The organism is Pseudomonas sp. GW823-FHT01D03, from assembly GCF_058798255.1.
On the sequence record NZ_JBXAKK010000001.1, the window covers coordinates 1,768,409 to 1,882,019 of the forward strand.

Sequence of the window (113,611 nt, forward strand, 5' to 3'; positions counted from 1 at the left end):
CGCTGTTTGCCAGCAACCCTGCACTGAAGCGTGAATCGATCGACGCACTGATCGTCGTCACCCAGAACGGTGACGAAGAAGGTCTGCCGCACACCGCGGCGATCGTCCAGGACAAGCTCGGTCTGCCGACTCATGTCGCGGCGTTCGATATTTCCCTGGGCTGCTCCGGCTACGTCTACGGCATCTACGCGATCAAGGGCTTCATGGAAGCCGCCGGCCTGAAGAACGGCCTGCTGATCACCGCTGACCCGTATTCGAAAATCGTTGACCCGGAAGACCGCAATACCACCATGCTGTTCGGCGATGCCGCCACGGCGACCTGGATGGGCGAAGACCCTTCCTGGGCGCTGGGCAAGGCCAAGTTCGGCACCGACGGATCCGGCGCACCGCACCTGAAAGTCACCGATGGCGTGTTCTTCATGAACGGGCGTCAGGTGTTCAACTTCGCGCTGCTCAAAGTCCCGGCGCATTTGCACGAATTGCTTGACGACTCCGGCCTCAACGCTGATGACATCGACGCCTTCTGCATTCACCAGGGCAGTGCGGCGATCGTCGATGCGGTGGCGCGGCGTTTCGAAGGCGAGCCGGAGAAGTTCATCAAGGACATGGTCGAGACCGGCAACACCGTGTCGTCGAGCATCCCGCTGCTGCTGGAAAAACACGTACTCGATTCCGACTGGCAGCGCATTGCCCTGAGCGGTTTCGGTGTCGGTCTGTCGTGGGGCTCGGCGATCATCTATCGTCCTTGAGCCCGGGCAAAAACGGCGGATACAAAAATAGCGTTCAAGGTTACCCTTGAGCGCTATTTTTTTGCCCGAACGAAACGCGAGGCGTCATGAGCGAGTTTTTCCAACCCAACGCCCAGGTCATCCAGCAACGCTGGCCGGCGTTGTTTGAGCGCTTGCAGGCTGAAGACACTTCAGTCGTTCAAGCCGAGCTGGTGCAGGGCTTGGGCTCGACGCTCAGCGTCAATGGCATTCAACTGACCAGTCGCCACGACCGCGTCCACGAAGCCCGCATCCAGGCTGCCAGTCTGGCGGAAAAGCCGCAGTTGCATGTCTATGGCACAGGCCTCGGTGATCTGCCAACGGTGCTGCTGGAGCGTGCTGGCCTTGAGCAGTTGTACGTGCATGTCCTCAATGGCGCGTTGTTCGCGCTGGTGCTGCAACTGCTCGATCAACGGCAATGGCTGGAAGATCCGCGCGTGCAGCTGTTCTATGCCGGTGATCTGTCAGACATCTGCACACCGTTTTTCGCCCTGCCGGCGGAGATGCTGCTGGCTGATGATTTCAACGCGAAGATCCGCGATCGGCTGGTCAGCGAAGTGCACCTGAACTTTAACAATCGTGAGTTCGATCCGCACTTGCCGTTCATTCAGCAGCGTTTGCAGGACTGTCTGCCGGTGTTGCTGGGCGATGACGATGTGGCGCAATTGTTCGGGACTGCCCTGGGTCGGGACATTTATGTGATCGGCACGGGCCCGACACTGGAGCAGCATTACGAGCGACTGGCAGTAATTCGCGAGAAAGTCGGGCGTGCGCTGTTCATTTGTGTCGATACCGCTTACCGGCCGTTGCGCGAGCACGGCATCGTTCCGGACTTGGTGGTGAGTATCGATCAGCGTATTGGCTTTCAGCATTTGCCGGTCGAAGCTTCCGATGGAATCCCGCTGGTATACCTGCCGATGAGCGACCCTGTTTTGCTGCGTGCCTGGAAGGGCAAGCGTTACGGCGGTTACTCGGCCAGCCCTGTGTATGCCGCGTTGCGTGAGCAATATCCCCGGGCTTTGTTGCACGTGGGCGGCAGCGTTATTCATCCGGCGGTAGACCTGGCAGTGCACATGGGCGCTGCGCGCATCACCTTGTTCGGTGCCGACTTCGCGTTCCCGATGAACAAGACTCACGCCGGCTGGGAGGATGGTGATCTCGGGCCATCGGTGAGCGAGGCGCGACACTGGGTTCGCGACGGATTCGGCCAACGGGTCAGTACGCAGCTGAACTTCCGCGGTTATCTGTGTGTACTGGAGCGCTACATCGCCGCGCATCCGCACGTGCAATTTTTCAACAGCAGCCGGGCGGGCGCAATGATCGCCGGGACGCAGTTCAATCAGGAGTTCGTGCAATGACGGCGATTGAAAAATGCTTCGACGAATGCCGTCAGTGCGCCGGGCTGTTTCGTCTGGGGCGTGATGTCGAGGCGGCGCTGGATATGGTCGATGTGTTCGAGAGCGCACAGCAGTTGCTGATGGCCGCGCCTGCGCCGATTCAGCAGGACTGGGCTTTTGTACTCACGCAGATGCTCGATTGTCAGGAACGTCAGGACTGGTTGGGGCTGGCTGACTGGATGGAGTACGAGCTGATTGAAGTGTTGCAAAAAGCACGATCGGCAAAGTGAGCAACCGCACTGGCCCGCGGCTTTACGCGCGGGTCGGTTTTATGGCGTCATTTTTTCGCAGGTGGGAGGGCGCTAAGCCCTTGTTTTCTCGGGGGTGGCAGGGTGATGGCAAAATTTTTTCAAAAAGCCCTCAAGCAACCTGCCAACCCGACGATAACTATTACGAAGGTTCTCTAGGCCATTCCAGGCGGTTGCCAGGGCCGGAAGCCGCAGTACCCAACCAACGAGGAATTCGTCATGGCTTTAACAGTAAACACCAACACCACGTCGCTGAACGTTCAAAAGAACCTGAACCGTGCTTCCGACGCTCTGTCGACTTCGATGCAGCGCCTGTCTTCCGGCCTGAAAATCAACAGCGCAAAAGACGACGCTGCTGGCCTGCAGATCTCGAACCGTATGTCTTCGCAGATCCGTGGTAACACCCAAGCCATCCAGAACGCCAACGACGGTATCTCCGTTGCCCAGACCGCTGAAGGCGCTCTGCAAGCGACTACCGACATTCTGCAGCGTATGCGTGAACTGGCTGTTAAAGCACGTAACGGCACCAACGGCACTGCTGACCAGACCGCTACCAACGCTGAATTCGCTCAGATGTCTGACGAAATCACCCGTATCTCGGCTTCGACCAACCTGAACGGCAAAAACCTGCTGGACGGTTCGGCTGGTACTGTGACCCTGCAAGTTGGCGCAAACACCGGTTCGGCTAACCACATCGACCTGGTACTGAGCTCCAAGTTCGACGCCGTCAGCCTGTCGGTTGGTAGCGGTACTCTGTCCCTGACCGGTGCTACCGTAACTGGCGCTTCGCAGAACATCGACAACGCAATCACTGCAATCGACGCCGCTATCGCTGCAATCGGTGCAACTCGTGCCAGCCTGGGTGCTTCGCAAAACCGTCTGACCAGCACCATCCAGAACTTGCAGAACATCACCGAGAACACCACTGCTGCACAAGGTCGCGTACAAGATACCGACTTCGCCGCAGAGACTGCTAACCTGACCAAGCAGCAAACCCTGCAACAGGCTTCGACCTCTGTTCTGGCTCAAGCCAACCAACTGCCTTCCGCTGTACTGAAGCTGCTTCAGTAATTTCGGAATGAGTTTGGGCGGGAGGGTGCGCTGGTCGCGCTCTCTCGCTTTTTTACGTTAGGAGGTGATGAGCATGGACATGAGCGTAAAGCTTAACGTGTCTTATCCGGCTCCCAAGCCAGCGACGCCTGTTGCTGATAAGCCGTCGGAGACGCCAAAGGCTGCACCGGCCGACGCACCGGTCGCTGACAGGAAAAGTCAGCAAACGGATGACGCCAAGTTGAAACTGGCCGTGCAAGAGATCGAGAAGTTCGTTCAATCGATCAAGCGTAACCTGGAGTTCTCGATCGACGAGCACTCTGGCAAGGTCATCGTCAAGGTGATCGCAAGCGAGACGGGTGAGGTCGTACGCCAGATCCCCTCCGCAGAAGCACTCAAGCTCGCAGACAGCCTCGCCAACGCAAGCCATGTGTTGTTCGACGCCAAAGTCTGATAGCTGGCATGAATAGTGTTTGTCTTTCTTGAATGACGCCTGGACGGGTCAAAAGTCTGGCAACAATCTGAAGGGAGATGCACATGGCAAGTCCAATTCTACCGGGTTCCGGACTGGGTTCCGGCCTGGACATCGGCGCGATCGTGACCGCGCTGGTCAACGCCGACAAGTCGCCGAAGCAGACGCAGATCGATTCCGCGACCAAAACCAATACCCTGAAGATTTCCGGTGTCGGCACGTTGAAGAGTGCGCTGACCGCGTACCAGACGGCGATGACCAACCTGGGCAGCAAGACCAATCCGGCATTTGCCGGCTTCACGGCGACCTCGAGCAACACAGCGATTCTGGGCGCCACCTCCGATAACACCGCGGTTTCGGGGACTTACAACGTTGTTGTCAACCAGTTGGCCACTGGCTCGAAAGTTGCCAGCGCTTCTTTCGCCGGCGGTGCTGCCAGTGCCATTCCGAGTGGTACCCTGAAAATCAGTCAGAATGGCACTGATTACAATGTCACGATCCCGGCCAATGCAACCTTGCAAAGCACGCGTGACGCGATCAACACCGCTCAGGGCGCCAATGGTATTTCTGCCAACATCGTGACCGACAGCAGTGGTGCTTCGCGCCTGGTGATCAGCTCGAACAAGACGGGCGCAGGTACCGACCTCTCTGTCAGCGGGATTGCCGGTCTGGAGATCGACGGTACCCAGCCGATGGGTACTAATCCGGCGGCAGGCGCCTCTGGCAACGTCAATGGCCCTGCGCAAGATGCCAAGGTGACCATCGACGGCCTGCAGGTTTCCAGCAAGAGCAATACGGTCAGTGGTGCAATCAGCGGCCTGACCCTGAATCTGACCACTGTCAGCCCTGTCGTTGGTGGCGTTGCCACGCCGACCGTTGTCAGCGTCGATACCAACACCAAAGGGCTGCAGGCCTCGGTTCAGGCGTTTGTTGACGCATACAACACCCTGAAGACCACCATCGACACGCTTTCCAAGGCTACGCCTGATGAGGACGGCAAACTGACAGTGCAGGCGGCGTTTACCGGTGACTCGCTGCCGCGCTCGCTGATCGCCGACATCCGTGGCCAGTTGACTGCTCCTGGTGCTGGTGCAAATGGTGCGTTGTCCTACCTGTCGGAGATCGGTGTGATGACCGACCGTCTCACCGGTAACCTGACGTTTGATACTGCAGCGTTCACCAAAACCATGAGTCAGCCTGGCAAGGCTGGTCAGGTTCAGCAGATGTTCACCGGGACCAACGACACCAACGGTCTGCTGGCGCGCATGAGCAAAGCGGTGGACCCGTATCTGAAAGCTTCTCCTGATGGTAAAACCACCACGGGTCTGCTTGATCAGCGCATGACCATTCTGAACAACAACACGCGCAACCTTACTTCCCAGCAATTGGCGCTGGATCTGCGTGTGGCCAACCTGACCAAGACGTTGACTGCGAAATACAACGCCATGGACTTGCTGGTTGGGCAGATGAAAGCGACGGCCAGCAACATCACGTCGTTCTTCAGCTCGCTGAACGCTCAGCAGTCCGCGAAGTAACCTGCAAGAACGACAAAAACCCGGCTACGCTTTATCGGCGTGCGCCGGGTTTTTGTCTTTTGATCTAAAGTTCTGTGATTCGTTGGCGATACACTGGTTATACGAGTCATTGTGGCAATGAGGTAGAACATGAACCCAATGTTAGCCCTTCGGCAATATCAGAAAGTCGGCGCGCACGCCCAGACCTCCGAGGCGAGCCCGCACCGTCTGGTGCAAATGCTGATGGAAGGCGGGCTGGCCCGCATCGCTCAGGCCAAGGGTGCCATCGAGCGCAAGGATATTCCTGGCAAGTGCACCTCGATCAGCAAGGCCATTGGCATTGTCAGCGGGCTGCGCGAAGGTCTGGATTTGGAAAAGTGTGCCGATGAACTGGCCGATCTGGACGGGCTGTACATCTACATGATGAAGCGTCTCGCCGAGGCCAACATCAACAGCGATCCGCGCATTCTCGACGAGGTTGCCGGCTTGCTGAGCACGGTAAAAGAAGGCTGGGATGCCATCGCCCCCGAGCCTGCTCCGCAGTTTTGAAGGAGAGCACCATGAGTCTTGTATTGCAGAGAATCGCCGATACCCGTGAGGCGCTGGTCAGTGCGCTGGCCGAACGCAACTGGGAAGCCATTGGCGAGCTGGATCTGGCTTGCCGTTCCTGCATGGAAGACGTCATGGTCGAGGCCTCGCTGGATGAGGAGGCCTTGCGCAGTAACCTTGAGGAGTTGCTCCATGTCTACAAGGAGCTGCTTGAAGCGGCAATGGGTGAGCGCCAGGCGATAGCCAACGAGATGTCGCAGATCACCCAAGCGCAAAAGGCGGCAAAGGTTTACCATCTGTTTGGTTAATTAACCCCCAGTTAATCCAGACATGTGCGCCATAAATTTGACTGTGCACGGTTTTTTGACTTAACTAGTGGCTGATTTCAGATTTCAGGCGTCTACAGGCACAAGGTGTCCTGCAAGCGTCTCGCTTGCCCCATTTTTCGGGCATTGAGTTGACTAGGGAAGTTGCTATTGCATGTGGCGTGAAACCAAAATTCTGCTGATCGATGACGATAGCGTCCGCCGCCGCGACCTGGCGGTGATTTTAAATTTTCTCGGCGAAGAAAATTTACCCTGCGGCAGCCATGACTGGCAGCAGGCTGTCGGCTCTTTGTCATCGAGTCGTGAGGTCATCTGTGTACTGATCGGGACGGTAAATGCTCCGGGTGCACTTTTGGGCTTGTTAAAGACACTCTCGACATGGGATGAGTTCCTTCCGGTTTTGCTGATGGGCGATAATTCTTCCGTCGACCTGCCGGAAGACCAGCGCCGCCGCGTGCTTTCGACCCTGGAAATGCCGCCCAGCTACAGCAAACTGCTCGACTCCCTGCACCGCGCCCAGGTCTATCGCGAGATGTACGACCAGGCCCGCGAGCGCGGCCGTCATCGCGAACCCAATCTGTTCCGTAGCCTCGTCGGCACCAGCCGGGCGATTCAGCACGTCCGTCAGATGATGCAGCAAGTGGCTGATACCGACGCCAGCGTGCTGATCCTCGGCGAGTCCGGCACCGGCAAGGAAGTGGTTGCGCGCAACCTGCATTACCACTCCAAGCGTCGCGACGCGCCGTTCGTGCCAGTCAACTGCGGGGCGATCCCGGCAGAGCTGCTGGAAAGCGAACTGTTCGGTCACGAGAAGGGCGCCTTTACCGGTGCGATCACCAGCCGTGCCGGGCGTTTCGAACTGGCCAACGGCGGTACGCTGTTTCTCGACGAAATCGGCGACATGCCGCTGCCGATGCAGGTCAAGTTGCTGCGCGTCCTGCAGGAGCGCACTTTCGAGCGCGTGGGCAGCAACAAGACTCAGAGCGTCGATGTGCGCATCATTGCCGCGACCCACAAGAATCTCGAAAGCATGATCGAGATCGGCACCTTCCGCGAAGACCTCTACTATCGCCTGAACGTGTTCCCGATCGAGATGGCACCGCTGCGTGAGCGCGTCGAAGACATCCCGCTGTTGATGAACGAACTGATCTCGCGCATGGAGCACGAAAAGCGCGGTTCGATCCGTTTCAACTCGGCAGCGATCATGTCGCTATGCCGTCACGGCTGGCCGGGCAACGTCCGCGAGCTGGCCAACCTGGTGGAGCGCATGGCGATCATGCATCCGTACGGGGTGATCGGCGTGGTCGAATTGCCGAAGAAATTCCGCTACGTCGACGATGAAGACGAGCAGATGGTCGACAGCCTGCGCAGCGATCTCGAAGAGCGCGTGGCGATCAACGGTCATACGCCGGACTTCACCGCCAATGCGATGCTGCCGCCGGAAGGCCTGGACCTGAAGGACTACCTCGGTGGTCTGGAACAGGGTCTGATCCAGCAGGCGCTGGACGATGCCAATGGCATTGTGGCGCGTGCTGCCGAACGCCTGCGCATTCGTCGCACCACGCTGGTGGAGAAGATGCGCAAGTACGGCATGAGCCGGCGCGAAGGAGACGAACAGGCGGATGATTGACGCCTGTTTTTCAACGCCTTCATTTATAAGCAGTTTTTTTTAGGCACGGGTATTGCTACATCCCTCGCAACGTTCCGTTTAACTGACGGTCAGCCAAGCGAGAGAACACAATGCCCCACGCCCAGATGTCATCTGCCTCCCATGCCGAGGGGCAATCGTCGTCCGTAGAGCAGGCGAGCCGCCTGGGGCTTGAGCACGCGTTCGCGCTGTTCAATCAGATGTCCAGTCAATTGACCGACTCCTACAGCATGCTTGAAGCCCGAGTTACCGAGCTCAAGGGCGAGCTGGCCGTGGTCAGTGCCCAGCGCATGCAGGAGCTGGCCGAAAAAGAGCGTTTGGCCAACCGTCTGCAAAACCTTCTTGATCTGTTGCCCGGTGGCGTCATCGTGATCGACGGCCACGGTATGGTGCGCGAAGCCAATCCCGCAGCGATCGACCTGTTGGGGCTGCCGCTGGAAGGCGAGTTGTGGCGCCACGTCATCGCCCGTTGCTTCGCCCCGCGTGAAGACGACGGTCATGAAATCTCGCTGAAAAACGGTCGACGCCTGTCGATCGCCACCCGCTCGCTGGATGCCGAGCCGGGCCAGTTGGTGTTGCTTAACGACCTGACAGAAACCCGCCACCTTCAAGATCAACTGGCGCGCCATGAGCGTCTGTCGTCGCTCGGACGGATGGTCGCCTCGCTGGCCCATCAGATCCGCACGCCGTTGTCCGCTGCGTTGCTCTACGCCAGTCATTTGACTGAGCAGGAGTTGCCCGTCGCCACCCAGCAGCGCTTTGCCGGCCGCCTCAAGGAGCGCCTGCATGAGCTGGAGCATCAGGTGCGCGACATGCTGGTGTTCGCCCGTGGCGAGCTGCCACTGACCGACCGCATCACCCCAAATACTCTGATGCAGGCGCTGCAAGCGGCGGCGCTGACCCATGTGCAGGATCTGCCAATCCGCTGGCAGTGCGACAGCCATGCCGGCGAACTGCTGTGCAACCGCGACACCCTGGTCGGGGCGATTCTCAATTTGATCGAAAACGCGATTCAGGCCAGCGATGGCAACGTGCGCCTGAAGGTGCATTGCTACACCCGCGACAACAGCCTGCGCCTGTGCGTCAGCGACAGCGGCAGCGGCATCGAGCCGCTGGTGCTTGAGCGCCTCGGCGAACCGTTTTTCACCACCAAAGTCACCGGCACCGGGCTGGGCCTGACCGTGGTCAAGGCAGTGGCCCGGGCGCATCAGGGAGAATTGCAGTTGCGCTCTCGGGTCGGGCGCGGCACGTGCGCGCAGGTGATCCTGCCGCTGTTTTCCGCTGTACACGGAGCTGAGTAAACGTCATGGGCATCAAGGTTTTGCTGGTCGAGGATGACCGCTCGTTGCGCGAAGCGCTGGCCGACACGCTGTTGCTGGCGGGCCACGACTACCAGGCAGTCGGCAGCGCCGAAGAGGCGTTGCAGGCGGTCGAGCGCGAAGCGTTCAGTCTGGTGGTCAGCGACGTCAACATGCCCGGCATGGATGGCCACCAACTGCTCGGTTTGCTGCGTGCCCGGCAGCCGCAATTGCCGGTGCTGCTGATGACTGCACACGGCGCGGTCGAGCGTGCGGTGGATGCGATGCGTCAGGGCGCAGCGGATTATCTGGTCAAGCCGTTCGAGCCAAAGGCTCTACTGGACCTGGTGTCGCGACATGCCTTGGGCAGCATCAGCACCACAGATTGCGAAGGTCCGGTGGCGGTCGAGCCGGCCAGCGCGCAGTTGCTCGAACTGGCGGCGCGGGTGGCGCGCAGTGATTCCACAGTGCTGATCTCCGGCGAGTCCGGCACCGGCAAGGAAGTGTTGGCGCGTTACATCCACCAGCATTCCCATCGTGCCAATCAGCCGTTCATCGCGATCAACTGCGCGGCGATTCCCGACAACATGCTCGAGGCCACGCTGTTCGGCCACGAGAAAGGCTCGTTCACCGGCGCCATCGCGGCGCAGGCCGGCAAGTTCGAACAGGCCGATGGCGGCACCATTCTGCTCGACGAAATTTCCGAGATGCCCTTGGGCCTGCAAGCCAAGTTGCTGCGGGTGTTGCAGGAGCGCGAGGTCGAGCGCGTGGGGGCGCGCAAGCCGATCACCCTGGATATTCGCGTAGTCGCGACCACCAACCGTGATCTGGCCGGCGAAGTGGCGGCGGGGCGTTTCCGCGAAGACCTTTTTTACCGTCTGTCGGTTTTCCCCCTGGCCTGGCGTCCACTTCGCGAGCGCACTGCCGATATCTTGCCGCTGGCCGAGCGGTTGCTGAACAAACACGTCAATAAAATGAAGCATGCGGCGGCGAAACTTTCGCCAGAAGCCCAGGCTTGCCTGACCCACTACCCGTGGCCGGGCAATGTGCGTGAGCTGGATAACGCGATTCAACGGGCGCTGATTCTGCAGCAGGGTGGTTTGATCCAGCCGCAGGATTTCTGTCTGACCGGCGCAGTGACTTACACCGCTGCGCCTGTCGTTGCGCCGCTGCAGCCGTTGGTACGCGAGATCGAAGTCGAGGCCGAATCCGCCGGTGCGCTGGGCGATGACCTGCGGCGACGGGAGTTTCAGATGATCATCGACACCCTGCGCACCGAACGTGGTCGGCGCAAGGAAGCCGCGGAAAAGCTCGGTATCAGCCCGCGTACCCTGCGCTACAAGCTGGCGCAAATGCGTGATGCGGGGATGGACGTCGAAGGCTATCTGTTTGCCACCTGAAACTCGCCGCATGTCAATTGTGGGAGCGGGCTTGCTCGCGAAAGCGCAGGGTCAGTTGCGAGCATGTCGACTGACTCTCCCTCTTCGCGAGCAAGCCCGCTCCCACAGTGATTTCGCGGTGCCTGCACCTGACGCGGTGCCTTGATGGGCTTTTATAGAATAAGTCCGCCGAGCTGGCACCCTTGTTGCTAACACCTGTGTACCCGCCGAGTGAGTGTCAAAAAATTGCGGGCCGCCCAAGAGAGTAGACCATGAGCCAAGGTATTGAATTTAATCGGTTGATGATGGACATGAAGGCCATGAAAATGGACGCCATGGCCACGCCGAAATCGACTGCCGCCGTCCCTGAACTGGCAGGCAGCAGCTTTTCCGACATGCTCGGTCAGGCCATCAACAAAGTCAGCGATACCCAGCAGGCGTCGACTCAGTTGGCCAACGCATTTGAAATCGGCAAGAGCGGCGTCGATCTGACGGACGTGATGGTCGCCTCGCAAAAAGCCAGCGTGTCGTTCCAGGCTCTGACCCAGGTGCGCAACAAACTGGTTCAGGCTTATCAAGACATCATGCAGATGCCGGTTTAAGGACGAGATTGAGTCATGGCAGAAGCAGTCGCCGATAACGTTCCGGCCAAGGCCACCCCGATAGACGGCAAACCGCCGCTGTTCGGCCTGTCCTTCCTGGAAAACCTCTCCGAGATGACCATGCTGCGTCAGGTGGGCCTGTTGGTCGGCCTGGCTGCGAGCGTGGCGATTGGCTTTGCCGTGGTGCTGTGGTCGCAGCAGCCGGATTACCGTCCGTTGTACGGCAGCCTTGCCGGCATGGACGCCAAGCAGGTCATGGATACCCTGGCCTCCGCCGACATTCCCTACACCGTCGAGCCGAACTCCGGCGCCTTGCTGGTCAAGGCCGATGACCTGTCCCGTGCGCGCCTCAAGCTCGCGGCCGCTGGTGTCACTCCCAGCGACGGCAACATCGGTTTCGAAATCCTCGACAAGGAACAGGGTCTGGGCACCAGCCAGTTCATGGAAGCGACCCGCTACCGTCGTGGTCTGGAAGGCGAACTGGCGCGCACCATCTCCAGCCTGAACAACGTCAAGGGCGCTCGCGTGCACCTGGCGATTCCGAAGAGTTCGGTGTTCGTGCGTGATGAGCGCAAGCCAAGCGCTTCGGTACTGGTCGAGCTGTACTCCGGGCGTTCGCTGGAGCCGGGTCAGGTGGTCGCGATCATCAACCTGGTGGCGACCTCCGTGCCTGAACTGAGCAAATCGCAGATCACCGTCGTCGATCAGAAGGGCAACCTGCTCTCCGATCAGGCGGAGAACTCCGAAATGACCATGGCCGGCAAGCAGTTCGATTACAGCCGCCGCATGGAAAGCATGCTCACCCAGCGCGTACACAACATTCTGCAGCCGGTACTGGGCAACGATCGCTACAAGGCTGAAGTCTCGGCCGACGTCGATTTCAGTGCCGTCGAATCCACCGCCGAGCAGTTCAACCCGGACCAACCGGCGTTGCGCAGCGAGCAGTCGGTCAATGAACAACGCACCGCCAGCAATGGCCCACAAGGTGTACCGGGTGCCCTGAGCAACCAGCCGCCGGCGCCAGCCTCGGCACCGCAAACCACCGGTGGCGCTGCAGCGCCGGCCGGCATGATTCAACCCGGCCAGCCACTGGTGGATGCCAACGGTCAGCAGATCATGGACCCGGCCACCGGCCAGCCGATGCTCGCGCCGTACCCGGCAGACAAGCGTCAACAATCCACCAAGAACTTCGAGCTCGACCGTTCCATCAGCCACACCAAACAGCAGCAGGGTCGCCTGAATCGGCTGTCGGTGTCGGTGGTGGTCGACGATCAGGTCAAGGTCAACGCGGCCAACGGTGAAACCACCCGTGCGCCGTGGAGCGCCGACGAACTGGCGCGCTTCACCCGTCTGGTGCAGGACGCGGTCGGCTTCGATGCCAGCCGTGGCGACAGCGTCAGCGTGATCAACATGCCGTTCTCCGCCGAGCGCGGTGAAGTGATTGCCGATATTCCGTTCTACTCCCAGCCATGGTTCTGGGACATCGTCAAACAAGTGCTGGGTGTGTTGTTCATCCTGGTGCTGGTGTTTGGTGTGCTGCGTCCGGTGTTGAACAACATCACCGGCGGCGGCAAAGGCAAGGAGCTGGCCGGTCTGGGCAGCGACGTGGAACTCGGTGGCATGGGCGGCCTGGACGGCGACCTGGCCAACGACCGCGTGAGCCTCGGTGGTCCGCAGAGCATTCTGTTGCCGAGCCCGAGCGAGGGTTACGACGCACAACTGAATGCAATCAAGAGCTTGGTGGCCGAGGATCCGGGTCGCGTGGCTCAGGTCGTGAAAGAGTGGATTAACGCAGATGAGTGATAACCGAGCCGCAACCGTCAAACTGACCAAGGTCGACAAAGCCGCGATTCTGCTGCTGTCCCTGGGTTCGACCGATGCCGCGCAAGTGCTGCGCCACATGGGCCCCAAAGAGGTTCAGCGTGTCGGTGTGGCCATGGCCCAGATGGGCAACGTCCATCGCGAACAGGTCGAGCAGGTCATGAGCGAGTTCGTCGACATCGTCGGCGACCAGACCAGCCTCGGCGTCGGCTCCGACGACTACGTGCGCAAAATGCTCACCCAGGCGCTGGGTGAAGACAAGGCCAACGGCCTGATCGACCGCATCCTGCTCGGTGGCAACACCAGTGGCCTCGACAGCCTGAAATGGATGGAGCCGCGCGCTGTTGCCGATGTGATCCGTTACGAACACCCGCAGATCCAGGCGATCGTGGTGGCGTACCTCGACCCGGATCAGGCCGGTGAAGTACTGGGCAACTTCGACCATAAGGTGCGTCTGGACATCATCCTGCGCGTCTCGTCGTTGAACACCGTGCAACCGGCTGCGTTGAAAGAGCTGAACCAGATTCTCGAGAAGCAGTTCTCCGGCAACTCGAACGCCTCGCGCACCACCCTGGGTGGCATCAAGCGTGCGGCGGACATCATGAACTTCCTCGACAGCTCGATCGAAGGCCAGCTCATGGACTCGATCCGCGAAGTCGACGAAGACCTGTCCGGTCAGATCGAAGACCTCATGTTCGTGTTCAACAACCTGGCCGATGTCGACGATCGCGGCATTCAGGCGCTGTTGCGCGAAGTGTCTTCCGACGTGCTGGTGCTGGCCCTCAAGGGTTCGGACGAAGGCGTCAAAGAGAAGATCTTCAAGAACATGTCCAAGCGTGCGGCCGAACTGTTGCGCGACGACCTCGAAGCCAAAGGCCCGGTGCGCGTCAGCGACGTGGAAACCGCGCAGAAAGAAATCCTCACCATTGCCCGTCGCATGGCCGAAGCCGGCGAAATCGTGCTCGGCGGCAAGGGCGGCGAGGAAATGATCTAAGCCCATGGACAAGCATGACGAGTCAGTGACGGATCTGATCCGCGCCCGCGATGTTCGTGGTTTCGAATCCTGGGCGCTGCCCAGCTTCGATCCGCCGAAACCGGAACCCGAGCCGGAACCGGAACCCGAACCGCCGGAAATGGAAGAAGTGCCGCTGGAAGAAGTCCAGCCACTGACCCTGGAAGAACTCGAAAGCATCCGTCAGGAGGCTTACAACGAGGGCTTTGGCATCGGCGAGAAGGAAGGTTTTCACAGCGCCACACTCAAGGTGCGTCAGGAGGCCGAAGTAGCGCTGGCGGCGAAACTCGCCAGCCTCGAGCAACTGATGACTCACCTGTTCGAACCGATTGCCGAGCAAGACACCCAGATCGAAAAGTCGCTGGTCGACCTCGTGCAACACATCACCAGACAGGTGATCAAGCGCGAACTGGCCATCGATTCCAGCCAGATCGAACACGTCATGCGCGACGCGCTCAAGCTGCTGCCGTTGGGCGTGGACAACGTGCGTCTGTACGTCAATCCGCAGGACTTCGAGCAGGCCAAGGCCTTGCGCGAGCGTCATGAGGAATCCTGGCGCATCGTCGAAGACGACTCGCTGCTGCCGGGCGGTTGCCGGGTTGAAACCGAGCACAGCCGCATCGACGCCAGCATCGAGACCCGCGTGACCCAGGTCATGGCCAAACTGTTCGACCAGTTGCACGAACAGGCTCTGCACCCGGCCGCGCCGGACCTGAGCCTGGACATTCCTGAAGAAAGCCAACTGGCGGCTGCGCCGCAAGAGCCGCTCGCGGACACCCCCGATGCGCCTTGAACGCACCAGTTTCGCCAAGCGCCTCAGCACCTATGCCGACGCCACTGAAATCGCCGGCGCGCCGATTCTCGAAGGCCGCCTGCTGCGTATGGTCGGCCTCACCCTCGAAGCCGAAGGCCTGCGCGCCGCCATGGGCACGCGCTGCCTGGTCATCAATGACGACAGCTATCACCCGTCCCAGGTGGAAGCGGAAGTCATGGGCTTCTCTGGCAGCAAAGTCTTTCTGATGCCGGTCGGCAGCGTCGCCGGCATTGCCCCGGGCGCCCGCGTGGTGCCGCTGGCCGAAACCGGTCGCCTGCCGATGGGCATGAGCATGCTCGGTCGCGTACTCGATGGCGCCGGACGCGCGCTGGACGGCAAGGGCGGAATGAAGGCGGAGGACTGGGTGCCGATGGACGGCCCGACGATCAACCCGCTCAACCGCGACCCGATTCACGAACCGCTGGACGTCGGCATCCGTTGCATCAACGGTCTGCTGACGGTCGGGCGTGGTCAGCGTCTGGGCCTGTTCGCCGGTACCGGTGTCGGTAAATCGGTGCTGCTGGGCATGATGACCCGCTTCACTGAGGCCGACATTATCGTCGTCGGTCTGATCGGTGAGCGGGGTCGAGAAGTTAAAGAGTTCATCGAGCACATCCTCGGTGAAGAAGGCCTCAAGCGTTCGGTGGTCGTCGCCTCGCCGGCGGACGATGCGCCGCTGATGCGTCTGCGCGCGGCGATGTACTGCACGCGGATCGCCGAGTATTTCCGCGACAAGGGCAAAAACGTTCTGTTGCTGATGGATTCGCTGACCCGTTTCGCCCAGGCCCAGCGGGAAATCGCCTTGGCCATCGGTGAGCCGCCAGCGACCAAGGGCTATCCGCCCTCGGTGTTCGCCAAACTGCCGAAACTGGTGGAGCGCGCCGGTAATGCGGAGAAGGGCGGCGGTTCGATCACTGCGTTCTACACCGTATTGTCCGAGGGCGATGACCAGCAGGATCCGATTGCCGACTCGGCGCGGGGCGTGCTCGACGGCCACATCGTGTTGTCCCGGCGTCTGGCCGAGGAAGGGCACTACCCGGCCATCGACATCGAAGCGTCGATCAGCCGGGTGATGCCGGCCGTGGTCTCGGCGGAGCACATGCAGCGCGCGCAGTATTTCAAGCAGCTGTGGTCGCGCTATCAGCAGAGCCGCGACCTGATCAGCGTCGGCGCTTACGTTGCCGGTGGCGACCGCGAAACCGATCTGGCGATCTCGCTGCAACCGCAACTGACCCGCTACCAGCGGCAGGGCCTCAACGACAAGATCAACATGGGCGAGAGCCAGGCTTACCTCGAAACCCTGTTCGCGCCTGCGGCGGGCGGGTAACCGGCCATGGCCGTGAGCCGAGCTGCGCGCCTGGCACCGGTGGTGGAGATGGCCGAACAGGCCGAGAAAACCGCCGTGCAACGCCTGGGTTACTTTCAGGGTCAGGTCAAAGTCGCTGAAAGCAAACTCGCCGACCTCGACGCCTTTCGACTGGATTATCAGGAACAGTGGATCGTGCGCGGCAGCGACGGGGTTTCCGGGCAATGGCTGCTGGGCTATCACGGCTTTCTGGCACAACTGGACACCGCGATCGACCAGCAGCGCCAGAGTCTGGTCTGGCACCAGAACAACCTGATCAAGGCGCGCGATGCATGGCAGCAGGCGTTTGCCAAGGTCGAAGGCCTGCGCAAACTGGTGCAGCGCTACCGCGAAGAGGCGCAACGCCTCGAAGACAAGCGCGAGCAGAAGCTGCTGGACGAGTTGTCGCAGCGCTTGCCGCGGCACGATCCGTATTAATGTGCCGCAGCAGTAGTGCTAGAGGATGGTCTGAGTCATTTGTCCAATATTGTGAAACTGAACATTGCGGAGAAACCTAGAAGCTCTGAGTCACTTACTACGGTGTAGAAAGCGAGTATCTGTTTGCCCAAAATATCCCAATGATTGACAGAATCGATATAAGCACCGTATGTCCCATGATCAGCAATGGTTGTATCAGTATGCAATGTGGGATAGGCGGCGTCGCACACCAGGTAAAACGTGATTAGTTCGCCTCCTTTACCAGTGTATTTTGCCAGCAAGGCGGAATCACCCTTTAGGTATTCATCATGAGTGATGATGCTTGGTGACGCGGTGTTACCCAGGGACGGTGCTTCGAAAAGTGCATTAGGCGATTTCATGATGCAGTCCTTTTGACCTGAGCGCAGCGAAATTGCTGCCGCTTGATTAAGGGCTATTCATATTTTCTCGGTCTACTGTCAGATCTGACAGTGGCGACAAGCGGCAGTCGCGGAGTGGCTGCAGGGCATAGCTTCTCCTTCGCAAACGGGTGCAGCGCTACGGCGAAGAGGCGCAACGCCTCGAAGACAAGCGCGAGCAGAAGCTGCTAGACCAGTTGTCGCAGCGCTTGCCGCGACACAACCCTTTTCAAATTGCCCAAAAACTCCCTGTGGGAGCGGGCTTGCTCGCGAAGGCGGTGTGTCAGAGACAGCAATGTTGACTGACACACCGCTTTCGCGAGCAAGCCCGCTCCCACATTTGGTTCTGCGTTGCACCTTGCCCCTGGGTCTACCAGATGCTAAACCTTGTACACGTTCGTCAATGACAAGGAAGCCAGTCAATGTCAGTCGTTACAGAAGTCTCTCCGGATGGTCAAAAACTGACGATTTCGGTCAAGGGGCGGTTCGATTTTGGGCGCCATCAGGAGTTTCGCGAATCCTATGAGCGACTTAACCAGAAACCCGACTCCATCGTGGTTGATCTGAAAGATGCCACCTACCTCGACAGCTCCGCGCTGGGCATGCTGCTCCTGCTGCGCGATCACGCCGGCGGCGACGAGTCGGACGTGCGCGTGATCAACAGCAACTCCGACGTGCGCAAGATCCTCGCCATCTCCAACTTCGACAAACTGTTCGACATCAGTTGACGGCCATGCAGGCGCAAGAGCCGCTGACGATCCTGATCGCCGAAGACAGCGCCGCCGATCGGTTGCTGTTGGCGACCATCGTCCGCCGTCAGGGCCATGAAGTATTGACGGCGGCCAATGGTGCCGAAGCGTTAGAGATGTTTCGTCGACAGTCACCGCATCTGGTGCTGATGGACGCGATGATGCCGGTGATGGACGGCTTCGAAGCGGCGCGGCAGATCAAGACGCTGGCGGGGGAAACCCTGGTGCCGATCATTTTTCTGACCTCACTGACCGAGAGCGAAGCGCTGGCCCGTTGTCTGGAGGCGGGGGGCGACGACTTTCTGGCGAAGCCCTACAATCAGGTGATCCTCGCCGCCAAAATCAAGGCGATGGATCGCTTGCGTCGCTTGCAGGCCACGGTGCTGCAACAGCGTGACCTGATCGCCAGACATCACGATTACCTGCTCAATGAACAGCGCGTGGCCAAAGCCGTTTTCGACAAGGTCGCGCATTCCGGTTGCCTGAGCGCGCCGAACATCCGCTACCTGCAATCGCCCTATGCGTTGTTCAACGGCGACCTGCTGCTGGCGGCCTACACCCCGGCCGGCGACATGCATGTGCTGCTCGGTGATTTCACCGGTCACGGATTGCCGGCGGCGGTGGGGGCGATGCCGCTGGCCGAAGTGTTCTACGGCATGACTGCCAAGGGCTACGGTCTGGCCGAAACCCTGCGCGAGATGAACGCCAAGCTCAAGCGCATCCTGCCGGTGGACATGTTCTGCTGCGCGACCATGCTTTGTCTGAGTTTTCAGCGGCGTTCGGTAGAGGTGTGGAACGGCGGCATGCCTGACGGTTATCTGCACCGGATCGCCACCGGCGAACGTGTGCCGCTGGCGGCGCGCCATTTGCCGCTGGGGGTCCTCAGTCCGCAAGCGTTTGATGATCGCACCGAAGTACAGACCATGGCCGTGGGTGACCGGGTGTTCCTGCTGTCGGACGGGGTGATCGACACCACTGACGCCGACGACCGCTTGTTCGGTGTCGAGCGTTTGCAGCAACTGTTTGCCGCCAATCGTGAGCCGGACAACCTGTTCGCCGAGATCGAGCAGGCCTTGCACGCCTTTCGCGGCGAGCCCCGCGACGATGTGAGCATGGTTGAGATCAGCTTGCTGCAGGCGGCGCAGGTGATGCCGTCGGCACCGGTGTATTCCGACAGTGGTCAATCCTGTCCGCTGGACTGGTCGGTAAGTTTCGAGTTTCGCGGGGCGACGCTCAGGCGCTTCAATCCGTTGCCGTATCTGCTGCAATTGTTGCTGGAAGTACACGGTTTGCGCACACAAGGCGGGGCGATCTACAGCGTGCTCGCCGAGTTGTACTCCAATGCGCTGGAGCACGGCGTGCTGGGTCTCGATTCCAGCCTCAAGCGCGATGCGGCTGGATTCGCCCGCTACTATGAAATGCGCAACGAGCGGCTAGAAGCCTTGCAGGACGGTTATGTGCGCGTGCATCTGCAGGTGAAGCCGCAAGGTGGCGGTGGTTGTCTGGTGATCCGCGTCGAGGACAGCGGCAAGGGTTTTGACGTGGCGCGGGTCATGGAGCGGCCGCTGGACGGTGTCCGTCTGTCGGGGCGCGGTGTCAGCCTTATCCGGCAGTTGGGGCATAACGCCAGTTGGTCGGACGAAGGTCGCAGTGCTTGCGTGGAGTTTTTCTGGGAGGGTTGAGGCATAATTCGCGGATTCTTGATCAAGGAGTGAACAAGTGACTGACACACATATTGATCGCGAGGCGCTCAGCGTACTGCGCGAAGTCATGGAGGAGGGTTATCCGGAGCTTCTGGATACCTTTCTGACCGATTCCGAAAGTCGCTTGGCTGAGCTGCAGAAGACGGCGGATGCCAAGGCTTTGTCTGAAGTTGCCCACAGTTTCAAGGGCAGCGCCAGCAACATGGGGGCTGTCCGGTTGGCGGCGCTCTGCCAGGAGCTGGAATCGGAAGCCAAAAATAAAAGCCCCTCGGACATTGCCAGGCTGGTGGCTGATATCAGTGGCGAGTTCGCCGATGTCCGCCCGATCTACGAAGACGAACGCCAGCACGCCCTGACCCATTGAATCCTGCCGTCGGGCGCTTTTCGCAAGCGCCGGACGAAACTGGCCCGACACTTGCAATATTCCTCGTCAACTGTACCTACGATCCCAGTGCAGCGGAGACCGTGTCATGCCTGCGACCCCCAATGTTCTTCTTCAATCTGCCGCCCAGGCCAAGGCGCAAGCCGCCGCCGCGAAAACGCCGGTCATGGCCGCAGACACCGGGGACAAGGCCTCAAGCTTCGCTCAGGTGTTCGCCGATCAAGGCCCGAAAAAGCCCCTTGCGAGCGCTGACAGTTCGTTGAAACCGGCGCGCGACAAGGTTGCCGACAACAGCGACAAGAAAGATTTCGCCAAGGATAAGTCTGCCGCCACACAACAGACCGTTGCCGATAGCGGCAATGCCTTGCCTGCGGACAAGACCGCGTCGACCACCTCCGATGATCAGGCAGCCGCTGACAAGGCTGCCGCCGATGCGGCCGCTGACAGCGCGCAGACGCCAGTGGCGGACGCCACCCCGGTGGATCCGGCGCTGGATCCGGCACTGGCGCAAACCGTGCAACCGCTGGTGACCGCGCCGGTGGTGGCAGCGCCAGTCGCTGAAACACCGGAACAGGGCAAAACCGAAACGCCGGTCGTGGCCGCCACATTGGCACCAGCCGTGGTCAAAGATCCGGCGGCATCGACCGATAGCGCTTTCGACCCGGCGGCCGATCCGCTCGACTCGTTGCCGGCGCTGCGCATGGCGATGGAGCAGGGCGGGCACATTTCCGCCAGCAGCCAGGCACAAGCCAAAGCTACACCGGCCCAGGCTCAGGCCGACGGTGAATTGACTGCCGCGCAGAACTTCGCTGCCGGCATGGCCAGCATGCTCGACGTGCAGGCCGACAAGGACAGCACCAGTCAGAATGGCGAAAAGGCCTTCAGCGGCCTGATCGACGACGGCCTAAAAGATCTCAAGTCTGCGACCAGCGACACCCGGGTCGATGATTTCGCCAACCGTCTGGCGGCGCTGACTCAGGCAGCCACCCCGAAAACCGCGAACGCGGTGCCGGTGAACCAACCGATCGCCATGCATCAGAGCGGCTGGACCGAAGAAATCGTCAATCGCGTCATGTACCTGTCCAGCGCCAACCTGAAAGCGGCGGATATTCAATTGCAGCCGGCGGAACTCGGGCGTCTGGATATCCGGGTAAACATGGTGCCGGACCAGCAGACCCAGGTGACCTTCATGAGCGCGCACCCAAGCGTGCGCGAAGCGCTGGACGGCCAGATGCATCGCTTGCGTGACATGTTCACCCAGCAGGGCATGGGCCAGGTCGACGTCAATGTCTCCGACCAGAGCCGTGGCTGGCAGGGTCAGGGTCAGGAACAGGCGCAGCAAGGCCAGAGCGGACGCACCAGCGCTGCAGGTGGTCGACTGGATTCGGCGGAAGAGGAGCTGACGCCGGCGGCGGTGGCTGAAGCCGCTGCACAAACCACCAGCGTGATCGGCAGCAGCGCCGTCGACTACTACGCCTGATACAACGCTGTATCTCTGTGGGAGCGGGCTTGCTCGCGAATGCGGTTGTTCAATCGACATCAATGTCGGCTGACACACCGCATTCGCGAGCAAGCCCGCTCCCACATTGGTTTTACAGTGCCTTCCAATCTGTCCCGACACTTCTGGCATAACACTTGCTCTTGCCTTGCCGTGCGACTGTGAAAACCCGATTAGTGACGGATTATTGGCATGGCGAAGAGCGAAGCAGCAGCTGTAAAAGATCCCGCGACCAAAGGCAAACTCAAGATGATCATCCTGATCGTGGTGGCTCTGCTGCTGGCGATCGGTGTGTCCGTGGGCGCGACCTGGTACTTCATGCACAGTGCTCAGAGCAAGCCTGCCGCAGCGGCCGAGGCCGCGCCGGTCGGCAAGCAGCCGGCGATTTTCGAACCGATGGCGCCGGCGTTTGTCGCCAACTACAACCAGAACGGCCGTCAGCGCTACATGCAGGTGAGCATCACCATGCTGGCGCGTAACCAGGCCGATCTGGAAGCGCTCAAAGTGCACATGCCGGTGATCCGCAACAACCTGGTGATGCTCTTCTCCGGTCAGGATTTCGCCACTTTGGCGACCCCGGTTGGCCAGGAGATGTTGCGCCAGAAGGCCACAGCCAGCGTCCAGGAAGTGGCGCAGAAAGAGCTGGGCAAAGTGGTGATCGAACAGTTGCTTTTCACTAATTTCGTACTGCAGTAGGAACACGACATGGCCGTGCAGGATCTGCTGTCCCAGGATGAAATCGACGCGCTGTTGCATGGTGTCGACGATGGTCTGGTACAGACCGATAACGCTGCCGAACCCGGCAGTGTCAAAAGCTACGACCTGACCAGCCAGGATCGCATCGTCCGTGGACGCATGCCGACTCTGGAGATGATCAACGAGCGTTTTGCCCGTTACACCCGCATCAGCATGTTCAACATGCTGCGCCGCTCGGCAGACGTTGCCGTCGGTGGCGTCCAGGTGATGAAGTTCGGCGAATACGTGCACTCGCTGTACGTGCCGACCAGCCTCAACCTGGTCAAGATCAAACCGTTGCGCGGCACCGCGCTGTTCATCCTTGACGCCAAACTGGTGTTCAAACTGGTGGACAACTTCTTCGGCGGCGACGGCCGCCACGCCAAGATCGAAGGGCGTGAATTCACCCCGACCGAACTGCGTGTGGTGCGCATGGTGCTGGAGCAGGCCTTCGTCGATCTGAAGGAAGCCTGGCAGGCGATCATGGAAGTCAATTTCGAGTACATCAACTCGGAAGTGAACCCGGCCATGGCCAACATCGTCGGCCCGAGCGAAGCGATCGTGGTCTCCACTTTCCACATCGAACTCGATGGCGGTGGCGGTGACCTGCACGTGACCATGCCGTACTCGATGATCGAGCCGGTGCGTGAAATGCTCGATGCCGGTTTCCAGTCGGACCTCGACGATCAGGACGAGCGCTGGGTCAATGCCCTGCGTCAGGACGTGCTCGATGTCGACGTGCCGATCGGCGCCACCGTGGCCCGCCGCCAGTTGAAGCTGCGCGACATCCTGCACATGCAGCCGGGGGATGTGATCCCGGTCGAGATGCCGGAAGACATGATCATGCGCGCCAACGGCGTACCGGCCTTCAAGGTCAAGATGGGCTCGCACAAAGGCAACCTCGCGTTGCAGGTGATCGAGCCGATCGAGCGTCGCTGAAGCGGCGCTTTTCCCCCACGTATTTAACTGAATTGTTGCCCGCCGAGGACACATGATGAACGACGAAATGAACGCCCAGGACGATCAGGCACTGGCCGACGAATGGGCTGCGGCCCTGGAAGAGACCGGTGATGGCAGCCAGGCTGACATCGACGCGCTGCTGGCCGCCGACGCTGGCGCTGCAAGCTCCAACCGTCTGCCGATGGAAGAGTTCGGCAGCGTGCCGAAGAACAACGATCCGGTGACCCTGGACGGTCCGAACCTGGACGTGATCCTCGACATCCCGGTGTCGATCTCGATGGAAGTGGGCAGCACCGATATCAACATCCGCAACCTGCTGCAACTGAACCAGGGTTCGGTGATCGAGCTTGATCGTCTGGCCGGCGAGCCGCTGGACGTGCTGGTCAACGGCACCCTGATCGCGCACGGTGAAGTGGTGGTGGTCAACGAGAAGTTCGGCATCCGCCTGACCGACGTGATCAGCCCAAGCGAACGCATCAAGAAGCTGCGCTGAGTGAAACGGTTTCTCTGGGCTTTGCTGGCACTGCCATTGAGCGTGCTGGCCGCCGAGCCGTCGACGGCGACCACCGTGCCTGCTGCCACCGCGCCGATGGTCAACAGCGGCGTGGCCGGGCAACTGACGCAACTGGTGTTCGGTCTGTTGCTGGTGCTGGGGTTGATCTTCTTCCTCGCCTGGCTGTTGCGTCGAGTGCAACAGGCAGGGCCGGCGGGCAAGGGCCAGGTGATCGAGTTGATCGGCTCCCGCGCCCTCGGTCCGCGTGACCGCTTGATGCTGGTGCAGGTCGGCAACGAGCAGATTCTGCTCGGCTTGAGCCCCGGCACCATCACCGCGCTGCACGTGCTCAAGGAGCCGGTGCAAGTGCCGAGCAGCAGCGAAAAAGCGACCCCGGAATTCGCCCAGCATCTGCTGAAGATTCTCGGCAAGGATCAGAAGGATAAGAAGTAATGGGTGCGCTACGCATCGTCTTGACGCTGGCCCTGATGCTGGCCGCGCCACTGGCATTCGCCGCTGACCCGTTGTCGATTCCGGCGATCACGCTGGGCACCAACGCCGACGGCGCGCAGGAATACTCGGTCAGCCTGCAGATCCTGCTGATCATGACGGCGCTGAGCTTTATACCGGCGGCCGTGATTCTGATGACCAGTTTCACCCGGATCATCATCGTCTTCTCGATCCTGCGTCAGGCCCTCGGCCTGCAACAGACGCCGTCGAACCAGATTCTCACCGGCATGGCGCTGTTCCTCACCCTGTTCATCATGGCCCCGGTGTTCGACCGGGTGAACAACGATGCGCTGCAGCCGTATCTGGCGGAAAAACTCACCGCGCAGCAGGCGGTGGAAAAGGCTCAGGTACCGATCAAGGACTTCATGCTCGCCCAGACCCGCACCAGCGATCTGGAGCTGTTCATGCGTCTGTCCAAGCGCACCGACATTGCCACCCCGGATCAGGCGCCGCTGACTATTCTGGTGCCGGCGTTTGTCACTTCCGAGCTTAAAACCGCATTCCAGATCGGTTTCATGATCTTCATCCCGTTCCTGATCATCGACCTGGTCGTGGCCAGTGTGCTGATGGCGATGGGTATGATGATGCTCTCGCCGCTGATCATTTCGCTGCCGTTCAAGATCATGTTGTTCGTGCTGGTGGATGGCTGGGCGCTGATCATCGGCACCCTGGCCAGCAGTTTCGGAGGTGTCTCGCCATGACGCCGGAAGTTGCGGTCGATATCTTTCGTGAAGCCCTTTGGCTGACCACATTGATGGTCGCGATTCTGGTGGTGCCGAGCCTGTTGGTCGGTTTGCTGGTGGCGATGTTTCAGGCGGCGACGCAGATCAACGAACAGACCCTGAGCTTCCTGCCGCGTCTGCTGGTGATGCTGGTGACGCTGATCGTCGCCGGTCCGTGGATCGTGCAGACGTTCATGGAATACATCATTCAGTTGTACAAAAACATTCCGATGGTCATCGGCTAAGCCATGCAGTCACTGCTTCAGCTGACCGACACGCAGATCAGTACCTGGGTGGCGTCGTTCATGTTGCCGCTGTTTCGTGTCGCCTCGATGCTGATGGTCATGCCGGTGTTCGGCACCACGCTGGTGTCGCGCCGGATCCGCCTGTATTTCGCCGTGGCCATTACCGTGTGCATTGCCCCGAGCCTGCCGCCGATGCCAGCGGTCAGCCCGTTGGATCTCAGTGGCCTGTTGCTGATTGCCGAGCAGATTCTGGTCGGTGCGGTGCTGGGGTTTTCCCTGCAGCTGTTTTTTCAGGCGTTTGCCGTGGCCGGGCAGATTGTCGCGATCCAGATGGGCATGGGCTTCGCCTCGATGGTTGACCCGGCCAACGGCGTCTCGGTGGCGGTGATCGGCCAGTTCTTCACCATGCTGGTGACCTTGCTGTTCCTGTCGATGAACGGCCACCTGGTGGTCTTCGAAGTGCTCACCGAGAGTTTCACCACGCTGCCGGTCGGCGGCGGGTTGATGACGGCGCAATACTGGGAGCTGGCCGGCAAACTCGGCTGGGTTCTCGGGGCGGCGTTGTTGCTGGTGTTGCCGGCAGTCACCGCGCTGCTGGTGGTCAACATCGCGTTCGGCGTGATGACCCGCGCCGCGCCGCAACTGAACATTTTCTCCATCGGTTTCCCGCTGACTCTGGTGCTGGGCCTGTTCATTGTCTGGGTCGGTCTGGCGGACATCCTCAATCAGTATCAACCGCTGGCCTCCGAGGCCTTGCAGTTGTTACGCGAACTGGCACGGGCGCGCTGAGCCATGGCAGAGAGCGAAAGCGGTCAGGACAAAACAGAAGACCCCACGGACAAACGCAAAAAAGACTCCCGTGAGAAGGGTGAGATTGCCCGCTCCAAAGAGCTCAACACCCTCGCCGTGATGATGGCCGGTGCCGGTGCGCTGCTGGTGTTCGGCGGCATGCTGGCCGAAGACCTGATGGAGCTGATGCGCCTGAACTTCACCCTCTCGCGCGAAGTGATCATGGACCAGGGGGCCATGGGCAGGTTCCTGTTGCAGTCGGGTCAGATGGCACTGTTGGCGATCCAGCCGATCATGATCACCCTGTTGCTGGCGGCGCTGATCGGGCCGATCTCCCTCGGTGGCTGGCTGTTTGCCGCCGGTTCCATGGCACCCAAATTCAGCCGGATGAACCCGGCCGCGGGCCTGAAGCGGATGTTCTCGTTCAAGGCGGTGGTCGAACTGCTCAAGGCGCTGGCCAAGTTTCTGATCACCCTGGGGGTGGCGTTGGTGGTGTTGTCGGCGGACGTCGATGATTTCTTGCGGATCGCCCACGAGCCGCTGGAAATGGCGATCATTCACAGTGTCACGCTGGTCGGCTGGAGTACGTTGTGGCTGGCCTGCGGCCTGATCATCATCGCCGCCGTCGACGTGCCGGTGCAGCTCTGGGAAGCCCACAAGAAACTGCTGATGACCAAGCAGGAAGTGCGCGACGAGCACAAGGATCAGGAAGGCCGGCCAGAGGTCAAACAGCGCATTCGCCAGACTCAGCGCGAGATGTCGCAGCGGCGGATGATGGCGGCGATTCCCGACGCCGACGTGGTCATCACCAACCCGACCCACTACGCCGTCGCGCTCAAGTACGACTCGGAAAAGGGCGGCGCGCCGGTGTTGCTGGCCAAGGGCAGCGACTTCCTCGCGCTGAAGATTCGCGAAATCGCCGTCGCCAACAACGTCATGCTCCTCGAATCGCCGGGGCTGGCGCGCTCGATCTACTACTCCACTGAACTCGAGCAGGAAATTCCCGGCGGCCTGTACCTGGCGGTCGCCCAGGTGCTGGCCTACGTCTACCAGATCCGCCAGTACCGCGCCGGCAAGGGCAAACGCCCGGATCCGCTCAAGGACGATTTGCCGATCCCGCCCGATTTGCGGCGTGATTCCTGACTTGACAGTAACGCAATAAAAAACCGCCATCCCGATTGAACGGGGTAGCGGTTTTTTATGCCTGACCCAAAGATATTTAGGCTCCTGCCGCGGTCATTGTGGTGAGGGGATTTATCCCCGATGGGCTGCACAGCGGCCCCAGACTTCAATCTTTCAGAAATACCGCGAGTTCAGGTTTTACGACTGCTGCGCAGCCGAGCGGGAGCAAGCTCCCTCGCCACAGGTTCTTGCCTGTCCTCTTAGCCCGGCGATTCCAGATTATCCAGCGCTCGATTCACCGCCAGCTCCCCCGCCTGACCCAATGAAACGTCGGCTCCTGCCGCAGTCACTGTGGCGAGGGAGCTTGCTCCCGCTGGGTTGTGCAGCAGACCCAAATCCTGTCACTGCAAATTTTCAGAAATACCGCGAGTTCAGGGTTTACGGCTGCTGCGCAACCGATCGGGGATGAATCCCCTCGCCACAGGTTCTTGCCTGCCTTCTTAGCCCGGCGATTCCAGATTATCCAGCGCTCGATTCACCGCCAGCTCCCCCGCCTGACCCAATGAAACGTCGGCTCCTGCCGCAGTCACTGTGGCGAGGGAGCTTGCTCCCGCTGGGCTGCGCAGCAGACCCAAATCCTGTCACTGCAAATTTTCAGAAATACCGCGAGTTCAGGGTTTACGGCTGCTGCGCAACCGATCGGGGATGAATCCCCTCGCCACAGGTTCTTGCCTGCCTTCTTAGTCCGGCGATTCCAGATTATCCAGCGCTCGATTCACCGCCAGCTCCCCCGCCTGACCCAATGAAACGTCGGCTCCTGCCGCAGTCACTGTGGCGAGGGAGCTTGCTCCCGCTGGGCTGCGCAGCAGACCCAAATCCTGTCACTGCAAATTTTCAGAAACCGCGAGTTCAGGGTTTACGGCTGCTGCGCAACCGATCGGGGATGAATCCCCTCGCCACAGGTTCTTGCCTGCCTTCTTAGCCCGGCGATTCCAGATTATCCAGCGCCCGATTCACCGCCAACTCGCCGAGCATGATCAGTTGCGCGATGCCCAGCAGCGTCCTGCGCTGCGACGCCGGTATCAGATGGGCGAAGTCATTGGCGATGGTTCTGGCTGAAGCGAGTGTTTCGCAGGCATCGGCCAGCAGTTCTTCGTTTTTGAAGTCAGCGGTTACGGCGTACATCGAGCGGGTTTTGCGTTGAATGGGCGTGGTGCCGGGCGAGCAGAGGTAGTGGTCGAGGGCGCGGTCGGCGGCTTCGTGGAGCTTTTTTGAATCGAGGGATTCGTAGGGGGAGGTGGCGTCGGATTCAGGTGGGTTGGGTGTTGGTTTGATCATGGTGAAGCTCCGTGGTTGATTTGGCCGCCACGGCTCATCGCTAAACAAGTAAAGGTGGCGGCTGTACGCAGGTTAGCGATCCGGGTCACAGAAACCCCGGGTAGACCCGAAGGTCTCCCGCGCACAGCCACCATGACGCCAAGTGCAGATAGACAAACCTGCAATTGAGACTGGGGATCGAGCGTCTGTAAGGTATCGGATCGCTAAACCCGATCGCTGATTCGTCAGCGACCGAACCACAATAGAACCCGACCCCAAAGCGCACAAGCCGGCGGATTCTGGCGTAGCTGTAGGCAATGGCGCAAGGGCGTGTAGCCTTGAAGACGTGTCTGGAGGTGTTTTTTAAACGTATGGTTTAAAGACAAAAAATTGGGGGCTGTTTGGGACGTACTCTCCATCTGTCCCTGTAGGATTCGTCGCCACGCCGAGCACGGCGACATGCGTCGCGCTCGGCGGTTTATGACAGAAATGGACAAGGCGTTCAACAGGTCATTGAGAAGTTATCTACATATGAACGAGTACTTCCATTGTGTATGTCAATATATTTGATTTTCTTGTTTGGTGTTTCTGTAATGTCAACCCATGTTTTATGTTTTTCATCATGTGCCGGAGTGGGCACGATTTTAACTAAATTTAAATTTTCGTCGTAGCATCTGTAGTGTGAAATGGTTCGATAGGCACAATAAGTGCCGAATCTAATGCTTTTTGCTGTTTGCTTTAGTGTGAGTCTTAGAATTCCGTTTGGATAAATATCTATATATTTTAATGTTATTTGTGGGGCCGCTGAATAAGAATCTCCAAGAGAGAAAAGTGCTCGTTCTGATACTACCGTAACGGTCATGCTTGGGAAATCCATGACTGTTCCAATAGGTTTGATACCAGTTGCCCCTGTTTCGAAATTTTCAAGTATTACTAAAGGAGGGATTTTCAATAGGTTTAAATTCAATAGCGGAAATATAATAGGTGTTAAATTGCTGGCGGGACTCGGCAGTATTTCTAAAGATATTGTGAACTTAGTATCGTGTCCCAGACTTAACAATTGCTCTCTGGTCAGTGTCTGTTTTATTCCAGAGGTTGTTTCCGTATCGGTTATTTTGTGGTTGGTCAATATCTGAATTGTGCAGTCGTCATTGTTGTCGTCTTTTCCCGAAATTTTTAGTTGCACAATGTTATCAGTGCTGATGCCTGTCCATGGCCGTACGGTCACCTCAGCGTTTCCTTCAAAAGAATTCAAATCCAGCACGTTGTCATCCGGTGCCTGTGGGATTTTCGGCGAGGGTAACCGAGGGTCTTCATCCACTATCTTCAGCAAAGTCACCTCGGTCGCATCTGATTCAACCGCTTGTTCATCATTGCGATTCAAATCCCAGCGCAATTCGATCACCTTGCCATGTCGCGCCGCCAAAAACGCGGGGCTCAATACTGTATCCACCCGCTTGTTGTTGAACTCCACCAAAGGAAACGGTGGCGTGCCTGCTGGGGGATCGACCTCCACCAGGCATGCCTGGTCGCCGCTCAATGCTTCTGGGTATTCGATGCGCACCGTCACCCCGTTCGGGTAGGCCAGGACATCAATCGGATCGGTGGCCGGTGCTACAAGGAACGGTGGCGGCAGCTCCCCCAGCGCCGCCCCGATGCGCAACGTCAACTCATGAGAATGCCCCAGCGTCTCGCCCGCCCGCTGAATGCTGTAATCGGCAACCACCGTACCGTTCAGGTTGGTGGTCACGTATTTTTTCTCAACGGTAATTCGCACAGGCCTGCCAGCGGTAGCGGGGATCAGGTCGACATGACTACTGATGCTGCCGCCGCTGGCGGAGCCGCGCCAACGGTAGTTCACACGATCCTTGTCGCGGGTGCCGAGGTACGGCACCACTAGCGTGGCACCGGTGGGTGGCACGTTGTCCGGATCGAGCACGTCGTTGGCATCTGCGCCCTCGACTTCCGGCCGGTCGAACGTCGGCAGGGCGACGCCGACCTGCATCATGAACGGCAGCGACTCGCGAACGCTCAACAGCCCCGTTTCGCTGTTGGTGACGACGTAATAGACCTTGACGTTCAGGCCGTTGAAACGCTGGATTTCGGCATTGCTCACGCTGCGCAGGACGGGCTGATTGTCCGCTACGTTGCCGACCGGGCGGGGATCTTCGTAATAAACGGTGTCGTTACCGGGCGCCTGGGCCCACCAGATCAGGTTGAGCAGGTCGCTGCTGTTGCGACCGGGGTACCAAGGGATCTGCACAGTCGCCCAAGGCGTTTCGGGTGGCAACGTCCCGCCCGGTGCCTCGTCAACGGTGGGGGCGACTAACTGGCTGATGTCGCCAATCACGGTGACGCTGGCATTTTTTGAGCGGCGGTCGCTTTCATCGCTGCGACGGCGGACATAGCCGACCGAGGCTGCGCCTTTGGCGATGGCTTTGACGGCGGCATTGGGGATGGGGAAATCGAGCTGGAAGGGCACGTACAACACCTCTTTCTCCAGCGGCCCGACGATGATCTGCGAGCCTTGCGCCGGGGTGCCGATCCAGGTCAGGAGCACCTTGTCGCCCACCGCAAAATCGTCCTTGGTGATGTAAACGCGGGCGATCACATCTTCATCCCCGAGCTGATCGAGGTCGATGCTGTCGGTTGGAATGCCGTTGACCAGCACCTGCGGTTCGTCCAGCCGATTGCCCCCCAGGTCCACCAGCATATGACGCGTCGCCGACCACGGCGCGCGTTCGTCCGGGAAGTTACCGCAGCGATCGATGACTTGATAAGCCACCGCGACACGATAACCGTCCCCGGCGTCGTCGATAACGGCGCGGCTGAAGACAACCTCGATCGGGTTTCTGATCGGGTCCTGGGCCTGTTCCGGCGTAACGACATGCACCTCTTGCTGGCTGCCCCAGCGGGCGAGAATGCGGTCGTATCGGGTGAGGTTGCGGTAGGGCACGATGTGCATCGTCACCCCGCTGGGCGGCAGGTTTTCATCGACCTCGTCATGAGAGAGGGAGAACTTGAGATCGGAGTGGCCGTCATCGCCGGGAATGTCATCGTACCCCCCGGGACGTGTGAGTTTGACCAGCAGGGTCATGACCGGTATCGAGTCCTCCGGGGTCTGGGTCTTGCGCGTGATCCGGTAGAACACTGGCGTGGCATCCCCCTCAAGTACCTGGCCCTTGGTAATGGTGAAAACCACGTCTTGGTTGAGCTCGGCATCGTTCTCGAGGGTCTTGCTCCAGACCGCTGCGCTGTCATTGCCCCAGAACACCTCGGCCAGATCGCCAACGGACATGGTCAGCCAGGCGGGAATGATGCCTTGCAGATCGCCTTCCACGGCTCTGATGGGGATGCCGCCGTCATAGTGTTCGGCAGGGCTGAGGTTGACCAGTGCCGGAAAATACAGAGGTTTGAGGGCTTGAGGGGCGGGGTCTGCTTGGCTGGACATTTGGCGAACTCAGGTCGGTGGCTGGGTGACGGAGTTATTGAGCGCGCGTTGGAGGAATTAGGCACCTGTCAGATCTGACAGGTGCTGGCGGGTTTCCGACAAGTGGTCATGTGGGCTGAAGAAAAGAGCCGACAAACCGCAGCCCGGTTAGATGAGGTGGCGGTTTTTTTATGCCTGGAGACATGTGTCGGCTGTGAGGCCGCTTTCGCGAGCAAGCCCGCTCCCACAGGGATTGGGGTCGATTACAAATCTGTGCCTACACACCGAACCTGTGGGAGCGGGCTTGCCCGCGAAGACGTCAGCAACCACAACGCTTCGTTCAAGGCTTGTCACAGATCCCTGTTACTGCGGCAATTCCAGATTATCCAGCGCCCGATTCACCGCCAACTCGCCGAGCATGATCAGTTGCGCAATGCCCAGCAGCGTCCTGCGCTGCGACGCCGGTATCAGGTGGGCGAAGTCATTGGCGATGGTTCTGGCCGACGCGAGTGTTTCGCAGGCATCGGCCAGCAGTTCTTCGTTTTTGAAGTCTGCGGTCACGGCGTACATCGAACGGGTTTTACGTTGAATGGGTGTGGCGCCGGGCGAGCAGAGGTAGTGGTCGAGGGCGCGGTCGGCGGCTTCGTGGAGCTTTTTTGAATCGAGGGATTCGTAGGGGGAGGTGGCGTCGGTTTCGGGTGGGTTGGGTGTTGGTTTGATCATGGTGAGGCTCCTAGAGTCGACGGAGCTGCCACATTTCGCTGCGATACGAAAGGGAGGTGGCAGCTATACGCGGGTCGCAGACCGAGACTCTAGAACCGGCAGACCCAAAGGTCTCCCACGTACAGCCGCCATAAAACGAGGACGGAAGTTGTGCGTCTAGAAATCAGCGGGCTGCGAGACCCGATCGCTGATTCGTCAGCGACTGATCCACAATAGAACCCGACCCGAAGGCGCACAAGCCGGCGGATTCTGGCGTAGCTGTAGGCAATGGCGCAAGGATGTGTAGCCCGCAAGGCGTGTCCGGAGGTGTCTATTAAACGCCATCGTTTAAAAGTGCTGCTCATGATTCTGTGGTGTCGCGGATGGCCTCTTCGCGAGCAAGCCCGTTCCCTCAGGGGATCTGTGTGATACCTCCAATCTGTGTTCATTGCGTCGCGATTCCTGATAACTCAAAAGACCGCGGCCTTCCGTTTATCTGAAAAAGATCTCTACCTGTTAGTTCTGACAGTAGACACAAAGGGCATTCAGCTATTCCATGTTCCTTGGCAGGTTTCACGGGCAAGTCGCCTTCTGACCTGTCTTTAACATTCGCCAAGGAGAAGGTCATGCCAGAGAACTACAGAAAGCTTGAAGGAATGAGGTTCGAGTTCGTTTCCGGGTTGGCGGTGAAAGCGTCTGATCATATCGCTTGCACGTTCACTTTTAAGGCGACGTTGGACTTCACGCATTTCGTGCAAATGAGCACTGCTCATGTGCCGGGATATCTCAATTCGAGCACCAATGCGATCAAGCCAAGGTTGGATGGGTTAGCCCATCATGGTCTCTACAACAGATTCAACAGTGCAGCTGGCAAGATTGATAACGTTAGAGCGTTGGTCAACGTGTTCTCTTCTCCTAATAACTACTTCGATATATGGAGTGGCAATGGTCTACAGATGCGTTATCACAAGCCCCAATTCGACACGGTCGGTAATGAGATAAAAATCACCGGTGGGCAGGACTTTCGATGGGAGAACGAGCAGGAGATAAAGCCACAGGATGTGCCGAACATTCAATTTAACTGGGCACTGATTGTGCTGAAGGCACACCCCCACGATCCTTTTCATGAGCCTGAGGAAATCGTGACATTAGGCTATTCTGAGGAAACGTTTGTCGACGTGGGAGGCAAGCAGATCCGTAAGGGTACGCGCTACCTGGTGGGCCGCGACTTACTTCTTGGTGAAATCAAGCCAAAGCAAATTTTGACTGCCGGATAAATTCGCCAATGCGCGGGTTTTTCTGATTTTTATTCCCTTGCGTCATTGGTGAGCCGTCCTGCGTCTGTTTTGCGGTCGGCTCCACGGCGCCCGGCTTCAGGCAACACAATCCCCCGAAACAAAGCTCAATTTCAATCCCCGGCAAAAGTTGGAAGGCTTCTTGCAGTAGCCGCCGTGCGCCTGCTTTGGGCGTCAAAAGTTTGCTTTAAAGGAACGGGGAAAACCGGTGGATCGCTCTCAGTTATTCAACACTGCTCGCTCGAATGTTGCCGACCTCAGTCGAGGCAATCTGGGCGTGCCGTTGTTGCTGCTGGTCATGTTGGCAATGATGATGTTGCCGATTCCGCCGTTCCTGCTCGATGTGTTCTTCACCTTCAACATTGCCCTGTCGATCGTCGTCCTGCTGGTCTGCGTGTACGCGCTGCGGCCGCTGGATTTCGCGGTGTTCCCGACCATTCTGCTGGTGGCGACGCTGCTGCGGCTGGCGTTGAACGTGGCCTCGACGCGGGTGGTGATGCTCCACGGTCAGGACGGCCACGCCGCTGCCGGTAAGGTGATTCAGGCCTTCGGCGAAGTGGTGATCGGCGGCAACTACGTGGTCGGTATCGTGGTGTTCGCGATTCTGATGATCATCAACTTCGTCGTGGTGACCAAGGGCGCCGGGCGGATTTCCGAGGTGAGCGCACGCTTCACCCTCGACGCGATGCCCGGCAAACAGATGGCGATCGACGCCGACCTCAACGCCGGTCTGATCGACCAGAACCAGGCCAAGGCCCGCCGTCAGGAAGTCGCCCAAGAGGCTGAGTTCTACGGTTCGATGGACGGTGCCAGCAAGTTCGTCCGTGGTGACGCCATCGCCGGCCTGCTGATTCTGTTCATCAACCTGATCGGCGGTATGGCCGTCGGTATCTTCCAGCACAACATGACCTTCGCCGACGCGGGCAAGGTGTACGCCTTGCTGACCATCGGTGACGGTTTGGTGGCGCAATTGCCATCACTGTTGTTATCGACAGCGGCGGCGATCATGGTGACCCGTGCTTCCGGTTCGGAAGACATGGGTAAACAGATCAACCGCCAGATGTTCGCCTCGCCCAAAGCCCTGGCGGTGGCCGCTGGTTTGATGGCGGTCATGGGTCTGGTCCCGGGCATGCCGCACTTCTCGTTCCTGAGCATGGCTGCGCTGGCCGCCGGTGGCGCGTACCTGTTCTGGAAAAAACAGAACGTCGCCAAGGTGCAGGCGCTGCAAGAGGTTCAGCGTCAGCAGGAACTGCTGCCGTCGCCGGCCCGCGCCATGGAAACCAAGGAGCTGGGCTGGGATGACGTGACGCCGATCGACATGATCGGCCTTGAGGTCGGTTACCGCCTGATCCCGCTGGTGGATCGCAATCAGGGTGGGCAGTTGCTGGCGCGGATCAAGGGCGTGCGCAAGAAGCTCTCGCAGGATCTGGGCTTCCTGATGCCGACCGTGCACATTCGCGACAACCTCGATCTGGCGCCGAGCGCCTATCGCCTGACCCTCATGGGGGTGATTCTGGCCGAAGCCGAGATCTACCCGGATCGCGAGCTGGCGATCAACCCGGGGCAGGTTTACGGCACGCTCAACGGCATTACCGCCAAAGATCCGGCTTTCGGCCTGGAGGCGGTGTGGATCGAAGTCAGCCAGCGTGCGCAGGCGCAATCGCTCGGTTACACCGTGGTCGACGCCAGTACCGTGGTTGCGACGCACTTGAACCAGATTCTGTACAAGCACTCCAGTGAGCTGATCGGCCACGAGGAAGTGCAGCAACTCATGCAATTGCTGGCCAAAAGCTCGCCGAAACTGGCTGAAGAGCTGGTGCCGGGGGTGGTTTCGCTGTCGCAGTTGCTCAAAGTGCTGCAGGCGCTGCTGGCCGAACACGTGCCGGTGCGCGATATCCGCAGCATTGCCGAGGCTATCGCCAACAACGCCGCCAAGAGTCAAGATACCGCCGCCTTGGTGGCCGCAGTACGCGTCGGCGTATCCCGCGCCATCGTCCAAAGCATTGTAGGCACTGACTCCGAGCTGCCTGTGATCACCCTGGAACCAAGGTTGGAACAAATATTGCTCAATAGTCTGCAGAAGGCAGGACAAGGCTCGGAAGAGGGCGTTCTGCTGGAGCCAAGCATGGCCGAGAAGCTGCAGCGTTCGCTTATCGAAGCGGCGCAGCGCCAGGAAATGCAAGGTCAACCGGTGATCCTGTTGGTAGCAGGCCCGATCCGCGCGATGCTCTCGCGTTTCGGTCGCCTCGCAGTTCCAGGGCTGCACGTGCTGGCCTACCAGGAAATTCCGGACAACAAGCAAGTGACCATCGTTGCGACAGTAGGGCCCAACGGCTGAGGTAGTGGTTTATGCAAGTTAAGCGTTTTTTCGCCGCCGATATGCGTCAGGCCATGAAGCTGGTTCGTGATGAGCTGGGCGCTGATGCCGCCATCATTGGCAACCGCCGCATTGCCGGCGGCGTCGAGCTGACGGCGGCGCTGGATTACAAATTGTCGGCGCTGGCGCCACGGGTTCCGAACATGGAACTCGAGGACGAGCTGCGCAAGACTCAGTCGCGCATCGTGACCGCCCAGGCCGAGCTGAGCCTGCGTGGCGAAGCCGACGGCAACACCAATCGCCAGTTGTTCGCCGGGCTGCCGTTGACGGCCGGCCTGCCGCTGACCGCTGCCGAACCGTTGAGCGAACCGACTTACGCCGCCCCGGCGCGTCCGGCTCCGGCACCTGCACCGGCGGCCGCAGGCGTCGATCCGCGTGCGCTGGATTCGATGCGTTTCGAATTGAACAGTCTGCGTGAGCTGATGGAAGTGCAGCTCGGCACCCTGGCCTGGAATCAGCTGCAAGGCAGCCGTCCGGCGCAAGCCAATCTGTATCGCCGTCTGCAACGCATCGGTCTGTCCGGGCCGTTGTCGCGCGATCTACTGGCGATGATCACCGATATTGAAGAACCACGTCAGGCCTGGCGCATGCTGCTCGCGCACCTGGCGCGGATGATTGCCGTACCGGAAGTCGAGCCGCTGGAAGAGGGCGGGGTGATTGCCATGGTCGGTCCGGCCGGCATGGGCAAGACCACCACCCTGGCCAAACTCGCTGCGCGTTACGTGCTCAAGTACGGCGCGCAGAATGTCGCGCTGGTGAGCATGGACAGTTTCCGTATCGGCGCCCAGGAACAACTGAAGACCCTGGGTCGCATTCTTAATGTGCCGGTGACCCACGTCGATCCGGGCCAGTCGCTGGTGCAGGCGCTCGACCCGCTGCTGCGCAAACGCGTGGTGCTGATCGACACCGCCGGCTTGCAGGCCAGCGATCCGGCTTTGCGCATGCAGCTGGAAAGTCTGGCCGGGCGTGGCATCCGTTCAAAAAATTATCTGGTGCTGGCAACCACCAGCCAGAAACAGGTTCTAACCGCCGCGTACCACAGTTACAAGCGTTGCGGGCTAGCCGGCTGCATCCTGACTAAACTGGATGAGACGGCCAGTCTTGGCGAAGTATTGAGCCTGGCGATCAGTCATGAATTGCCGGTCGCGTACCTGACCGATGGCCCACGGATTCCGGATGATCTGCATCTGCCGCGCCGTCATCAACTGGTCAGCCGCGCCGTCAGCGTGCAAATGCAGGAAGAACCCAGCGAAGAAGCCATGGCTGACATGTTCGCTGATATCTACCACAGCCCGACCAAGCAGGTTGGCTGAGGTAATGAACCGTTTATGTACCTACATCGATGGTCTGCCATGCATTGTTCCGGTTGAGAACGCGCAGCCAGTAATGTGGCCTCCGTCTATGCAAGACAAGGTAAAGAAATAACATGGGCAGCATGCATCCCGTACAGGTGATCGCGGTGACCGGCGGCAAAGGTGGCGTCGGCAAGACTAACGTGTCAGTGAACTTGTCTCTGGCGCTGGCAGAGCTTGGCCGTCGGGTCATGCTGCTGGACGCCGACCTGGGGCTGGCGAACGTCGACGTTCTGCTGGGACTGACCCCCAAACGTACTCTGGCCGATGTGATTGAAGGCCGCTGCGAACTGCGCGACGTGCTGTTGCAGGGGCCCGGCGGGATCCGCATCGTGCCGGCCGCTTCCGGCACCCAAAGCATGGTGCACCTGAGCCCGGCGCAACATGCCGGTCTGATTCAGGCCTTCAGCGACATCGGCGACAACCTCGATGTGCTGGTGATCGACACCGCTGCGGGTATTGGTGACTCGGTAGTCAGTTTTGTCCGCGCCGCTCAGGAAGTGTTGCTGGTGGTCTGCGACGAGCCGACCTCGATCACCGACGCCTACGCGCTGATCAAACTGCTCAACCGCGACTACGGCATGAACCGCTTCCGCGTCCTCGCCAACATGGCGCAGAGCCCGCAGGAAGGGCGCAACCTGTTCGCCAAGTTGACCAAGGTCACGGATCGCTTCCTCGACGTCGCCTTACAATACGTCGGCGCCGTGCCGTACGACGAAAGCGTGCGCAAGGCAGTGCAGAAGCAGCGAGCGGTCTATGAAGCCTTTCCGCGTTCCAAGTGCGCGCTGGCGTTCAAGGCGATCGCGCAGAAGGTCGATACCTGGCCGCTGCCTGCCAACCCGCGCGGTCACCTTGAGTTTTTCGTCGAGCGCCTCGTGCAGCAAACAGCAGGGCCTGTGTTATGACCGCGAGCGGTATGAACTACTACAAGAAGTCGGCACGTGACGCGCAGTACGAGTTGATCGAGCGTTACGCGCCACTGGTCAAGCGCATTGCCTATCACTTGCTGGCGCGCTTGCCGGCGAGTGTGCAGGTTGAAGACCTGATTCAGGCCGGGATGATCGGCCTGCTCGAAGTCTCGACCAAATACGACGCCAGCAAAGGCGCCAGTTTCGAAACGTACGCGGGCATTCGAATCCGCGGCGCGATGCTCGATGAAGTGCGCAAAGGGGATTGGGCACCACGCTCGGTTCACCGCAACACCCGTATGGTCAGCGACGCAATTCGCTCAATTGAAGCTAAAACCGGACGTGATGCTAAAGATCACGAGGTTGCGGCCGAACTCCAATTGAGTCTCGACGATTACTACGGGATTTTGAATGACACGCTGGGCAGCCGGCTGTTCAGTTTCGACGACCTGTTGCAGGACGGCGAACACGAAGGGCTGCACGAGGATGGCGCCAGTGCTCATCTTGAGCCGTCACGCGATCTGGAAGATGAACGCTTCCAGGCGGCGCTGGCGGATGCGATTGCCAATTTGCCGGAGCGTGAGCGACTGGTGTTGGCGCTGTACTACGACGAAGAGCTGAACCTCAAGGAAATCGGTGAAGTCCTTGGCGTCAGTGAATCGCGGGTCAGCCAGTTACACAGCCAGTGCGCGGCCCGTTTGCGGGGGCGTTTGGGGGAGTGGCGAGCGCGCTGAAGGCAGTGTGGGGACACTGCGAACGAGGCTGGTGCGGTGATGAACGGCACCGGTCTTGCTCTGTTGTGCTCCAGACAGTCATCGAGTGCTTTGCCGGATTGATTGAAGTGGCGCGTCCAGGTGCTGGGCGCGTTTAAGACTGCTTGGAGGTCGAATTGAACAAAGACATGAAAATCCTCATCGTTGATGACTTCTCAACGATGCGGCGGATCATCAAGAACCTGCTGCGCGATCTTGGGTTCACCAATACCGTCGAGGCCGACGATGGCACTACCGCCATTCCGGTACTCAACAGCGGAAGCATCGACTTTCTGGTAACGGACTGGAACATGCCGGGCATGACCGGTATCGACTTGCTGCGCCACGTACGTGCCGATGAAAAACTCAAGCATCTGCCCGTGCTGATGGTGACCGCTGAAGCCAAGCGCGAGCAAATCATCGAGGCCGCTCAGGCCGGTGTGAACGGCTACGTGGTCAAACCTTTCACGGCTCAGGCGTTGAAAGACAAAATCGAGAAGATTTTCGAACGCATCGGCTGATGACGCGCGGGGGAGCTATGGAGCATAACGAATCTTCACAGGGCGATTTCGAGTCGACCCTGAAAAAACACGCGGTCGAACTGGTCGAGAGCCTTGAAAAAGGCAGGTTCGGCGACGCTGTGCAACTGATCCATGAGCTCAATCAGACCCGTGACCGCGGCCTGTATCAGGAAGTGGGCAAGCTCACACGCGAACTGCACAGTGCGATCGTCAATTTCCAGATCGATCCGCACATGCCGCAGGCCGAGGAAGTGTCGCAAATCACCGACGCCACCGAACGCCTGGGCTATGTGGTCAAGCTGACCGAAGCCGCGGCCAACCGCACCATGGATCTGGTGGAAAGCGCCACCCCGGTGGTCAATGGCCTGGCTGAAGAAGCCCAGGCCCTGAGCACCGATTGGGGCCGCTTCATGCGTCGTGAGGTCGGAGCTGAAGAGTTCCGCGAACTGGCGCGCCGGGTCGACGGTTTTCTGTCACGCAGCAGCACGGACAACCGTGCGGTGTCGAGCAACCTCAATGACATCCTGCTGGCTCAGGATTACCAGGACCTCACAGGTCAAGTGATCAAGCGTGTGACCCAACTGGTCACCGAAGTCGAAAGCAATTTGCTCAAACTCGTCCTCATGGCCAGTCAGGTTGACCGCTTTGCGGGCATCGAACACGACCGTGCCGCGATGCTTGCAGAAAAAGATCCACAAAAACATCTCTCGCAGGGTGAAGGTCCGCAGATTCATGCCGATAAACGAGAAGACGTTGTGTCCGGTCAGGACGATGTGGACGATTTGTTATCCAGCCTCGGATTCTAGAGTTTTGGAATTTTAGGTTTTTTGGGTTTTTAGACCTGTAGGAGCACCCCATTAATGAGCTTCGGCGCCGATGAAGAGATCCTTCAGGATTTCCTGGTTGAGGCCGGCGAGATTCTTGAGCAACTGTCCGAGCAACTGGTCGAGCTGGAAAGCCGCCCGGATGACGCAGATCTGCTCAACGCAATTTTTCGCGGTTTCCACACTGTAAAAGGGGGCGCCGGCTTCCTTCAGCTCAATGAGCTGGTGGAGTGCTGTCACATCGCCGAAAACGTGTTCGACATCCTGCGCAAGGGTGAGCGTCGCGTTGATGCAGAACTGATGGACGTGGTGCTTGAAGCACTGGACGCGGTGAACAGCATGTTCAGCGAAGTCCGTGAACGTGCACCGATCACTGCTGCAACCCCGGAACTGCTGGCCGCGCTGGCGCGTCTGGCCGAACCGCAAACGGCCGACGAAGCTCCGGCTTCGCCAGTGGCCGAGATGATCGAAGAACTGGTCGTCGAAGGCGATTCGAGCGATTCGGGCGACATCACCGATAACGAATTTGAACAGTTGCTGGATTCGCTGAACGCCGTCAAGGCCGAGGCCGAAACCCCGGTTGCTGTTGCACCTGCGCCGGCTGCCGATGCGGCCGCCAGCGATGAAATCACCGACGCCGAATTCGAGTCGTTGCTCGATCAGCTGCACGGCAAAGGCCAGTTCGCGGCGGACGCCGTGGCACCGGCAGCGGCCGCTCCGGCGGCACCCGCGGCGGGTGACAGCTCGGACATCACCGACGACGAATTCGAAGCACTGCTCGATCAGTTGCACGGCAAGGGCAACTTCGCCGTTGAAGCGCTGGAGTCGGCGATCGCCTCGGCACCGGTTGCGCCTGCCGCACCGGCGGCCGCCGCTGCCGGCAGCGATCTGATCAGCGATCACGAGTTCGAATCGCTGCTCGACGAATTGCACGGCAAAGGCAAGTTCACCGACGTTGGCGCCGCTGCTGCGGGCACCGCGTCGACCGTGGCTGCGCCTGCCGCCAAGGCCGCCGCCGCTCCGGCTGCTGCGCCAAAGGCTGCACCCAAGCCTGAGCCGAAAGCCGAAGCGCCAAAACCGGCCGCCGCTGCTGCACCGGCGCCGGCCCGTGCCGCCGCTGCTCCGCCGCCGGAAAAACCGGCGAGCGAAGCCGAGACCACTGTGCGGGTCGATACCGCACGTCTCGACGAAATCATGAACATGGTCGGCGAGCTGGTGCTGGTGCGTAACCGTCTGGTGCGCCTGGGTCTCAACAGCGGCGACGAAGCCATGTCCAAGGCTGTGTCGAACCTCGACGTGGTCACGGCTGACTTGCAGACCGCGGTGATGAAGACCCGGATGCAGCCGATCAAGAAGGTCTTCGGGCGCTTCCCGCGTCTGGTTCGCGACCTCGCGCGTCAGCTCAAGAAAGAGATCAACCTGGAACTGGTGGGTGAAGAAACCGACCTCGACAAAAACCTGGTCGAGGCCCTGGCCGACCCGTTGGTCCACTTGGTGCGCAACGCGGTCGACCACGGCATCGAATCACCGGAAGAACGCGAAGCTTCGGGCAAGGCCCGTGGCGGTCGCGTGGTACTGGCCGCCGAGCAGGAAGGCGATCACATCCTGTTGTCGATCTCCGACGACGGCAAGGGCATGGACCCGAACGTGCTGCGTTCGATCGCGGTAAAACGCGGTGTGATGGACAAGGACGCGGCCGATCGCCTGAGCGATACCGAGTGCTACAACCTGATTTTCGCCCCGGGTTTCTCGACCAAGACCGAGATCTCCGACGTGTCCGGCCGCGGTGTCGGCATGGACGTGGTGAAGACCAAGATTTCCCAGCTCAACGGTTCGATCAACATCTACTCGACCAAGGGCCAGGGCTCGAAGATCGTCATCAAGGTGCCGCTGACGCTGGCGATCATGCCGACCCTGATGGTGATGCTCGGCAATCAGGCGTTCGCGTTCCCGTTGGTCAACGTCAACGAAATCTTCCACCTCGACCTGTCGACCACCAACGTGGTGGACGGTCAGGAAGTGGTGATCGTGCGGGACAAGGCGCTGCCATTGTTCTACCTCAAGCGCTGGCTGGTCAGCTCCGCCGCTCACGAAGAGCAGCGCGAAGGCCATGTGGTGATCCTTTCGGTGGGCACCCAGCGGATCGGCTTCGTCGTCGATCAACTGGTCGGCCAGGAAGAAGTGGTCATCAAGCCATTGGGCAAAATGCTGCAGGGCACTCCGGGCATGTCCGGCGCCACCATCACCGGTGACGGCCGCATCGCGCTGATCCTTGATGTTCCAAGCATGCTCAAGCGTTACGCGACGAAGCGTATTTGAATCCGGGGCGGCGGGGCGACGACGTCCCGCTGCACCTAATGGAGTGTTTATGGCAGTCAAAGTCCTGGTGGTGGACGATTCGGGTTTTTTCCGCCGCCGCGTCTCGGAAATTCTTTCAGCGGATCCGAGCATCCAGGTGGTCGGCACGGCCACCAACGGTAAAGAGGCGATCGATCAGGCCCTGGCCCTCAAGCCGGACGTGATCACCATGGACTACGAGATGCCGATGATGGATGGCATCACGGCGGTGCGGCACATCATGCAGCGCTGCCCGACCCCGGTGTTGATGTTCTCCTCGCTGACGCATGAAGGCGCCCGGGTCACCCTGGATGCGCTGGACGCCGGCGCGGTGGATTTCCTGCCGAAGAATTTCGAAGACATCTCGCGCAATCCCGAGAAGGTCAAGCAACTGCTGTGCGAGAAGGTTCACAGCATCTCGCGCAGTAATCGTCGTTTCAGCGCCTACAGTGCGCCGGCTCCGGCCGCTGCACCGACGCTTGCGCCAGCCCCGGCGGCATCGAGCTTCAGCAGCCACAGCGCTGCTGCTCCAACGCGTCCGACGCCTGCTCCGGCACCTGCTCGTGCGCCAGCTGCCAGCGCGTCGTCGCCGGCACCGAAACGCAAAGCCTACAAACTGGTTGCCATCGGTACCTCGACCGGCGGCCCGGTTGCCCTGCAACGGGTGCTGACCCAATTGCCGGCGAACTTCCCGGCGCCGATCGTGCTGATCCAGCACATGCCGGCGGCGTTCACCAAGGCGTTTGCCGAGCGCCTGGACAAGCTGTGCCGCATCAGCGTCAAGGAAGCCGAGGATGGCGACATCCTGCGTCCGGGCCTGGCGCTGCTGGCCCCGGGTGGCAAGCAGATGATGATCGACGGCCGTGGTGCGGTGAAGATTCTGCCGGGCGACGAGCGTCTGAACTACAAGCCGTGCGTGGACATTACTTTCGGTTCCGCCGCGAAATCCTACGGTGACAAAGTTCTGGCGGTCGTACTGACCGGCATGGGCGCCGACGGCCGCGAAGGCGCGCGTCTGCTCAAGCAGGGCGGCAGCTCGGTATGGGCCCAAGACGAAGCAAGCTGCGTGATCTACGGCATGCCGATGGCCATCGTCAAAGCCGATCTGGCTGACGCGGTCTACGGCCTGGACGACATCGGCAAGCACATCGTCGAGGCGTGTATCTGATGGATGTTTTAAGCCTTATCGGGATTATCCTGGCGTTCGTCGCCATTATCGGCGGCAACTTCCTTGAAGGCGGTCATCTCGGCGCGCTGGCCAACGGCCCGGCGGCGTTGATCGTTCTCGGTGGCACCATCGGTGCCGCGTTGCTGCAGTCGCCGATGAGCGCCTTCAAGCGCGCCATGCAGATTCTCGCCTGGATCCTGTTTCCGCCACGTGTGGATCTGGCTGGCGGCATCGACCGTGTGGTCAACTGGAGCCTCACCGCGCGCAAGGAAGGCCTGCTCGGGCTGGAAGGCGTCGCCGATGCCGAGCCGGACAACTACTCGCGCAAGGGCCTGCAACTGCTGGTCGATGGCGCCGAGCCGGAAGCGATTCGTAGCATCCTCGAAGTGGACTTCTACACCCAGGAAGCGCGCGACATCGAAGCGGCCAAAGTTTTCGAAAGCATGGGCGGCTACGCGCCGACCATCGGCATCATCGGTGCGGTAATGGGCCTGATTCATGTGATGGGCAACCTCGCTGATCCGACGCAATTGGGCAGCGGCATTGCCGTGGCATTCGTCGCGACCATCTACGGTGTGGCCAGTGCCAACCTGGTGTTGCTGCCGGTGGCGGCCAAGCTCAAGTCAATCGCGTTGCGGCAGTCGCGTTATCGCGAAATGTTGCTGGAAGGTATTTTGTCGATCGCCGAAGGTGAAAACCCTCGCTCTATCGAGCTGAAGCTTCAGGGCTTCATGGATTGATGGGGGTAATGGACTATGGCTCGCCGCAGGCATCAGGAAGAACACGTTAATCACGAGCGCTGGCTCGTGTCCTACGCGGATTTCATCACGCTGTTGTTCGCGTTCTTTGTGGTGATGTACTCGATCTCGTCGATCAACGAAGGCAAGTACAAGGTCATTTCCGAAGCGCTGATCGGGGTTTTCACTGACTCCGATCGTTCGCTCAAACCGATCCCGATCGGTGATGAACGGCCGAAAACCGTGACCCCGGCCAAGCCGCTGGTCAAGGACAGCGAGCAGGTTGACGCCGGTATCGCCGGGGCCAGCGATCCGCTGAAAAGCATTGCCGATGACATCAGTGCCGCGTTCGGCGACTTGATCAGCTCCAACCAGATGACCGTGCGCGGCAACGAGTTGTGGGTCGAGATCGAACTGAATTCCAGTCTGTTGTTCGGCAGTGGCGACGCAATGCCGAGTGATATCGCGTTCAACATCATCGACAAGGTCGCGGCGATCCTCAAACCGTTCGACAACCCGATCCACGTCGAGGGCTTCACCGACGATCAGCCGATCCGCACCGCGCAGTACCCGACCAACTGGGAGCTGTCCTCGGCGCGTTCGGCGAGCATCGTGCGGATGCTGGCGATGCAGGGCGTGAACCCTGGCCGTCTGGCCTCGGTGGGTTACGGTGAGTTTCAGCCGGTGGCCAACAATGCCACCGCCGAAGGCCGGGCGAAAAACCGGCGTGTGGTGCTGGTGGTGTCGCGCAACCTCGATGTGCGCCGCAGCCTGACCGGCACCGGTACCGCCAATGCGCAACCGGACGCGGCATTGAAGCGCGCTGGCACACAAACTGCACCGTCCCCGGTCAAGACGCCGGGACGCGAGAGTGCCGTCAATTCTCCGTCGCCCGCATTAATACGCTGAGCTATGTCTCGGTCGAGCATCTCGACCGGGAGGAACGAACCGAATGAGAGTCTGGGCAGTCGCCAATCAAAAGGGTGGTGTCGGTAAAACCACATCTTCCATCGCTTTAGCCGGATTGCTGGCGGAGGCGGGCAAGCGCGTGGTTGTGGTCGATCTCGACCCGCACGGCTCGATGACCAGCTATTTCGGCTACGACCCCGACAGCCTGGAACACAGCAACTACGACCTGTTTCTGCACAAGGGCAGCGTGCCGCAAGGCTTGCCCGGGCAGTTGCTGCTGTCGACCAGCGACGAACGCATTTCCCTGTTGCCGTCGAGTACCGCACTGGCCACCCTTGAGCGCCAGTCGCCTGGGCAGAGTGGTCTGGGCCTGGTGATCGCCAAGAGTCTGGCGCAGCTGTGGCAGGACTTCGACTACGCAATCATCGACAGCCCACCGTTGCTCGGTGTGCTGATGGTCAACGCCCTGGCCGCGAGCCAGCAACTGGTGATCCCGGTGCAGACCGAACACCTGGCCGTCAAAGGTCTGGAGCGCATGGTCAACACCCTGGCGATGATCAACCGCTCGCGCAAACAGGCGCTGCCGTTCAGCATCGTGCCGACCCTGTTCGACCGCCGCACCCAGGCGTCGCTGGGCACCTTGCGCGTGCTGCGTGACAAATTCCCGGAAGAGATCTGGCAGGGTTACATCCCGGTCGATACCCGTCTGCGCGACGCCAGCCGGGCCGGTGTCACGCCTTCGCAGTTCGACGGCAAGAGTCGTGGCGTGCTGGCTTACCGCGCGCTGCTCAAGCATCTGCTGGCGCAACAACTTGTTCCGCAGGTGGCCTGAGCATGATCTCAATTCATGTAGGAGCTGCCGCAGGCTGCGATCTTTTGATCTTGCCTGGCGTTGCTCCTGAAAAGATCAAAAGATCGTCCGAACGCGGCACCGAACCTGCGGCAGCTCCTACAGGGGGCTGCGCATGAATCGGCCGGTGAAGTTGACGTCGAAGCCGCAACTGGCGTTGCAGTCCTATCTGGACAGCCTGCTGCAGGAAATCCCTGACGAGTTGCCGCCAGTGGAAGTGCAGGTCGAGGCGCCGGTCGAGGTGGTCGAAAGTGCTGCGGCGCTGGACGAGTTTCAGGCTGCGGTACTGGAAGAGCAGGCGCGTGATGCGCAGAAAGCCGCCCAACCTGCTGCCCCGGTTGTCGCGCCTGCCGCCGCACCGCTAGCCAAGGCTCCAGTGGCGTTGATCGAAGAAGCCGAGCCACCACGCGCGCCGGTTTCGACACTCGCACCGTTGCTGCAAACCCAATTGCTGAAAACCCAATTGCTGAAAACCGCGCCGGAACCGGTCGTGGCCGAACCGGCGCCGGTGGCACCGGCACCCGTCGAACAGACGCTGGTGCCGCCAGTGGTGGAAGTGCACCTGCCACCGAGCAACACGCCGCCCCCGGTGGAAACCGATGGCCGTCCGGCCTGGGCCTCGGAAGCCTTCGAATGCCTGTTGTTCGATGTTGCCGGGCTGACGCTGGCGGTACCGCTGGTGTGCCTCGGTTCGATCTATTCGCTGGCAGGCCACGAGTTGACGCCGCTGTTCGGGCAGCCGGAATGGTTTCTCGGGATTCTGCCGAGCCAGGCCGGCAATCTGAAAGTCCTGGACACCGCGCGTTGGGTCATGCCGGATCGCTATCGGGATGACTTCCGTCAGGGCCTGCAGTACGTGATTTCGGTACAAGGTTACGAATGGGGCCTGGCGGTGCATCAGGTCAGCCGTTCGTTGCGTCTGGATCCGAATGAAATCAAATGGAGAAGTCACCGGGGTCAGCGGCCATGGCTCGCCGGCACGGTGATCGAGCACATGTGTGCATTACTTGATGTAGCCGCGCTGGCCGAGTTGATCGCCAGCGGCGGGGCAAAGCACCTGGGCGGCCACAAGCCGCTACATAAATCGACATAGCAGCCGACATAACAGTCAGGCGAAGGCATTTTTCAATGCCTCCACACAGAACACACACCGCCCAGTGCGGTTTTTTCGAGGGGTCAGGGTATGAGTAGTCAGGCGACGAATGCAAAAGGTTCTGAAGATCCGATCCTGCAATGGGTGACCTTCAAGCTGGACAACGAAACCTACGGCATCAACGTGATGCGCGTTCAGGAAGTCCTGCGTTACACCGAAATCGCTCCGGTACCGGGTGCGCCAAGCTACGTGCTGGGCATCATCAACCTGCGCGGTAACGTGGTCACCGTGATCGACACCCGTCAGCGCTTCGGCCTGAACAGCGGCGAGATCAGCGACAACACCCGTATCGTCATCATCGAAGCCGACAAGCAAGTGGTCGGGATCATGGTCGACAGCGTGGCCGAAGTGGTTTACCTGCGTCAGTCGGAAATCGAGACCGCGCCAAACGTCGGCAACGAAGAGTCGGCCAAGTTCATCCAGGGCGTGTGCAACAAGAACAACGAGTTGCTGATCCTGGTCGAGCTGGACAAGATGATGAGCGAAGAAGAATGGTCGGAACTGGAGAGCATCTGATTGATTCTCGAGGTTGCGGTCATTGTCCTGTTCCTCTTCTGGGCAGGCACGCTGGCAATGTTTCTGGCGTACATCAAGGCGCAGCGGGTAATCGCTGCGCAACAGGCTCAGGGCGACGCGCTGCGTGATCAGCGCATCAAGGACCTGGCCAAGCGCGTCGACGACTATCAGAACGGCAACGTGCGCATGGGCGAAGCCCTGCACGAGCTGCGCTCGGTAGTCGGTCCGTTGCCGGACAAGATTGTCGCGCTGGAACAGCGCGACCCGTCAAGCCTGTCGTTCGCCCAGGCGGCGAAACTGGTGGGCATGGGCGCGAGCGTCGATGAGCTGACCCAGTCCTGCGGCTTGACCCAGGCTGAGGCGGAGTTGATGCGCAAGCTGCACAGAAGTTGATATGCGTAGAGGCATGTCATTTAAATAAGAATCGCCGGTCATGCCGGCGATTTTTTTTGCGCTCGATTTTGTTGCCTGATTCGCCCATGGCCGTCTGTCTGAACTGTTATTTCTGACAGTAGAGAATTTCGCTCATCGCTCCTCACACTTCTCGTGACTCGCGATAGTCCCGTCGGCTTTTCAGGCAGACGCGTCTGATCGCCAATTCACCGATCCAGCCAATCGTGGAGTGGGTATGCATTTACCAGCCAGAATAGAGCGAGTGAAAAAAGTAGGGTTACCCGGTGTTGCCGCCTTGTGGCTGGCAATCGTGCTGCTCCTGACGGCTTGTCAGGCTCAGGTCAGCAGGCTTGCTCCAGAAGCCAATATGGCCGACCGGCAAAATTGTCACGGTGTCCACCTGGTCAATGTCGTTGCGCATATGGACGACGATCTGCTGTTTATTGATCCGCGGATTTCGCAAATTCTGGCTGCCGGCGGCTGTGTGACCAGTATCTTCATGAACGGTGGCAGTTCTGGCGCCGGCTTCGACTATGTGCTGAAGCGCGAAAGCGCGTCGAGAAAAGCCTATGAAAAAATGCTGGGTTTTGCGACCGGATGGACGCCTAACCTGATATTCACTGATTCAGCCATTGTGATGAGCGTCAAGGCCAATGAGCGACCTGGATTGAAGCTCATATATTTGCGTGTGCCGGGAGGGGACGTTCGTGGTGGAGATGTGCCGCTGGCCGATTTGCTCGACCTCGATAAAACTGTTCGGAGTTGGCCCTATCTGGACTCGGCTTCAGGTCCGGTAAACCTCTACAGTCGAACATCTTTCGTGCAGCTCTTGACCGAACTGATCGTCAATGAAGGAGCCACCCGGGTGTATGCACTCAATCCGGACACCGTTGCGTACACGGAGCATCCTGACCATATTTATTCGGCACGTTTGACGCGCCTGGCCTTGCGCGGGATCAGTGCAGATATCCCGGTGATTTATCACGAGACCTATCCCTCGGCGGCCGTCGCTCCTAACGTGGACCCGGCAGCTGTGCAGGCGAAACGGCATGTTGTCGCCAGCTACTTTCACTTTGAAGGGGCTGAGCCAGTCAGCAGTGCGTACAGTGAAGCCACCTGGAATGGCAATTGGGTGGCGCGACTGAATTTCACGCTCAGCCATGCTCACGCCGCCGTGCCACTGGTCAATATCCCTTTCAGACCGCTAGTCAATTTCCAGACGCAACAGTGCCTGGTTGCCAATGGATTGGGGCAGCAGGTGACACTGGACGGATGTGAGCCAGACGCTGACCAGCGCTGGGCGTTTGTGCCCTCCGACATCGCAGTCGGCGCGAGCAGGGGAGTTGCGCTGCTGAAAACAGCCTCTGGCCATTGCATAGCGCGTCAGAATGGCCAATTGATCGAACGCGCATGTGAAAGCAATGAGCCCTCTCAACACTGGACTCCGTGGGATTTCGGGAAAATTTATGTTCCCGGAGCGCAGGGGCAATGTCTGGACGGAGTACAGCCGGGCTTGATAGCGGATTGCAGGGATTTTGCGGGTTCTACGTTGTGGGTGCGCAGCATCGATAACATCGACAGCAATGATTCGATGGAAGTGGCGCTGACGGGGGATGTCATCGGTGACGGGACGAACCGGACGGTGCAAGTGCAGCGCCGGGAGGATGGTCCAGGTGTCGATATTTGGGTCACGTCGCTGGGCGCAGACGCGATTGCATCCGAGAAATGGTATGAGGACAGACTTCCATTTGATCCAGACTCTTTTGATTCCGGGTGTGCTACAGCCATTTGCTACGACGCTACGCGCTATCTGCTGGCTGATTTCACCGGTGACGGCAAGGCTGATCTGATGGCGATATCGCCCGGAAAAGCTGACGAAACCATTTTCAGACTATTGAAGAATGAAGGCGGGCATTTTGCTGATCCGGTTATCTGGCGTTCGGTTCAGCAAGGACATGCCTACCGGCAAGCTCAGCAATATCTGGCTGGCGACTTCAGAGGCGTCGGCAAGCAAGATGTGTTGATCGTGCAAACTCTGAATAACACAGTGTCCGATTTCTGGCTGATGGAGAATAAAGGGGCGAGTCTGGGCATTCCCGCTCATTGGGGAGATGCTCGAAAAAACGCATTGCCGGTCCATTTCTACAGCGCCAGACTGGACAACGATGGCAAGGATGATGTGCTCGCTGTTGATTCAAGTGAGCAGTTCTTGAAGCTGCTCACCTACAGGAGCAGCGGCCGTTCTCTGGATTTTGAGAAAGTGTTGGAGTTGCCGGGCTTCTATTCTGCGCGTTCAAAGACCGCAGTGCTGGATTCGCCGATTACCAAACTGACCGATGTATGGGTGCTGCATGCTCGATCAGACGGTAGTGATATCAATTTCTGGAAAGTCAAAAATCTTGGCGGCGGAGAGTTCGAAGAGCCTTCGTCTCCGGCTTTCGAGACGAGCGTGCTTAATTGGGCTGACGTGCGATCTTATGGGCTGGGGACGGGCAGGCAGATCCTGCTTCCCTATCGCGTCAACGATCCTGTGCATGAGTATTACTGGCGAATCGGAAAAGTCGGCTTCAAGGCACTGAATCTGTCCGAGCAAGGTATGCCCGTCGGGATCAAGGATTATGGTCGCTCACAACGGTTTGAATGGGCGAACCTGCAGTGGCGAGCGCGTTTGAATTGAATATCGAGCGAGAGCGCGTGCATCTGGGCTTGTCTCCGGCGCGGCCTAGTAATCATCCCCGCGTTCGGTAACGTCCTTCTCGACCATCGGCGCATCCGGATCCTGCCCCTCGGGGAATTTCCCCTTCAGATTCCACGCGAACGCGATGATCTCGGCGATCGTGCGGTACAGCTCCTCGGGAATGCTGTCGCCCAGTTCCATCCGCGCCAACAGCCGCACCAGCTCGGCGTTTTCATAGATCGGCACTTCGCAGTCGCGGGCGATGCGCAGGATTTCTTCGGCCAGTTCCTCGTCGCCCTTGGCGGTGAGGGTCGGGGCGTGGTTGCCGTCGTATTTGAGGGCGATGGCCTGGCGTGGAGCAGTGGAATCGTTCATGCGGTTTCGTCGACCCAGCGGTGTTCGAGACGGGTTTGATTGCCTTGCGGCGGGGTGCCGAGATGGCAGTCGAGATCGCCGACGTTCAGCCCGCGATCGAGCAGGCGCTGGCGCAGGGCGAACAGATTGTTGCCGATCAGGTCGGCGGTGTATGGGCGTTCGGCCCAGAGCTGGCTCGACAGGCTGCCGGCAATCAACTGCGCCTGAATCTGCATCGGCCCCAGCGGCTCCATGTCGAACGCCAGATCGACGCGCCACAGCTGTTGTCTGGGCTCGCGCTCGTCACGGCGTTCGTTGGGTTGCGGTTCTCTTTCCGGCGCTTCCTCGCGCTGAAACTTGACCTGCAACGGCACGATGTCCTGCAGGTTGCGCATGGGGATTTCCAGCTGCCAGGTGCTGAGCAGACGGCCGTCGTCGGTGACCCCGGTCTGTTCCAGGCTCGACAGCTGATGGCTTTGCAGGCGTGACACGGCGGCTGCAGCGAGGCGCAGCAGATGTTCCAGGTCAGCTTCACCGTCCTGGCTTTGCAGCAAGCGGTCGGGCAGCGGAAAACTGCTCGGCACGGGTTTGGCGCTGACCTGGCCGAGGGTGCCGAGGGCGTTGCGCACGAAACTCGGCAGCGCCTGAGCCAGGGTGTTGGCGGCGATGATCGCGTTGAAACTGGCATTGCCCGGTGCGCCCGGCGACAGCTGAGCGATCAGCTTGAGCAGATCGGCTTTCATGTCCGGGGCCAGCGCCGGATTCTGTCCGGTCAGCAGTTTGGCTTCGAGGAAGGCGCCGCTGTTGGCCAGCGCCAGCGCCACGCCTTTGGCGCTGCTCATTTGTTGCACATCGGGCAGGTTGGCGAGCAGACGCACGACGGCAGCGCGCAGATCCTGCGAGGTCTGATCGGCGTCGCTCGGCAGGTTTTGCAAGGCGTTGAGCAAGCCGTCCAGCGAACCTTGGCGACTCTGCTGGCCGAGCAGTTGCTGACTCACCGCCAATTGCTCCTGACGGCTGCTCAGTGGCACGAACTTCAGGGTTTGCGAATCTTCGACCAGTGCCGAGAGCAGGGTGCCGATGCGCAGCGGCGTCGGGCTGTCGATATCCAGCGTGGCACCGCTCTGCGCGGTGTTGAGCAGGCTCACCAGCGAGCGGTACACCGTCGGCTGTCCCGGCACTTGCGGCAGTGTCTGCGAGGTCAGCACCTTGCCTTGCAGCAGGGTGCCGACCGGCAATTGCGACGTATCGATGCGGGTGAGGGCGGCGACGCTGCTGGCAATTGCCTGCTGCACGGTGATCGCCAGATTACCCGCCGACGGCTGAGTGACGGCCAGGTTGGTGCCAGTTGGCAGCGGCAGGTTGCTGCTGGCTTGCACGGTGGTCTGCCGGCCGCCGTCGACGGTGACCTTGAGCAGCAGTTGAAAGGTCTGATCCGCCTGCTTGAGTGACAACACCTCGGCCTGGGCGCTTTGCCCGGCACCGATCAAGCCTTCGACCGGGGTCAGCAGCTTGAGCAACTCACCGCTCATCACCAGCGGACGCGCGTTCGCCGGGGTGGTGGGCGGGAGCGGGAGGATGTTCATTTCGCCTGTCATACGCGGACACAACCTGAGGAAATTGCACGCTTGGGAGTAAGGCACGGCATGTATAATGCCGCGCGTCTTGCGCTTCGTTCAAAAAACATAGCAATTGTTTGATCCAGCTCTCTGCTTCGCACCGTCATTGCATTTATCCTGCATCTCTTTAACGGCCGCGCCAGAGCCGACTTGAACCGTATAAGGCCCGTGATCCCTTGACCAGCCCTGTCCTGCAAACCGTTGCCCTTGCTTGTGAGCGAGACCTGCGGCTGCTCTTCGAAAATCTCGAATTAAGACTGGCCAGTGGCGATATGGTGCAGATCAGCGGCCCCAATGGCAGCGGCAAGACCAGTCTGCTGCGCCTGTTGTCCGGGTTGATGCAGCCGACCAGTGGTCAAGTGCTGCTCAACGGTCAACCGTTGACGGCCCAGCCGAGCGAACTGGCGCGCAACCTGCTGTGGATCGGCCACGCTGCCGGGATCAAGGACCTGCTGACCCCGGAAGAGAACCTGTCCTGGCTCTGCGCCCTGCATCGGCCGGCCGAACGCGAGGCGATCTGGCAGGCACTGGCAGCCGTAGGATTGCGCGGTTTCGAAGATGTTCCCTGCCACACCCTGTCCGCCGGTCAGCAACGCCGCGTGGCGCTGGCGCGGCTGTATCTGGACAGCCCGCCGCTGTGGATTCTCGACGAGCCGTTCACCGCGCTCGACAAACAGGGCGTAGCGCAGCTTGAAGAGCATTTGGCCGGTCACTGCGAGCGCGGCGGTCTGGTGGTTCTGACCACGCACCACACACTGAGCCGGATGCCGGCCGGTTATCGCGAGATCGATCTGGGGAACTGGGCAGTATGAGTGTGTTCGGCCTGCTGGTTGCCCGTGAGTCCCGTTTGCTGTTTCGTCGCCCGGCGGAACTGGCCAATCCGCTGATTTTCTTCGCCATCGTCATCGCCTTGTTCCCGCTGGCCGTCGGCCCGGAAACTCAAGTCTTGCAAAACCTGTCCCCGGGGTTAGTCTGGGTGGCCGCGCTGTTGTCGGTCCTGCTGTCGCTGGACGGACTGTTTCGCAGTGATTTCGAAGATGGCTCCCTGGAACAGTGGGTCCTTTCGCCGCACCCGCTGCCCCTACTGGTGCTGGCCAAGGTGCTGGCACACTGGTTGTTCTCGGGGCTGGCACTGGTTCTGCTCTCGCCGTTGCTGGCGTTGATGCTCGGTTTGCCGGTCGCCTGCCTGCCGGTGTTGCTGTTGTCGTTGCTGCTGGGTACACCGGTGCTGAGCCTGCTCGGTGCGGTGGGCGCGGCGCTGACGGTTGGTTTGAAACGCGGCGGCCTGTTGCTGGCGCTGCTGATTCTGCCGTTGTACATCCCGGTGTTGATCCTTGGCAGTGGCGCCTTGCAGGCCGCCTTGCAAGGCATGCCGGCGACCGGGTATCTGCTGTGGTTGGGTAGCCTGACCGCCCTGGCGATCACCCTGACACCTTTTGCAATAGCGGCTGGCCTGAAGATCAGCGTCGGCGAATAATGAGGTCTGGTTAAAATTTAACCAGCAAAGACCCTGAGACTGCTCACACCGATGAGCGGCACCCGTGATGGAAACAGTATGAACTGGACCTGGTTTCACAAGCTCGGCTCGCCCAAGTGGTTTTACGGCATCAGCAGCAGGTTTCTGCCGTGGCTGAGCATTGCCGCGTTGCTGCTGATCAGCATTGGCGTCGTCTGGGGCCTGGCCTTCGCGCCGCCGGATTATCAGCAGGGCAACAGCTTCCGCATCATCTACATCCACGTGCCTGCGGCGATGCTCGCGCAGTCGATCTACGTGATGCTGGCGGTGTGCGGCGTGGTCGGGCTGGTGTGGAAAATGAAACTGGCCGACGTCGCCCTGCAATGCGCGGCGCCGATTGGCGCGTGGATGACCGCCGTGGCGCTGGTCACCGGAGCGATCTGGGGCAAGCCGACCTGGGGCTCGTGGTGGGTCTGGGATGCGCGGCTGACGTCGATGCTGATTCTGCTGTTCCTGTATTTCGGGGTGATCGCGCTGGGCAACGCCATCAGCAATCGCGACAGCGCCGCCAAGGCCTGCGCGGTGCTGGCGATCGTCGGAGTGATCAACATCCCGATCATCAAGTACTCGGTGGAGTGGTGGAACACCCTGCACCAGGGCGCGACCTTCACCCTCACCGAAAAACCGGCGATGCCCGCTGAAATGTGGCTGCCGCTGCTGCTGACGGTGCTGGGTTTCTACTGTTTCTTCGGCGCCGTGCTGTTGCTGCGCATGCGCCTTGAAGTGCTCAAGCGCGAAGCGCGCGCCAGTTGGGTCAAAGAAGAAGTGCAGAACAGCCTGGAGGCCGCGCGATGAGTTTCGCTTCATTCGGCGACTTCCTCGCCATGGGCCATCATGGCCTGTATGTCTGGACGGCCTACGGCATCTGTCTGGCGGTGCTGATCCTCAACGTGGTCGCACCGATCGCGGCCCGCAAGCGCTATCTGCAACAAGAGGCGCGTCGTCTGCGCCGGGAGAACGGCAAGTGAATCCGCTGCGCAAAAAACGTCTGACCCTCATTCTGGCGATCCTGGTCGGGGTCGGCGCTGCCGTCGGCCTGGCCCTCAGCGCCCTGCAGGAAAACATCAACCTGTTTTACACGCCGACCCAGATTGCCAACGGCGAAGCGCCGCACGACACGCGCATCCGCGCCGGCGGCATGGTCGAGAAGGGCTCGCTGCAACGTTCGCCGGACTCGCTGGACGTCAAATTCGTCGTCACCGACTTCAACAAAGCCGTGACCATCACCTACCGCGGGATCCTCCCGGATCTGTTCCGCGAAGGGCAGGGCATCGTCGCCCTGGGCAAACTCAACGCCGACGGCGTGGTGGTGGCCGATGAAGTGCTGGCCAAGCACGACGAGAAGTACATGCCGCCGGAAGTGACCAAAGCGCTGAAAGACAGTGGTCAATCGGCACCGACCCCAGCGAAGGAGGGTTGATCGATGACTTCTGCACTGTTTATTCCCGAGCTTGGTCATCTGGCGATGATTCTGGCGCTGTGTTTCGCGCTGGTGCAGGCCGTGGTGCCGCTGTTCGGTGCGTGGCGCGGCGATCGTATGTGGATGGGCCTGGCCCAGCCGGCGGCGTGGGGCCAGTTTGCGTTCTTGCTGTTTGCCTTCGGTTGCCTGACCTACGCGTTCATGACCGACGACTTCTCGGTCGGCTATGTGGCGATGAACTCCAACAGCGCCTTGCCGTGGTACTACAAGTTCAGCGCGGTGTGGGGCGCCCACGAAGGGTCGCTGTTGCTGTGGGCGTTGATCCTCGGCGGCTGGACCTTTGCCGTGTCGGTGTTCTCCCGGCAGTTGCCGCAAGTCATGCTCGCCCGCGTGCTGGCGGTGATGGGCATGATCAGCACCGGTTTCCTGTTGTTTCTGATCCTCACCTCCAACCCGTTCTCGCGGATCCTGCCGCAGATTCCGGCGGATGGTCGTGACCTCAATCCGCTGCTGCAAGACATCGGCCTGATCGTGCATCCGCCGATGCTCTATATGGGTTATGTGGGTTTCTCGGTGGCGTTCGCCTTCGCCATTGCCGCTTTGTTGGGCGGTCGTCTCGACGCGGCATGGGCACGCTGGTCGCGCCCTTGGACGATTGTCGCCTGGGCCTTCCTCGGCATCGGCATCACCCTTGGTTCGTGGTGGGCTTACTACGAACTCGGCTGGGGCGGCTGGTGGTTCTGGGACCCGGTGGAAAACGCCTCGTTCATGCCATGGCTGGTCGGCACCGCGTTGATCCACTCGCTGGCGGTCACGGAAAAACGTGGCGTGTTCAAGAGCTGGACGGTATTGCTGGCGATCGCCGCATTTTCGTTGAGCCTGCTCGGTACGTTCCTCGTGCGCTCCGGCGTGCTGACTTCGGTGCACGCGTTTGCCTCCGACCCTGAGCGCGGCGTGTTCATTCTGATCTTCCTGCTGTTTGTGGTCGGCGGTTCGCTGACGCTGTTTGCGTTGCGCGCTCCGGTGGTCAAGAGCCAGGTCGGCTTCAACCTGTGGTCGCGGGAAACCCTGCTGCTGGGCAACAACCTGGTGCTGGTGGTGGCGGCGTCGATGATTCTGCTCGGCACCCTGTATCCGCTGATTCTGGATGCCTTGAGTGGCGCCAAGCTGTCGGTCGGCCCGCCGTACTTCAACGCGCTGTTCATCCCGCTGATGGCGTTGCTGATGCTGGTGATGGCGGTCGGCGTGATCGTCCGCTGGAAAGACACCCCGGTAAAATGGCTGGCGAACATGCTGACCCCGGTGTTGCTCGGCAGCGTCGCACTGGCCGTGGTGGCCGGTGTCGCCTACGGCGATTTCAACTGGGCGGTGATTGCGACGTTCCTGCTCGCCGCGTGGGTGTTACTCGCCGGTGTGCGCGACATCTTCGACAAGACTCGCCACAAGGGCCTGATCAAAGGCCTGCCAACCCTGACCCGCAGCTACTGGGGCATGCAGATCGCTCACCTGGGCATCGCCGTGTGCGCCCTCGGCGTGGTGCTGTCGAGTCAGAACAGTGCCGAGCGCGACCTGCGTCTGGCGCCGGGCGAGTCGATGTCCCTGGCCGGTTATCAGTTTGTGTTCGAAGGTGCCAAGCACTTCGAAGGGCCGAACTTCACCTCCGACAAAGGCACCGTTCGGGTGATCCGCGACGGCAAGGAAATCAGCGTGCTGCACCCGGAAAAACGCCTGTACACCGTGCAGAGTTCGATGATGACCGAGGCCGGGATCGACGCCGGTTTCACCCGCGATCTCTATGTTGCACTGGGCGAGCCGCTGGAAAACGGCGCGTGGGCGGTACGGGTTCACGTCAAACCGTTCGTGCGCTGGATCTGGTTCGGCGGTTTGCTGACCGGTCTGGGCGGATTGCTGGCGGCGCTGGATCGGCGTTATCGAGTCAAGGTCAAAGCCAAGGTGCGTGAAGCCCTCGGCCTGCAAGGAGCGGCTGCATGAGACGTTGGTTGATGCTGGTACCCCTGGCGATTTTCCTGCTGGTGGCGGTGTTTCTTTATCGCGGTCTGTACCTCGATCCGGCGGAGCTGCCGTCGGCGATGATCAACAAGCCATTCCCGGAGTTCAGCCTGCCGAACGTGCAGGGCGACAAGACCCTGACCAAGGCTGACATTCTCGGCAAACCGGCACTGGTCAACGTCTGGGGCACCTGGTGCATTTCCTGCAGGGTCGAGCACCCGGTGCTGAACAAACTGGCCGAGCGCGGCGTGGTGATCTACGGCATCAACTACAAGGATACCAACGCCGATGCGTTGAAGTGGCTGGCCGAATTCCACAACCCGTACCTGCTGGATATCCGTGACGACGAAGGTTCGCTGGGCCTCAACCTCGGCGTGTACGGCGCGCCGGAAACCTTCTTCATCGACGCCAAGGGCATCATCCGCGACAAGTACGTCGGGGTGATCGACGAGCAGGTCTGGCGCGAAAAACTCGCGGCCAAGTATCAGGCGCTGGTCGATGAGGCCAAACCATGAAGCGCTTTATCGCTGCCGTGGTCTTGGGCCTGAGTCTGGCCGGTGTGGCGCATGCCGCGATCGACACCTACGAGTTCGCCAAGGAAGGTGATCGCGAGCGCTTTCGTGAACTGACCAAGGAACTGCGCTGCCCCAAGTGCCAGAACCAGGACATCGCCGACTCCAACGCGCCGATTGCCGCCGACCTGCGCAAGGAGATTTTTCGCATGCTCGGCGAGGGCAAGGACAATCAGCAGATCATCGATTTCATGGTCGATCGCTACGGTGATTTCGTCCGCTACAAACCGGCGCTCAATGCCAAGACTGCACTGCTGTGGTTCGGCCCGGCCGGTCTGTTGTTCGGTGGTCTGGTGGTGATCGCGGTGATCGTTCGCCGACGCCGCGCACAACGCACCGAGACCCCGCCATCGCTGTCCACCGAAGAGCGTCAGCGCCTCGACCAACTGTTGGATAAAACCCAAGAATGATTGATTTCTGGCTTGCCGCAGGGCTGTTGCTTCTGGTCGCCCTGAGTTTTCTGCTGATCCCGGTTTTGCGTGGCCGTCGCGCCCAGCGTGAAGAGGATCGAACTGCCCTGAACGTTGCGCTGTATCAGGAACGTGTCGCCGAGCTGCAAGCGCAGCAGGCTGAAGGCGTACTTGATGCCGCGCAAATGGACAGCGGTCGCGCGGAAGCGGCGCGTGAGCTGCTCGCCGATACCGAAGGCGTTGCCGCGCCGCGCGTGTCGAAACTGGGCAAACCGTTGCCACTGCTGGCGGCGGTACTGGTGCCGGTATTGGGCCTGGGTCTGTACCTGCATTTCGGCGCTGCCGATAAAGTCGAACTGACCCGCGAATTCGCCCAGGCGCCGCAGTCGATGGAAGAGATGACCCAGCGTCTGGAGCGGGCTGTCGCGGCGCAGCCGGATTCGGCGGAAGGCCTGTACTTCCTCGGGCGCACTTACATGGCCCAGGATCGTCCGGCGGACGCGGCGAAGATGTTCGAACGCGCCGCCAACCTGGCCGGTCGCCAGCCGGAACTGCTCGGCCAGTGGGCGCAGGCGCAGTATTTTGCCGACGGTAAAAAGTGGTCGGACAAGATCCAGGCTCTGACCGACGAAGCGCTGAAAGCCGATCCGAAAGAAGTCACCAGCCTCGGTCTGCTCGGCATCGCCGCGTTCGAGGGTGAGCGTTATCAGCAGGCAATCGACTATTGGAACCGGCTGCTGGCGCAGTTGCCAGAGGGCGACAACTCCCGCGCCGCCTTGCAGGGCGGGATCGAGCGAGCCACCGAGCGCCTGCAAGCCAGTGGCGGCAAGGTCGCCGCCGCGCCCGCCGCCAAGGTTGCCGCGCTGCTCAAGGTGCGTGTCGATCTGGCCAGTGAACTCAAAGGCAAGGTGCAACCGGGCGACAGCGTGTTCATCTTCGCCCGCGCCGTTTCCGGCCCACCGGCACCATTGGCGGCCAAGCGCCTGACCGTGGCCGATCTGCCGGTGACCGTCGAACTGGGCGATGCCGACGCCATGATGCCGCAGTTGAAACTGTCGAACTTCCCTGAAGTCCAACTGGTTGCGCGCATCTCCCGCGCCGGCCAGCCGACCGCCGGGGAGTGGGTGGGTCGCAGCGGCCCGCTGGCCAGCAGCACCACCGCGCAGCAAACTCTGACCATCAACAGCCCGGACCGATAACCCCCGGAACCCACAGGAAAGCACCGCCATGCACAGCCTCGCCCGCATCACCGTCATCACATTGGCCTTGAGCATGAGCGCATGTGCGGTGCACCGACCGGAACCGACCACCAACCTGCCGCCGATCCCGCCGTCACAACCGAGCCCGACCCCGTCGACCTCGCCGACACCGGGCAAAAGCATCCCGGCCAAACCGTCCAAACCAGTCCCACGCACCTCGGCCAGCTTCGCCCCGCCACCGGGGGGCAATAGCCATTGGGATCAGAAGCTCGGCGTTTACGTCCTCGACGACCAGCCCAACACCTTCTATCGCCAGCGCACCTACTACCGCTGGAACAACGGCTGGAGCCGCTCGGTCAGCCCCAACGGCCCGTGGGAAGACACCAACATCCACGGCGTGCCGCCGGGGTTGGGCAAACAGTTCGGGCAGTGATGAAAAAACGGCGATCTCTGGATCGCCGTTTTTTTGAGTGTTGCCGGGCATTGATGATGTCCCTGTAGGAGCTGGCGAAGCCTGCGATCTTTTGATCTGCTGTTTTCAAAGTTCGCTGGTCAACAACCCTTGCACATAATCCACAAACACCCGCGCCTTCGCACTGACCATCCGCCCCGTGGGAAACACCGCCCACAAGTCCTGATCCGGCAATTCCCAGTCATCCATCACCGCCCTGACCGCACCGCTTGCCAGCTCCGGGGCGAACATCCATTGCGAGGCGATGGTCAGGCCCTGATCGGCCAGCACGGCTGCACGCAAACCCTCGGCGGCGCTGACCCGCAGGCGGCCGGTCAGGGTTTGCGTCTGTTGCTCGCTGCCCTGGGTGAAGGTCCAGGTGGCGCCGCCGCTGAGGTCGTAGACGATGCCTTGATGCTGATTGAGGTCGGCAGGGCAGCTCGGTTCGCCGTGGCGATCGAAGTAGGCCGAGCTGCCGAGCACCACGCGGCGGCAGTCGGCGATCTTGCGCGCGGTGAGACCAGAGTCGCTGAGCGGGCCCATGCGCAGGGCGACGTCGATGCCTTCTTCGACCAGATTGATATTGCGGTCATCGAGCATCAGCTCGATGTTCAATTGCGGATGCTGATCGAGAAACGGCCCCAGTTGCGGCACGACGTGCAGGCGGCCGAAGGTCACGGCGGCACTGATGCGCAGGTTGCCGCTCAGGCCGCTGGCGCTGCCACGGGCGGCGTTATCGGCTTCGTTGGCTTCGTCGATGGCGCGTCTGGCCCGTTCGAAAAACGCCAGTCCGGCTTCGGTCGGGGTCAGGCCTCGGGTAGAGCGCAGGAGTAGACTGACGGCCAAGCGTTTTTCCAGATGCGCGATGGTTTTCGAGACGGCGGGCTGGCCAATGTTCAGCCGTCGGGCGGCGGCGGAAAACGATCCGGTTTCGACGACGTAGACGAAGGTTTCCATGGCGGCGAGGCGGTCCATCAGTCTTCCTGCAAATCTGAAAGTTGTCGTAACCCCCTTGTGGGAGCGGGCTTGCTCGCGAAAGCGGTCTGACATTCAGCACATGTGTTGGCCGATCCGACGCCTTCGCGGGCAAGCCCGCTCCCACAGGGGAAAGGGTGTCTTTTTGTACGCAGCTTTGCCGAGTAAGTGGCTGATAGCTTAAGCCGTCGCCAACGCTCGCCCTTGCGCCGCACTCAGGAACCGCAACAGCGCCAGCAGCGGGAACGCGCTGCCGACAATCACGATCCACAACCAGCCGCCATGCTCATACACCGCACTGGCAACCGACGAGCCGAAGGCGCCGCCGATGAAGATGCTGGTCATGTATAGCGCATTCAGGCGACCACGGCTTTTGGCGTCGAGCGAGTAGACCGCGCGCTGGCCAAGCACCATGTTCATCTGCACGCAGAAATCCAGTACCACGCCGGTCACGGCCAGACCGATCACGCTGTAGGCCGGATGAATGAAGGCCGGCAGGAAGCTCAGGCTGGCGAAGAGCATGGCCAGCAAGGAAGCGATGCGGGTGTGGCCAGCGTCCGCCAGGCGTCCGCTGATCGGTGCGGCGATGGCGCCGATGGCACCGACCAGCGCGAAGATCGCGATCTCGCTTTGCGACAGGCCATGGTTGCGCGCCAGTTCCAGTGGCACCGCTGTCCAGAACAGGCTGAAGGTGGCGAACATGCAGCCCTGATAAAACGCTCGCTGACGCAGTACCGGTTGCTGGCGCAGCAGGGTCCACAGCGAACCGAGCAACTGGCCGTAGGAAGCGCTGTGATCCGGTTGGCGCTTGGGCACGGTCAGTGCCAGCACCACGCTGATCGCGGCCATCAACGCGGCGGCAATCATGAACATCGCGCGCCAGCCGAAATGGTCAGCGACAACGCTCGACACCGGCCGCGCCAGCAGAATGCCCAGCAGCAGACCGCCCATGATCCCGCCGACCACCCGGCCACGGGATTCTTCCGGCGCCAGATGCGCGGCGAGCGGAATCAGGATCTGCACCGACACCGAACTGAAACCCACCAGCAACGAGATCAGTAAAAACACATTCGGCTGACTGGTGAACGCCGCGCCGAGCAGGCTGGCAATCGCCACCACCGTGGTGATGATCATCAGGCGGCGGTTTTCCAGCAGGTCACCCAGCGGTACCAGGAAGAACAGGCCCAACGCATAACCGATCTGCGTCAGCGAGACGATGAAACTGGCCATGGTGTCGGAGAGGCCGATGTCTGGCGCGATCAGGCCGATGATCGGCTGCGCGTAGTAGATATTGGCGACGATCGCGCCGCAGCAGAAGGCGAACAGCAGCACCATGCCTCGGGTCATTGCGTGAGTTGTGGCGTTCATAAGGTTTCTCGATCCAGCGAAAGGGAATGCGGTGAGGCTAAGGGACGTACCGAAGCGGCGGTAGAAGCCTTGTATCGATATCAGTTATTCCGTTGCGGAATGATTGGCTTCCAACAGGGTGTCGTCCATCGGCGAACCTTGCGTCCGGCCGGGGAGGGTCGATGATACATTCACTTACATCTTCTTCGATAGCGTGCTTATGTTTACCGCTGCGCTTTTACTGTTCATCACCGGAGGAATGCCATGTTGCGCCAGCTGCTGCGTCACACCGCCACGATTACCCTGATCGGCTTGCTCGGTGCTGCTGCGGTGCAGGCGGCCGATGCTCCGGGCATGCGTCTCGGCGTGCGCGGTGAGATCACCGGGGTCAGCGCCGACTCGTTGAACGTTCACGTCAACAGCGGCGAGAACGTGGTGATTCAGTTGACCGGTGACACCAAAGTCCGCGCCGTGACTCTGGCGAATATCGAGGACATCAAACCCGGCAGCTACATCGGCTCGGCCGCCATGCCGCAGGAGGATGGCACGCTCAAGGCAATGGAAGTGCACGTCTTCCCGCCGGAACTGGCTGGCAGCGGTGACGGCCATCGGCCGTTCGACCTGGCCAAGGGCAGCAGCATGACCAATGGCAGCGTCGGTGATCTGGTGGTCAGCAACGGGCGGGCGCTGACCGTCAACTACAAGGGTGGGCAGCAGAAAATCCTGGTGCCGGAGGATGTGCCGATCGTCAATTTGACGCCGGGGGATCGCAGCTTGCTCAGGGTGGGGGTGAAGATTGTCAGCTTCGTCACCCAGGACGCCGACGGCACGTTGACTGCGCAATCGATTTCCGCCGGCAAGGATGGCGTCACGCCGCCGATGTAACTGGCTTACAGACAATCCCCTGTGGGAGCGGGCTTGCTCGCGAATGCGGTGTGTCAGATACATGTTTTTGACTGACACACCGCCTTCGCGAGCAAGCCCGCTCCCACAGGGGGGACTGTGGTGATTGCCAATGCCCACAAAAAAGGCGACCTGTTGAGGTCGCCTTTTTTTTACTGCCTAAGCCTTACTGGCCGGTATAAATCTGATCGAAGATCCCGCCATCATTGAAGTGGGTCTTCTGCACCGAACGCCAGTCACCGAAGGTTTTCTCCACCGACAGGAAGTCGACTTTCGGGAAGCGGTCGGTGTGCTTCGCCAGTACCGCCGGGTCCCGTGGACGCAGGTAGTTGGCGGCGGCGATTTCCTGGCCTTCCGGCGACCACAGGTACTTCAGGTATTCGTCGGCAGCGGCGCGGGTGCCTTTCTTGTCGACCACTTTGTCGACCACCGATACCGGCGGCTCGGCTTCGGCGGAGACGCTTGGGTAGATCACTTCGAACTGATCACGACCGAATTCGCGAGCGATCATCTCGGCTTCGTTCTCGAAGGTCACCAGTACGTCGCCGATCTGGTTGGTCATGAACGTGGTAGTCGCGGCACGGCCACCGGTATCGAGCACCGGCGCCTGCTTGAACAGTTTGCCGACGAAGTCCTTGGCCTTGTTCTCGTCACCGCCGTTTTTCAGCACGTAGCCCCAGGCCGAGAGGTAGGTGTAGCGGCCGTTGCCCGAAGTTTTCGGGTTGGGCACGATCACTTGCACGCCGTCCTTGAGCAGATCCGGCCAGTCTTTCAGGGCTTTCGGGTTGCCTTTACGGACGATGAACACGGTGGCCGAGGTGAACGGCGCGCTGTTGTTCGGCAGGCGGGTGACCCAGTTCTCCGGCACCAGTTTGCCGTTGTCGGCGAGGGCGTTGATGTCGGTCGCCATGTTCATGGTGATGACGTCAGCCGGCAGGCCGTCGATCACCGAGCGCGCCTGCTTGCTCGAACCGCCGAAGGACATCTGCACGGTGATGTTTTCGTTGTGTTCGGCCTGCCAGTGTTTCTGGAACGCAGTGTTGTAGTCCTTGTAGAAATCGCGCATCACGTCATAGGAGACGTTGAGCAGGGTCGGTGCGGCTTGAGCCATGCTGCCAAAGGCAAGACCGGCGGCGAGAAGTGAGGCGCCAAAGAGTTTTTTCACTGCGCATTCCTTGTTGTGTCGGTGATAACGGTCGGGGGTGATACCGTTTTGCCAGCGACTATAGCCGGGCTGACATAGTGGTTTAAAGATTAAAAAGCTCTGTACTTATTCCAGTTTCTTGAACAGCGCATTACCGCAACGGGAGCAGAACGCCGCGCCATGTTCATGGCTGTTTTTCTTGCACACCGGGCAGTCATGTTGCAGCTGTTCGCCGCGCATGGCGTTGGCCAGTTCCGCCGTGAAAATCCCCGTCGGCACGGCGATGATCGAGTAACCGGTGATCATCACCAGCGACGAAATCACCTGGCCCAGCGGGGTCTTCGGCACGATGTCGCCGAAACCGACGGTGGTCAGGGTCACGATAGCCCAATAGATGCCTTTGGGGATGCTGGTGAAGCCATGTTCCGGGCCTTCGATCACATACATCAACGTGCCGAACACTGTCACCAGGGTGCAGACGCTGACCAGAAACACCACGATTTTCTGCTTGCTGCCACGCAGCGCCGACATCAAGTAGTTGGCTTGCTTGAGGTACGGGCTGAGCTTGAGCACGCGGAAGATGCGCAGCATCCGAATGATCCGGATGATCAGCAGGTACTGCGCATCGCTGTAATACAGCGCGAGGATGCCGGGCACGATCGCCAGCAGATCCACCAGTCCGTAGAAACTGAAGGCGTAGCGCAACGGTTTCGGTGAGCAATACAGGCGCAGGATGTATTCACCGAGAAAAATGACGGTGAAACCCCACTCGATGTAAGCCAGCACATCGGCATAGTTCTGGTGAATGCTGTCGATGCTGTCGAGCATCACCACCACCAGGCTGGCGAGGATGATCAACAGCAAGGTGCCGTCGAAGCGCCGCCCGGCGAGGGTGTCGCTCTGGAAAATCATCACGTAAAGCCGTTCACGCCAACTGTTGCTGCTGTCCATGGATAACGCCTGAATTGAAGATCAGCGCAGCCTAGGTTGATTGTCCCCCTGTGCGCAAGGCGTGGCGTCGACGGCCGCTTTGCCGAGCATCTGGATCCCGGCGCGGATCAGCCAGCCGGCGAGGATGAACGGCGCGGTCAGCGTCGCCAGACCAAGGGCGGCGAACAGCGGGGTGACCAGCAGCGCGAGGACGATGCCCAGCAGCGGCAGCCACGGATGTTGGCGTTGCGCACTGAAGGCGAGGGCGGCGAGCACCGCGTTGTAGCTGCCCAGACCTAACAATGCGGCAGCGGTTTCGTGGTGCAGCAGACTCGACGCGAGACCGATCGCCGACGCCAACAGCGCCCAGCAGAACGCCCGGCGATCGGCGATCAGCAAACCGATGCCGATCAACGTACCGGCCAGCGGATGATCGAGGAACATCACCTGACCGAAGCCGTTGAGTGCAGCGGCGAGTAGATTCAATGTGTTCATTTCGATTGCCGGGATCGGCGCAGACGGTTCAGCGAACAGCAGCAAAATCCAGCCGATGGCCACGAACGGCGAGGTGTAAGCCGGTATCGATCGACTGCGGTACACATGTTTGAGCCATTGCTGAGTGAGCATCGCGCTCAGCCCGCCAGCCGCCAGAATCAGTGGCGGCAGCAGCGGTGACCAGGGGAAATACAGGCTGAGCAACAGACCGAGCAGCACGCCGTTGTAACTGAACAACCCGGCCTGACGATCAGCCTTGGCATAGTTACGTCGTTGTGCGGTGAGCAATCCGGCGACGCCCCCGAGCAGCGCACCGGCAAACAGCACCGGCGCGGTGAGCAGAATCGCCAGCAGGCACAGCAAGCCGCACAGCGGGTGGCGCTGGAGGAATATCTGACTGAAACCGTTGAGCAAAGCCTCGGCCCAGTCGGGGCAGTGGTTGTTGAAATGATTGGCAGGCATGTTGAAAAAATCTGGGCAGTTGGAAAATCAAAAGGTCTTGCCAATAACTGTGGCGAGGGAGCTTGCTCCCGCTGGGTCGCGAAGCGGCCCTAAAATGGGTCAATGCGGTTCTTCTGTGAAAACCGTCATGCTCAAAAGCTACGACTGCTATGCAGCCGAGCGGGACGGTGCGACGTTTCGACAAGCTCCCTCGCCACAGGTTTTGTGTCGCTAGTCAGATCAGTGTTTCGATCCGCAGTGAGTTGGTCGATCCCGGTTGCCCGAACGGCACCCCGGCGGTGATCAGCAAGGTATCGCCACGCTCGGCCATGCCTTGCGCCTGAGCGATTTCCAGCGCGGTCGAACACACTTCATCGACCTGACGCAGGCGATCGTTGACCACCGAGTGAATGCCCCACGCCACGCTCAAACGGCGCGCGGTCTGCAGGTTCGGCGTCAGGTTGAGGATCGGCGCTTTCGGCCGTTCCCGCGCCGCACGCAATGTCGAGGCGCCCGACTCGCTGTAGTTGACCAGCACCGCCACAGGCAGCACGTTGCTGATGCGGCGGATCGCGCAACTGATCGCATCGGACACCGTCGCTTCGGCTTTCGGTCGGCTGACGTCGAGCTGCGTCTGATAGTCCGGACCGTTCTCAACCTGACGAATGATCTTGCTCATCATCTGCACCGCTTCCAGCGGGTATTCGCCGGACGCGGTTTCGGCCGAGAGCATCACCGCATCCGCGCCTTCAGCCACAGCGTTGGCAACGTCGGTGACCTCGGCGCGGGTCGGCGCCGGGGAGAAGCGCATCGACTCGAGCATCTGCGTCGCCACCACCACCGGTTTGCCGAGTTCGCGGCAGGTGCTGATGATGTTCTTCTGGATCTGCGGCACGCTTTCCGCCGGCACTTCCACGCCGAGATCGCCGCGAGCGACCATGATCGCGTCACTCAACTCGGCGATTTCACGCAGTTGTTCAACCGCTGATGGCTTCTCGATTTTCGCCATCAGAAAGGCCTTGTCGCCGATCAGTTCGCGGGCTTCGAGAATGTCTTGCGGACGTTGCACGAACGACAGCGCCACCCAGTCCACACCCAGTTCCAGACCGAAGCTCAGGTCGCGGCGATCCTTGGCGGTCAGCGGGCTGAGGTCGAGCACCGCTTGCGGCACATTCACCCCTTTGCGGTCCGACAGTTCGCCGCCGTTGAGCACGGTGGTGTCGATCGCGTCGGTGTATTTTGTGACCACGCGCAGGCGCAGTTTGCCGTCATCCAGCAGCAGATCCATGCCTGCTTCGAGCGCGGCGATAATCTCCGGGTGCGGCAGGTTCACCCGGCGTTCATCGCCCGGTGTCGCATCCAGATCGAGGCGGAACGCCTGACCGCGATGCAGCTGCACCTTGCCGTCGGCGAACTTGCCGACGCGCAGTTTCGGCCCCTGCAAATCCATCAGAATGCCCAACGGATAGTTGAGCTGGCGCTCGACCTCGCGGATCCACTGATAGCGCTTGGCGTGGTCGGCATGATCGCCGTGGCTGAAGTTCAGGCGAAAGATATTGACCCCGGCCTCGACCAGTTCACGGATGTCTTCGATGCCATCGACGGCAGGCCCGAGGGTGGCGAGGATTTTGACCTTTTTATCAGGCGTCATGATTTGCAGTTCTCAAGGATCAGGATGGCGCGGAAGTCGTTGACGTTGGTGCGGGTCGGCTCGGTGACGATCAGCGCGTCGAGCGCCTCGAAGTAGCCGTAACCGTTGTTGTTATCCAGCTCGTCGCTGGCGCTCAAACCGAGGGCGGCGGCGCGGGCGTAGCTGTCCGGGGTCATGATCGCGCCGGCATTGTCTTCCGAACCGTCGATGCCGTCGGTGTCGCCGGCCAGCGCGTAAACGCCGGGCTGGCCCTTGAGGCTGTCGGTGAGGCTCAAGAGGAATTCGGCGTTGCGTCCGCCACGGCCATTGCCGCGCACGGTCACCGTGGTTTCGCCGCCGGAGAGAATTACGCACGGTGCAGCGAGTGGCTGGCCATGATTGATGATCTGCCGGGCGATGCCGGCGTGGACTTTCGCCACCTCGCGGGATTCACCTTCGAGGTCGCCGAGGATCAGCGTGCTGAAACCGGCCTGACGGCATTTCACTGCAGCGGCATCCAGCGATTGCTGCGGGCGGGCGATCAACTGGAAATGGCTGCGGGCGAGGCTCGGGTCACCGGGTTTGACGGTTTCCGATTCCGCGCTTTGCAGCCAGTTGCGCACCGAGGCCGGAACTTCAATACCGTAGCGTTTGAGGATCGCCAGCGCTTCGGCGGAAGTGCTCGGGTCGGCCACGGTCGGGCCGGAGGCGATGACCGTGGCGAGGTCGCCGGGCACATCGGAAATCGCATAGGTATAGACAGTGGCAGGCCAGCAGGCCTTGCCGAGGCGGCCGCCCTTGATCGCCGAGAGGTGCTTGCGCACGCAGTTCATCTCGCCGATGGTCGCGCCAGATTTGAGCAGGGCTTTGTTGATCGATTGCTTGTCGGCCAGGGTGATGCCTTCGGCCGGCAGCGCGAGCAGGGCAGAGCCGCCGCCGGAGAGCAGGAAGATCACACGGTCGTCTTCCGTCAGATTGCTGACCAGTTCCAGCACACGCTTGGCCACGGCCAGACCGGCAGCGTCCGGTACCGGATGCGCGGCTTCGACCACTTCGATTTTTTCGCATGGAGCGCCGTGACCGTAACGGGTCACGACCAGGCCGGATACTTCACCTTCCCAGCTGCGCTCGACCACCTGGGCCATGGCAGCTGCGGCTTTGCCGGCGCCGATGACAATGACGCGACCACTGCGATCGGCAGGCAGATGGGCTTCGAGGACCTGGTTCGGATGGGCCGCGTCGATGGCTGTGGCAAACAGCTCGCGCAGCAGTTGTTGCGGATCGACCGACATGGCGGGCTCCCGGAATTCTTGTTATTCGAAAGGGCAACTCGGATCTTGTAGGAGTGAGCCTGCTCGCGATTCAGGCAGCGCGGTAAATCTGACTCACCGCGGCGACTTCATCGCGAGCAGGCTCACTCCTACAGGTTTGATGAAGGCTTTATTTTTTGTCGCGAATCGAGAAGTTGGCCATGTGTTCCAGGCCCTTGATCAGCGCCGAGTGATCCCAGTTGCTGCCACCGATGGCCGCGCAAGTACTGAACACTTGCTGGGCGTTGGCGGTGTTCGGCAGGTTGATGTTCAGTTCCTTGGCACCTTGCAGGGCCAGGTTCAGGTCCTTCTGGTGCAGGCTGATGCGGAAGCCCGGATCGAAGGTGCCTTTGATCATGCGCTCGCCGTGCACTTCGAGGATCTTCGACGAAGCGAAACCGCCCATCAGTGCTTCACGCACCTTGGCCGGATCAGCACCGTTTTTCGAGGCGAACAGCAGGGCTTCCGCCACGGCCTGAATGTTCAGCGCGACGATGATCTGGTTCGCCACTTTGGCGGTCTGACCGTCGCCATTGCCACCGACCAGAGTGATGTTCTTGCCCATGGCCTGAAACAGCGGCAGCGCGCGTTCGAAGGCATCGGCGTTGCCACCGACCATGATGCTCAGGGTCGCGGCCTTGGCGCCGACTTCACCACCGGATACCGGGGCGTCGAGGTACTGCGCGCCTTTCTCGTTGATCTTCTTGGCGAAAGCCTTGGTGGCGGTCGGCGAGATCGAACTCATGTCGATCACTACTTTGCCTTTGCCGATGCCGGCAGCAACGCCGTCGGCGCGGAACAGCACGTCGTCGACCTGCGGGGTATCCGGCACCATGACGATGATGAATTCGGCTTCCTGCGCCACTTCGCGCGGGTTGGCCAGGGCGACGGCGCCAGCGGCGACCAGATCGGCTGGAGCGGCGTCGTGGTGCGCCGACAGGAACAGGCTGTGACCGGCTTTCTGCAGGTTCGAAGCCATTGGGTGGCCCATGATGCCGGTGCCGATAAATCCGATTTTAGCCATGAGAAAATCCTCTTGTTTTTGTCTTGCTCAAGCGAAATAGGGGGTGTTGCTTTGGGTGGGAGCGGGCTTGCTCGCGAATGCGGTGGAACATTCAATATCCGTGTTGACTGAACCACCGCATTCGCGAGCAAGCCCGCTCCCACAGGTTTTTTTGCAGTGTTCTTAAATTGCGTTGTGCGATTTCAACCAGCCCAGACCCGCTTCAGTGGTGGTCAGCGGCTTGTACTCGCAACCCACCCAACCCTGATAACCGATGCGATCCAGGTGTTCGAACAGGAAGCGGTAGTTGATCTCGCCAGTGCCCGGTTCATTGCGCCCCGGGTTGTCCGCGAGCTGCACGTGGTTGATCTCGACCAGGTGCGATTGCAGGGTGCGGGCCAGATCGCCTTCCATGATTTGCATGTGATAGATGTCGTATTGCAGGAACAGGTTGGCGCTGCCGACCTGCTCGCGAATCGACAGGGCTTGCGCCGTGTTGTTCAGGTAGAAGCCCGGGATGTCGCGGGTGTTGATCGCTTCCATCACCAGTTTGATACCGGCCGCCTGCAGCTTGTCGGCCGCGTATTTGAGGTTGGCGACGAAGGTTTTTTCCACGGTGGCATCGTCCACGCCTTGCGGACGAATACCGGCCAGGCAGTTGACCTGGGTGTTGCCCAACACTTGTGCGTAGGCAATCGCCAGATCGACCCCGGCGCGGAACTCTTCAACCCGATCCGGCAGACACGCGATACCGCGCTCGCCCTTGGCCCAGTCACCGGCCGGCAGGTTGAACAGCACTTGGGTCAGACCGTTGGCATCGAGCTTTGCCTTGATTTCGGCAGAGCTGAAGTCGTACGGGAACAGGTATTCCACACCACTGAAACCGGCCTTGGCGGCGGCGTCGAAACGGGCAAGGAAATCCTGTTCGGTGAACAGCATGGACAGGTTGGCTGCGAAACGCGGCATGGTGGTCTCCCGTAAATCTTGTGAGGTTCCCCTTTGTGGGAGCGGGCCTGTGTGGCGAGGGAGCTTGCTCCCGCTGGGGCGCGCAGCGGCCCCAAAAGCTTTACGACTGCTTCGCAGCCGAGCGGGAGCAAGCTCCCTCGCCACATGGCTAGCTCCCACAGGGAGAGCGGTCAGCAGTTAATCGAGCAACGAAATCGCCGTTGGCGCGTCGTTGCCGACCAGTGCCAGATCTTCGAATTCGTTGACGGCGTTGATCTCGGTCCCCATGGAGATGTTGGTCACACGCTCCAGGATGATCTCGACAATCACCGGTACCTTGAACTCTTCGATCATCTGTTCGGCCTTGCGCAGGGCAGGGGCGATTTCCGATGGTTCGAACACCCGCAGGGCTTTACAGCCGAGGCCTTCGGCGACTGCGATGTGGTCGACACCGTAACCGTTGAGTTCCGGCGCGTTCAGGTTATCGAAGGACAGCTGCACGCAGTAGTCCATTTCGAACCCGCGCTGGGCCTGACGGATCAGCCCCAGGTACGAGTTGTTCACCACGACGTGGATGTAAGGCAGTTTGAACTGAGCGCCGACCGCCAGCTCCTCGATCATGAACTGGAAGTCATAGTCCCCCGACAGGGCCACGACTTTACGGTTCGGATCGGCCTTGACCACGCCCAGCGCTGCCGGAATGGTCCAGCCCAACGGGCCGGCCTGACCGCAGTTGATCCAGTGACGCGGCTTGTAGACGTGCAGGAACTGCGCGCCGGCAATCTGCGACAGACCAATGGTGCTGACGTAGCAGGTGTCTTTGCCGAACACCTGGTTCATCTCTTCGTAAACACGCTGCGGCTTGACCGGCACATTGTCGAAGTGGGTCTTGCGGTGCAGGCTGGCTTTGCGCTGCTGGCAATCCTGCAGCCAGGCACTGCGGTTTTTCAGTTTGCCGGCGGCTTGCCATTCACGGGCGACTTCGATGAACACGGTCAGCGCGGCAGCAGCGTCGGAGACGATGCCCAGATCCGGGGTGAACACGCGGCCGATCTGCGTGCCTTCGATATCGACGTGAATGAACTTGCGGCCTTCGGTGTAGACGTCGACCGAACCGGTGTGACGGTTGGCCCAACGGTTACCAATGCCCAGTACCACGTCGGATTTGAGCATGGTCGCGTTGCCGTAACGGTGCGACGTCTGCAGGCCGACCATGCCGACCATCAGCGGGTGATCGTCCGGGATGGTGCCCCAGCCCATCAGGGTCGGGATCACCGGAATACCGGTCAGTTCAGCGAACTCCACCAGCAGATCGCTGGCGTCGGCGTTGATGATGCCGCCGCCGGCCACCAGCAATGGACGCTCGGCCTGATCAAGCAGGGCCAGCGCCTTCTCGACCTGAACGCGGGTCGCGGTTGGCTTGGCCAGTGGCAGCGGCTGGTAGGCGTCGATATCGAATTCGATTTCAGCCATCTGCACGTCGAACGGCAGGTCGATCAGCACCGGGCCCGGACGGCCGGAGCGCATTTCGTAGAAGGCTTTCTGGAACGCGTAAGGCACTTGGCCCGGCTCCAGAACGGTGGTCGCCCACTTGGTGACGGGCTTGACGATGCTGGTGATGTCGACCGCCTGGAAGTCTTCCTTGTGCATACGGGCGCGGGGTGCCTGGCCGGTAATGCAGAGGATCGGAATCGAGTCGGCCGAGGCGCTGTAGAGCCCGGTGACCATGTCGGTACCGGCAGGGCCGGACGTACCGATGCACACGCCGATGTTGCCGGCCTTGGTGCGGGTGTAACCCTCGGCCATGTGCGACGCGCCTTCGACGTGGCGAGCGAGGACGTGATCGATGCCACCGACTTTCTGCAGGGCGGAGTACAGCGGGTTGATCGCAGCACCCGGAATGCCAAAAGCGGTATCAACCCCTTCACGGCGCATCACCAGAACGGCGGCTTCGATTGCTCTCATTTTGCTCATGGTTTTGTGCCTCTTTACGTTTTGTAATTGTATACAAGTGGCTTTGCGCAGAGTTTATTCACGGCGGACGGCGCAGGTCAATCCATTTTCTCAAGCGCCTGTTTCATTCGTCGCAAGCCCGGTTCTGCTGTGGCTTTTCGTCGCATGTGGCGCTTTTCGAGAATTATTGTATACAAAAAAATAATTCATTGTGTTCTATTTGTGGCATCGGCCTGCGGCACTTGAGCGCAGTCCCACGACTTTCCCAATAACAAAATGAGGACGGCACCATGAGCGCTTTAACCTTGAAAGTCGCAGTCAACCTGGTCAGCGAAGCCATCAGCGCGGGGCGCGAGATCAACGCCGCGCCGCTGACCATCGCGGTACTCGATACCGGCGGCCACCTGATCACCCTGCAACGCGAAGACGGCGCCAGCCTGCTGCGCCCGAACATCGCCATCGGCAAAGCCTGGGGCGCCATCGCCCTGGGCAAGGGCTCACGCCTGCTGGCGCTGGACGCCCAACAACGCCCGGCCTTCATCGCCGCACTCAACAGCATGGGCCAGGGCAGCGTCGTCCCGGCCCCGGGCGGGGTGTTGATTCGTGATCAGGCGGGGAATGTGCTGGGGGCGATCGGGATTAGCGGCGATCTGTCGGATATTGATGAGCAGGTTGCAATTAAAGCGGTGGAGGCGCTGGATTTGAGGGCGGATGCGGGGGTGGCTGCTTGAATCTGCGTTGATTGATTAACCGCTATCGCGAGCAGGCTCACTCCTACAAGGGATCTTGGTTGGACACAAAATGTCTGAACACCACAAACCCCTGTAGGAGTGAGCCTGCTCGCGATAGCTCTCTCCCAGAAACATCCAGCCAAGAGTTTGTCCCATCAACTTGAGCACGCAGAACTAGTCTTCTCATGAGCTGATCATGGGAGGCAAAGGAATGCCTGATCTACCCGCTGCACACCGATTGCGAGCCGGTCGCTATGCCGAGCCCAATCGAATCTACCTACTTACGACCAACACTCTTGATCGCAAACCGATCTTCGCCGATTTTGCTTTGGGCCGATTGGTGGCTCATCAATTTCGGCGTGCACAAGATCTCGGCTTGGCGAACTCACTGGCGTGGGTGGTAATGCCAGATCATTTTCATTGGTTAATCGAATTGCAGAGCGGGTCTTTGAGCGAACTGATGCAAAAGACCAAGTCGCTAAGTACCAAAGCGGTGAATCAGGCTACCGGTAGAAATGTTGGCCTCTGGCAAAGAGGGTTTCATGACCGGGCACTGCGGCGGGAGGAGGATTTAGTGAAGATGGCAAGGTATGTCGTCGCCAACCCATTGCGGGCTGGACTGGTGGAGAGGCTTGGCGACTATCCGCTGTGGGATGCGATCTGGGTTTGAGCCGAAACCGTGTCGCTTCAATCGCGAGCAGGCTCACTCCTACATTTGGGATGCATTCCCCTGTAGGAGTGAGCGTGCTCGCGATGGCGTCACCACGGTCTCACTGATCCGGCTCACACCCCTTCAACACCAACCGAATGATCGTCTGTGCCGCCGCCTCGTAATCCGCCTCGTCCAGCTTGTCCTTGCCGGTTACAGCAGAGATCTGCCAGTCGAAGTCGGCGTAGGTCTGGGTCGCGGCCCAGATGCTGAACATCAGGTGGTTGGGGTCGATCGGGGCGATCTGGCCGCGGTCGATCCAGCTCTGGATGCAGTCGATGTTGTGCTTGGCCTGGCTGTTGAGCTGCTCGACCAGGTCGGCGCTCAGGTGCGGGGCGCCGTGCATGATTTCGCTGGCGAACACCTTGGAGGCGAAGGGCAGGTCGCGGGAGATGCGGATCTTCGAGCGGATGTAGCCGCTGAGCACTTCGCTCGGTACGCCGTCCGGGTTGAACGGGGTCGAGGCCTGCAGGATCGGCACGATGATACTTTCCAGGACCTCGCGGTAGAGGTTTTCCTTGGATTTGAAGTAGTAGTAGACGTTGGGCTTGGGCAATCCTGCCTTGGCGGCGATGTCGCTGGTTTTGGTCGCCGCGAAGCCCTTGTCGGCAAATTCCTCGCTGGCGGCACGCAGGATCAGTTCTTTGTTGCGCTCGCGGATTGTGCTCATAAACCCGGTGGTTCCTTGCCTGTTCTGGCGGTTGCGCATGGTAGCACCGGCCTCGCGCGTGGCTCAAGAATGCCCCGTGTGGCCCGCAGTCGCGGTATGCTGCGCGACATTATTCACATAAGGAAACAAGATTCATGGCAGGAAGCAGTTTGCTGGTGCTGATCGACGATATTGCCACCGTTCTGGATGACGTGGCGTTGATGAGCAAAATGGCCGCGAAGAAGACCGCTGGCGTGCTCGGCGATGACTTGGCGCTCAATGCCCAGCAAGTCTCCGGGGTGCGCGCCGAGCGGGAAATTCCGGTGGTCTGGGCGGTGGCCAAGGGCTCGTTCCTCAACAAGTTGATTCTGGTGCCGTCGGCGCTGGCGATCAGTGCATTCGTGCCGTGGCTGGTCACGCCGTTGTTGATGGTTGGCGGCGCGTACCTGTGTTTCGAAGGTTTCGAGAAGCTCGCGCACAAGTTCCTGCACAGCAAGGCCGAAGATGATGCCGAGCATGCGCAACTGAGCGCGGCGGTGGCCGAGCCGACCACCGATCTGGTGGCTTACGAGAAGGACAAGATCAAAGGCGCGATCCGCACCGACTTCATCCTCTCGGCGGAAATCATCGCCATCACCCTTGGCACCGTGGCCGACGCATCGCTGACCCAGCAAGTGATCGTCATGTCGGGCATCGCCATCGTCATGACCGTGGGCGTTTATGGCCTGGTGGCCGGCATCGTCAAACTCGACGATCTGGGCCTGTGGCTGACCCAGAAATCGGGTGCAGCCGCCAAAGGTATCGGCAATGCGATCCTGCGCGCCGCCCCGTACATGATGAAAGGCCTGTCGGTGATCGGTACAGCGGCGATGTTCCTGGTCGGTGGCGGCATCCTCACCCACGGCGTTCCGGTGGTGCATCACTGGATTGAAAGTGTCGGCGCAGCGGCTGGCAGTGCCGGGTTTGCCGTGCCTGTGTTGCTCAATGGCGTAGCAGGGATTATCGCGGGCGCAGCCGTGCTGGCGGTGGTTTCGGTCGTCGGCAAGATCTGGCGCGCGATCAAAGGATAAACACATCACTCCTGTGGGAGCGGGCTTGCTCGCGAATGCGGTGTGTCAGTCGAAGAATATGCTGGCGGATTCACCGCATTCGCGAGCAAGCCCGCTCCCACAATTTTGATCTTGGTTGTGTGTCTAGTCCTGAAATAGGTTTACACCTGTTTCAGTCTCAAAACGCCCGATGCACCGCATCGGGCGTTTTGTATTTCAGGGATAAGTGCGGCCGCTCCCGGTTGTAGATTTGCACCGATTCATCCACCATTTTCACTGCATCCGCCAGGTCTTTGGGGCGATGTAGCAAAAACTCAGTCTTCAAAATCCCATTTACCCTCTCCGCCATAGCGTTCTGATAGCAATCATAACCGTCAGTCATTGAGCACCTGATTCCATGCCGGGTATGCATCCGTTGGTATAAATCAGAGCAATACTGGGCTCCGCGATCTGAATGATGAATGAGCGGTTGATTGGATTTTCGCTGACTAACAGCCTTCTGCAGCGCCCTGACCACCGACTCCGTATGCAGGCTGCTGTGCACATGATGACCCACGATTTTGCGTGAGTACGCGTCTGTTATCAGGCTAACGTAAGCGACACTTTCCCGCGTTGGGAGATAGGTAATGTCTGCGACCCAAACCTGCTCAGGTCTGCTGGCTACAACTTGTTCCGGGCCAGCTTTGAGTAGGTTGGGGTGACGGCGGAAGCGATGATGGCTATGCGTGGTTTTATGATAAGCACGTTTGCGAGGAACCAGCTCTCGCGCCTCTCGCAAGATGGAAAACAGGCGGTCTCGACCGACACGTAGCGCTGTTGCGGCTTCAATTAGCATCAGGTGGTGCAGTTTGCGCGTCCCAAGCCTCGGCTGGCGCCGACGCTTTTCCAGAACGAATTCCACTACCTGCTGGTCTTGGCAAACTCTCGCGTCAAAGGCTCGGTTGCGCTTGTAATACGCTTGGCGCGAAATGCCCATAAACAGGCAAGCCCTGGTAATGCTCAGGTCTTGGATTTGCCCTTGCGAGAGGACTTGCCGGGTCGCTTTTTTACGATGGACACACCGTAATCATTTTTCAAGACGTTCACGACAGCTTCAAAGAACTGGGCCTTCTGATTGCTCAGCGCCAACTGTTCTTCAAGCTCTTTGATCCGCTGTTCGGGTGTCAGCGGTAGGTTGGGGTCGGTCATCGGCCTGCTCCGCAGCGCTCGGATTGAGGCGCCTTGGCTCCAGTCCTGTCGGCCATGCTTGCGTAACCAAACCAGTACCGTGGACCGGCCTTGAATGCCAAAGCGCCGTTGAGCCTCTTTATAACTCAACTCGCCTTTTTCGACTTGATCTACGACTGACAATTTAAAAGCTAGCGTGTAATCGCGCTGGCTCCGCCTTTTTCCGGTATCCATTGAATCCTCCTGAAGATTGGTCAGAAGGTGTAAACCTTATTCAGGACGCGACAGTGCCATGAAAAAGGGCCATTCGACTCGCATCGAATGGCCCTTTTTTGTTGTCGCCGAGGTTACTCGGCGATCTGCAGCTTGCGCGACTCGGTGTAGACGTAACGCACTTTCTCGTACTCGAACGGCGAATTCATCTGACCGTAGCGGAAGTTGGTCTGGTAGCGCTTGTCGACCGCGCGCAGGGCCCAGACTTCCGGGTGGTTGGAGCTGACTTCCGACACGTTCAGGTAGTTGATCGCCGATTCGGCGGTGTAGTCCACGGCCAGGCCGGCGGTATCGCGAATGTTCGACGGGCCGAGGATCGGCAACACGAAGTAGGCACCGCCCGGTACGCCGTAGAAGCCCAGGGTCTGACCGAAGTCTTCGCTCTGGCGCGGTAGGCCCATGGCGGTCGCCGGATCCCACAGGCCGGCAATGCCGATGGTGGTGTTGAGCAGCAGGCGCGCGGTGGTTTCCATCGAGCGCTTGCCCTTGAACTGCAGCAGGCTGTTGACCAGGTTCGGCACATCGCCGAGGTTGTTGAAGAAGTTGCTCACCCCGGTGCGCAGGAAACTCGGCGTCACGTAGCGATAACCGTCGACCACCGGCAGGAACACCCATTGGTCGAAGCGGTAGTTGAAGTGGTAGACGCGGCGGTTCCACGACTCCAGCGGGTCGTAAACGTTGAGCGCGTTGAGCGTCGAGCGCTCGAACTCACGCTGGTCAAGCCCCGGGTTGAACTTGAGTTTGGACAGCGGCTCCTTGAAGCCGTCGCTGTCGACCACCACTGGCGCATTGGCTTTGCTGTTGTCGGCCTGGGCCACGCCTGCACTGAGGAGCGCTGCAATCAGCAGGAGATATTTAGCCACGGAAAAACTCCAGCATGGCGTCGCTGTTGACGCGGTAGTTAAGGTTGCCGCAATGGCCGCCCAGTGGGTAAACGGTCAGCCGATCGCCAAAGGTCTTGCGCAGGAAACCGAGGTCGCCAGGGCCGAGGATCACGTCATCAGCGTTGTGCATGACGGCGATTTTCGGGCTGTCGTGCAGGTAATCCTTGAGTGCGTACAGGCTGACCTGATCGATCAGTTGCAGCAGGCTGCCGCCGTCAGTGCGCGCGCGCCACATCGGAATCACCTGTTCGGTCAGGTAGCAGTCGAAGTCGCATTGCAGCGCACGCTTGAGGAACGGCGTGAGGCTGGTGCCTTCGGTGATCGGGAACTTCGGCGGAGTGATCAGCCCACGACGGTTGATCAGGTCGGAGGTGAAGGCAATGTCGGCCGCCGAGAAACGGAACGAAGTGCCGATCAGCATCGCCATCTGTTCGTTTGTCAGGTGCTGCTTGGACTGCTGGAAGTCGTAGAGCAGGGCGTCATTGAGGTCGATGTAGCCTTTCTGCTGGAAGTAGCGGGTCAGCTTGTTCAGCACCAGTTCATAGAAGGTGGTGCTGTTATTGATGCCCTTTACTTCGGTCTGCACCAGTTTGTCGAGGTTGCTGATCGAGGTGTAGAGGTTGACCGGCGGGTTGAGCAGCAGGACTTTCTTGAAGTTGAAGCTGCGTCGGGTCTCGTCCAGATGTGCGACGAACGCGGCGTCCAGGGCGCCGAGGCTGTAGCCGCTGAGGTAGTACTCGGTGACCGGCAGTTTCGGATGTTGCGCGCGCACGGCTTGCATCACCCGGTACATGTCTTCGGCGTCTTCCTTGGTGATGCCCGGGGTGGCGAAGCGTGAAGCGGCGCTGATGAAGTCGAAGCTGGTTGGCGACGACAACTGCACGACGTTGTAACCGGCCTTGTAGTAGAGCTTCTTCAGGTATTCGTTGAGCGTGCTGTCATAGCGCGCGCCGGTGCCGGCGATCAGGAAGATCAGCGGCGCCGGTTTGTCCTGCTCGGCGATGCGGTAGGTGAGTTTTTTTACCGCCCAGAAATTGTCCGGGAGAATGAAGGCCCGTTCCGGGCGCAGGGTGATGCTGTGGTCGGACTGATTAATCTCGTCGTTCGACGGCAACTCCGGGCGCAGGTCCGGTGGCGTGGTGGCGATGGTCGCCTCGAACGGGTTAGTCAGGGGATAGCCATAACTGGCGGCATCGATATCCACCGCCAGTGCGGACGCACTCAGAATAAGGCCGCTGAACAGCGCGGCGAAGCGCAAGGAACGGAGCATGACTGGATCCCTTAAAGGAAGGTGCCGAATGAAGTTCGCAGGCTATGACCACCGGGCTCGCGCCAAAGTGCCATGCCTCGGCACCAAACAGGCAGAATTCGGAGTAATAGTAGCTGGACGATACACTTTGCAAGGCGCGGATGACCAGTTAACAGTTGTTAGTGCTTGCCAACGCGTGCGGGCAGATTAAGCTGGCCGCCGATTTCGTTGATTGGAGAGTTTCATGTCCCGCCGCTTGCCCGTGATTCTGTTGCTCGTGCTGTTGCCGCTGTGGCTGGCCGCCAGTTATGGCGCACGTTATGGCTTCATGGAGGATGGGCAGTGGGTCGGCATCTGCGTCGACGAAGCGAGCCGCTGGGAATGCACGGTGCGCTCGAACCTGGGGCTGATGATTCACTTCAAGGTACTGGGCTGGACCGCGCTGGGTGCGGCGCTGCTGGGTTTTGTGCTGCCCGGGCGGGCAGGGTGGTGGCTGGCGGTGCTGGCGCTGGTGTTCGGGTTGCCGGCGCTGGCGTTGTACAACACGACGTTGGCGGTGTTTGCGCTGGTGATTGGCGGATTGCGGTTGGTTCGGGCATCCCGCAGCGCCTGACAGTCAGCCTTCGCGAGCAAGCCCGCTCCCACATTTGATTGCATTCCAACTGGAGGAACCCGATCAAATGTTGGAGCGGGCTTGCTCGCGAAGTGGCCAGACTGGCCTCTGGAGATCAGCCTTAGCGAACCCGCAGGCAGCGCCAAAGTGCCGCCACCATCAACCCGCTGACCAGCGCCCAGCCCCACGCCTGCTGATTCAACAATCCTTCTACATACAGCTGCGGCGCAATGCCGGCACCGATGATAAAGGTCAGCAGGGCGATTTCCCGGCGTGGCACGCTGACCGGACGGCACACATACACCAGCGCCGGCAGGATGAACGCCATGCTGGCGAAACTGCGATAACGCGCGTCGAACACCATCTCCAGCATCATCACCGCCGCCGCAAAACCGGCCACGGCAACCAGCCATCCAGCACGCCGTTCCAGCAGATGGAACGCGCGTTCACGCCAACCCTGACGGTTGCTCAAGGTCAGCGCGGCATGCGCCAGCACCAACAGATTCAACGCCGTCAGCAAGCCGACCCACAGCCATTCGCTGGCAAACCGCGTGGTCACTCGCGCCAGATCACCCCAGGCGCCGATCGAGCAGGCTGCCAGCGCACCGAGCAGCGGCAGGATCAATGCCGATTGCGTGGTGCGCACCCGGCCACCGAGCAGCAGGGTGCCGAGGAAAATCAGCCCACCGACGCCCAACCATTCCTTCCAGTACGGCACATTGGTCACCGGTCCAGCGAGCACGCCCTTGTCCTGTCGATCGGCGTCGAACAGGCCCCAGTAACCGCCGACCGCACCTTCGCTGCCCCGTTTCCATGGCTGGTCGAACGCTTCGATCAGGTTGTAATGCCAGCCTTCCTTCTCGGCCATCGCGACAAAACCGCGAATGAACTTGGCCTCGTTGACCCGGCTCGGCAGGGCGGTCTCACGCTGGCGGCCTTCACTGGGCCAGCCGGTCTCGCCGATCATCACGTCCTTGGGCGCGAATTTGTTGCCGAACACCTGACGCACATCCGCCACGTGTTGCAGAGCGACGTCGATGTTTGACGGGTCATCTTCCCAATACGGCAGCAAGTGAATGGTCAGGAAATCCACCGCCGGCGCGACTTCCGGGTGCTTGAGCCAGAACTCCCAGACATCGGCATAGGTGACCGGTTGTTTGACCTGGCTTTTGACCTTGTTGATCAGCTTCGCCAGTTGCGCGCCGGTGACTTCCTTGCGCAGCAACGCTTCGTTGCCGACGATCACCGCACTGACCACGTCCGGGTTGGCGTTGGCCGAGGCGATCAGCAGGTCGACTTCTTTCTCGGTGTCCACCGGGTTGCTGTTGACCCAGGCGCCGATCATCAACTTCAGACCGTGCTTGCGCGCCAGATCCGGCAGGGCTTCGAGGCCGGTCATCGAGTAGGTGCGGATGCATTCGAAGCGCGTCGCCAGCAGGGCGAGGTCGGCGTCCATGCGTTCCGGGCGCAGTTTGAACGGCACGTCGAACGGCGATTGATCCTTGTCGAACGGCGTGTAGGAGGCGCATTGCAACTTGTGCGTCGGGGTCGCAGCGTCCGGCAGAATCACCGGTTTGCCGAGGCCGTACCAGAAACCGCCAAGGGCAAACAGGCCGAGCAGGCAGGCGAAGAGATAAGGAACAAACGGGAAGCGGGAAGTCGCGGACATGGTCAGGCCGAGTGGCTGCAAAGCGACGCATGTTACCTGCATTTATCCGCGGGTTGGTGGCCTGCATGCTTTGCACATGCAAAGTTCGGGCGGATTGTCTGGCGCCAATTATTCCGAGGCGATTAATGGCCTTCTGATGTCGTTTCTCGGTGTATTGAGGTCGCTGACAGAGCAGGTCGCTGCGGGCGTCAGGCCGATGATCGAAAGCGTCAGTACTCCACTGGCATTCGAGCAAGTTTGCGGTCAGGCGTGATGGGGGCGCTGTGCACCATAACAATACGTTGACGATGCCCGGCATCCGTCGGGCGCAGCATTTCGGGGAAGTAAACGATGAAGATGCGACGACTTTTAGGCGCAGGTGCCGCTTTGGTGCTTGCGATGAGTTCCACATTCGCCAGCGCTGAAAAACAGACCCTGAACATTGGTTACGTTGACGGCTGGTCCGACAGCGTCGCGACCACCCACGTGGCGGCCGAAGTGATCAAGCAGAAACTCGGTTACGACGTGAAGCTGCAGGCCGTCGCCACCGGGATCATGTGGCAAGGCGTGGCCACCGGCAAACTCGACGCGATGCTCTCGGCATGGCTGCCGGTGACCCACGGCGATTACTGGACGAAGAACAAGGATCTGGTCGTCGATTACGGCCCGAACTTCAAGGACGCGAAAATCGGCCTGATCGTGCCGGAGTACGTCAAGGCCAAATCGATCGAAGACCTCAAGACCGACGACACCTTCAAGAACCGCATCGTCGGCATCGACGCCGGTTCAGGCGTGATGCTCAAAACCGATCAGGCGATCAAGGATTACGGCCTCGACAAATACACCCTCAAGGCCAGTTCCGGCGCCGGCATGATTGCCGAGCTGACCCGTGCCGAGAAGAAGAACGAATCGATTGCCGTCACCGGTTGGGTACCGCACTGGATGTTCGCCAAGTGGAAACTGCGCTTCCTCGACGACCCGAAAGGCGTGTACGGCGCGGCTGAAACCGTGAACAGCATCGGTAGCAAAGAGCTCGCGACCAAGGCTCCGGAAGTCGCCAAGTTCCTGAAAAACTTCCAGTGGGCGTCGAAAGACGAGATCGGCGAAGTCATGCTGGCCATCCAGGACGGCGCCAAGCCTGACGCGGCGGCCAAGGATTGGGTCGCCAAGCACCCGGATCGCGTGGCTGACTGGACCAAATAACTCCGCTCAACGCAGCTCCCCTGTAGGAGTGAGCCTGCTCGCGATAGCGTCCTTTCAGTTGATACAAATGTCGACTGATACAACGCCATCGCGAGCAGGCTCACTCCTACATTTGTTTCTGGGCAACCCTCACCTGCAGGGTTTACGGCTGTTTTAACGCCTCTTTCAAATTCTTTCGGCTAATTAGCGTCCGAAAATTGGCGAAAACGTCATGTCGTTCTAATACTAAGGTCGTCTGGAAGCCGTTCCGCAGCCGCATACAGTGGATACGTTCCAACAATAATCTGTGCTGCGAGGATAAAAACAATGAACGACAGCATTTACCTCTCGATTCAAAACAGCCCGCGCTTCAAGGAGCTGGTGAGAAAAAGAGAAAAGTTCGCCTGGATACTCTCGGCGATCATGCTCGGGCTTTACTCTGGCTTCATCCTTTTGATCGCTTACGGGCCGCACATACTCGGCGCGAAGCTCAGTCCTGAATCCTCGATTACCTGGGGCATTCCGATCGGTGTCGGGCTGATTCTTTCAGCATTCGTCCTCACCGGTATCTACGTGCGCCGCGCCAATGGCGAGTTCGACGACCTGAACAATGCGATTCTCAAGGAGGCTCAGCAATGATCCGGCGTCTACTGGCTCTTTTGAGTGTTTCAGCTTTCGCGCCGAGTGTCTGGGCGGCTGACGCGCTGACAGGTGCAGTGGCCAAACAGCCACTGAATATTCCTGCAATCCTGATGTTCGTGGCTTTCGTCGGCGCGACGCTGTACATCACCTACTGGGCCTCGAAGAAAAACAACTCGGCGGCCGATTACTATGCGGCAGGCGGCAAGATCACCGGTTTCCAGAACGGTCTGGCGATCGCCGGTGACTATATGTCGGCGGCATCCTTCCTGGGGATTTCCGCGCTGGTGTTCACTTCCGGCTACGACGGTCTGATCTACTCGATCGGCTTTCTGGTGGGCTGGCCGATCATTCTGTTCCTGATCGCCGAGCGCTTGCGTAACCTGGGCAAATACACCTTTGCCGACGTGGCGTCCTACCGCCTCGGGCAAACCCAGATTCGCACCCTGTCTGCCTGCGGTTCGCTGGTGGTGGTGGCGTTCTACCTGATCGCGCAAATGGTCGGTGCCGGCAAACTGATCCAGTTGCTGTTCGGTCTGGACTACCATGTTGCGGTGATTCTGGTCGGTGTGCTGATGTGCATGTACGTGCTGTTCGGCGGCATGCTGGCGACCACCTGGGTGCAGATCATCAAGGCGGTGTTGCTGCTGTCCGGTGCTTCGTTCATGGCACTGATGGTGATGAAACACGTCAACTTCGACTTCAACATGCTGTTCTCCGAGGCGATCAAGGTTCACCCTAAAGGTGAAGCGATCATGAGCCCGGGCGGTCTGGTGAAAGATCCGATTTCGGCGTTCTCCCTGGGCCTGGCCCTGATGTTCGGTACCGCGGGCCTGCCGCACATTCTGATGCGCTTCTTCACTGTAAGTGATGCTAAAGAAGCCCGTAAGAGCGTGCTGTATGCAACCGGTTTCATTGGCTACTTCTACATCCTGACCTTCATTATCGGCTTCGGCGCGATCCTGCTGGTCAGCACCAACCCGGCCTTTAAAGATGCTGCGGGCGCGCTGCTCGGCGGCAACAACATGGCGGCGGTGCACCTGGCCAACGCCGTGGGTGGCAGCATTTTCCTCGGCTTTATCTCGGCGGTGGCGTTCGCGACCATTCTGGCGGTGGTAGCGGGCCTGACTCTGGCTGGTGCATCGGCGGTGTCGCACGACCTGTATGCCAGCGTGATCAGGAAGGGCAAGGCCAACGACAAGGATGAGATTCGCGTCTCGAAGATCACCACCATTGCTTTGGCGGTGCTGGCGATTGGTCTGGGCATCCTGTTCGAAAGCCAGAACATCGCGTTCATGGTCGGTCTGGCGTTCTCCATTGCGGCAAGCTGCAACTTCCCGGTACTGCTGCTTTCGATGTACTGGAAGAAGCTGACCACCCGCGGTGCGATGATCGGTGGCTGGTTGGGGCTGGTGAGTGCGGTGGGACTGATGGTCCTTGGCCCGACCATCTGGGTGCAGATTCTGCATCACGAGAAGGCGATCTTCCCTTACGAATACCCGGCGTTGTTTTCGATGATCATTGCGTTCATCGGTATCTGGTTCTTCTCGATCACCGATAAGTCGGCGGCGGCCGAGAACGAGCGGGCGCTGTTCTTTCCGCAGTTTGTGCGTTCGCAGACTGGGTTGGGGGCGAGTGGGGCGGTTTCGCACTAAGCGCTGATTAAGTGAGATGCCCCGGTTGAGAGATCGGGGCATTTTTTTTGTGGGCGGTTATCGGGCTGGAATTGGGTACATATCCGTTGCTGCGGTAACGGCTGCTTAGGGTTTCGCCCTTACGGCGACTCACTTTTTTTACAAACGCCTAAAAAAAGTAAGCAAAAAAACGCTTGCTCCTACGTTCGGCCCGCTCGCTAAGGCTCGGGGTCCCTTCGCTCCGGGATTGATCCGGGCGCAGCGCCTCCGGTTTGCTTCGCTGCACCTCCTCTCGCTGTGTTTGGCTTCGCCAAACGGTCGCTGCGCTCCCACCCCCGGATCAATCCCTCCACTCAGCCTTCCGACGTCGCCCGTGGATCAAGATCAAGATCAAGAGCGACAGCCGAGCTTGCGCTCATCCTGGAGTGGGGCGGCTGCGCCGCATGAGCTTGCACAATCAATACTGTGGAAGCCAGCCTGCTGGCGATGGCGGCCTGATAGCCGACCAATCTCTAACTGAATGCACCCAATCCAATTGTGGGAGCAGGCTTGCTCGCGAAAGCGTCCTGCCAGCCGACCAATCTTTTACTGAACACACCCAATCCCACTGTGGGAGCGAGCTTGCTCGCGAATGCGTCCTGCCAGCCGATCAATCTCCAACTGAATACACCCCCATGTAGATACCGTCTTGCCCCTTACCGGGCAAGTGCCAATTTCGGGTCAAATGGTTGGCCCGATTTGAGCACTCCGTAAACGAAGTGCAGCAACTTGCGCATGGCTGCACAGATGATCTGTTTGGGCGCCTTGCCATTGGCCTTCAAGCGTTCCTTCATGGCGATGATCGCCTCGTTGTGCTTCAGCGCTACCAGGCCTGGCATGTACAGACCCGCGCGGACGCGAGCCGATCCGATCCTGGAAATCACTGTTCTGCCTTTGAGCTTTCCCGAGTCCTGCAGCTTTGGGTTCAACCCCGCAGCAGCGACCAGTTTGCGAGGGTCGTCATATTTGCGCAGGTCGCCCAGTTCGGCCAGCAGCCGCTCAAGGGTTTTCTGCCCGATACCGTCGATGGTCACGATCAAGTCGCGCATCTGGCGCATGTCCGGATCATCGTCGATGTGTTTCTTGATCGCTTTGTGCGTTTCAGCGATCTCTTTTTCGATGTGGCGCAGAACGGAGTTGATCGAGTCTTTGACCTTTTCGTCGGACACATCCAGACGATTGAGCTCCATCTGTTCCATTTCCTGAAGATCATCCAGCCGACGCACCATCGCCTTCAGTTGGCGGTATTTCAGTGGCTCCGGTGCCCAAAGCTGAAGCTTTTCAGCCTTTTCCCGAGCAAAATCAGCGATCAGTTTGGCGTCGCTTTTATCGGTTTTGATCCGGCGTAACTCGCTGTCGGCGTAAGCATGGGTCGTGGCCGGATTGACGACACAGACCCGGTAACCCTTGCTGTAGACGAACTCGGCAAGTTCCAGGTGATAGATGCTGGTGGCTTCCATCACGATCAAGGCTGTAGGCTCGACCTGCTTGTTCAACCAAGCTTCAAATTCTTTGAAACCCTTCGAGTTATTAGGCAGCTTGGCCTTGGTTTTGTGCTTGCCGTTCGGCAAGTGCGTGGCGATATCAAAGGTATTTTTAGCGACATCGACACCGACGAAACTGGACATGACTGTCTCTCCATTGATCCGTTTTCGATCATCACTGCACTCTGTCCAACCTTGCGAATGCGAGCTCTCGCCAGAGACGGGCCCAAGATACCGTTCGAACTATATGAGTGAGTGTGGAGGGCTGGAGCACGATCTACATCACAGGCAAAAAGCCTAAGGAGCTGCACGGCTTCCAAGTCCCTCCCTCGATGATCAGTCGAGAACTATCGCTCCTGACGGAGCGATAGTCGAGATACAAGGAGCTGCCGAAGGCTGCGATCTTTTGATCTGGCTCTTGATGTAGCTTTTGATTTTTTGCCCCTTCGGCAGGCCGAGCGTAGGTGTCCATCAGGGGGTTAGGCGCGCAGCGCCATGCGGCGAAGCCGCATACATCGAGAGGAGGTGCAGCGAAGCAAACCGGAGGCGATGCCCCCTGATGGGCACCGTAGCGAGGGAACACTGAGCCTCAGCGAAGTGCCGTACGCCGGGGCAAAGCCTTTTGGGTTACCTTTTCGGCGTCTGGAAAAGGTAACTCGCTGTAAGAGCGAAACCATAAGAGGCCGTTACCGCAGCAACGGATATACACCCAAACCCCCAAAAAAACAGTCGGCCCCCAGGCCGCTGCGACCAAACAAACAAAAACGGCCTCTATATAAGAGGCCGTTCCCGATACAACTTCAAGACGTTATCGCAAGACAAGCCTTATTTGCGATCTTCCAGCTTGGTGATATCACGCGACTCGTAGCCAGTGTACAACTGGCGCGGACGGCCAATCTTGTACGGGCTGGAGAGCATTTCTTTCCAGTGCGAAATCCAGCCCACAGTACGGGCCAGTGCGAAGATCACGGTGAACATGCTGGTAGGAATGCCGATCGCCTTGAGGATGATCCCCGAGTAGAAGTCGACGTTCGGGTACAGCGAGCGCTCGATGAAGTACGGGTCGGTCAACGCGATCTCTTCCAGGCGCATGGCCAGTTCGAGTTGCGGATCGTTGTTGATGCCCAGTTCCTTCAGTACTTCGTCGCAGGTCTGCTTCATCACAGTCGCGCGTGGATCGCGGTTCTTGTAAACGCGGTGACCGAAGCCCATCAGCTTGAACGGATCGTTCTTGTCCTTGGCCTTGGCGATGAACTTGTCGATGTTGGACACATCACCAATCTCGTCAAGCATGGTCAGAACCGCTTCGTTCGCACCGCCGTGGGCAGGGCCCCACAGTGCGGCGATACCGGCGGCGATACAGGCGAACGGGTTGGCACCCGAAGAGCCCGCCAGACGCACGGTGGAGGTCGATGCGTTCTGCTCGTGGTCGGCATGAAGGATGAAGATCCGGTCCATGGCCTTGGCGAGTACCGGGCTGATCGGTTTGATCTCGCACGGGGTGTTGAACATCATGTGCAGGAAGTTTTCCGCGTACGTCAGGTCGTTGCGCGGGTACATCATGGGTTGGCCCATGGAGTACTTGTAAACCATCGCTGCCAGGGTCGGCATCTTGGCAACCAGACGGATCGCGGAGATTTCGCGATGCTGCGGGTTATTGATGTCCAGGGAGTCGTGGTAGAAGGCCGAGAGGGCGCCGACTACACCGCACATGACGGCCATCGGGTGGGCGTCGCGACGGAAGCCGTTGAAGAAGGTTTTCAGCTGCTCGTGAACCATGGTGTGGTTTTTCACGGTGCTGACGAACTGGGCCTTCTGTTCTGCGGTCGGCAATTCGCCATTGAGCAGCAGGTAGCAGGTTTCCAGGTAGTCCGACTTTTCAGCCAGCTGTTCGATCGGGTAGCCGCGGTGCAACAGAATGCCGTTGTCGCCGTCGATATAGGTGATCTTCGATTCGCACGAGGCGGTCGACATGAAACCCGGGTCGAAAGTGAAGCGGCCCGTGGCCGTCAGGCCCCGAACATCAATTACATCGGGACCAACGGTGCCGGTTAAAATGGGCAGCTCGACGGGGGCTGCGCCCTCGATGATCAACTGCGCTTTTTTGTCAGCCATGTGGCCTCCTATTTATGCTTGAACCATCAGACAGACCCCCCACGCAGGGCCCGCACCACTATAGTGAGATAAATTCGAATGTCAATTTGCCTAAAGTCTTGCTCCAGAAGGCTTTAAGCGCACTTTTTCCTCGAAATTGCCTGCCATTTACGCCTTTTATACGACTTGTGCAATCAGCTATTTGGGGTAGGTGATTGCGTTGTCATTAGTAGCCTAACTGTCTATACTCGGCCACCGACCGCCAAGGGCTTTTGGGCCTGCTTTATTGGGGGTCGCATCCCTGGGTGGTGGTTACCTGACCAGTGCACTCCCCAACAACTTTGCCCTGATTGTTAGGGGCTCTTCAGTGTGAAAAAAAAGCCGTGAAAAGCCAACGACCTGTAAACCTAGACCTAAGGACCATCAAACTCCCCATCACCGGCGTTACGTCGTTTCTTCACCGTGTTTCCGGCATCATCCTCTTCCTGGGTATCGGCTTCATGCTTTATGCATTGGGCAAGTCTCTGGGTTCCGAGGAAGGTTTTGCCGACGTGAAGGCATGCTTGACCAGCCCGCTGGCCAAGTTCGTAGCATGGGGCCTCCTGTCCGCTCTGCTGTATCACCTGGTAGCCGGTGTGCGCCACTTGATCATGGATATGGGCATCGGTGAGACGCTGGAAGGCGGCCGCCTGGGCTCGAAAATTATCATCGCCGTTTCCGTGGTGCTGATCGTTCTGGCAGGAGTTTGGATATGGTAACCAGCGTTACGAACCTTTCGCGTTCGGGCCTCTATGACTGGATGGCGCAACGTGTGTCTGCGGTTGTTCTCGCGGCTTATTTCATCTTTCTGATCGGATACCTTGCAGTGAATCCGGGCATCGGCTATGAGCAGTGGCACGGCCTGTTCGCTCACAACGGGATGCGTATCTTCAGTCTGCTGGCCCTCGTTGCCCTTGGCGCTCACGCCTGGGTCGGCATGTGGACCATCGCGACCGACTACCTGACGCCAATGGCGCTGGGCAAGTCCGCGACCGCAGTACGTTTCCTTTTCCAGGCAGTATGCGGCGTTGCGATGTTCGCTTACTTCGTCTGGGGTGTGCAGATTCTCTGGGGTATCTGAGTCATGGCTAACATTCCAACGATTTCTTTCGACGCCATCATTATTGGTGGTGGCGGTGCCGGCATGCGCGCTGCGCTGCAACTGGCACAAGGCGGTCACAAGACTGCGGTGATCACCAAGGTTTTCCCGACCCGTTCGCACACTGTATCCGCCCAGGGCGGCATCACCTGCGCCATCGCGTCCGCTGACCCGAACGATGACTGGCGCTGGCACATGTACGATACCGTCAAGGGTTCCGACTACATCGGTGACCAGGACGCTATCGAATACATGTGTCAGGAAGGCCCGGCTGCCGTTTTCGAGCTGGACCACATGGGTCTGCCGTTCTCGCGTACCGAGCAAGGTCGTATCTACCAGCGTCCGTTCGGTGGTCAGTCCAAGGACTACGGTAAAGGCGGCCAGGCTGCCCGTACCTGCGCAGCGTCCGACCGTACCGGTCACGCGCTGCTGCACACCCTTTATCAGGGCAACCTGAAAGCCGGCACCACGTTCCTGAACGAGTACTACGCTGTTGACCTGGTGAAAAACCAGGAAGGCGAGTTCGTTGGTGTGATCGCGATCTGCATCGAAACCGGCGAAACTTCGTACATCCGCGCCAAGGCCACCGTACTGGCCACTGGCGGTGCCGGCCGTATCTACGCTTCCACCACCAACGCCCTGATCAACACCGGTGACGGCGTCGGCATGGCTCTGCGTGCTGGCGTACCGGTACAAGACATCGAAATGTGGCAGTTCCACCCGACCGGCATCGCCGGCGCCGGTGTACTGGTGACCGAAGGTTGCCGTGGTGAAGGTGGTTACCTGATCAACAAGCACGGCGAGCGTTTCATGGAGCGTTATGCTCCGAACGCGAAAGACCTGGCTGGTCGTGACGTGGTTGCCCGCTCGATGGTTAAAGAAATCATCGCCGGCAACGGTTGCGGTCCGAATGGCGACCACGTAATGCTCAAACTCGACCACCTGGGCGAGGAAGTGCTGCACAGCCGTCTGCCAGGCATCTGCGAACTGTCGAAGACTTTCGCTCACGTTGACCCGGTGGTTGCTCCGGTTCCGGTTGTTCCGACCTGCCACTACATGATGGGCGGCGTTGCCACCAACATTCATGGTCAGGCGATCACCCAGAACGCCGAAGGCGTGGATCAGATCATTCCTGGCCTGTTCGCCGTAGGTGAAGTGGCTTGCGTATCGGTACACGGTGCCAACCGTCTGGGCGGCAACTCGCTGCTCGACCTGGTGGTATTCGGTCGCGCTGCCGGCCTGCACCTGGAAAAGGCGCTGACCGACGGCATCGAGTACGACGACGCTACCGAAGCCGACATCGAGGCTGCCCTGTCGCGTCTGAACGCGCTGAACGGCCGTACCGATGGCGAAGACGTGGCAACCCTGCGTCGCGAGCTGCAAAGCTGCATGCAGAACTACTTCGGTGTGTTCCGTACTGGCGAATACATGCAGAAGGGTATTGCCCAGCTGGCCGATCTGCGCAAGCGCATCGCCAACGTGAAGATCAACGATAAGTCGCAAGCTTTCAACACCGCGCGTATCGAAGCTCTGGAACTGCAAAACCTGCTGGAAGTGGCTGAAGCTACCGCCATCGCGGCCGAAGTACGTAAAGAGTCCCGCGGCGCTCACGCCCGTGAAGACTTTGAAGACCGTGACGACGAAAACTGGCTGTGCCACACCCTGTACTTCCCGGGTGAGAAGCGCGTCGCCAAGCGTGCCGTAAACTTCTCGCCGAAGACTGTTCCGACTTTCGAACCTAAAGTCCGGACTTATTAAGGGTGATCGCCATGTTGCAAGTCAGTGTTTATCGCTACAACCCTGATCAGGACGCTGCGCCGTTCATGCAGGAATTCCAGGTCGATACCGGTGGTAAGGACCTGATGGTGCTGGACGTGCTGGCCCTGATCAAAGAGCAGGACGAGGGTTTCTCCTATCGTCGCTCTTGCCGTGAAGGCGTCTGCGGCTCCGACGGCATGAACATCAACGGCAAGAACGGCCTGGCGTGCATCACGCCGCTGTCCGCTGTCGTAAAAGGCAACAAGTTGATCGTTCGTCCGCTGCCAGGTTTGCCGGTTATCCGTGACCTGGTTGTCGATATGAGCATCTTCTACAAGCAATACGAGAAGGTTAAGCCTTACCTGCAGAACGACACGCCGGCTCCGGCCATCGAGCGTCTGCAGTCCCCTGAAGAGCGTGAAAAGCTCGACGGTCTGTACGAGTGCATTTTGTGCGCCTGCTGCTCGACCTCGTGCCCGTCCTTCTGGTGGAACCCGGACAAGTTCCTGGGTCCAGCTGCTCTGCTGCAAGCGTACCGCTTCCTGGCAGACAGCCGTGACACCAAGACGTCCGAGCGTCTGGCTTCGCTCGATGACCCGTTCAGCGTCTTCCGCTGCCGGGGCATCATGAACTGCGTCAACGTATGTCCGAAAGGCCTGAACCCGACTAAGGCCATCGGTCACATCCGTAACATGTTGCTTTCGAGCGGCGTGTGATTCAGCTGCTGTAACCGTAGAACCGCTGTAACGAAGAGGCTGTGGCGCGGGCTTCAACCCGCGTCATGGCTATAACCAGAGCAGTAGCCACAAGCTGCAGCTCTTATTTTGAAGAAATGAGACAAGCAGGGGCATCCGGGCTGGTACCCGGACTATCAGCGTGATCCTAAGTGGCTTGTTTTGGTCGCTGCATTCGGACTTCTGCAAGTTTGCTCGGTATTGACGCCGATGGTGTTCCCCTAACCGAGGGTGACCAAGCATGCAAGAAAGCGTGATGCAGCGCATGTGGAACAGCGCCTACCTTTCAGGTGGAAACGCTGCCTATGTGGAAGAGCTTTATGAGCTCTACCTGCACGACCCTAACGCTGTGCCAGAAGAGTGGCGCACCTACTTCCAGAAGCTGCCTGCCGACGGCAGCTCTGCCACTGATGTTTCGCACTCCACAATTCGCGATCATTTCGTGCTGCTGGCAAAGAACCAGCGCCGCGCCCAACCGGTTTCCGCCGGTAGCGTGAGCAGTGAGCACGAGAAGAAGCAAGTTGAAGTGCTGCGATTGATCCAGGCCTACCGTATGCGTGGCCACCAGGCAGCCCAGCTTGACCCGCTGGGGCTGTGGCAGCGTCCTGCACCTGCAGACCTGTCAATCAATCATTACGGCTTGACCAATGCCGATCTTGATACGACCTTCCGTGCCGGCGACCTGTTCATCGGCAAAGAGGAAGCGAGCCTACGCGAAATTCACGAAGCGTTGCAGCAGACATATTGCCGCACCATCGGCGCTGAATTCACGCACATCACCGATTCCGAGCAGCGCCAGTGGTTCCAGCAGCGTCTGGAAAGCGTGCGCGGTCGTCCGACGTACTCCGCCGACATCAAGAGCCACCTGCTCGAGCGCGTCACTGCCGGTGAAGGCCTGGAAAAATACCTGGGCACCAAATACCCGGGCACCAAGCGTTTCGGTCTGGAAGGCGGCGAAAGCCTGATTCCGATGCTCGACGAACTGATCCAGCGTTCCGGTTCCTACGGCACCAAGGAAGTCGTCATCGGCATGGCCCACCGTGGCCGTCTGAACGTGCTGGTCAACACCTTCGGCAAGAACCCGCGTGAGCTGTTCGACGAGTTCGAAGGCAAGAAGAAGGTCGAGCTGGGTTCCGGTGACGTCAAATACCACCAGGGCTTCTCGTCCAACGTGATGACCACCGGCGGTGAAGTTCACCTGGCCATGGCGTTCAACCCGTCCCACCTGGAAATCGTTTCCCCGGTGGTAGAAGGTTCGGTTCGCGCCCGTCAGGATCGTCGTAACGACCCGACCGGTGAGAAGGTGCTGCCGATCTCCATCCACGGTGACGCTGCATTCGCAGGTCAGGGCGTGGTCATGGAAACCTTCCAGATGTCGCAGACCCGCGGTTTCAAGACCGGCGGTACCGTGCACATCGTGATCAACAACCAGGTTGGCTTCACCATCAGCAACCCGCTGGACTCGCGTTCCACCGAGTACGCTACCGACGTTGCGAAGATGATCCAGGCGCCGATCCTCCATGTGAATGGTGATGATCCGGAAGCCGTGCTGTTCGTGACCCAGCTGGCCATCGACTACCGCATGCAGTTCAAGCGTGACGTGGTGATCGACCTGGTCTGCTACCGTCGTCGCGGCCACAACGAGGCCGACGAGCCAAGCGGCACCCAGCCGCTGATGTATCAGCAGATCACCAAGCAGCGCACCACCCGTGAGCTGTACGCTGATCGCCTGACTCAGGCCGGTGTGCTGGACGCTGAGCGTGTTCAGGCCAAGGTCGACGAGTACCGCAACGCGCTGGACAACGGTCTGCACGTAGTGAAGTCGCTGGTCAAAGAGCCGAACAAAGAGCTGTTCGTGGATTGGCGTCCGTATCTGGGCCACGCCTGGACTGCGCGTCATGACACGCGTTTCGACCTGAAGACCCTGCAGGAACTGTCCGCCAAGCTGCTGGAAATTCCGGAAGGCTTCGTGGTTCAGCGTCAGGTCGCGAAGATCTACGAAGACCGTCAGAAGATGCAAGCCGGCGGCCTGCCGATCAACTGGGGTTACGCCGAAACCATGGCGTACGCGACCCTGGCGTTCGAAGGTCACCCGATCCGCATGACCGGTCAGGACATCGGCCGCGGTACGTTCTCGCACCGTCACGCTGTGCTGCACAACCAAAAAGACGCAGGCACCTACATTCCGCTGCAGAACCTGTACGACGGTCAGCCACGCTTTGACCTGTACGACTCGTTCCTGTCGGAAGAAGCGGTACTGGCGTTCGAATACGGTTACTCGACCACCACGCCAAACGCGCTGGTGATCTGGGAAGCCCAGTTTGGCGACTTCGCCAACGGTGCACAGGTTGTTATCGACCAGTTCATCACCAGCGGCGAGCACAAGTGGGGCCGTCTCTGCGGTCTGACCATGCTGTTGCCGCACGGCTACGAAGGTCAGGGGCCTGAGCACAGCTCGGCACGTCTTGAGCGTTACCTGCAGCTGTGCGCCGAGCACAACATTCAGGTGTGCATGCCGACCACTCCGGCCCAGATCTACCACTTGCTGCGTCGTCAGGTGATTCGCCCGCTGCGCAAACCTCTGGTAGTGCTGACGCCGAAGTCGCTGCTGCGCCACAAACTGGCCGTATCGACCCTGGAAGATCTGGCTGAAGGTTCGTTCCAGACCGTGATCCCGGAAATCGACGCCCTGGACCCGAAAAAGGTCGAGCGCGTTGTTCTGTGCAGCGGCAAGGTCTACTACGACCTGCTGGAAAAACGCCGTGCCGAAGGCCGTGACGATATCGCCATCGTGCGTATCGAGCAGCTGTATCCATTCCCTGAGGACGACTTGAAAGAAGTCCTGGCGCCTTACACCAACGTCAAGCATGCCGTCTGGTGTCAGGAAGAGCCGATGAACCAGGGCGCCTGGTACTGCAGCCAGCATCACCTGCGTCGCAGCATCGGTAACCTCGACAAGTCTCTCGTACTCGAGTACGCGGGCCGCGAGGCTTCTGCTGCCCCAGCATGTGGTTACGCATCGATGCACGCCGAGCAGCAGGAAAAACTGCTGCAAGACGCGTTTACCGTTTAACGCCTTCGCGCACCTGAAACCGAATTTAAGGAACCACAGATAATGGCTATCGAGATCAAAGCCCCCACTTTCCCGGAATCGGTTGCCGATGGCACCGTTGCCACCTGGCACAAAAAACCGGGCGACGCCGTCAAGCGTGACGACCTGATCGTCGACATCGAAACCGACAAAGTCGTACTGGAAGTGCTGGCTACCGCCGACGGCGTGCTGGGCGCAATCGTCAAAAACGAAGGCGACACCGTTCTGTCCGACGAAGTCCTGGGCTCCATCGAAGCGGGTGGCGCTGCTGCCGCTGCTCCAGCCGCCGCTGCTGCTCCAGCCGCTGCTGCCGCTGCCCCGGCTGCTGCCGAAGGCGAAGACGATCCTGTTGCTGCTCCGGCTGCGCGCAAGCTGGCTGAAGAGAACGGCATCAACATCGCTTCCGTTGCCGGCACCGGCAAAGGCGGTCGTGTGACCAAGGAAGACGTGGTGGCTGCTGTTGCCGCGAAGAAAGCCGCTCCGGCTGCCGCACCTGCCAAGGCTGCTGCTCCGGCTGCCGCTGCGCCGGTATTCGCTGCCGGTGATCGCGTTGAAAAACGCGTACCAATGACCCGTCTGCGTGCCAAGGTTGCCGAGCGTCTGGTTGAAGCCCAGTCGAACATGGCGATGCTGACCACTTTCAACGAAGTTGACATGACCGAAGTCATGGCCCTGCGTTCGAAGTACAAGGACCTGTTCGAGAAGTCCCACAACGGCGTACGCCTGGGCTTCATGTCGTTCTTCGTCAAGGCTGCCACCGAAGCGCTGAAACGCTTCCCGGCGGTCAACGCTTCGATCGACGGTGCGGACATCGTTTACCACGGCTACGCCGACATCGGTGTTGCCGTTTCCAGCGACCGTGGTCTGGTCGTTCCGGTTCTGCGTAACGCCGAGCTGATGAGCCTGGCTGAAATCGAAGGCGGCATCGCCACGTTCGGCAAGAAAGCCCGTGACGGCAAACTGTCGATGGAAGAGATGACCGGCGGTACCTTCACCATCACCAACGGTGGTACCTTCGGTTCGATGATGTCGACCCCGATCGTCAACCCGCCGCAGGCAGCGATTCTGGGCATGCACAACATCATCCAGCGTCCAATGGCCATCAATGGTCAGGTCGTGATCCGTCCGATGATGTATCTGGCACTGTCCTACGATCACCGTCTGATCGATGGCAAAGAAGCTGTAACCTTCCTGGTGACCATCAAGAACCTGCTGGAAGATCCGGCTCGTCTGTTGCTGGATATCTGATAGAAGCAGCTGCGGGCTTCAAGTTTCAAGCTGCAAGAATAGGCAGCTTGGCTTGGAGCGCGCGGCTTGAGGCTTTTCGCTAAAGAGGATTTTTTGAATGTCGCAGAAATTTGACGTAGTAGTGATCGGTGCCGGCCCTGGCGGCTATGTAGCTGCCATCAAGGCCGCGCAGCTGGGGCTCACCACTGCCTGCATCGAGAAGTACACCGACGCTGAAGGCAAGCAAGCCCTCGGCGGTACTTGCCTGAACGTCGGCTGCATTCCGTCCAAGGCGCTGCTGGACAGCTCCTGGAAGTACAAGGAAGCCAAAGAGAGCTTCAACGTTCACGGTATCTCGACCGGCGAAGTCAAAATGGACGTCGCTGCGATGGTTGGCCGCAAGGCTGGCATCGTCAAGAACCTGACTGGCGGCGTTGCCACCCTGTTCAAGGCCAACGGCGTTACTTCGATCCAGGGCCACGGCAAGCTGCTGGCCGGCAAGAAAGTCGAAGTCACCAAGCCGGACGGTTCGGTTGAAGTCATCGAAGCCGAAAACGTCATCCTGGCTCCAGGTTCGCGTCCGATCGACATTCCACCGGCTCCGGTCGATCAGAAAGTCATCGTTGATTCGACTGGCGCTCTGGAATTCCAGTCCGTACCTAAACGTCTGGGCGTGATCGGCGCTGGCGTGATCGGTCTGGAACTGGGTTCGGTCTGGTCGCGTCTGGGTTCCGAAGTGGTTGTCCTCGAAGCCCTGGACACCTTCCTGATGGCAGCGGACACCGCTGTTTCCAAGGAAGCGCTGAAAACCCTGACCAAGCAAGGTCTGGACATCAAGCTGGGTGCTCGCGTAACCGGTTCGAAAGTGAACGGCGACGAAGTCGTTGTTAACTACACCGATGCCAACGGCGAACAGTCCATCACTTTCGACAAGCTGATCGTAGCCGTTGGTCGCCGTCCGGTGACCACTGATCTGCTGGCTGCCGACAGCGGCGTGACCCTGGACGAGCGCGGTTTCGTGCACGTTGACGATCACTGCGCCACCACCGTACCGGGCGTTTACGCCATCGGTGACGTGGTTCGCGGCATGATGCTGGCGCACAAGGCCTCGGAAGAGGGCATCATGGTTGTCGAGCGCATCAAGGGCCACAAGGCTCAGATGAACTATGACCTGATCCCTTCGGTTATTTATACTCACCCGGAAATCGCGTGGGTTGGCAAAACCGAGCAGGCCTTGAAAGCCGAAGGCGTTGAAGTTAACGTCGGCACCTTCCCGTTCGCCGCTTCCGGCCGTGCCATGGCCGCCAACGATACCGGTGGTTTCGTCAAGGTCATCGCTGATGCCAAGACTGACCGCGTATTGGGCGTGCACGTGATTGGCCCGAGCGCTGCAGAACTGGTTCAGCAGGGCGCGATCGGTATGGAATTCGGCACCAGCGCTGAAGACCTGGGCATGATGGTTTTCTCCCATCCGACCCTGTCTGAAGCCTTGCACGAAGCTGCTCTGGCGGTGAATGGCGGCGCCATCCACATTGCCAACCGCAAAAAGCGTTAACAGACAATAAGAAACCACGGCGGTTGCGGCCCGTCGTGAGCCTTGCGAGCAAGTCTCACCGCGGAATGTCCGCTGGACGCAGTCTTGCGTAGCTCAGCTACGCAAGCAGCAGTCACAGGTGGCGCGGCACTCATCAAGAGCGCAGCGCCGAATGCGCAGTACCTAACGAAGACGGTAAAAAGCATGAATCTTCACGAGTATCAGGGTAAGCAGCTGTTCGCTGAATACGGCCTGCCAGTTTCCACTGGTTACGCAGTAGACACCCCGGAAGCAGCAGCAGAAGCTTGCGATAAAATCGGCGGCAGCGAGTGGGTTGTCAAAGCCCAGGTCCACGCCGGTGGTCGCGGTAAAGCGGGCGGCGTCAAGCTGGTTCGCAACAAAGAAGACGCCAAGGCCTTCGCACAGCAGTGGCTGGGCAAGCGTCTGGTGACTTACCAGACTGACGCCAATGGTCAGCCAGTCACCAAGATCCTGGTTGAATCGTGCACTGATATCGCTAAAGAGCTGTACCTGGGCGCTGTCGTTGACCGTTCGAGCCGTCGCATCGTGTTCATGGCTTCCACCGAAGGTGGCGTGGACATCGAGAAAATCGCTCACGACACTCCAGAAAAAATTCTCAAAGCCACTATCGATCCACTGGTTGGCGCTCAGCCATTCCAGGGTCGCGAGCTGGCGTTCCAACTGGGTCTGGAAGGCAAGCAAGTTGCCCAGTTCGCCAAGATCTTCGTCGGTCTGGCCAAACTGTTCCAGGATCACGATCTGGCCCTGCTGGAAGTGAACCCGCTGGTGATCAAGGCTGACGGCGATCTGCACTGCCTCGACGCCAAGATCAACATCGACGCCAACGCCATGTACCGTCAGCCTAAGCTGAAGACTTTCCACGATCCGTCGCAAGACGATCCGCGCGAAGCGCACGCTGCCAAGTTCGAACTGAACTACGTAGCCCTGGAAGGCAACATCGGCTGCATGGTCAACGGTGCCGGCCTGGCCATGGGTACCATGGACATCGTCAACCTGCACGGCGGCAAGCCAGCCAACTTCCTCGACGTAGGTGGTGGTGCTACCAAAGAGCGCGTGACCGAAGCCTTCAAGATCATCCTGTCCGACACCAACGTCGCTGCAGTACTGGTCAACATCTTCGGCGGCATCGTTCGCTGCGACATGATTGCCGAAGGCATCATCGGCGCCGTGAAAGAAGTCGGCGTGAAAATCCCGGTTGTTGTTCGCCTTGAAGGCAACAACGCTGAGCTGGGCGCTAAAGTACTGGCAGAAAGCGGTTTGAACATCATCGCTGCTACCAGCCTGACCGACGCTGCTCAACAAGTTGTCAAAGCTGCGGAGGGCAAATAATGAGCGTCCTGATCAATAAAGACACCAAAGTTATCTGCCAGGGTATTACCGGTTCGCAAGGTAGTTTCCACACCCAGCAAGCCATCGAATACGGCACCAAGATGGTTGGTGGCGTAACTCCGGGCAAAGGCGGCACCGAGCACCTGGGTCTGCCAGTGTTCAACACTGTTAAAGACGCTGTAGCTGCCACTGGCGCTACCGCCAGCGTGATCTACGTTCCGGCTCCTTTCTGCAAGGACTCGATCCTGGAAGCTGCTTTCGGCGGCATCAAGCTGATCGTCTGCATCACCGAAGGCATTCCTACCCTGGACATGCTGGACGCCAAAGTTAAGTGCGACGAGCTGGGTGTTACCCTGATCGGCCCTAACTGCCCAGGCGTGATCACCCCAGGCGAATGCAAGATCGGCATCATGCCAGGTCACATTCACTTGCCAGGCAAGGTCGGTATCGTTTCGCGTTCCGGCACCCTGACCTACGAAGCTGTGAAGCAGACCACTGACGCCGGTTTCGGTCAGTCGACCTGCGTCGGCATCGGTGGTGACCCGATCCCGGGTTCGAACTTCATCGACATCCTGAAGCTGTTCCAGGAAGACCCGAAGACCGAAGCGATCGTGATGATCGGCGAGATCGGCGGTTCGGCTGAAGAAGAAGCGGCTGCTTACATCAAGGCACACGTGACCAAGCCGGTTGTTTCCTACATCGCTGGTGTGACTGCTCCTCCGGGCAAGCGCATGGGCCATGCTGGCGCAATCATCTCTGGCGGCAAAGGCACTGCAGACGAGAAATTCGCTGCGCTGCAAGACGCAGGCGTAAAAACCGTGCGTTCGCTGGCAGACATCGGCAAGGCCCTGGCCGAGCTGACCGGTTGGGCTGTCAAGTAAGCCTCGTGCTTGACTGACGCTTCACCAGACAAAGGCCACCTTCGGGTGGCCTTTGTTGTTTCTGGCATATGGGTATTTGAGTGGATTTCTGTGGCGAGGGAGCTTGCTCCCGCTCGACTGCGCAGCAGGCGTAGAACCATCTAACAGCGAGAACCCAATCGTCTGCATTGGGGTTGCTTCGCAACCCAGCGGGAGCAAGCTTCCTCGCCACAGGGTTGTGGTTAGGAAAAATAGATGCGTAAACGCGACACGGACACGTCGTGTATCGGATAGTTCGCCCTCAAACAGTGCGTTTGTCAGGCAAATTCGTTAGGCTAGCAGCCATTTTTGCGTCCGCCGCCCACAAGGCATGCAACGCGCTAAACGGGTCAGCCCCAAACGGACTGACAGCATTTCCCTAACCCCACAGGGAAATCCCCCTCTAAATTCCGATTCAGTAGTGTGGTATTTCCTTAATGAAAGTTTTGAAAGGTCAGGACATCCTGGCACTGGGCTTTATGACATTTGCCCTGTTCGTCGGGGCCGGCAACATCATTTTCCCGCCTATCGTCGGCCTGCAGTCCGGACCTAACGTCTGGATGGCGGCGCTGGGCTTTTTGATCACGGCCGTCGGTCTGCCGGTGGTCACCGTCGTTGCCCTGGCCAAGGTCGGTGGTGCGATGGATGCGCTGAGCAGCCCGATCGGCAAGATCGCCGGCGGTGTGCTCGCCGCGGCGTGCTACCTGGCGGTCGGCCCGCTGTTCGCCACACCGCGAACCGCGACCGTGTCGTTCGAAGTGGGTCTGGCGCCGCTGACTGGCGAAAGCCCGCTGGCGCTGTTCCTCTACAGCTCGGTGTACTTCCTGCTGGTGTTCTTCATCTCGCTGTATCCGGGCCGTCTGCTCGATACCGTGGGGCGTTTTCTCGCGCCATTGAAAATCATCGCCCTGGCGGTACTCGGCATCGCCGCATTCGCCTTGCCGGCCGGTGATATCGGTCAGGCCACACCGGAATACGTCGCGGCACCGTTCTCACAGGGCTTCATCAATGGTTACCTGACCATGGATACCCTCGGCGCGCTGGTGTTCGGCATCGTCATCGTCAACGCGATCCGCTCCCGTGGCGTCGAGTCGCCTGCGCTGATCACCCGTTACGCGATCATTGCCGGCCTCATCGCCGGTGTCGGTCTGGCGCTGGTGTACATCAGCCTGTTCCGCCTCGGTTCCGGCAGCCATGAAGTCGCGGTCGGTGCCAGCAACGGTGCGGCGGTATTGCACGCTTACGTGCAACACACCTTCGGTTCGCTGGGCAGCGGTTTCCTCGCGGTGCTGATCTCGCTGGCATGCCTGGTGACCGCGGTCGGTCTGACCTGCGCCTGTGCCGAATACTTCAGTCGCGTGCTGCCGCTGTCCTACAAGACTCTGGTGATCATCCTCGCCGCGTTCTCGCTGCTGGTGTCCAACCTGGGCCTGACCAAGCTGATCGCGTTCTCGATCCCGGTGCTGACGGCGATCTACCCGCCGTGCATCGTTCTGGTGGCCCTGAGCTTCTGCAAGGACTTCTGGCATGAGCACGGGCGGATCCTCGGCCCGGTGATGCTGGTGTCGTTCCTGTTCGGCGCCATTGACGCGCTCAAGGGCGCCGGTCTGGCTGACTGGATGCCTTCGCAGCTGTCGCACTTGCCGCTGAGCGAGCAGGGGCTGGCGTGGCTGGTGCCATGCGTGATGACTCTGGTGGTCGCCGTGGTCTGCGATCGCCTGCTGGGCAAGCGCAGCGAAGCCGTTGCCTGACGTTGTCTGACCCGCCACAAGCGGGTCTTCAGCGCTTAAACAGAAATGCCCCGTATCAATCGATACGGGGCATTTTTTATGGGCGTCTGGCAGTGTCTTTTTCCGCGAGCTAACGTCGAAGCACTGCACAGGTTTTATGTAGGAGTGAGCCTGCTCGCGATGGCGTCGTGTCTGTCAGATCAATGCCGGATGTGCCAGCGAATCGCGAGCAGGCTCACTCCTACAGGTAATGCATCAACACTTCACAGGAAAACGAATGTCGTTCATCCAAGCCAACCTGATCCACCTGCTGGCCGCGCTCTGGTTTGTCATCTGCTGGGGCGGCTACACCCGTTATGCGTCGTGGAAGGCCCGCGACACCGCGTGCCTGGCCAGCGTGCTGCACCTGTATCGCGAAGACTGGATGCGCCGCATGCTGCTGCGTGACAACCGCATCGCTGACGCCAGCGTGATCGGCAATCTGGAGCGCAACGCCTCGTTCTTCGCTTCCAGCACTTTGATCATCCTTGCGGGCATTCTCACCGTGCTCGGTGCGTCAGAGCGCGCGGTGTCGCTGCTGGCGGATATCCCGATGGTGCAGCAGGCGTCGCAGGGTATGTCGGAGATCAAGTTGCTGTGCCTGGCGCTGGTGTTCGTCTATGCGTTTTTCACGTTCAGCTGGTGCATGCGTCAGTACAACTTTGCTGCGGTACTGGTCGGTTCAGCGCCGATGATCGGCGAGCGCCAGGTGTCCGAGCAGGAGCGTAAAGCCTTCGCGCTGCGGGCGGCGCGGGTGATTTCGATGGCGGCCAACCAGTTCAACTTCGGTCTGCGCTCTTATTACTTCGGCATGAGCATGCTGGCGTGGTTTGTCAGCCCGTGGCTGTTCATGTTGATGAGTGCCGGTGTGGTCATCGTTTTGTACCGCCGCGAGTTTCATTCCGACGTGCTGGATGTGATGGTCTATACCCCTACAGAGGCGCCATTGCCCGAAACCAATAAAGAGGCTGCTTGATGAGTATTCCGTTCTGGTGTGTGTTTATTAGTGCACTGTTGATTTACATCGCGCGTATGCCGGTGGCTAAAGCCATGAAAGAGCAGGGCGGTTACAACAACCACCTGCCGCGCCAACAGCAGGCGCAACTCACCGGCTACGGCGCGCGTGCGCTGGCGGCGCACCAGAACTGCATCGAAGCGTTCATCCTGTTTGCCGTGGGTGTGCTGATGGCGCACACCACGCAAACCCAAGGCTGGTTGATTGATGCCCTGGCGATCATCTTTGTGATCGCGCGGATTCTTTACGTGTGGTTGTACCTGGCGGATAAACCATCCCTGCGCAGCCTGGTGTGGCTGGTCGGACTGATCTGCAGTTTGTTGCTGATGATTAGTCCGACTTTTAGAACCGTATTGCTCTAAAAACAGCGTCTAAGCCGACACTGACAAAAAATCACAGGCAAAAGAAAACCCGCACTTGGCGGGTTTTCTTTTTCTGCATCAAGTCGCAATTATTGCTTCTTGGCAGCTTCTTCCTGAGCAGCTTGATTCGATTCAGCCTGAGCTTTGGCAGCTTCGGCGTTTTCTTTTGCTGCGTCGTTCACTTTATCCTGAGCTTTGTTCATGTCTTGCTGAGCTTGCTCAGCATGTTGGTTGGCATCTTGAGCTTTGTCCTCGGATTTCTTATCGCAGGCAGCGAGACCGAGGGAAGCGGTCAACATCAAGGCAATAGCTAAAGTCTTACGCATGGGGTGTTTCTCCTTATGGAAAATAACTACTGGCCTTAAGAGCGTTGGCCCAAAGGTTAAGTTCCTCATTTCGTTCAGATATATAAGTTTGTTTTTTAGTGGAACTTTTACCGTATTTCTCAATACTGGCACAAGGCTCTAACGAGAGTAATTATCATATGGCTGAAAACCCCGTTTTTGAGCGCGCGACACGCTTTCTCTCGGCCCTGCGCCATTGTCAGGTGCTTGGTCTGACGGTACAAAGCGCCGGTAGCGAAGGGCTGACGGTGAAGTTGCCGTACAGCGCGCAAATTGTCGGTAATCCGCAAACCGGGGTCATCCACGGCGGCGCCATTACCTCATTGATGGACACCGCGTGCGGCATGTCCACGCTGTGCGTTTTGCCGGAGTTCGAAGTTTGCCCGACCCTGGATCTGCGCATCGATTACATGCACGCCGCTGAACCGCACAAGGATGTCTACGGCTTTGCCCAGTGTTACCGGGTCACCACCGACGTGATCTTCGCCCGCGGCTTTGCCTATCAGGACGACCCGCAGCAACCGATCGCCCATGTCGTCGGTACCTTCATGCGCATGGGCAAGGGCCTGAAAGGCACCCAGGGATTTGGCGGCAAGGTCAGAGGGGAAAACCGATGAGCGATGACTGGAAGCGACAACTGCAGCAGGCTCATGCTCAGGGTGACTACGCGCCGCTATTGCAACTGATTCCCTACGCCGGGCTGATCGGCGTCGAATGCTCGCGGGTTGGCGATGAGTTGCTGTTCAAGCTGCCGGCGAACAAGGACAACATTGGTAACCCTTTATTGCCGGCGATCCATGGCGGAGTGATTGCCGGATTCATGGAGCTGGCCGCAGCCCTGCATCTGTTGGTTTTTACCGAGGCGCCGGGCGTGCCGAAGATCATCGACTTTTCTCTGGATTACCTGCGTGCGGGGCAGTTTCGCGACACTTGGGCCAAATGTCAGGTCTGTCGCCAGGGGCGGCGCGTGGCCAACGTCGCCATCACGGCCTGGCAAAGCACCGAGAGCGAACCGATTGCCACCGCCCGTGCACATTTCAAAATTGATGAGCCCTTGAAATCCTGAACGCTGCCCCCAACTCAGTGAACAACCCGCCGTCGACCCTCCGGGTCACGGCCACTGCCATCTGATTGGAGTTTGATGACCATGAGTGTGGAAACTCAAAAGGAAACCCTGGGCTTCCAGACCGAGGTAAAGCAGCTGCTGCACCTCATGATCCATTCGCTGTATTCCAACAAGGAAATCTTCCTTCGCGAATTGATCTCGAACGCCTCTGACGCTGTCGACAAGCTGCGCTTCGAAGCCCTGGCCAAGCCTGAGTTGCTCGAAGGTGGCGCTGAACTGAAAATCCGTGTGAGCTTCGACAAGGACGCCAAGACCGTCACCCTCGAAGACAACGGTATCGGCATGAACCGTGACGATGTGATCACCCACCTGGGGACCATCGCCAAGTCGGGCACCGCCGATTTCATGAAGAATCTCTCGGGCGATCAGAAGAAAGACTCGCACCTGATCGGCCAGTTCGGTGTCGGCTTCTACTCGGCGTTCATCGTTGCCGACCAGGTTGATGTGTATTCCCGTCGCGCCGGTACTCCGGCCAGCGAAGGCGTGCACTGGTCGTCGAAAGGCGAGGGCGAGTTTGAAGTCGCCACCATCGACAAGCCAGAGCGCGGCACCCGCATCGTCCTGCACCTGAAATCCGCTGAGGATGAGTTCGCCGACGGCTGGCGTCTGCGCAACATCATCAAGAAATACTCCGACCACATCGCGCTGCCGATCGAGCTGCCGAAAGAAGTCACTGCCGCCGAAGGCGAAGAGACTCCGGCCGTTGAATGGGAAACCGTCAACCGCGCCAGCGCCCTGTGGACCCGTCCGCGCACTGAAGTGAAGGACGAGGAATATCAGGAGTTCTACAAGCACATCGCTCACGACTTCGAAAACCCGCTGGCCTGGAGCCACAACAAGGTCGAAGGCAAGCTCGAGTACAGCTCGCTGCTGTACGTGCCGGCCCGCGCGCCGTTCGACCTGTACCAGCGTGAAGCGCCGAAAGGCCTGAAGCTCTACGTGCAGCGCGTGTTCGTGATGGATCAGGCCGAGTCGTTCCTGCCGCTGTACCTGCGCTTCATCAAGGGCGTGGTCGATTCCAACGACCTGTCGCTGAACGTGTCGCGGGAAATCCTGCAGAAAGATCCGATCATCGACTCGATGAAGTCGGCGCTGACCAAGCGCGTGCTGGACATGCTGGAAAAACTGGCGAAGAACGAACCTGAGCAATACAAGGGCTTCTGGAAAAACTTCGGTCAGGTCATGAAAGAAGGCCCGGCAGAAGATTTCGCCAACAAGGAAAAAATTGCCGGTCTGCTGCGCTTCGCATCGACCCAAGGCGACGACGGCGAGCAGGTCGTTGGTCTGGCCGACTACCTGGCGCGCGCCAAGGACGGTCAGGACAAGATCTACTACCTCACCGGCGAAACCTACGCGCAGGTCAAGAACAGCCCGCACCTGGAAGTCTTCCGCAAGAAAGGCATCGAAGTGCTGCTGCTGACCGACCGTATCGACGAGTGGCTGATGAGCTACCTGAGCGAGTTCGACGGCAAGACCTTTGTCGACGTGGCACGCGGTGACCTTGATCTGGGCAACCTGGACTCGGAAGAGGACAAGAAAGCTGCAGAAGAAGTCGCCAAGTCCAAAGAAGGTCTGGTCGAGCGTCTGAAAACCGCGCTGGGCGATTCCGTGGCGGAAGTCCGGGTTTCCCATCGTCTGACCGACTCGCCAGCCATTCTGGCCATCGGTGAACAGGACCTGGGCCTGCAAATGCGCCAGATTCTCGAAGCCAGCGGGCAGAAAGTGCCGGAATCGAAGCCGATCTTCGAATTCAACCCGAGCCACCCGCTGATCGAGAAACTCGACGGCGAGCAGAACGAAGGGCGTTTTGGCGACTTGTCGCACATCCTCTTCGATCAGGCCGCTTTGGCGGCTGGCGAAAGCTTGAAGGATCCGGCCGCTTACGTGACCCGTCTGAACAAGCTGCTGGTTGAACTGTCAGCTTGATCACGTTGTAGAAAAACCCGCTTCGGCGGGTTTTTTCATTCTGGTGTTTAACTAATCAGGAGTCAGAAATGAGCCAAGTCACTGTACGTTCCGTGGTCTATCAGTTGGATGGCCAGCCTTATGAAGGTCGTCTGGCGTTCGATGCCGAGCACAAGGGCGCGCGCCCGGGCCTGTTGATGGCGCCGAACTGGATGGGCGTCAGCGCCGGTGCTGAAGAGATCGCCAAATCGGTCGCGGCCAAGGGCTATGTGGTGTTGATTGCTGACGTTTACGGCCAGGCAGTGCGTCCGCAGAACGCTGACGAGGCCGGCGCGGCGATGATGCCGCTGAAGAACGATCGGGCACTGCTGCGCAAGCGTATGCAGGCGGCGTTCGAACAATTGCAGAAGCAGGGCGAGGCAGCGGTCGATACCTCGAAACTGGCGGTGTTCGGTTTCTGCTTCGGCGGTTGCTGCGCACTGGATCTGGCGCGCACCGGTGCACCGGTGATGGCGGCGGTGTCGTTCCACGGCACGCTGGATTCGCCGAACCCGGCTGATGCGCAGAACATCAAAGGCTCGGTGCTGGTGCTGCACGGTGCTTCAGACCCGTTGGTGCCGAAAGAGCAGTTGCCAGCGTTTGAGGATGAAATGAACGCAGCGAAGGTCGATTGGCAGTTGCTCAGCTACGGCGGTGCGGTGCATTCGTTCACCGATCCGCACGCCAATGTGCCGGGCAAGATGATGTACGACGCGAAGACCGCCAAGCGTGCGTTCAAGTCGATGCATGACTTGCTGGATGAGGTGTTCAAGGGCTGATTTTTTCGGCGCCTGTACTGGCCTCTTCGCGAGCAAGCCCGCTCCCACGGGGGGGATTGTGATGTGTACTCAGAACTCATACACACCACAATCCCCCTTGTGGGAGCGGGCTTGCTCGCGAAGGCTTACTCAATGGCGACACAACACTCAGGGCAGTTCGATTCGCTCGACTTCCCCTGGAACCGTCGGCCAATCCCCGGCCGCCCACTTGCGCCGCGCCTCGTCGATCGCCGCCGGATCGCTCGCGACAAAATTCCAGTTGATCCGCCGTGGCCCGTCCAGCGGCGCGCCGCCAAATACCACCGCGTGCACATCGCTCTCGGCAAACAAACTCATCTCTTCCCCGGCCGGCAACACCACCAGCGCATGGGGTTCGAGGGGCTCGCCATCCAGTTGCGCATCGCCACTCAACACATACACCGCCCTTTCTTCGTGCTCGGTCGGGATCAGCAAAGTAGTCGCGGTCTGCATCTTCACTTCGGCATACAGCGTAGGAGAAAGCACTGGCACTGGGGATTCCAGGCAAAAGCCTGACCCGGCAATCATCCGGATCTGTACGCCAAGGTTATCGCTGACCGGCAGGGTTGCCGCCGGGTGATGGCTGTAGTGTCCCGGGCCTTGCTCGTGATCCTTGGGCGAAGCCAGCCAGATCTGCAAGCCGTGCATGGTGAAGCCTTGCTCCCACAACGGCTCGGGCGTGCGCTCGACGTGGGCAATCGCACTGCCTGCGGTCATCCAGCTGACATCGCCGGCGCTGACCACCTGATCGGAGCCGAGGCTGTCCTTGTGCTGGATCTGCCCGTCGAACAGGTAGGTCAGGGTCGACAGACCAATGTGCGGATGCTGTCGGATGTTCATGCCCTTGCCCGTCGGATAAACCGTTTCAAGCATGTGGTCGAAAAACACGAAAGGCCCGACGCTGCGGCATTTGGCTGACGGCAGCGGGCGCAGGATCGGCTGGCCTTCGACGTCTTCGGCGCGCGGGCGGATGATCAGAGGTGGCGTGTCCATGGTGCATTCCAGGCTGAGCGGGTGATGCCAGAAGCATAACCCGCCGCTGGCAAGAATTTGTTTACTGGCTGTCAAAGCCTTGTGGCGCGTGGGTTTCGATGCTGACGTCGGTGGTGGTCATCAGCTTGTGGATCGGGCAGCGATCAGCGACGCGCAGCAGTTCTTCGCGTTGGGCATCGGTGAGGACACCCTTAAGCGTGAGGGTGACGTGCAGCGCGTATTTGCCTTTCTGCTCCTCGCTATTGTCGCGTTTGACCTCGACACCCACGCCGGTCAGCGGGATGTCTTTCTTCTTCGCGTACATCTTCAGGGTCAGTGCCTTGCAGGCACCGAGCGCGGCGTCGAAGTAGTCATGTGGCTCGGGTGCCGAGCCTTCGCCACCGGCAGACTTCGGCACGTCGGCAAACAATTCGTGGTCATCGATCTGTACGGTGTGACGGAAACCTTCGGCGGAGACGGTATTGACGGTAACAGTCATGGCAACCTCACTGGCAGTAGGAAAAAGTCGTTCGATCAAAAAAGACCTTGCAGTTATAGAGCATTCCTACGGAGGCGCGTTCCACTTTCCTGCAGGATGAACCCTTGTGATCGACTCAGGGTCTAGGCTATGCCTACCTGTCGGAGATTACTTGTGTCCTTGTTTCGTTTGAGTCTTGCCTGCCTGCTGGCATTTACCGGTAGCGCCAGCGCCCGCGATTACACCTACAGCGATGCGCACCTGCATTACGTGGATTTTTTCCAGGAAACCGCCGGCATGGCGAAATTGCTCACGGCGATGAAGGAAAACTCCATCGACCATGTGATGATTTCCGGGATTCCCGTCGCGAAGAAGTGGCACGAAGACGAGCCCAAGCGTCCGCGCTATTACGCCGGCGATGACGCTGATGCCTATTGGTACAGCGCCACCGACGTGATCGTCGCCGATGCCGTGCTGAAACTCACCCCGGAGCAGCGTCAGCATTTCCACCCGTTTCTGTCCGGGTTCAACCCCAACGACAAGAACTCCGCCGCGCACATTCAGCGCATGATCGACCTGTATCCGGGGCTGTGGCAGGGCATTGGTGAGGTGTTCACCCGCCATGATGACTTGACGGCGTTGACCGCCGGCGACACGCCACGGGCCAATAATGAGGCGATGCAGCGGATTTATCACTTGGCTGCCGAAAGCGATCTGCCGGTGATGCTGCATTCCAACATCACTTCCAAGCGTGAGAAAAATCCGCTGTACCTGAAGGAAGTCGAAGAACCGCTGCGTAATCATCCGCACACGCGGTTCATCTGGGCGCACGCCGGCACCAGCGCAGAGATTCACCGGCACCAGACGCAGCTGGAATTCCTTCTGCCCACTGTCAGCCGGATGCTGGAATCCTATCCGAATCTGTTCATCGATCTGTCGTGGAGCATGCTCACGCCGTATCTGCTGGACGAGCAGGGCAAGCCGCGCGCGGAATGGCTGGCATTGGTCGAGAAGTACCCTGATCGGTTCATGGTGGGTTCGGATGTGGTAGGCCGATTCAACAAACTCGGTAAGGAAATGCGCAGTTTCACGCCGTTCCTTGATGCATTGCCCGAAGACGTCGCGCGCAAAGTCGCCCGGGATAACTTCCTGGCAATATTGCCACGAACAGCAGCAAAGTCCGGGAAAGCGCGCTGAATCGTTAATGCCGAGGGTTCGAAGTATCAAGGCCTTTTGATATCACCTTTTCGTCTTACGCAAATTGGCGCCGGGCCGATACCTTCTAAAGCAACCAGCTGCAGGGTTGATGCAGCGCTTTTGGAAGGAACCAGAGTAATGAGCATCCGTAGTCTCAATATCGCGCCGCGTGCCGGCCTGGGGTTTGGTGTATTGGCGCTGATGGTGTTTGCCTTGGGGGCGTTCGCCCTGCTGCAAATGGCGAATATGCGCGCGCAGTCTGATGAGGTCGACAACAACTGGCTGCCGAGCGTGATGGCGGTGGGCGAGATGAGTCAGGACATGCTGCGCCTGCGTGCGCTGACCATGCGCCTGCTGCTCAATCGCGACCCGCAGGCGCTGCAGCAGAATGTCGCCAAGCTCAATGAGCTGCGCGGTGCGCTCAGTGAGGCTCAGCAGCGTTATGACGTGCTGATCGTGCTGCCCCAGGAGCGCGGACTGTTTGATCGCTTCAAGGTCGCCGAGCACCAATATCTGGAGCTTCAGGCGCAGGTCATGCAGTTGTCTGCCCAGAATCGAGTGGAAGAGGCGGCGGCCATCCTCAATGGTGAAATGAGCCCCTTGGCCGACGAGATTGCGGTCACCCTGCGTGAACTGGTCGAACTGAACAAACACAATGCCAATCTCGCCACCGAGGCCGCGCGGCTGGTCTTCACCAATTCGCGAGTGTGGGTCGGGGTGATGATCGGCATAACGGCCCTTGTCACCATCGGCCTGGCGTTGTTGCTGACTCGCAGCATCGTCCTGCCGCTGACGCAGTCGTTGGGCGTGGCGCAAGTGGTGGCCGGTGGCGATCTGACTGGCGATATCACTATTTCGGGCAAGGACGAACCGGCGCGGCTGCTGCAGGCGCTGAAAAGCATGCAGCACAACCTGCGCGACACCATCCGGCAGATTTCCGAGTCGTCCAGCCAGTTGGCGTCAGCCTCGGAGGAACTCAGTTGCGTCACCGAGGACGCCACGCGCGGGCTGCATCAGCAAAGCCTGGAGATCGAGCAGGCCGCCACCGCAGTCAATCAGATGACCGCTGCCGTGGAAGAGGTGGCGAGCAACGCCGTGGCGACTTCCGAGGCGTCGCGCGAATCTGACCGGATTGCTCAGCATGGGCGCGAACAGGTCAACCAGACCGTGACGTCAATCGAATCCCTGGCTGAAGATGTGACCTCCAACGCCACGCAGGTCGAGGACCTGGCGCAGAAGGTTCACGGCATCAGCAAAGTGCTCGACGTGATCCGCTCGATTGCCGAGCAGACCAATCTGCTCGCGCTGAACGCGGCGATCGAGGCGGCGCGCGCCGGGGATGCCGGTCGCGGCTTCGCGGTAGTGGCCGATGAGGTGCGGGCGCTGGCGCATCGTACCCAGCAATCGACCCAGGAAATCGAGCAGATGATCGGTGGCATCCAGCAGGGCACCGATTCGGCGGTGAGTTCAATGCAGCAGAGCAGCGTCCGCGCCAATTCGACCCTGGAGCTGGCCAAGGCCGCGGGCGTGGCGCTGGAGGAAATCGCCTCGGCATTCACCTTGATCAACGAGCGCAACTTGGTGATCGCCAGCGCCTCGGAGGAGCAGGCGGCGGTGGCACGGGAGGTGGACCGCAATCTGATGAACATCCGCGATCTGGCATTGCAGACGTCGGCGGGGGCGAATCAGACCAGTGCGGCGAGCCAGGAGTTGTCGCGGCTGGCGGTGGATTTGAACAATATGGTGGCCAGGTTTTCGGTCTGAGCTGACCCTTGATGATTGCACTGACCCTCTGTGGGGGCGGGCTTGCTCGCGAAGGCGTTGTATCAGCTACATCTCCGTTAGCTGGCAGACCGCCTTCGCGAGCAAGCCCGCTCCCACAGTACTTGTGTGTCGCCTGAGAAATCGCAGGCACAAAAAAGCCCCGCATCTGCGGGGCCTTTCGTTGTAGCGGCGGATCAGCTGCCTTTGACAGCCTTG

Annotated in this window: 108 protein-coding genes and 1 pseudogene (2 of these 109 cut by a window edge); 82 read left to right on the forward strand and 27 right to left on the reverse strand. The window is 59.7% G+C overall.

Going from position 1 to position 113,611, the window contains the following annotated elements:
• The 17 genes from AC1RBR_RS07845 to fliJ form a co-directional block, all read left to right on the forward strand.
• A protein-coding gene (locus AC1RBR_RS07845; RefSeq protein ID WP_492563744.1) for a ketoacyl-ACP synthase III crosses the window boundary here: on the forward strand, positions 1-749 show its 3' portion. The gene continues 178 nt to the left of window position 1, outside the view; only the last 749 of its 927 coding nucleotides appear in the window; its start codon lies off the left edge, out of view; its stop codon occupies positions 747-749.
• Positions 750-835: 86 nt separating this feature from the next.
• The gene (locus tag AC1RBR_RS07850) at positions 836-2,125 is read left to right on the forward strand and encodes a motility associated factor glycosyltransferase family protein (RefSeq protein WP_492563746.1); all 1,290 of its coding nucleotides are present in this window, start codon (positions 836-838) and stop codon (positions 2,123-2,125) included.
• Positions 2,122-2,394, forward strand: a complete 273-nt coding sequence (locus AC1RBR_RS07855; RefSeq protein ID WP_492563748.1) for a hypothetical protein — start codon at positions 2,122-2,124, stop codon at positions 2,392-2,394. Before AC1RBR_RS07850 ends, AC1RBR_RS07855 begins: the two co-directional genes overlap by 4 nt.
• A gap of 237 nt (positions 2,395-2,631) precedes the next feature.
• On the forward strand, positions 2,632-3,483 hold the full coding sequence (locus AC1RBR_RS07860; protein WP_007920059.1) for a flagellin domain-containing protein: 852 nt from the start codon (positions 2,632-2,634) through the stop codon (positions 3,481-3,483).
• Positions 3,484-3,556: 73 nt separating this feature from the next.
• Entirely contained in the window at positions 3,557-3,916 is a 360-nt protein-coding gene (locus tag AC1RBR_RS07865) for a flagellar protein FlaG (protein WP_443534319.1), read from the forward strand.
• 83 nt (positions 3,917-3,999) lie between these two features.
• Positions 4,000-5,469: a flagellar filament capping protein FliD gene (gene fliD, locus AC1RBR_RS07870; RefSeq protein WP_456018993.1), complete on the forward strand. Its 1,470-nt coding sequence runs from the start codon at positions 4,000-4,002 to the stop codon at positions 5,467-5,469.
• Between the two features lie 129 nt (positions 5,470-5,598).
• Positions 5,599-5,997: a flagellar export chaperone FliS gene (gene fliS, locus AC1RBR_RS07875; protein WP_027614233.1), complete on the forward strand. Its 399-nt coding sequence runs from the start codon at positions 5,599-5,601 to the stop codon at positions 5,995-5,997.
• 11 nt (positions 5,998-6,008) lie between these two features.
• On the forward strand, positions 6,009-6,305 hold the full coding sequence (gene fliT / locus AC1RBR_RS07880; protein WP_095139365.1) for a flagellar protein FliT: 297 nt from the start codon (positions 6,009-6,011) through the stop codon (positions 6,303-6,305).
• 172 nt (positions 6,306-6,477) lie between these two features.
• Positions 6,478-7,953 (forward strand): sigma-54 dependent transcriptional regulator, encoded by a 1,476-nt coding sequence (locus AC1RBR_RS07885; protein ID WP_003222863.1) that lies wholly within the window; start codon positions 6,478-6,480, stop codon positions 7,951-7,953.
• A 125-nt stretch (positions 7,954-8,078) separates the two neighbouring features.
• Positions 8,079-9,272: a sensor histidine kinase gene (locus AC1RBR_RS07890; RefSeq protein WP_492567222.1), complete on the forward strand. Its 1,194-nt coding sequence runs from the start codon at positions 8,079-8,081 to the stop codon at positions 9,270-9,272.
• 5 nt (positions 9,273-9,277) lie between these two features.
• Positions 9,278-10,669, forward strand: coding sequence for a sigma-54-dependent transcriptional regulator (locus AC1RBR_RS07895; protein WP_492563753.1), 1,392 nt, complete (start codon positions 9,278-9,280; stop codon positions 10,667-10,669).
• 251 nt (positions 10,670-10,920) lie between these two features.
• Positions 10,921-11,250: a flagellar hook-basal body complex protein FliE gene (gene fliE, locus AC1RBR_RS07900; RefSeq protein WP_025111944.1), complete on the forward strand. Its 330-nt coding sequence runs from the start codon at positions 10,921-10,923 to the stop codon at positions 11,248-11,250.
• A gap of 15 nt (positions 11,251-11,265) precedes the next feature.
• Positions 11,266-13,053 (forward strand): flagellar basal-body MS-ring/collar protein FliF, encoded by a 1,788-nt coding sequence (gene fliF, locus AC1RBR_RS07905; RefSeq protein WP_095139368.1) that lies wholly within the window; start codon positions 11,266-11,268, stop codon positions 13,051-13,053.
• Entirely contained in the window at positions 13,046-14,065 is a 1,020-nt protein-coding gene (fliG, locus tag AC1RBR_RS07910) for a flagellar motor switch protein FliG (RefSeq protein WP_016771079.1), read from the forward strand. Before fliF ends, fliG begins: the two co-directional genes overlap by 8 nt.
• Before the next feature lie 4 nt (positions 14,066-14,069).
• Complete coding sequence (fliH, locus tag AC1RBR_RS07915) at positions 14,070-14,876, forward strand: flagellar assembly protein FliH (protein ID WP_096796265.1); 807 nt, start codon at positions 14,070-14,072, stop codon at positions 14,874-14,876.
• Entirely contained in the window at positions 14,866-16,224 is a 1,359-nt protein-coding gene (gene fliI / locus AC1RBR_RS07920) for a flagellar protein export ATPase FliI (protein WP_007966241.1), read from the forward strand. Before fliH ends, fliI begins: the two co-directional genes overlap by 11 nt.
• A gap of 6 nt (positions 16,225-16,230) precedes the next feature.
• Positions 16,231-16,680, forward strand: a complete 450-nt coding sequence (gene fliJ, locus AC1RBR_RS07925; protein WP_095139370.1) for a flagellar export protein FliJ — start codon at positions 16,231-16,233, stop codon at positions 16,678-16,680.
• A 35-nt stretch (positions 16,681-16,715) separates the two neighbouring features.
• Here the strand turns inward: fliJ and AC1RBR_RS07930 are convergent, their stop codons facing one another.
• Entirely contained in the window at positions 16,716-17,060 is a 345-nt protein-coding gene (locus tag AC1RBR_RS07930) for a hypothetical protein (RefSeq protein ID WP_492563757.1), read from the reverse strand.
• Between the two features lie 137 nt (positions 17,061-17,197).
• On the opposite strand from AC1RBR_RS07930, the pseudogene AC1RBR_RS07935 reads away from it, so the two are divergent.
• The 13 genes and pseudogenes from AC1RBR_RS07935 to flhB form a co-directional block, all read left to right on the forward strand.
• Positions 17,198-17,308: pseudogene (locus AC1RBR_RS07935) on the forward strand (flagellar export protein FliJ); the annotation flags it as partial.
• 192 nt (positions 17,309-17,500) lie between these two features.
• Positions 17,501-17,806 (forward strand): STAS domain-containing protein, encoded by a 306-nt coding sequence (locus AC1RBR_RS07940; protein ID WP_096796263.1) that lies wholly within the window; start codon positions 17,501-17,503, stop codon positions 17,804-17,806.
• A 5-nt stretch (positions 17,807-17,811) separates the two neighbouring features.
• The gene (locus AC1RBR_RS07945; RefSeq protein ID WP_492563759.1) at positions 17,812-19,509 is read left to right on the forward strand and encodes an ATP-binding SpoIIE family protein phosphatase; all 1,698 of its coding nucleotides are present in this window, start codon (positions 17,812-17,814) and stop codon (positions 19,507-19,509) included.
• A 37-nt stretch (positions 19,510-19,546) separates the two neighbouring features.
• Positions 19,547-19,894, forward strand: coding sequence for an Hpt domain-containing protein (locus AC1RBR_RS07950; RefSeq protein WP_492563760.1), 348 nt, complete (start codon positions 19,547-19,549; stop codon positions 19,892-19,894).
• 106 nt (positions 19,895-20,000) lie between these two features.
• Positions 20,001-21,392 (forward strand): flagellar hook-length control protein FliK, encoded by a 1,392-nt coding sequence (locus AC1RBR_RS07955; protein ID WP_492563761.1) that lies wholly within the window; start codon positions 20,001-20,003, stop codon positions 21,390-21,392.
• Between the two features lie 210 nt (positions 21,393-21,602).
• The gene (gene fliL, locus AC1RBR_RS07960; RefSeq protein ID WP_047599975.1) at positions 21,603-22,106 is read left to right on the forward strand and encodes a flagellar basal body-associated protein FliL; all 504 of its coding nucleotides are present in this window, start codon (positions 21,603-21,605) and stop codon (positions 22,104-22,106) included.
• 9 nt (positions 22,107-22,115) lie between these two features.
• Positions 22,116-23,084 carry a flagellar motor switch protein FliM gene (gene fliM / locus AC1RBR_RS07965; protein WP_003222890.1) on the forward strand — a complete coding sequence of 323 codons (969 nt, stop codon included), beginning with the start codon at positions 22,116-22,118 and terminating at the stop codon, positions 23,082-23,084.
• Between the two features lie 55 nt (positions 23,085-23,139).
• Positions 23,140-23,598, forward strand: a complete 459-nt coding sequence (gene fliN / locus AC1RBR_RS07970) for a flagellar motor switch protein FliN (RefSeq protein ID WP_003222891.1) — start codon at positions 23,140-23,142, stop codon at positions 23,596-23,598.
• Positions 23,599-24,051, forward strand: coding sequence for a flagellar biosynthetic protein FliO (gene fliO, locus AC1RBR_RS07975; RefSeq protein ID WP_095139378.1), 453 nt, complete (start codon positions 23,599-23,601; stop codon positions 24,049-24,051).
• Positions 24,051-24,809, forward strand: a complete 759-nt coding sequence (fliP, locus tag AC1RBR_RS07980) for a flagellar type III secretion system pore protein FliP (protein ID WP_204895412.1) — start codon at positions 24,051-24,053, stop codon at positions 24,807-24,809. The genes fliO and fliP overlap by 1 nt, the downstream gene beginning before the upstream one ends.
• Positions 24,806-25,075 carry a flagellar biosynthesis protein FliQ gene (gene fliQ / locus AC1RBR_RS07985; protein ID WP_007920026.1) on the forward strand — a complete coding sequence of 90 codons (270 nt, stop codon included), beginning with the start codon at positions 24,806-24,808 and terminating at the stop codon, positions 25,073-25,075. Before fliP ends, fliQ begins: the two co-directional genes overlap by 4 nt.
• Before the next feature lie 3 nt (positions 25,076-25,078).
• Entirely contained in the window at positions 25,079-25,864 is a 786-nt protein-coding gene (fliR, locus tag AC1RBR_RS07990) for a flagellar biosynthetic protein FliR (RefSeq protein ID WP_047599973.1), read from the forward strand.
• A 3-nt stretch (positions 25,865-25,867) separates the two neighbouring features.
• Positions 25,868-27,007, forward strand: a complete 1,140-nt coding sequence (gene flhB / locus AC1RBR_RS07995; protein WP_027613915.1) for a flagellar biosynthesis protein FlhB — start codon at positions 25,868-25,870, stop codon at positions 27,005-27,007.
• A gap of 957 nt (positions 27,008-27,964) precedes the next feature.
• Here the strand turns inward: flhB and AC1RBR_RS08000 are convergent.
• From AC1RBR_RS08000 to AC1RBR_RS08010, 3 genes are all read right to left on the reverse strand, one after another.
• Positions 27,965-28,324, reverse strand: a complete 360-nt coding sequence (locus tag AC1RBR_RS08000; RefSeq protein ID WP_492563763.1) for a DUF6124 family protein — start codon at positions 28,322-28,324, stop codon at positions 27,965-27,967.
• A 481-nt stretch (positions 28,325-28,805) separates the two neighbouring features.
• Positions 28,806-31,754, reverse strand: coding sequence for a hypothetical protein (locus tag AC1RBR_RS08005; protein WP_492563764.1), 2,949 nt, complete (start codon positions 31,752-31,754; stop codon positions 28,806-28,808).
• A gap of 342 nt (positions 31,755-32,096) precedes the next feature.
• The gene (locus AC1RBR_RS08010) at positions 32,097-32,456 is read right to left on the reverse strand and encodes a DUF6124 family protein (protein WP_262142808.1); all 360 of its coding nucleotides are present in this window, start codon (positions 32,454-32,456) and stop codon (positions 32,097-32,099) included.
• Between the two features lie 605 nt (positions 32,457-33,061).
• On the opposite strand from AC1RBR_RS08010, the gene AC1RBR_RS08015 reads away from it, so the two are divergent.
• The 16 genes from AC1RBR_RS08015 to AC1RBR_RS08090 all read left to right on the forward strand — a co-directional run bounded on the left by AC1RBR_RS08015 (position 33,062) and on the right by AC1RBR_RS08090 (position 51,204).
• Complete coding sequence (locus tag AC1RBR_RS08015; protein WP_492563766.1) at positions 33,062-33,712, forward strand: hypothetical protein; 651 nt, start codon at positions 33,062-33,064, stop codon at positions 33,710-33,712.
• Positions 33,713-33,938: 226 nt separating this feature from the next.
• The gene (gene flhA / locus AC1RBR_RS08020; protein ID WP_047599970.1) at positions 33,939-36,068 is read left to right on the forward strand and encodes a flagellar biosynthesis protein FlhA; all 2,130 of its coding nucleotides are present in this window, start codon (positions 33,939-33,941) and stop codon (positions 36,066-36,068) included.
• Positions 36,069-36,079: 11 nt separating this feature from the next.
• Positions 36,080-37,420 carry a flagellar biosynthesis GTPase FlhF gene (gene flhF, locus AC1RBR_RS08025; RefSeq protein ID WP_095139383.1) on the forward strand — a complete coding sequence of 447 codons (1,341 nt, stop codon included), beginning with the start codon at positions 36,080-36,082 and terminating at the stop codon, positions 37,418-37,420.
• A 113-nt stretch (positions 37,421-37,533) separates the two neighbouring features.
• Positions 37,534-38,364 carry a flagellar synthesis regulator FleN gene (fleN, locus tag AC1RBR_RS08030; RefSeq protein ID WP_003222917.1) on the forward strand — a complete coding sequence of 277 codons (831 nt, stop codon included), beginning with the start codon at positions 37,534-37,536 and terminating at the stop codon, positions 38,362-38,364.
• On the forward strand, positions 38,361-39,101 hold the full coding sequence (gene fliA / locus AC1RBR_RS08035; protein ID WP_007920004.1) for an RNA polymerase sigma factor FliA: 741 nt from the start codon (positions 38,361-38,363) through the stop codon (positions 39,099-39,101). The genes fleN and fliA overlap by 4 nt, the downstream gene beginning before the upstream one ends.
• Before the next feature lie 167 nt (positions 39,102-39,268).
• On the forward strand, positions 39,269-39,640 hold the full coding sequence (locus tag AC1RBR_RS08040; RefSeq protein ID WP_024012118.1) for a chemotaxis response regulator CheY: 372 nt from the start codon (positions 39,269-39,271) through the stop codon (positions 39,638-39,640).
• 17 nt (positions 39,641-39,657) lie between these two features.
• The gene (locus AC1RBR_RS08045; RefSeq protein ID WP_027613919.1) at positions 39,658-40,446 is read left to right on the forward strand and encodes a protein phosphatase CheZ; all 789 of its coding nucleotides are present in this window, start codon (positions 39,658-39,660) and stop codon (positions 40,444-40,446) included.
• A 54-nt stretch (positions 40,447-40,500) separates the two neighbouring features.
• The gene (locus AC1RBR_RS08050; protein WP_492563767.1) at positions 40,501-42,783 is read left to right on the forward strand and encodes a chemotaxis protein CheA; all 2,283 of its coding nucleotides are present in this window, start codon (positions 40,501-40,503) and stop codon (positions 42,781-42,783) included.
• A 49-nt stretch (positions 42,784-42,832) separates the two neighbouring features.
• Complete coding sequence (locus tag AC1RBR_RS08055) at positions 42,833-43,969, forward strand: protein-glutamate methylesterase/protein-glutamine glutaminase (protein ID WP_492563769.1); 1,137 nt, start codon at positions 42,833-42,835, stop codon at positions 43,967-43,969.
• On the forward strand, positions 43,969-44,709 hold the full coding sequence (locus AC1RBR_RS08060; protein WP_007967839.1) for a flagellar motor protein: 741 nt from the start codon (positions 43,969-43,971) through the stop codon (positions 44,707-44,709). Before AC1RBR_RS08055 ends, AC1RBR_RS08060 begins: the two co-directional genes overlap by 1 nt.
• A gap of 15 nt (positions 44,710-44,724) precedes the next feature.
• The gene (gene motD, locus AC1RBR_RS08065; protein ID WP_115987125.1) at positions 44,725-45,615 is read left to right on the forward strand and encodes a flagellar motor protein MotD; all 891 of its coding nucleotides are present in this window, start codon (positions 44,725-44,727) and stop codon (positions 45,613-45,615) included.
• A gap of 43 nt (positions 45,616-45,658) precedes the next feature.
• Entirely contained in the window at positions 45,659-46,447 is a 789-nt protein-coding gene (locus AC1RBR_RS08070; RefSeq protein WP_003222933.1) for a ParA family protein, read from the forward strand.
• A 133-nt stretch (positions 46,448-46,580) separates the two neighbouring features.
• Positions 46,581-47,558, forward strand: coding sequence for a CheW domain-containing protein (locus AC1RBR_RS08075; protein WP_492563771.1), 978 nt, complete (start codon positions 46,581-46,583; stop codon positions 47,556-47,558).
• A gap of 90 nt (positions 47,559-47,648) precedes the next feature.
• Complete coding sequence (locus AC1RBR_RS08080) at positions 47,649-48,134, forward strand: chemotaxis protein CheW (protein WP_003222936.1); 486 nt, start codon at positions 47,649-47,651, stop codon at positions 48,132-48,134.
• Positions 48,135-48,527, forward strand: coding sequence for a DUF2802 domain-containing protein (locus tag AC1RBR_RS08085; RefSeq protein ID WP_007961680.1), 393 nt, complete (start codon positions 48,135-48,137; stop codon positions 48,525-48,527). It abuts the gene before it with no gap.
• Positions 48,528-48,762: 235 nt separating this feature from the next.
• Positions 48,763-51,204, forward strand: a complete 2,442-nt coding sequence (locus tag AC1RBR_RS08090; RefSeq protein WP_492563773.1) for a carbohydrate-binding protein — start codon at positions 48,763-48,765, stop codon at positions 51,202-51,204.
• Positions 51,205-51,249: 45 nt separating this feature from the next.
• On the opposite strand, the gene AC1RBR_RS08095 is transcribed toward AC1RBR_RS08090, so the two are convergent.
• Together AC1RBR_RS08095 and fliK are read right to left on the reverse strand one after the other, a co-directional pair.
• A complete protein-coding gene (locus tag AC1RBR_RS08095; protein WP_003222939.1) occupies positions 51,250-51,579 on the reverse strand; it encodes an EscU/YscU/HrcU family type III secretion system export apparatus switch protein in 330 nt (109 codons plus the stop codon).
• The gene (fliK, locus tag AC1RBR_RS08100) at positions 51,576-53,156 is read right to left on the reverse strand and encodes a flagellar hook-length control protein FliK (protein WP_492563774.1); all 1,581 of its coding nucleotides are present in this window, start codon (positions 53,154-53,156) and stop codon (positions 51,576-51,578) included. Before fliK ends, AC1RBR_RS08095 begins: the two co-directional genes overlap by 4 nt.
• Before the next feature lie 197 nt (positions 53,157-53,353).
• Here fliK and ccmA point away from each other — a divergent pair, with 197 nt between their 5' ends.
• From ccmA to AC1RBR_RS08150, 10 genes are all read left to right on the forward strand, one after another.
• Positions 53,354-53,989: a cytochrome c biogenesis heme-transporting ATPase CcmA gene (gene ccmA, locus AC1RBR_RS08105; RefSeq protein ID WP_456019007.1), complete on the forward strand. Its 636-nt coding sequence runs from the start codon at positions 53,354-53,356 to the stop codon at positions 53,987-53,989.
• The gene (gene ccmB, locus AC1RBR_RS08110) at positions 53,986-54,654 is read left to right on the forward strand and encodes a heme exporter protein CcmB (protein WP_003222942.1); all 669 of its coding nucleotides are present in this window, start codon (positions 53,986-53,988) and stop codon (positions 54,652-54,654) included. Before ccmA ends, ccmB begins: the two co-directional genes overlap by 4 nt.
• Positions 54,655-54,732: 78 nt before the next feature.
• Positions 54,733-55,488, forward strand: a complete 756-nt coding sequence (locus AC1RBR_RS08115; RefSeq protein ID WP_047599963.1) for a heme ABC transporter permease — start codon at positions 54,733-54,735, stop codon at positions 55,486-55,488.
• Positions 55,485-55,661 carry a heme exporter protein CcmD gene (gene ccmD / locus AC1RBR_RS08120; protein WP_097090129.1) on the forward strand — a complete coding sequence of 59 codons (177 nt, stop codon included), beginning with the start codon at positions 55,485-55,487 and terminating at the stop codon, positions 55,659-55,661. Before AC1RBR_RS08115 ends, ccmD begins: the two co-directional genes overlap by 4 nt.
• Positions 55,658-56,113 (forward strand): cytochrome c maturation protein CcmE, encoded by a 456-nt coding sequence (gene ccmE, locus AC1RBR_RS08125; protein WP_041072935.1) that lies wholly within the window; start codon positions 55,658-55,660, stop codon positions 56,111-56,113. The genes ccmD and ccmE overlap by 4 nt, the downstream gene beginning before the upstream one ends.
• A gap of 3 nt (positions 56,114-56,116) precedes the next feature.
• The gene (locus tag AC1RBR_RS08130) at positions 56,117-58,105 is read left to right on the forward strand and encodes a heme lyase CcmF/NrfE family subunit (protein WP_456019009.1); all 1,989 of its coding nucleotides are present in this window, start codon (positions 56,117-56,119) and stop codon (positions 58,103-58,105) included.
• Positions 58,102-58,638 (forward strand): DsbE family thiol:disulfide interchange protein, encoded by a 537-nt coding sequence (locus AC1RBR_RS08135; protein WP_041072930.1) that lies wholly within the window; start codon positions 58,102-58,104, stop codon positions 58,636-58,638. Before AC1RBR_RS08130 ends, AC1RBR_RS08135 begins: the two co-directional genes overlap by 4 nt.
• The gene (locus AC1RBR_RS08140) at positions 58,635-59,105 is read left to right on the forward strand and encodes a cytochrome c-type biogenesis protein (RefSeq protein ID WP_492563775.1); all 471 of its coding nucleotides are present in this window, start codon (positions 58,635-58,637) and stop codon (positions 59,103-59,105) included. Before AC1RBR_RS08135 ends, AC1RBR_RS08140 begins: the two co-directional genes overlap by 4 nt.
• A complete protein-coding gene (gene ccmI, locus AC1RBR_RS08145; protein WP_492563776.1) occupies positions 59,102-60,304 on the forward strand; it encodes a c-type cytochrome biogenesis protein CcmI in 1,203 nt (400 codons plus the stop codon). Before AC1RBR_RS08140 ends, ccmI begins: the two co-directional genes overlap by 4 nt.
• Before the next feature lie 28 nt (positions 60,305-60,332).
• Complete coding sequence (locus tag AC1RBR_RS08150; RefSeq protein ID WP_492563778.1) at positions 60,333-60,737, forward strand: hypothetical protein; 405 nt, start codon at positions 60,333-60,335, stop codon at positions 60,735-60,737.
• Between the two features lie 105 nt (positions 60,738-60,842).
• Here the strand turns inward: AC1RBR_RS08150 and AC1RBR_RS08155 are convergent, their stop codons facing one another.
• On the reverse strand, positions 60,843-61,730 hold the full coding sequence (locus tag AC1RBR_RS08155) for a LysR family transcriptional regulator (RefSeq protein ID WP_492563780.1): 888 nt from the start codon (positions 61,728-61,730) through the stop codon (positions 60,843-60,845).
• Between the two features lie 180 nt (positions 61,731-61,910).
• Positions 61,911-63,098, reverse strand: a complete 1,188-nt coding sequence (locus tag AC1RBR_RS08160) for an MFS transporter (protein ID WP_492563781.1) — start codon at positions 63,096-63,098, stop codon at positions 61,911-61,913.
• A gap of 243 nt (positions 63,099-63,341) precedes the next feature.
• On the opposite strand from AC1RBR_RS08160, the gene AC1RBR_RS08165 reads away from it, so the two are divergent.
• Entirely contained in the window at positions 63,342-63,962 is a 621-nt protein-coding gene (locus AC1RBR_RS08165; RefSeq protein WP_492563782.1) for a hypothetical protein, read from the forward strand.
• Between the two features lie 184 nt (positions 63,963-64,146).
• Here AC1RBR_RS08165 and AC1RBR_RS08170 read toward each other — a convergent pair whose 3' ends face one another.
• The 8 genes from AC1RBR_RS08170 to gcl form a co-directional block, all read right to left on the reverse strand.
• Entirely contained in the window at positions 64,147-65,145 is a 999-nt protein-coding gene (locus tag AC1RBR_RS08170; RefSeq protein WP_492563783.1) for a sulfate ABC transporter substrate-binding protein, read from the reverse strand.
• A 105-nt stretch (positions 65,146-65,250) separates the two neighbouring features.
• Complete coding sequence (locus AC1RBR_RS08175) at positions 65,251-66,075, reverse strand: ion transporter (RefSeq protein ID WP_047292605.1); 825 nt, start codon at positions 66,073-66,075, stop codon at positions 65,251-65,253.
• A 21-nt stretch (positions 66,076-66,096) separates the two neighbouring features.
• Positions 66,097-67,011, reverse strand: a complete 915-nt coding sequence (locus AC1RBR_RS08180) for an urea transporter (protein ID WP_492563785.1) — start codon at positions 67,009-67,011, stop codon at positions 66,097-66,099.
• A gap of 214 nt (positions 67,012-67,225) precedes the next feature.
• On the reverse strand, positions 67,226-68,641 hold the full coding sequence (gene pyk, locus AC1RBR_RS08185) for a pyruvate kinase (protein ID WP_204895399.1): 1,416 nt from the start codon (positions 68,639-68,641) through the stop codon (positions 67,226-67,228).
• Positions 68,638-69,912 (reverse strand): glycerate kinase type-2 family protein, encoded by a 1,275-nt coding sequence (locus AC1RBR_RS08190; RefSeq protein WP_492563787.1) that lies wholly within the window; start codon positions 69,910-69,912, stop codon positions 68,638-68,640. The genes pyk and AC1RBR_RS08190 overlap by 4 nt, the downstream gene beginning before the upstream one ends.
• Positions 69,913-70,060: 148 nt before the next feature.
• Entirely contained in the window at positions 70,061-70,954 is an 894-nt protein-coding gene (locus tag AC1RBR_RS08195) for a 2-hydroxy-3-oxopropionate reductase (protein WP_492563789.1), read from the reverse strand.
• A 162-nt stretch (positions 70,955-71,116) separates the two neighbouring features.
• Positions 71,117-71,899, reverse strand: a complete 783-nt coding sequence (gene hyi / locus AC1RBR_RS08200) for a hydroxypyruvate isomerase (RefSeq protein ID WP_492563790.1) — start codon at positions 71,897-71,899, stop codon at positions 71,117-71,119.
• Between the two features lie 177 nt (positions 71,900-72,076).
• Positions 72,077-73,852 (reverse strand): glyoxylate carboligase, encoded by a 1,776-nt coding sequence (gcl, locus tag AC1RBR_RS08205; RefSeq protein WP_042607573.1) that lies wholly within the window; start codon positions 73,850-73,852, stop codon positions 72,077-72,079.
• Positions 73,853-74,121: 269 nt separating this feature from the next.
• Between gcl and AC1RBR_RS08210 the strand changes: the two genes are divergently transcribed.
• Positions 74,122-74,562, forward strand: a complete 441-nt coding sequence (locus AC1RBR_RS08210; protein ID WP_095139405.1) for a GlcG/HbpS family heme-binding protein — start codon at positions 74,122-74,124, stop codon at positions 74,560-74,562.
• Positions 74,563-74,773: 211 nt separating this feature from the next.
• Complete coding sequence (locus AC1RBR_RS08215) at positions 74,774-75,232, forward strand: REP-associated tyrosine transposase (RefSeq protein WP_492563794.1); 459 nt, start codon at positions 74,774-74,776, stop codon at positions 75,230-75,232.
• 100 nt (positions 75,233-75,332) lie between these two features.
• On the opposite strand, the gene AC1RBR_RS08220 is transcribed toward AC1RBR_RS08215, so the two are convergent.
• On the reverse strand, positions 75,333-75,941 hold the full coding sequence (locus AC1RBR_RS08220; protein WP_034151540.1) for a TetR/AcrR family transcriptional regulator: 609 nt from the start codon (positions 75,939-75,941) through the stop codon (positions 75,333-75,335).
• A 134-nt stretch (positions 75,942-76,075) separates the two neighbouring features.
• On the opposite strand from AC1RBR_RS08220, the gene AC1RBR_RS08225 reads away from it, so the two are divergent.
• Positions 76,076-76,990, forward strand: coding sequence for a DUF808 family protein (locus AC1RBR_RS08225; RefSeq protein WP_204895392.1), 915 nt, complete (start codon positions 76,076-76,078; stop codon positions 76,988-76,990).
• 157 nt (positions 76,991-77,147) lie between these two features.
• Here AC1RBR_RS08225 and AC1RBR_RS08230 read toward each other — a convergent pair.
• The 3 genes from AC1RBR_RS08230 to AC1RBR_RS08240 all read right to left on the reverse strand — a co-directional run bounded on the left by AC1RBR_RS08230 (position 77,148) and on the right by AC1RBR_RS08240 (position 80,563).
• Positions 77,148-78,370, reverse strand: a protein-coding gene (locus AC1RBR_RS08230; RefSeq protein ID WP_177325627.1) for an IS3 family transposase whose coding sequence is annotated in 2 segments (ribosomal slippage) — positions 77,148-78,019 and positions 78,019-78,370 — 1,224 coding nt in all. Because the reading frame shifts where the segments join, the coding sequence is not laid out codon by codon here.
• Between the two features lie 113 nt (positions 78,371-78,483).
• The gene (locus AC1RBR_RS08235; protein WP_095139409.1) at positions 78,484-79,272 is read right to left on the reverse strand and encodes an MlaA family lipoprotein; all 789 of its coding nucleotides are present in this window, start codon (positions 79,270-79,272) and stop codon (positions 78,484-78,486) included.
• Positions 79,265-80,563, reverse strand: coding sequence for a serine/threonine protein kinase (locus tag AC1RBR_RS08240; protein WP_095139410.1), 1,299 nt, complete (start codon positions 80,561-80,563; stop codon positions 79,265-79,267). The genes AC1RBR_RS08235 and AC1RBR_RS08240 overlap by 8 nt, the downstream gene beginning before the upstream one ends.
• 223 nt (positions 80,564-80,786) lie before the next feature.
• Between AC1RBR_RS08240 and AC1RBR_RS08245 the strand changes: the two genes are divergently transcribed.
• Positions 80,787-81,155: a hypothetical protein gene (locus AC1RBR_RS08245; RefSeq protein ID WP_096796230.1), complete on the forward strand. Its 369-nt coding sequence runs from the start codon at positions 80,787-80,789 to the stop codon at positions 81,153-81,155.
• Positions 81,156-81,276: 121 nt separating this feature from the next.
• Here the strand turns inward: AC1RBR_RS08245 and AC1RBR_RS08250 are convergent, their stop codons facing one another.
• Complete coding sequence (locus tag AC1RBR_RS08250; RefSeq protein ID WP_492563796.1) at positions 81,277-82,866, reverse strand: glycoside hydrolase family 17 protein; 1,590 nt, start codon at positions 82,864-82,866, stop codon at positions 81,277-81,279.
• A 288-nt stretch (positions 82,867-83,154) separates the two neighbouring features.
• On the opposite strand from AC1RBR_RS08250, the gene AC1RBR_RS08255 reads away from it, so the two are divergent.
• The 3 genes from AC1RBR_RS08255 to AC1RBR_RS08265 all read left to right on the forward strand — a co-directional run bounded on the left by AC1RBR_RS08255 (position 83,155) and on the right by AC1RBR_RS08265 (position 86,279).
• Complete coding sequence (locus AC1RBR_RS08255; RefSeq protein WP_095139414.1) at positions 83,155-84,006, forward strand: glycine betaine ABC transporter substrate-binding protein; 852 nt, start codon at positions 83,155-83,157, stop codon at positions 84,004-84,006.
• Positions 84,007-84,312: 306 nt separating this feature from the next.
• Positions 84,313-84,624: a DUF485 domain-containing protein gene (locus AC1RBR_RS08260; RefSeq protein WP_095139415.1), complete on the forward strand. Its 312-nt coding sequence runs from the start codon at positions 84,313-84,315 to the stop codon at positions 84,622-84,624.
• The gene (locus AC1RBR_RS08265; protein WP_095139416.1) at positions 84,621-86,279 is read left to right on the forward strand and encodes a cation acetate symporter; all 1,659 of its coding nucleotides are present in this window, start codon (positions 84,621-84,623) and stop codon (positions 86,277-86,279) included. Before AC1RBR_RS08260 ends, AC1RBR_RS08265 begins: the two co-directional genes overlap by 4 nt.
• A gap of 674 nt (positions 86,280-86,953) precedes the next feature.
• Here AC1RBR_RS08265 and AC1RBR_RS08270 read toward each other — a convergent pair.
• Both AC1RBR_RS08270 and gltA read right to left on the reverse strand, forming a co-directional pair.
• Positions 86,954-87,925: an IS110 family RNA-guided transposase gene (locus tag AC1RBR_RS08270; protein WP_492563214.1), complete on the reverse strand. Its 972-nt coding sequence runs from the start codon at positions 87,923-87,925 to the stop codon at positions 86,954-86,956.
• Positions 87,926-88,606: 681 nt separating this feature from the next.
• Entirely contained in the window at positions 88,607-89,896 is a 1,290-nt protein-coding gene (gene gltA / locus AC1RBR_RS08275) for a citrate synthase (RefSeq protein WP_003222994.1), read from the reverse strand.
• Between the two features lie 362 nt (positions 89,897-90,258).
• On the opposite strand from gltA, the gene sdhC reads away from it, so the two are divergent.
• From sdhC to AC1RBR_RS08335, 12 genes are all read left to right on the forward strand, one after another.
• The gene (gene sdhC / locus AC1RBR_RS08280; protein ID WP_047292829.1) at positions 90,259-90,633 is read left to right on the forward strand and encodes a succinate dehydrogenase, cytochrome b556 subunit; all 375 of its coding nucleotides are present in this window, start codon (positions 90,259-90,261) and stop codon (positions 90,631-90,633) included.
• Entirely contained in the window at positions 90,627-90,995 is a 369-nt protein-coding gene (gene sdhD / locus AC1RBR_RS08285; protein ID WP_095139417.1) for a succinate dehydrogenase, hydrophobic membrane anchor protein, read from the forward strand. The genes sdhC and sdhD overlap by 7 nt, the downstream gene beginning before the upstream one ends.
• 3 nt (positions 90,996-90,998) lie before the next feature.
• The gene (sdhA, locus tag AC1RBR_RS08290; RefSeq protein WP_007962857.1) at positions 90,999-92,771 is read left to right on the forward strand and encodes a succinate dehydrogenase flavoprotein subunit; all 1,773 of its coding nucleotides are present in this window, start codon (positions 90,999-91,001) and stop codon (positions 92,769-92,771) included.
• An 11-nt stretch (positions 92,772-92,782) separates the two neighbouring features.
• A complete protein-coding gene (locus tag AC1RBR_RS08295) occupies positions 92,783-93,487 on the forward strand; it encodes a succinate dehydrogenase iron-sulfur subunit (RefSeq protein ID WP_003223007.1) in 705 nt (234 codons plus the stop codon).
• Positions 93,488-93,746: 259 nt separating this feature from the next.
• Positions 93,747-96,578 carry a 2-oxoglutarate dehydrogenase E1 component gene (locus tag AC1RBR_RS08300; RefSeq protein WP_027614036.1) on the forward strand — a complete coding sequence of 944 codons (2,832 nt, stop codon included), beginning with the start codon at positions 93,747-93,749 and terminating at the stop codon, positions 96,576-96,578.
• A 42-nt stretch (positions 96,579-96,620) separates the two neighbouring features.
• Entirely contained in the window at positions 96,621-97,844 is a 1,224-nt protein-coding gene (gene odhB / locus AC1RBR_RS08305; protein WP_003223011.1) for a 2-oxoglutarate dehydrogenase complex dihydrolipoyllysine-residue succinyltransferase, read from the forward strand.
• 97 nt (positions 97,845-97,941) lie between these two features.
• A complete protein-coding gene (lpdA, locus tag AC1RBR_RS08310) occupies positions 97,942-99,378 on the forward strand; it encodes a dihydrolipoyl dehydrogenase (protein WP_007962860.1) in 1,437 nt (478 codons plus the stop codon).
• Between the two features lie 183 nt (positions 99,379-99,561).
• Positions 99,562-100,728 carry an ADP-forming succinate--CoA ligase subunit beta gene (sucC, locus tag AC1RBR_RS08315; RefSeq protein ID WP_003223015.1) on the forward strand — a complete coding sequence of 389 codons (1,167 nt, stop codon included), beginning with the start codon at positions 99,562-99,564 and terminating at the stop codon, positions 100,726-100,728.
• Positions 100,728-101,609: a succinate--CoA ligase subunit alpha gene (gene sucD, locus AC1RBR_RS08320; RefSeq protein ID WP_003223019.1), complete on the forward strand. Its 882-nt coding sequence runs from the start codon at positions 100,728-100,730 to the stop codon at positions 101,607-101,609. The genes sucC and sucD overlap by 1 nt, the downstream gene beginning before the upstream one ends.
• 455 nt (positions 101,610-102,064) lie before the next feature.
• Complete coding sequence (gene brnQ, locus AC1RBR_RS08325) at positions 102,065-103,378, forward strand: branched-chain amino acid transport system II carrier protein (RefSeq protein WP_166495500.1); 1,314 nt, start codon at positions 102,065-102,067, stop codon at positions 103,376-103,378.
• Between the two features lie 256 nt (positions 103,379-103,634).
• On the forward strand, positions 103,635-104,372 hold the full coding sequence (locus tag AC1RBR_RS08330; protein WP_027614039.1) for a DUF599 domain-containing protein: 738 nt from the start codon (positions 103,635-103,637) through the stop codon (positions 104,370-104,372).
• Positions 104,372-104,773, forward strand: coding sequence for an MAPEG family protein (locus AC1RBR_RS08335; RefSeq protein ID WP_095139419.1), 402 nt, complete (start codon positions 104,372-104,374; stop codon positions 104,771-104,773). The genes AC1RBR_RS08330 and AC1RBR_RS08335 overlap by 1 nt, the downstream gene beginning before the upstream one ends.
• Positions 104,774-104,862: 89 nt before the next feature.
• On the opposite strand, the gene AC1RBR_RS08340 is transcribed toward AC1RBR_RS08335, so the two are convergent.
• Entirely contained in the window at positions 104,863-105,099 is a 237-nt protein-coding gene (locus AC1RBR_RS08340; RefSeq protein ID WP_007962865.1) for a hypothetical protein, read from the reverse strand.
• Positions 105,100-105,257: 158 nt separating this feature from the next.
• Between AC1RBR_RS08340 and AC1RBR_RS08345 the strand changes: the two genes are divergently transcribed.
• From AC1RBR_RS08345 to AC1RBR_RS08360, 4 genes are all read left to right on the forward strand, one after another.
• Complete coding sequence (locus AC1RBR_RS08345; RefSeq protein WP_166495501.1) at positions 105,258-105,734, forward strand: PaaI family thioesterase; 477 nt, start codon at positions 105,258-105,260, stop codon at positions 105,732-105,734.
• On the forward strand, positions 105,731-106,183 hold the full coding sequence (locus tag AC1RBR_RS08350; protein ID WP_095139421.1) for a PaaI family thioesterase: 453 nt from the start codon (positions 105,731-105,733) through the stop codon (positions 106,181-106,183). Before AC1RBR_RS08345 ends, AC1RBR_RS08350 begins: the two co-directional genes overlap by 4 nt.
• 81 nt (positions 106,184-106,264) lie before the next feature.
• Positions 106,265-108,169 carry a molecular chaperone HtpG gene (htpG, locus tag AC1RBR_RS08355; protein WP_492563801.1) on the forward strand — a complete coding sequence of 635 codons (1,905 nt, stop codon included), beginning with the start codon at positions 106,265-106,267 and terminating at the stop codon, positions 108,167-108,169.
• Between the two features lie 68 nt (positions 108,170-108,237).
• Entirely contained in the window at positions 108,238-108,966 is a 729-nt protein-coding gene (locus tag AC1RBR_RS08360; RefSeq protein WP_492563803.1) for a dienelactone hydrolase family protein, read from the forward strand.
• Between the two features lie 147 nt (positions 108,967-109,113).
• Here the strand turns inward: AC1RBR_RS08360 and AC1RBR_RS08365 are convergent, their stop codons facing one another.
• Together AC1RBR_RS08365 and AC1RBR_RS08370 are read right to left on the reverse strand one after the other, a co-directional pair.
• Positions 109,114-109,977 carry a pirin family protein gene (locus tag AC1RBR_RS08365; protein ID WP_456019021.1) on the reverse strand — a complete coding sequence of 288 codons (864 nt, stop codon included), beginning with the start codon at positions 109,975-109,977 and terminating at the stop codon, positions 109,114-109,116.
• Between the two features lie 61 nt (positions 109,978-110,038).
• Positions 110,039-110,455, reverse strand: a complete 417-nt coding sequence (locus AC1RBR_RS08370) for an OsmC family protein (RefSeq protein ID WP_027614046.1) — start codon at positions 110,453-110,455, stop codon at positions 110,039-110,041.
• Positions 110,456-110,584: 129 nt separating this feature from the next.
• Here AC1RBR_RS08370 and AC1RBR_RS08375 point away from each other — a divergent pair, with 129 nt between their 5' ends.
• Together AC1RBR_RS08375 and AC1RBR_RS08380 are read left to right on the forward strand one after the other, a co-directional pair.
• On the forward strand, positions 110,585-111,631 hold the full coding sequence (locus AC1RBR_RS08375) for an amidohydrolase family protein (protein ID WP_492563805.1): 1,047 nt from the start codon (positions 110,585-110,587) through the stop codon (positions 111,629-111,631).
• 138 nt (positions 111,632-111,769) lie between these two features.
• Positions 111,770-113,395, forward strand: a complete 1,626-nt coding sequence (locus AC1RBR_RS08380; protein WP_115987156.1) for a HAMP domain-containing methyl-accepting chemotaxis protein — start codon at positions 111,770-111,772, stop codon at positions 113,393-113,395.
• 194 nt (positions 113,396-113,589) lie between these two features.
• Here AC1RBR_RS08380 and AC1RBR_RS08385 read toward each other — a convergent pair whose 3' ends face one another.
• On the reverse strand, positions 113,590-113,611 hold the end of the coding sequence (locus tag AC1RBR_RS08385) for a DUF3108 domain-containing protein (protein WP_492563806.1). 692 nt of this gene lie beyond the right edge of the window; 22 of the gene's 714 nt are visible here — the last part of the coding sequence; the start codon falls outside the window, past its right edge — the gene reads right to left on this strand; the stop codon is at positions 113,590-113,592.

Excerpts from the sequence above, each read along its gene's own strand:
- AC1RBR_RS07850 (WP_492563746.1), top strand. The coding sequence starts at position 836 with ATGAGCGAGTTTTTCCAACCCAACGCCCAGGTCATCCAGCAACGCTGG.
- AC1RBR_RS07855 (WP_492563748.1), top strand. The coding sequence starts at position 2,122 with ATGACGGCGATTGAAAAATGCTTCGACGAATGCCGTCAGTGCGCCGGG.
- AC1RBR_RS07860 (WP_007920059.1), top strand. The coding sequence starts at position 2,632 with ATGGCTTTAACAGTAAACACCAACACCACGTCGCTGAACGTTCAAAAG.
- AC1RBR_RS07865 (WP_443534319.1), top strand. The coding sequence starts at position 3,557 with ATGGACATGAGCGTAAAGCTTAACGTGTCTTATCCGGCTCCCAAGCCA.
- fliD (WP_456018993.1), top strand. The coding sequence starts at position 4,000 with ATGGCAAGTCCAATTCTACCGGGTTCCGGACTGGGTTCCGGCCTGGAC.
- fliS (WP_027614233.1), top strand. The coding sequence starts at position 5,599 with ATGAACCCAATGTTAGCCCTTCGGCAATATCAGAAAGTCGGCGCGCAC.
- fliT (WP_095139365.1), top strand. The coding sequence starts at position 6,009 with ATGAGTCTTGTATTGCAGAGAATCGCCGATACCCGTGAGGCGCTGGTC.
- AC1RBR_RS07885 (WP_003222863.1), top strand. The coding sequence starts at position 6,478 with ATGTGGCGTGAAACCAAAATTCTGCTGATCGATGACGATAGCGTCCGC.
- AC1RBR_RS07890 (WP_492567222.1), top strand. The coding sequence starts at position 8,079 with ATGTCATCTGCCTCCCATGCCGAGGGGCAATCGTCGTCCGTAGAGCAG.
- AC1RBR_RS07895 (WP_492563753.1), top strand. The coding sequence starts at position 9,278 with ATGGGCATCAAGGTTTTGCTGGTCGAGGATGACCGCTCGTTGCGCGAA.
- fliE (WP_025111944.1), top strand. The coding sequence starts at position 10,921 with ATGAGCCAAGGTATTGAATTTAATCGGTTGATGATGGACATGAAGGCC.
- fliF (WP_095139368.1), top strand. The coding sequence starts at position 11,266 with ATGGCAGAAGCAGTCGCCGATAACGTTCCGGCCAAGGCCACCCCGATA.
- fliG (WP_016771079.1), top strand. The coding sequence starts at position 13,046 with ATGAGTGATAACCGAGCCGCAACCGTCAAACTGACCAAGGTCGACAAA.
- fliH (WP_096796265.1), top strand. The coding sequence starts at position 14,070 with ATGGACAAGCATGACGAGTCAGTGACGGATCTGATCCGCGCCCGCGAT.
- fliI (WP_007966241.1), top strand. The coding sequence starts at position 14,866 with ATGCGCCTTGAACGCACCAGTTTCGCCAAGCGCCTCAGCACCTATGCC.
- fliJ (WP_095139370.1), top strand. The coding sequence starts at position 16,231 with ATGGCCGTGAGCCGAGCTGCGCGCCTGGCACCGGTGGTGGAGATGGCC.
- AC1RBR_RS07930 (WP_492563757.1), bottom strand. The coding sequence starts at position 17,060 with ATGAAATCGCCTAATGCACTTTTCGAAGCACCGTCCCTGGGTAACACC.
- AC1RBR_RS07940 (WP_096796263.1), top strand. The coding sequence starts at position 17,501 with ATGTCAGTCGTTACAGAAGTCTCTCCGGATGGTCAAAAACTGACGATT.
- AC1RBR_RS07945 (WP_492563759.1), top strand. The coding sequence starts at position 17,812 with ATGCAGGCGCAAGAGCCGCTGACGATCCTGATCGCCGAAGACAGCGCC.
- AC1RBR_RS07955 (WP_492563761.1), top strand. The coding sequence starts at position 20,001 with ATGCCTGCGACCCCCAATGTTCTTCTTCAATCTGCCGCCCAGGCCAAG.
- fliL (WP_047599975.1), top strand. The coding sequence starts at position 21,603 with ATGGCGAAGAGCGAAGCAGCAGCTGTAAAAGATCCCGCGACCAAAGGC.
- fliM (WP_003222890.1), top strand. The coding sequence starts at position 22,116 with ATGGCCGTGCAGGATCTGCTGTCCCAGGATGAAATCGACGCGCTGTTG.
- fliN (WP_003222891.1), top strand. The coding sequence starts at position 23,140 with ATGAACGACGAAATGAACGCCCAGGACGATCAGGCACTGGCCGACGAA.
- fliP (WP_204895412.1), top strand. The coding sequence starts at position 24,051 with ATGGGTGCGCTACGCATCGTCTTGACGCTGGCCCTGATGCTGGCCGCG.
- fliQ (WP_007920026.1), top strand. The coding sequence starts at position 24,806 with ATGACGCCGGAAGTTGCGGTCGATATCTTTCGTGAAGCCCTTTGGCTG.
- fliR (WP_047599973.1), top strand. The coding sequence starts at position 25,079 with ATGCAGTCACTGCTTCAGCTGACCGACACGCAGATCAGTACCTGGGTG.
- flhB (WP_027613915.1), top strand. The coding sequence starts at position 25,868 with ATGGCAGAGAGCGAAAGCGGTCAGGACAAAACAGAAGACCCCACGGAC.
- AC1RBR_RS08000 (WP_492563763.1), bottom strand. The coding sequence starts at position 28,324 with ATGATCAAACCAACACCCAACCCACCTGAATCCGACGCCACCTCCCCC.
- AC1RBR_RS08005 (WP_492563764.1), bottom strand. The coding sequence starts at position 31,754 with ATGTCCAGCCAAGCAGACCCCGCCCCTCAAGCCCTCAAACCTCTGTAT.
- AC1RBR_RS08010 (WP_262142808.1), bottom strand. The coding sequence starts at position 32,456 with ATGATCAAACCAACACCCAACCCACCCGAAACCGACGCCACCTCCCCC.
- AC1RBR_RS08015 (WP_492563766.1), top strand. The coding sequence starts at position 33,062 with ATGCCAGAGAACTACAGAAAGCTTGAAGGAATGAGGTTCGAGTTCGTT.
- flhF (WP_095139383.1), top strand. The coding sequence starts at position 36,080 with ATGCAAGTTAAGCGTTTTTTCGCCGCCGATATGCGTCAGGCCATGAAG.
- fleN (WP_003222917.1), top strand. The coding sequence starts at position 37,534 with ATGGGCAGCATGCATCCCGTACAGGTGATCGCGGTGACCGGCGGCAAA.
- fliA (WP_007920004.1), top strand. The coding sequence starts at position 38,361 with ATGACCGCGAGCGGTATGAACTACTACAAGAAGTCGGCACGTGACGCG.
- AC1RBR_RS08040 (WP_024012118.1), top strand. The coding sequence starts at position 39,269 with ATGAAAATCCTCATCGTTGATGACTTCTCAACGATGCGGCGGATCATC.
- AC1RBR_RS08045 (WP_027613919.1), top strand. The coding sequence starts at position 39,658 with ATGGAGCATAACGAATCTTCACAGGGCGATTTCGAGTCGACCCTGAAA.
- AC1RBR_RS08050 (WP_492563767.1), top strand. The coding sequence starts at position 40,501 with ATGAGCTTCGGCGCCGATGAAGAGATCCTTCAGGATTTCCTGGTTGAG.
- AC1RBR_RS08055 (WP_492563769.1), top strand. The coding sequence starts at position 42,833 with ATGGCAGTCAAAGTCCTGGTGGTGGACGATTCGGGTTTTTTCCGCCGC.
- AC1RBR_RS08060 (WP_007967839.1), top strand. The coding sequence starts at position 43,969 with ATGGATGTTTTAAGCCTTATCGGGATTATCCTGGCGTTCGTCGCCATT.
- motD (WP_115987125.1), top strand. The coding sequence starts at position 44,725 with ATGGCTCGCCGCAGGCATCAGGAAGAACACGTTAATCACGAGCGCTGG.
- AC1RBR_RS08070 (WP_003222933.1), top strand. The coding sequence starts at position 45,659 with ATGAGAGTCTGGGCAGTCGCCAATCAAAAGGGTGGTGTCGGTAAAACC.
- AC1RBR_RS08075 (WP_492563771.1), top strand. The coding sequence starts at position 46,581 with ATGAATCGGCCGGTGAAGTTGACGTCGAAGCCGCAACTGGCGTTGCAG.
- AC1RBR_RS08080 (WP_003222936.1), top strand. The coding sequence starts at position 47,649 with ATGAGTAGTCAGGCGACGAATGCAAAAGGTTCTGAAGATCCGATCCTG.
- AC1RBR_RS08090 (WP_492563773.1), top strand. The coding sequence starts at position 48,763 with ATGCATTTACCAGCCAGAATAGAGCGAGTGAAAAAAGTAGGGTTACCC.
- AC1RBR_RS08095 (WP_003222939.1), bottom strand. The coding sequence starts at position 51,579 with ATGAACGATTCCACTGCTCCACGCCAGGCCATCGCCCTCAAATACGAC.
- fliK (WP_492563774.1), bottom strand. The coding sequence starts at position 53,156 with ATGACAGGCGAAATGAACATCCTCCCGCTCCCGCCCACCACCCCGGCG.
- ccmB (WP_003222942.1), top strand. The coding sequence starts at position 53,986 with ATGAGTGTGTTCGGCCTGCTGGTTGCCCGTGAGTCCCGTTTGCTGTTT.
- AC1RBR_RS08115 (WP_047599963.1), top strand. The coding sequence starts at position 54,733 with ATGAACTGGACCTGGTTTCACAAGCTCGGCTCGCCCAAGTGGTTTTAC.
- ccmD (WP_097090129.1), top strand. The coding sequence starts at position 55,485 with ATGAGTTTCGCTTCATTCGGCGACTTCCTCGCCATGGGCCATCATGGC.
- AC1RBR_RS08130 (WP_456019009.1), top strand. The coding sequence starts at position 56,117 with ATGACTTCTGCACTGTTTATTCCCGAGCTTGGTCATCTGGCGATGATT.
- AC1RBR_RS08135 (WP_041072930.1), top strand. The coding sequence starts at position 58,102 with ATGAGACGTTGGTTGATGCTGGTACCCCTGGCGATTTTCCTGCTGGTG.
- AC1RBR_RS08140 (WP_492563775.1), top strand. The coding sequence starts at position 58,635 with ATGAAGCGCTTTATCGCTGCCGTGGTCTTGGGCCTGAGTCTGGCCGGT.
- ccmI (WP_492563776.1), top strand. The coding sequence starts at position 59,102 with ATGATTGATTTCTGGCTTGCCGCAGGGCTGTTGCTTCTGGTCGCCCTG.
- AC1RBR_RS08150 (WP_492563778.1), top strand. The coding sequence starts at position 60,333 with ATGCACAGCCTCGCCCGCATCACCGTCATCACATTGGCCTTGAGCATG.
- AC1RBR_RS08155 (WP_492563780.1), bottom strand. The coding sequence starts at position 61,730 with ATGGACCGCCTCGCCGCCATGGAAACCTTCGTCTACGTCGTCGAAACC.
- AC1RBR_RS08160 (WP_492563781.1), bottom strand. The coding sequence starts at position 63,098 with ATGAACGCCACAACTCACGCAATGACCCGAGGCATGGTGCTGCTGTTC.
- AC1RBR_RS08165 (WP_492563782.1), top strand. The coding sequence starts at position 63,342 with ATGTTGCGCCAGCTGCTGCGTCACACCGCCACGATTACCCTGATCGGC.
- AC1RBR_RS08175 (WP_047292605.1), bottom strand. The coding sequence starts at position 66,075 with ATGGACAGCAGCAACAGTTGGCGTGAACGGCTTTACGTGATGATTTTC.
- AC1RBR_RS08180 (WP_492563785.1), bottom strand. The coding sequence starts at position 67,011 with ATGCCTGCCAATCATTTCAACAACCACTGCCCCGACTGGGCCGAGGCT.
- pyk (WP_204895399.1), bottom strand. The coding sequence starts at position 68,641 with ATGACGCCTGATAAAAAGGTCAAAATCCTCGCCACCCTCGGGCCTGCC.
- AC1RBR_RS08190 (WP_492563787.1), bottom strand. The coding sequence starts at position 69,912 with ATGTCGGTCGATCCGCAACAACTGCTGCGCGAGCTGTTTGCCACAGCC.
- AC1RBR_RS08195 (WP_492563789.1), bottom strand. The coding sequence starts at position 70,954 with ATGGCTAAAATCGGATTTATCGGCACCGGCATCATGGGCCACCCAATG.
- hyi (WP_492563790.1), bottom strand. The coding sequence starts at position 71,899 with ATGCCGCGTTTCGCAGCCAACCTGTCCATGCTGTTCACCGAACAGGAT.
- gcl (WP_042607573.1), bottom strand. The coding sequence starts at position 73,852 with ATGAGCAAAATGAGAGCAATCGAAGCCGCCGTTCTGGTGATGCGCCGT.
- AC1RBR_RS08210 (WP_095139405.1), top strand. The coding sequence starts at position 74,122 with ATGAGCGCTTTAACCTTGAAAGTCGCAGTCAACCTGGTCAGCGAAGCC.
- AC1RBR_RS08215 (WP_492563794.1), top strand. The coding sequence starts at position 74,774 with ATGCCTGATCTACCCGCTGCACACCGATTGCGAGCCGGTCGCTATGCC.
- AC1RBR_RS08220 (WP_034151540.1), bottom strand. The coding sequence starts at position 75,941 with ATGAGCACAATCCGCGAGCGCAACAAAGAACTGATCCTGCGTGCCGCC.
- AC1RBR_RS08225 (WP_204895392.1), top strand. The coding sequence starts at position 76,076 with ATGGCAGGAAGCAGTTTGCTGGTGCTGATCGACGATATTGCCACCGTT.
- AC1RBR_RS08240 (WP_095139410.1), bottom strand. The coding sequence starts at position 80,563 with ATGCTCCGTTCCTTGCGCTTCGCCGCGCTGTTCAGCGGCCTTATTCTG.
- AC1RBR_RS08245 (WP_096796230.1), top strand. The coding sequence starts at position 80,787 with ATGTCCCGCCGCTTGCCCGTGATTCTGTTGCTCGTGCTGTTGCCGCTG.
- AC1RBR_RS08250 (WP_492563796.1), bottom strand. The coding sequence starts at position 82,866 with ATGCAGGTAACATGCGTCGCTTTGCAGCCACTCGGCCTGACCATGTCC.
- AC1RBR_RS08255 (WP_095139414.1), top strand. The coding sequence starts at position 83,155 with ATGAAGATGCGACGACTTTTAGGCGCAGGTGCCGCTTTGGTGCTTGCG.
- AC1RBR_RS08260 (WP_095139415.1), top strand. The coding sequence starts at position 84,313 with ATGAACGACAGCATTTACCTCTCGATTCAAAACAGCCCGCGCTTCAAG.
- AC1RBR_RS08265 (WP_095139416.1), top strand. The coding sequence starts at position 84,621 with ATGATCCGGCGTCTACTGGCTCTTTTGAGTGTTTCAGCTTTCGCGCCG.
- AC1RBR_RS08270 (WP_492563214.1), bottom strand. The coding sequence starts at position 87,925 with ATGTCCAGTTTCGTCGGTGTCGATGTCGCTAAAAATACCTTTGATATC.
- gltA (WP_003222994.1), bottom strand. The coding sequence starts at position 89,896 with ATGGCTGACAAAAAAGCGCAGTTGATCATCGAGGGCGCAGCCCCCGTC.
- sdhD (WP_095139417.1), top strand. The coding sequence starts at position 90,627 with ATGGTAACCAGCGTTACGAACCTTTCGCGTTCGGGCCTCTATGACTGG.
- sdhA (WP_007962857.1), top strand. The coding sequence starts at position 90,999 with ATGGCTAACATTCCAACGATTTCTTTCGACGCCATCATTATTGGTGGT.
- AC1RBR_RS08295 (WP_003223007.1), top strand. The coding sequence starts at position 92,783 with ATGTTGCAAGTCAGTGTTTATCGCTACAACCCTGATCAGGACGCTGCG.
- AC1RBR_RS08300 (WP_027614036.1), top strand. The coding sequence starts at position 93,747 with ATGCAAGAAAGCGTGATGCAGCGCATGTGGAACAGCGCCTACCTTTCA.
- odhB (WP_003223011.1), top strand. The coding sequence starts at position 96,621 with ATGGCTATCGAGATCAAAGCCCCCACTTTCCCGGAATCGGTTGCCGAT.
- lpdA (WP_007962860.1), top strand. The coding sequence starts at position 97,942 with ATGTCGCAGAAATTTGACGTAGTAGTGATCGGTGCCGGCCCTGGCGGC.
- sucC (WP_003223015.1), top strand. The coding sequence starts at position 99,562 with ATGAATCTTCACGAGTATCAGGGTAAGCAGCTGTTCGCTGAATACGGC.
- sucD (WP_003223019.1), top strand. The coding sequence starts at position 100,728 with ATGAGCGTCCTGATCAATAAAGACACCAAAGTTATCTGCCAGGGTATT.
- brnQ (WP_166495500.1), top strand. The coding sequence starts at position 102,065 with ATGAAAGTTTTGAAAGGTCAGGACATCCTGGCACTGGGCTTTATGACA.
- AC1RBR_RS08330 (WP_027614039.1), top strand. The coding sequence starts at position 103,635 with ATGTCGTTCATCCAAGCCAACCTGATCCACCTGCTGGCCGCGCTCTGG.
- AC1RBR_RS08335 (WP_095139419.1), top strand. The coding sequence starts at position 104,372 with ATGAGTATTCCGTTCTGGTGTGTGTTTATTAGTGCACTGTTGATTTAC.
- AC1RBR_RS08340 (WP_007962865.1), bottom strand. The coding sequence starts at position 105,099 with ATGCGTAAGACTTTAGCTATTGCCTTGATGTTGACCGCTTCCCTCGGT.
- AC1RBR_RS08345 (WP_166495501.1), top strand. The coding sequence starts at position 105,258 with ATGGCTGAAAACCCCGTTTTTGAGCGCGCGACACGCTTTCTCTCGGCC.
- AC1RBR_RS08350 (WP_095139421.1), top strand. The coding sequence starts at position 105,731 with ATGAGCGATGACTGGAAGCGACAACTGCAGCAGGCTCATGCTCAGGGT.
- htpG (WP_492563801.1), top strand. The coding sequence starts at position 106,265 with ATGAGTGTGGAAACTCAAAAGGAAACCCTGGGCTTCCAGACCGAGGTA.
- AC1RBR_RS08360 (WP_492563803.1), top strand. The coding sequence starts at position 108,238 with ATGAGCCAAGTCACTGTACGTTCCGTGGTCTATCAGTTGGATGGCCAG.
- AC1RBR_RS08365 (WP_456019021.1), bottom strand. The coding sequence starts at position 109,977 with ATGGACACGCCACCTCTGATCATCCGCCCGCGCGCCGAAGACGTCGAA.
- AC1RBR_RS08370 (WP_027614046.1), bottom strand. The coding sequence starts at position 110,455 with ATGACTGTTACCGTCAATACCGTCTCCGCCGAAGGTTTCCGTCACACC.
- AC1RBR_RS08375 (WP_492563805.1), top strand. The coding sequence starts at position 110,585 with ATGCCTACCTGTCGGAGATTACTTGTGTCCTTGTTTCGTTTGAGTCTT.
- AC1RBR_RS08380 (WP_115987156.1), top strand. The coding sequence starts at position 111,770 with ATGAGCATCCGTAGTCTCAATATCGCGCCGCGTGCCGGCCTGGGGTTT.